General features: G+C 64.3%; 100 protein-coding genes and 2 pseudogenes (1 of these 102 cut by a window edge). 55 read left to right on the top strand and 47 right to left on the bottom strand.

Annotation, left to right across the window (positions count from 1 at the left end; genetic code table 11):
- The first annotated feature begins 566 nt into the window (after positions 1 to 566).
- Positions 567 to 830 carry a hypothetical protein gene (locus tag G6P99_RS36760; RefSeq protein WP_165125630.1) on the top strand — a complete coding sequence of 88 codons (264 nt, stop codon included), beginning with the start codon at positions 567 to 569 and terminating at the stop codon, positions 828 to 830.
- Positions 831 to 886: 56 nt separating this feature from the next.
- Here the strand turns inward: G6P99_RS36760 and G6P99_RS36765 are convergent, their stop codons facing one another.
- The gene (locus G6P99_RS36765; RefSeq protein ID WP_165125633.1) at positions 887 to 1312 is read right to left on the bottom strand and encodes a DoxX family protein; all 426 of its coding nucleotides are present in this window, start codon (positions 1310 to 1312) and stop codon (positions 887 to 889) included.
- An 825-nt stretch (positions 1313 to 2137) separates the two neighbouring features.
- Here G6P99_RS36765 and G6P99_RS36770 point away from each other — a divergent pair.
- Positions 2138 to 2770: a hypothetical protein gene (locus G6P99_RS36770; RefSeq protein ID WP_165125636.1), complete on the top strand. Its 633-nt coding sequence runs from the start codon at positions 2138 to 2140 to the stop codon at positions 2768 to 2770.
- Positions 2771 to 3351: 581 nt separating this feature from the next.
- On the opposite strand, the gene G6P99_RS36775 is transcribed toward G6P99_RS36770, so the two are convergent.
- The 3 genes from G6P99_RS36775 to G6P99_RS36785 form a co-directional block, all read right to left on the bottom strand.
- Positions 3352 to 4434 carry an AI-2E family transporter gene (locus G6P99_RS36775; RefSeq protein WP_165125639.1) on the bottom strand — a complete coding sequence of 361 codons (1083 nt, stop codon included), beginning with the start codon at positions 4432 to 4434 and terminating at the stop codon, positions 3352 to 3354.
- A 123-nt stretch (positions 4435 to 4557) separates the two neighbouring features.
- The gene (locus tag G6P99_RS36780; protein ID WP_165125642.1) at positions 4558 to 5388 is read right to left on the bottom strand and encodes an LssY C-terminal domain-containing protein; all 831 of its coding nucleotides are present in this window, start codon (positions 5386 to 5388) and stop codon (positions 4558 to 4560) included.
- Between the two features lie 1836 nt (positions 5389 to 7224).
- Positions 7225 to 7521 (bottom strand): hypothetical protein, encoded by a 297-nt coding sequence (locus G6P99_RS36785; protein ID WP_165125645.1) that lies wholly within the window; start codon positions 7519 to 7521, stop codon positions 7225 to 7227.
- Between G6P99_RS36785 and G6P99_RS36790 the strand changes: the two genes are divergently transcribed.
- Together G6P99_RS36790 and G6P99_RS36795 are read left to right on the top strand one after the other, a co-directional pair.
- Positions 7507 to 7791, top strand: coding sequence for a hypothetical protein (locus tag G6P99_RS36790; protein ID WP_165125648.1), 285 nt, complete (start codon positions 7507 to 7509; stop codon positions 7789 to 7791). The genes G6P99_RS36785 and G6P99_RS36790 overlap by 15 nt on opposite strands.
- 53 nt (positions 7792 to 7844) lie before the next feature.
- The gene (locus G6P99_RS36795; protein WP_205751542.1) at positions 7845 to 8636 is read left to right on the top strand and encodes a hypothetical protein; all 792 of its coding nucleotides are present in this window, start codon (positions 7845 to 7847) and stop codon (positions 8634 to 8636) included.
- Between the two features lie 421 nt (positions 8637 to 9057).
- On the opposite strand, the gene G6P99_RS36800 is transcribed toward G6P99_RS36795, so the two are convergent.
- The 5 genes from G6P99_RS36800 to G6P99_RS36820 form a co-directional block, all read right to left on the bottom strand.
- On the bottom strand, positions 9058 to 9267 hold the full coding sequence (locus G6P99_RS36800) for a PRC-barrel domain-containing protein (protein ID WP_165125651.1): 210 nt from the start codon (positions 9265 to 9267) through the stop codon (positions 9058 to 9060).
- A 1200-nt stretch (positions 9268 to 10467) separates the two neighbouring features.
- Positions 10468 to 11004: a cupin domain-containing protein gene (locus G6P99_RS36805; RefSeq protein ID WP_165125653.1), complete on the bottom strand. Its 537-nt coding sequence runs from the start codon at positions 11002 to 11004 to the stop codon at positions 10468 to 10470.
- 114 nt (positions 11005 to 11118) lie between these two features.
- Complete coding sequence (locus G6P99_RS36810) at positions 11119 to 12027, bottom strand: vanadium-dependent haloperoxidase (RefSeq protein ID WP_246709726.1); 909 nt, start codon at positions 12025 to 12027, stop codon at positions 11119 to 11121.
- Positions 12027 to 12269, bottom strand: coding sequence for an Arm DNA-binding domain-containing protein (locus G6P99_RS36815; protein ID WP_246709728.1), 243 nt, complete (start codon positions 12267 to 12269; stop codon positions 12027 to 12029). The genes G6P99_RS36810 and G6P99_RS36815 overlap by 1 nt, the downstream gene beginning before the upstream one ends.
- Before the next feature lie 432 nt (positions 12270 to 12701).
- Complete coding sequence (locus G6P99_RS36820; protein ID WP_165125656.1) at positions 12702 to 12998, bottom strand: hypothetical protein; 297 nt, start codon at positions 12996 to 12998, stop codon at positions 12702 to 12704.
- A 118-nt stretch (positions 12999 to 13116) separates the two neighbouring features.
- Between G6P99_RS36820 and G6P99_RS36825 the strand changes: the two genes are divergently transcribed.
- Entirely contained in the window at positions 13117 to 13548 is a 432-nt protein-coding gene (locus tag G6P99_RS36825) for a DUF4118 domain-containing protein (protein WP_246709729.1), read from the top strand.
- A 66-nt stretch (positions 13549 to 13614) separates the two neighbouring features.
- Here G6P99_RS36825 and G6P99_RS36830 read toward each other — a convergent pair whose 3' ends face one another.
- A complete protein-coding gene (locus tag G6P99_RS36830; RefSeq protein ID WP_165125659.1) occupies positions 13615 to 13755 on the bottom strand; it encodes a hypothetical protein in 141 nt (46 codons plus the stop codon).
- A gap of 180 nt (positions 13756 to 13935) precedes the next feature.
- On the opposite strand from G6P99_RS36830, the gene G6P99_RS36835 reads away from it, so the two are divergent.
- Positions 13936 to 14157 carry a hypothetical protein gene (locus tag G6P99_RS36835; RefSeq protein WP_029080282.1) on the top strand — a complete coding sequence of 74 codons (222 nt, stop codon included), beginning with the start codon at positions 13936 to 13938 and terminating at the stop codon, positions 14155 to 14157.
- 371 nt (positions 14158 to 14528) lie between these two features.
- Here the strand turns inward: G6P99_RS36835 and G6P99_RS36840 are convergent, their stop codons facing one another.
- Positions 14529 to 15065, bottom strand: a complete 537-nt coding sequence (locus tag G6P99_RS36840) for a hypothetical protein (RefSeq protein ID WP_029080283.1) — start codon at positions 15063 to 15065, stop codon at positions 14529 to 14531.
- Between the two features lie 73 nt (positions 15066 to 15138).
- Complete coding sequence (locus tag G6P99_RS36845) at positions 15139 to 16686, bottom strand: acetolactate synthase large subunit (protein ID WP_165125662.1); 1548 nt, start codon at positions 16684 to 16686, stop codon at positions 15139 to 15141.
- 225 nt (positions 16687 to 16911) lie between these two features.
- Here G6P99_RS36845 and G6P99_RS36850 point away from each other — a divergent pair, with 225 nt between their 5' ends.
- From G6P99_RS36850 to G6P99_RS36865, 4 genes are all read left to right on the top strand, one after another.
- Positions 16912 to 17481: a L,D-transpeptidase gene (locus tag G6P99_RS36850; protein WP_029080284.1), complete on the top strand. Its 570-nt coding sequence runs from the start codon at positions 16912 to 16914 to the stop codon at positions 17479 to 17481.
- Between the two features lie 107 nt (positions 17482 to 17588).
- Positions 17589 to 18389 carry a DUF2927 domain-containing protein gene (locus G6P99_RS36855; protein ID WP_029080285.1) on the top strand — a complete coding sequence of 267 codons (801 nt, stop codon included), beginning with the start codon at positions 17589 to 17591 and terminating at the stop codon, positions 18387 to 18389.
- Between the two features lie 954 nt (positions 18390 to 19343).
- Positions 19344 to 20372, top strand: coding sequence for a MerR family transcriptional regulator (locus tag G6P99_RS36860; RefSeq protein ID WP_029080286.1), 1029 nt, complete (start codon positions 19344 to 19346; stop codon positions 20370 to 20372).
- Between the two features lie 86 nt (positions 20373 to 20458).
- The gene (locus G6P99_RS36865) at positions 20459 to 21454 is read left to right on the top strand and encodes a LysR family transcriptional regulator (protein WP_035976675.1); all 996 of its coding nucleotides are present in this window, start codon (positions 20459 to 20461) and stop codon (positions 21452 to 21454) included.
- A gap of 31 nt (positions 21455 to 21485) precedes the next feature.
- Here the strand turns inward: G6P99_RS36865 and G6P99_RS36870 are convergent, their stop codons facing one another.
- Positions 21486 to 21773 carry a hypothetical protein gene (locus tag G6P99_RS36870; protein ID WP_334261839.1) on the bottom strand — a complete coding sequence of 96 codons (288 nt, stop codon included), beginning with the start codon at positions 21771 to 21773 and terminating at the stop codon, positions 21486 to 21488.
- A 1111-nt stretch (positions 21774 to 22884) separates the two neighbouring features.
- Here G6P99_RS36870 and G6P99_RS36875 point away from each other — a divergent pair.
- A complete protein-coding gene (locus G6P99_RS36875) occupies positions 22885 to 24009 on the top strand; it encodes a calcium-binding protein (protein WP_029080288.1) in 1125 nt (374 codons plus the stop codon).
- A gap of 86 nt (positions 24010 to 24095) precedes the next feature.
- On the opposite strand, the gene G6P99_RS36880 is transcribed toward G6P99_RS36875, so the two are convergent.
- Entirely contained in the window at positions 24096 to 24308 is a 213-nt protein-coding gene (locus G6P99_RS36880; protein WP_029080289.1) for a hypothetical protein, read from the bottom strand.
- Positions 24309 to 24717: 409 nt separating this feature from the next.
- On the opposite strand from G6P99_RS36880, the gene G6P99_RS36885 reads away from it, so the two are divergent.
- A complete protein-coding gene (locus tag G6P99_RS36885; RefSeq protein ID WP_029080290.1) occupies positions 24718 to 25866 on the top strand; it encodes an ABC transporter substrate-binding protein in 1149 nt (382 codons plus the stop codon).
- Between the two features lie 14 nt (positions 25867 to 25880).
- On the opposite strand, the gene G6P99_RS36890 is transcribed toward G6P99_RS36885, so the two are convergent.
- From G6P99_RS36890 to G6P99_RS36900, 3 genes are read right to left on the bottom strand one after another with little or no spacing between them, the layout of a single operon-like run.
- Positions 25881 to 26126, bottom strand: a complete 246-nt coding sequence (locus tag G6P99_RS36890; protein WP_029080291.1) for a hypothetical protein — start codon at positions 26124 to 26126, stop codon at positions 25881 to 25883.
- A gap of 31 nt (positions 26127 to 26157) precedes the next feature.
- Positions 26158 to 27276: a M48 family metallopeptidase gene (locus G6P99_RS36895; RefSeq protein WP_029080292.1), complete on the bottom strand. Its 1119-nt coding sequence runs from the start codon at positions 27274 to 27276 to the stop codon at positions 26158 to 26160.
- A gap of 4 nt (positions 27277 to 27280) precedes the next feature.
- Entirely contained in the window at positions 27281 to 28426 is a 1146-nt protein-coding gene (locus tag G6P99_RS36900; protein ID WP_156928527.1) for a DUF898 family protein, read from the bottom strand.
- Between the two features lie 326 nt (positions 28427 to 28752).
- On the opposite strand from G6P99_RS36900, the gene G6P99_RS36905 reads away from it, so the two are divergent.
- From G6P99_RS36905 to G6P99_RS36920, 4 genes are all read left to right on the top strand, one after another.
- Positions 28753 to 29112: a hypothetical protein gene (locus G6P99_RS36905; RefSeq protein WP_029080294.1), complete on the top strand. Its 360-nt coding sequence runs from the start codon at positions 28753 to 28755 to the stop codon at positions 29110 to 29112.
- A gap of 243 nt (positions 29113 to 29355) precedes the next feature.
- Positions 29356 to 30627 carry a cytochrome P450 gene (locus G6P99_RS36910; protein WP_029080295.1) on the top strand — a complete coding sequence of 424 codons (1272 nt, stop codon included), beginning with the start codon at positions 29356 to 29358 and terminating at the stop codon, positions 30625 to 30627.
- A gap of 30 nt (positions 30628 to 30657) precedes the next feature.
- Entirely contained in the window at positions 30658 to 31932 is a 1275-nt protein-coding gene (locus tag G6P99_RS36915; RefSeq protein ID WP_029080296.1) for a cytochrome P450, read from the top strand.
- Positions 31933 to 32156: 224 nt separating this feature from the next.
- Entirely contained in the window at positions 32157 to 33986 is a 1830-nt protein-coding gene (locus G6P99_RS36920) for a class I SAM-dependent methyltransferase (protein WP_245284629.1), read from the top strand.
- A 73-nt stretch (positions 33987 to 34059) separates the two neighbouring features.
- Here the strand turns inward: G6P99_RS36920 and G6P99_RS36925 are convergent, their stop codons facing one another.
- Entirely contained in the window at positions 34060 to 35013 is a 954-nt protein-coding gene (locus G6P99_RS36925; protein WP_165129134.1) for an ABC transporter substrate-binding protein, read from the bottom strand.
- 166 nt (positions 35014 to 35179) lie between these two features.
- The gene (locus G6P99_RS36930; RefSeq protein ID WP_165125665.1) at positions 35180 to 36898 is read right to left on the bottom strand and encodes an adenylate/guanylate cyclase domain-containing protein; all 1719 of its coding nucleotides are present in this window, start codon (positions 36896 to 36898) and stop codon (positions 35180 to 35182) included.
- Positions 36899 to 37250: 352 nt separating this feature from the next.
- Here G6P99_RS36930 and G6P99_RS36935 point away from each other — a divergent pair, with 352 nt between their 5' ends.
- The gene (locus G6P99_RS36935) at positions 37251 to 37811 is read left to right on the top strand and encodes a thiamine pyrophosphate-binding protein (RefSeq protein WP_156928524.1); all 561 of its coding nucleotides are present in this window, start codon (positions 37251 to 37253) and stop codon (positions 37809 to 37811) included.
- Complete coding sequence (locus G6P99_RS36940) at positions 37811 to 38404, top strand: thiamine pyrophosphate-dependent enzyme (RefSeq protein WP_029080301.1); 594 nt, start codon at positions 37811 to 37813, stop codon at positions 38402 to 38404. Before G6P99_RS36935 ends, G6P99_RS36940 begins: the two co-directional genes overlap by 1 nt.
- 14 nt (positions 38405 to 38418) lie before the next feature.
- On the opposite strand, the gene G6P99_RS36945 is transcribed toward G6P99_RS36940, so the two are convergent.
- Positions 38419 to 39342: a LysR family transcriptional regulator gene (locus G6P99_RS36945; protein WP_029080302.1), complete on the bottom strand. Its 924-nt coding sequence runs from the start codon at positions 39340 to 39342 to the stop codon at positions 38419 to 38421.
- 122 nt (positions 39343 to 39464) lie between these two features.
- Between G6P99_RS36945 and G6P99_RS36950 the strand changes: the two genes are divergently transcribed.
- The 5 genes from G6P99_RS36950 (at position 39465) to G6P99_RS36970 (ending at position 44873) form a co-directional block, all read left to right on the top strand.
- On the top strand, positions 39465 to 40634 hold the full coding sequence (locus G6P99_RS36950; RefSeq protein WP_029080303.1) for an acyl-CoA dehydrogenase family protein: 1170 nt from the start codon (positions 39465 to 39467) through the stop codon (positions 40632 to 40634).
- 10 nt (positions 40635 to 40644) lie between these two features.
- Positions 40645 to 41745, top strand: a complete 1101-nt coding sequence (locus G6P99_RS36955) for a CaiB/BaiF CoA transferase family protein (RefSeq protein ID WP_029080304.1) — start codon at positions 40645 to 40647, stop codon at positions 41743 to 41745.
- A gap of 26 nt (positions 41746 to 41771) precedes the next feature.
- A complete protein-coding gene (locus tag G6P99_RS36960) occupies positions 41772 to 42620 on the top strand; it encodes an FAS1-like dehydratase domain-containing protein (RefSeq protein ID WP_029080305.1) in 849 nt (282 codons plus the stop codon).
- A 105-nt stretch (positions 42621 to 42725) separates the two neighbouring features.
- Entirely contained in the window at positions 42726 to 43778 is a 1053-nt protein-coding gene (gene hisC / locus G6P99_RS36965) for a histidinol-phosphate transaminase (protein WP_029080306.1), read from the top strand.
- A gap of 138 nt (positions 43779 to 43916) precedes the next feature.
- Positions 43917 to 44873, top strand: a complete 957-nt coding sequence (locus tag G6P99_RS36970) for an MBL fold metallo-hydrolase (RefSeq protein WP_245284630.1) — start codon at positions 43917 to 43919, stop codon at positions 44871 to 44873.
- A 5-nt stretch (positions 44874 to 44878) separates the two neighbouring features.
- Here G6P99_RS36970 and G6P99_RS36975 read toward each other — a convergent pair whose 3' ends face one another.
- Both G6P99_RS36975 and G6P99_RS36980 read right to left on the bottom strand, forming a co-directional pair.
- Positions 44879 to 45172: a putative quinol monooxygenase gene (locus tag G6P99_RS36975; protein WP_029080429.1), complete on the bottom strand. Its 294-nt coding sequence runs from the start codon at positions 45170 to 45172 to the stop codon at positions 44879 to 44881.
- Between the two features lie 22 nt (positions 45173 to 45194).
- Entirely contained in the window at positions 45195 to 45800 is a 606-nt protein-coding gene (locus G6P99_RS36980; protein WP_035976677.1) for a VOC family protein, read from the bottom strand.
- Positions 45801 to 45914: 114 nt separating this feature from the next.
- On the opposite strand from G6P99_RS36980, the gene G6P99_RS36985 reads away from it, so the two are divergent.
- The 4 genes from G6P99_RS36985 to mdlC all read left to right on the top strand — a co-directional run bounded on the left by G6P99_RS36985 (position 45915) and on the right by mdlC (position 49719).
- On the top strand, positions 45915 to 46421 hold the full coding sequence (locus G6P99_RS36985; protein WP_029080308.1) for a winged helix-turn-helix transcriptional regulator: 507 nt from the start codon (positions 45915 to 45917) through the stop codon (positions 46419 to 46421).
- Positions 46422 to 46534: 113 nt separating this feature from the next.
- A complete protein-coding gene (locus G6P99_RS36990) occupies positions 46535 to 46918 on the top strand; it encodes a tautomerase family protein (RefSeq protein ID WP_029080309.1) in 384 nt (127 codons plus the stop codon).
- A gap of 140 nt (positions 46919 to 47058) precedes the next feature.
- Positions 47059 to 47946, top strand: coding sequence for a BJP family subclass B3 metallo-beta-lactamase (gene blaBJP, locus G6P99_RS36995; RefSeq protein ID WP_029080310.1), 888 nt, complete (start codon positions 47059 to 47061; stop codon positions 47944 to 47946).
- 144 nt (positions 47947 to 48090) lie between these two features.
- On the top strand, positions 48091 to 49719 hold the full coding sequence (mdlC, locus tag G6P99_RS37000; RefSeq protein ID WP_029080311.1) for a benzoylformate decarboxylase: 1629 nt from the start codon (positions 48091 to 48093) through the stop codon (positions 49717 to 49719).
- 88 nt (positions 49720 to 49807) lie between these two features.
- Here the strand turns inward: mdlC and G6P99_RS37005 are convergent, their stop codons facing one another.
- A complete protein-coding gene (locus G6P99_RS37005; protein WP_029080312.1) occupies positions 49808 to 51349 on the bottom strand; it encodes a 4-hydroxyphenylacetate 3-hydroxylase family protein in 1542 nt (513 codons plus the stop codon).
- A gap of 89 nt (positions 51350 to 51438) precedes the next feature.
- Between G6P99_RS37005 and G6P99_RS37010 the strand changes: the two genes are divergently transcribed.
- On the top strand, positions 51439 to 52053 hold the full coding sequence (locus G6P99_RS37010; protein ID WP_246709730.1) for a TetR/AcrR family transcriptional regulator: 615 nt from the start codon (positions 51439 to 51441) through the stop codon (positions 52051 to 52053).
- A 333-nt stretch (positions 52054 to 52386) separates the two neighbouring features.
- On the opposite strand, the gene G6P99_RS37015 is transcribed toward G6P99_RS37010, so the two are convergent.
- Both G6P99_RS37015 and trhA read right to left on the bottom strand, forming a co-directional pair.
- Entirely contained in the window at positions 52387 to 53181 is a 795-nt protein-coding gene (locus tag G6P99_RS37015; RefSeq protein WP_029080314.1) for an SDR family oxidoreductase, read from the bottom strand.
- A gap of 139 nt (positions 53182 to 53320) precedes the next feature.
- A complete protein-coding gene (gene trhA, locus G6P99_RS37020; RefSeq protein ID WP_029080315.1) occupies positions 53321 to 54016 on the bottom strand; it encodes a PAQR family membrane homeostasis protein TrhA in 696 nt (231 codons plus the stop codon).
- A 177-nt stretch (positions 54017 to 54193) separates the two neighbouring features.
- Between trhA and G6P99_RS37025 the strand changes: the two genes are divergently transcribed.
- Positions 54194 to 55657: a YcjX family protein gene (locus G6P99_RS37025; RefSeq protein ID WP_165125671.1), complete on the top strand. Its 1464-nt coding sequence runs from the start codon at positions 54194 to 54196 to the stop codon at positions 55655 to 55657.
- A complete protein-coding gene (locus G6P99_RS37030; RefSeq protein ID WP_165125674.1) occupies positions 55654 to 56685 on the top strand; it encodes a YcjF family protein in 1032 nt (343 codons plus the stop codon). Before G6P99_RS37025 ends, G6P99_RS37030 begins: the two co-directional genes overlap by 4 nt.
- A 140-nt stretch (positions 56686 to 56825) precedes the next feature.
- Here G6P99_RS37030 and G6P99_RS37035 read toward each other — a convergent pair whose 3' ends face one another.
- The gene (locus G6P99_RS37035) at positions 56826 to 58361 is read right to left on the bottom strand and encodes a glycosyltransferase family 39 protein (RefSeq protein WP_051346163.1); all 1536 of its coding nucleotides are present in this window, start codon (positions 58359 to 58361) and stop codon (positions 56826 to 56828) included.
- A gap of 229 nt (positions 58362 to 58590) precedes the next feature.
- Here G6P99_RS37035 and G6P99_RS37040 point away from each other — a divergent pair, with 229 nt between their 5' ends.
- The 5 genes from G6P99_RS37040 to G6P99_RS37060 all read left to right on the top strand — a co-directional run bounded on the left by G6P99_RS37040 (position 58591) and on the right by G6P99_RS37060 (position 62946).
- Positions 58591 to 60327: an adenylate/guanylate cyclase domain-containing protein gene (locus tag G6P99_RS37040; RefSeq protein WP_029080318.1), complete on the top strand. Its 1737-nt coding sequence runs from the start codon at positions 58591 to 58593 to the stop codon at positions 60325 to 60327.
- A gap of 164 nt (positions 60328 to 60491) precedes the next feature.
- A complete protein-coding gene (locus G6P99_RS37045; protein WP_165125677.1) occupies positions 60492 to 60719 on the top strand; it encodes a hypothetical protein in 228 nt (75 codons plus the stop codon).
- A gap of 221 nt (positions 60720 to 60940) precedes the next feature.
- The gene (locus G6P99_RS37050; protein ID WP_029080320.1) at positions 60941 to 62140 is read left to right on the top strand and encodes a molybdopterin-dependent oxidoreductase; all 1200 of its coding nucleotides are present in this window, start codon (positions 60941 to 60943) and stop codon (positions 62138 to 62140) included.
- An 11-nt stretch (positions 62141 to 62151) separates the two neighbouring features.
- Positions 62152 to 62463: a c-type cytochrome gene (locus tag G6P99_RS37055; RefSeq protein WP_029080321.1), complete on the top strand. Its 312-nt coding sequence runs from the start codon at positions 62152 to 62154 to the stop codon at positions 62461 to 62463.
- A gap of 282 nt (positions 62464 to 62745) precedes the next feature.
- Entirely contained in the window at positions 62746 to 62946 is a 201-nt protein-coding gene (locus G6P99_RS37060; protein WP_029080322.1) for a cold-shock protein, read from the top strand.
- 202 nt (positions 62947 to 63148) lie between these two features.
- Here the strand turns inward: G6P99_RS37060 and G6P99_RS37065 are convergent, their stop codons facing one another.
- The 3 genes from G6P99_RS37065 to G6P99_RS37075 form a co-directional block, all read right to left on the bottom strand.
- A complete protein-coding gene (locus G6P99_RS37065) occupies positions 63149 to 65218 on the bottom strand; it encodes a tetratricopeptide repeat protein (protein ID WP_165125680.1) in 2070 nt (689 codons plus the stop codon).
- Between the two features lie 195 nt (positions 65219 to 65413).
- Positions 65414 to 66034, bottom strand: coding sequence for a hypothetical protein (locus G6P99_RS37070; protein ID WP_029080324.1), 621 nt, complete (start codon positions 66032 to 66034; stop codon positions 65414 to 65416).
- A gap of 123 nt (positions 66035 to 66157) precedes the next feature.
- The gene (locus G6P99_RS37075) at positions 66158 to 66622 is read right to left on the bottom strand and encodes an Lrp/AsnC ligand binding domain-containing protein (protein WP_029080325.1); all 465 of its coding nucleotides are present in this window, start codon (positions 66620 to 66622) and stop codon (positions 66158 to 66160) included.
- Positions 66623 to 66747: 125 nt separating this feature from the next.
- On the opposite strand from G6P99_RS37075, the gene putA reads away from it, so the two are divergent.
- Positions 66748 to 69753: a bifunctional proline dehydrogenase/L-glutamate gamma-semialdehyde dehydrogenase PutA gene (putA, locus tag G6P99_RS37080; RefSeq protein ID WP_165125683.1), complete on the top strand. Its 3006-nt coding sequence runs from the start codon at positions 66748 to 66750 to the stop codon at positions 69751 to 69753.
- Positions 69754 to 70029: 276 nt separating this feature from the next.
- The gene (locus tag G6P99_RS37085) at positions 70030 to 71235 is read left to right on the top strand and encodes a CaiB/BaiF CoA transferase family protein (RefSeq protein ID WP_029080327.1); all 1206 of its coding nucleotides are present in this window, start codon (positions 70030 to 70032) and stop codon (positions 71233 to 71235) included.
- Positions 71236 to 71257: 22 nt separating this feature from the next.
- Here G6P99_RS37085 and G6P99_RS37090 read toward each other — a convergent pair whose 3' ends face one another.
- Complete coding sequence (locus G6P99_RS37090) at positions 71258 to 71812, bottom strand: TetR/AcrR family transcriptional regulator (RefSeq protein ID WP_245284631.1); 555 nt, start codon at positions 71810 to 71812, stop codon at positions 71258 to 71260.
- A gap of 147 nt (positions 71813 to 71959) precedes the next feature.
- On the opposite strand from G6P99_RS37090, the gene G6P99_RS37095 reads away from it, so the two are divergent.
- Positions 71960 to 72604 (top strand): glutathione S-transferase family protein, encoded by a 645-nt coding sequence (locus tag G6P99_RS37095; RefSeq protein ID WP_029080329.1) that lies wholly within the window; start codon positions 71960 to 71962, stop codon positions 72602 to 72604.
- Between the two features lie 58 nt (positions 72605 to 72662).
- On the opposite strand, the gene G6P99_RS37100 is transcribed toward G6P99_RS37095, so the two are convergent.
- The 3 genes from G6P99_RS37100 to G6P99_RS37110 form a co-directional block, all read right to left on the bottom strand.
- Positions 72663 to 72827 (bottom strand): hypothetical protein, encoded by a 165-nt coding sequence (locus G6P99_RS37100; protein ID WP_165125686.1) that lies wholly within the window; start codon positions 72825 to 72827, stop codon positions 72663 to 72665.
- A gap of 97 nt (positions 72828 to 72924) precedes the next feature.
- Positions 72925 to 74472, bottom strand: a complete 1548-nt coding sequence (locus G6P99_RS37105) for a hypothetical protein (protein ID WP_029080330.1) — start codon at positions 74470 to 74472, stop codon at positions 72925 to 72927.
- A gap of 91 nt (positions 74473 to 74563) precedes the next feature.
- The gene (locus G6P99_RS37110) at positions 74564 to 75652 is read right to left on the bottom strand and encodes a hypothetical protein (RefSeq protein WP_165125689.1); all 1089 of its coding nucleotides are present in this window, start codon (positions 75650 to 75652) and stop codon (positions 74564 to 74566) included.
- Between the two features lie 204 nt (positions 75653 to 75856).
- Between G6P99_RS37110 and G6P99_RS37115 the strand changes: the two genes are divergently transcribed.
- The 4 genes from G6P99_RS37115 (at position 75857) to G6P99_RS37130 (ending at position 79255) form a co-directional block, all read left to right on the top strand.
- Positions 75857 to 76231 (top strand): Crp/Fnr family transcriptional regulator, encoded by a 375-nt coding sequence (locus G6P99_RS37115; RefSeq protein WP_029080332.1) that lies wholly within the window; start codon positions 75857 to 75859, stop codon positions 76229 to 76231.
- Entirely contained in the window at positions 76228 to 77037 is an 810-nt protein-coding gene (locus G6P99_RS37120; protein WP_029080333.1) for an MBL fold metallo-hydrolase, read from the top strand. Before G6P99_RS37115 ends, G6P99_RS37120 begins: the two co-directional genes overlap by 4 nt.
- A 124-nt stretch (positions 77038 to 77161) precedes the next feature.
- Complete coding sequence (locus G6P99_RS37125) at positions 77162 to 78475, top strand: MFS transporter (protein ID WP_035976679.1); 1314 nt, start codon at positions 77162 to 77164, stop codon at positions 78473 to 78475.
- A 165-nt stretch (positions 78476 to 78640) separates the two neighbouring features.
- Positions 78641 to 79255, top strand: coding sequence for a glutathione S-transferase family protein (locus G6P99_RS37130; protein WP_165125692.1), 615 nt, complete (start codon positions 78641 to 78643; stop codon positions 79253 to 79255).
- A gap of 83 nt (positions 79256 to 79338) precedes the next feature.
- On the opposite strand, the gene G6P99_RS37135 is transcribed toward G6P99_RS37130, so the two are convergent.
- Genes G6P99_RS37135 through G6P99_RS37145 form a run of 3 tightly spaced genes read right to left on the bottom strand, consistent with a single transcriptional unit; the run spans position 79339 to position 81370 of the window.
- Entirely contained in the window at positions 79339 to 79836 is a 498-nt protein-coding gene (locus tag G6P99_RS37135; protein ID WP_029080335.1) for a TPM domain-containing protein, read from the bottom strand.
- A gap of 4 nt (positions 79837 to 79840) precedes the next feature.
- Positions 79841 to 80740 carry a TPM domain-containing protein gene (locus G6P99_RS37140; protein ID WP_029080336.1) on the bottom strand — a complete coding sequence of 300 codons (900 nt, stop codon included), beginning with the start codon at positions 80738 to 80740 and terminating at the stop codon, positions 79841 to 79843.
- A 21-nt stretch (positions 80741 to 80761) separates the two neighbouring features.
- Positions 80762 to 81370, bottom strand: coding sequence for a LemA family protein (locus G6P99_RS37145; RefSeq protein ID WP_165125695.1), 609 nt, complete (start codon positions 81368 to 81370; stop codon positions 80762 to 80764).
- Between the two features lie 156 nt (positions 81371 to 81526).
- On the opposite strand from G6P99_RS37145, the gene G6P99_RS37150 reads away from it, so the two are divergent.
- The 3 genes from G6P99_RS37150 to G6P99_RS37160 are packed head-to-tail and all read left to right on the top strand — an operon-like array spanning position 81527 to position 84746.
- The gene (locus G6P99_RS37150; protein WP_029080338.1) at positions 81527 to 82384 is read left to right on the top strand and encodes an enoyl-CoA hydratase; all 858 of its coding nucleotides are present in this window, start codon (positions 81527 to 81529) and stop codon (positions 82382 to 82384) included.
- A 5-nt stretch (positions 82385 to 82389) separates the two neighbouring features.
- The gene (locus G6P99_RS37155) at positions 82390 to 83535 is read left to right on the top strand and encodes an acyl-CoA dehydrogenase family protein (RefSeq protein ID WP_029080339.1); all 1146 of its coding nucleotides are present in this window, start codon (positions 82390 to 82392) and stop codon (positions 83533 to 83535) included.
- A gap of 14 nt (positions 83536 to 83549) precedes the next feature.
- Positions 83550 to 84746 carry an acyl-CoA dehydrogenase family protein gene (locus G6P99_RS37160; protein WP_029080340.1) on the top strand — a complete coding sequence of 399 codons (1197 nt, stop codon included), beginning with the start codon at positions 83550 to 83552 and terminating at the stop codon, positions 84744 to 84746.
- Between the two features lie 115 nt (positions 84747 to 84861).
- Here G6P99_RS37160 and G6P99_RS37165 read toward each other — a convergent pair whose 3' ends face one another.
- The 6 genes from G6P99_RS37165 to G6P99_RS37190 form a co-directional block, all read right to left on the bottom strand.
- Entirely contained in the window at positions 84862 to 87186 is a 2325-nt protein-coding gene (locus tag G6P99_RS37165; protein ID WP_165125698.1) for a xanthine dehydrogenase family protein molybdopterin-binding subunit, read from the bottom strand.
- Positions 87187 to 87394: 208 nt separating this feature from the next.
- A complete protein-coding gene (locus G6P99_RS37170) occupies positions 87395 to 88270 on the bottom strand; it encodes a dihydrodipicolinate synthase family protein (protein ID WP_165125701.1) in 876 nt (291 codons plus the stop codon).
- Positions 88263 to 89219, bottom strand: coding sequence for an NAD-dependent epimerase/dehydratase family protein (locus G6P99_RS37175; protein WP_029080343.1), 957 nt, complete (start codon positions 89217 to 89219; stop codon positions 88263 to 88265). The genes G6P99_RS37170 and G6P99_RS37175 overlap by 8 nt, the downstream gene beginning before the upstream one ends.
- Before the next feature lie 23 nt (positions 89220 to 89242).
- Positions 89243 to 90883, bottom strand: coding sequence for a phosphoglucomutase (alpha-D-glucose-1,6-bisphosphate-dependent) (gene pgm / locus G6P99_RS37180; protein WP_029080344.1), 1641 nt, complete (start codon positions 90881 to 90883; stop codon positions 89243 to 89245).
- 124 nt (positions 90884 to 91007) lie between these two features.
- Complete coding sequence (locus tag G6P99_RS37185) at positions 91008 to 92660, bottom strand: acetolactate synthase large subunit (RefSeq protein WP_029080345.1); 1653 nt, start codon at positions 92658 to 92660, stop codon at positions 91008 to 91010.
- 78 nt (positions 92661 to 92738) lie between these two features.
- Positions 92739 to 95405 (bottom strand): M1 family metallopeptidase, encoded by a 2667-nt coding sequence (locus G6P99_RS37190; RefSeq protein WP_165125704.1) that lies wholly within the window; start codon positions 95403 to 95405, stop codon positions 92739 to 92741.
- 235 nt (positions 95406 to 95640) lie between these two features.
- Here G6P99_RS37190 and G6P99_RS37195 point away from each other — a divergent pair, with 235 nt between their 5' ends.
- The gene (locus tag G6P99_RS37195) at positions 95641 to 97095 is read left to right on the top strand and encodes a GH1 family beta-glucosidase (RefSeq protein ID WP_165125706.1); all 1455 of its coding nucleotides are present in this window, start codon (positions 95641 to 95643) and stop codon (positions 97093 to 97095) included.
- Between the two features lie 6 nt (positions 97096 to 97101).
- Here the strand turns inward: G6P99_RS37195 and G6P99_RS37200 are convergent.
- Both G6P99_RS37200 and G6P99_RS37205 read right to left on the bottom strand, forming a co-directional pair.
- Positions 97102 to 98167 (bottom strand): annotated as a pseudogene (locus tag G6P99_RS37200) (maleylacetate reductase).
- 20 nt (positions 98168 to 98187) lie between these two features.
- A pseudogene (locus G6P99_RS37205) lies at positions 98188 to 99168 on the bottom strand (helix-turn-helix domain-containing protein).
- Positions 99169 to 99322: 154 nt separating this feature from the next.
- On the opposite strand from G6P99_RS37205, the gene G6P99_RS37210 reads away from it, so the two are divergent.
- Complete coding sequence (locus G6P99_RS37210) at positions 99323 to 100048, top strand: alpha/beta hydrolase (protein WP_029080348.1); 726 nt, start codon at positions 99323 to 99325, stop codon at positions 100046 to 100048.
- 12 nt (positions 100049 to 100060) lie between these two features.
- Here G6P99_RS37210 and G6P99_RS37215 read toward each other — a convergent pair whose 3' ends face one another.
- A complete protein-coding gene (locus tag G6P99_RS37215; RefSeq protein WP_029080349.1) occupies positions 100061 to 101554 on the bottom strand; it encodes a flavin-containing monooxygenase in 1494 nt (497 codons plus the stop codon).
- A 120-nt stretch (positions 101555 to 101674) separates the two neighbouring features.
- Positions 101675 to 102124, bottom strand: coding sequence for a cupin domain-containing protein (locus G6P99_RS37220; RefSeq protein WP_029080350.1), 450 nt, complete (start codon positions 102122 to 102124; stop codon positions 101675 to 101677).
- 260 nt (positions 102125 to 102384) lie between these two features.
- On the opposite strand from G6P99_RS37220, the gene G6P99_RS37225 reads away from it, so the two are divergent.
- From G6P99_RS37225 to G6P99_RS37240, 4 genes are all read left to right on the top strand, one after another.
- Positions 102385 to 103413 carry an AraC family transcriptional regulator gene (locus tag G6P99_RS37225; protein ID WP_165125708.1) on the top strand — a complete coding sequence of 343 codons (1029 nt, stop codon included), beginning with the start codon at positions 102385 to 102387 and terminating at the stop codon, positions 103411 to 103413.
- A 97-nt stretch (positions 103414 to 103510) separates the two neighbouring features.
- Positions 103511 to 104377: a S1C family serine protease gene (locus tag G6P99_RS37230; protein ID WP_029080352.1), complete on the top strand. Its 867-nt coding sequence runs from the start codon at positions 103511 to 103513 to the stop codon at positions 104375 to 104377.
- Positions 104374 to 104748, top strand: coding sequence for a response regulator transcription factor (locus G6P99_RS37235; RefSeq protein WP_029080353.1), 375 nt, complete (start codon positions 104374 to 104376; stop codon positions 104746 to 104748). Before G6P99_RS37230 ends, G6P99_RS37235 begins: the two co-directional genes overlap by 4 nt.
- An 826-nt stretch (positions 104749 to 105574) precedes the next feature.
- Positions 105575 to 105787: a hypothetical protein gene (locus G6P99_RS37240; protein ID WP_029080354.1), complete on the top strand. Its 213-nt coding sequence runs from the start codon at positions 105575 to 105577 to the stop codon at positions 105785 to 105787.
- Positions 105788 to 105836: 49 nt separating this feature from the next.
- Here G6P99_RS37240 and G6P99_RS37245 read toward each other — a convergent pair whose 3' ends face one another.
- Positions 105837 to 107198 (bottom strand): metallophosphoesterase family protein, encoded by a 1362-nt coding sequence (locus G6P99_RS37245; RefSeq protein ID WP_029080355.1) that lies wholly within the window; start codon positions 107196 to 107198, stop codon positions 105837 to 105839.
- Positions 107199 to 107451: 253 nt separating this feature from the next.
- Here G6P99_RS37245 and G6P99_RS37250 point away from each other — a divergent pair, with 253 nt between their 5' ends.
- The 4 genes from G6P99_RS37250 to G6P99_RS37265 all read left to right on the top strand — a co-directional run.
- Positions 107452 to 108870: a M20 family metallopeptidase gene (locus G6P99_RS37250; RefSeq protein WP_165125710.1), complete on the top strand. Its 1419-nt coding sequence runs from the start codon at positions 107452 to 107454 to the stop codon at positions 108868 to 108870.
- Between the two features lie 461 nt (positions 108871 to 109331).
- Positions 109332 to 111125, top strand: a complete 1794-nt coding sequence (locus tag G6P99_RS37255; protein WP_029080357.1) for a peptide ABC transporter substrate-binding protein — start codon at positions 109332 to 109334, stop codon at positions 111123 to 111125.
- A gap of 28 nt (positions 111126 to 111153) precedes the next feature.
- Complete coding sequence (locus G6P99_RS37260) at positions 111154 to 112110, top strand: ABC transporter permease (protein ID WP_029080430.1); 957 nt, start codon at positions 111154 to 111156, stop codon at positions 112108 to 112110.
- On the top strand, positions 112076 to 112636 hold the 5' portion of the coding sequence (locus tag G6P99_RS37265) for an ABC transporter permease (RefSeq protein ID WP_029080358.1). 357 nt of this gene lie beyond the right edge of the window; only the first 561 of its 918 coding nucleotides appear in the window; its start codon is at positions 112076 to 112078; its stop codon lies beyond the right edge, outside the window. The genes G6P99_RS37260 and G6P99_RS37265 overlap by 35 nt, the downstream gene beginning before the upstream one ends.

Consider the following 112636-nt stretch of genomic DNA (forward strand, 5'->3'; position numbering starts at 1 on the left):
TGTTCAGCCTTTCGAAACCTACGACAGATCTCGACGCCCCGCGCCCGGTGTCCACCCTCGCCACTGTTACCCTGTTCAGCGTTATCGGCTTGGTTTTGTCTCTCGCTCTCGCGCGATATGGGATTGATATCACCGCCAGCATGTAGCGGCGAGCTACCAGCATTTGCCGCGCGGACAGAAGAACGATTGACCAACCAATAGCGCAACGGGCCGTTTAATCGCCAAATCCTAGCGCCTTCTCGCCGCGCGCGATCGGCGCGATCATCTGCCCATGCGCCAGCGTCGATATACGAAATGGTCCGGCCGTTATCCACCGGGCAGCCCCGCTCAATGGCTCGCGGACGGTCACGCTACTTGCAACATCCAGTGCCATGGCGGGTGCGGTCGCTTGGTCGACTTCAGGCTTGACGCCCTACCCCAAGATCAGCCCTGGTCGCATATTGGCTGGCGCATGGTGTGCTCGGTTTGCAGCGCCGCAGGCGCTGTGAACATCGTTCCGAATTGGCATGACATGATCGGTCACCCGATGCCATTCAGTGCCGGATGGAAATCGTGATTCCCCGCTGATGAAACTCACCGCAGATCGTCCCTACACTAATCCCGAGAAAGCCGCTCGCAGACTCATGGAGCACGCTCGAGCGTTCGAACCCGTTCAGGACGGCCGCGTCTACATCGAGAAGATCAACGGACCCTTTTTATATCAGGACAACGGCACGCCGGCCGAATATGGCGCCGGTCTCAAATACGCCTTGGCGCAGGACTGGCTGGAGATCCACGAAAGCGGGACTTACGTGAAAATCCTGCAGGCGGGGAACGACCTGTTCGCGTAGCCGTAGGCTTGGCCGGTGTTCTCGGCAGGACTACTGAGAAGATGGTGGAGCGCGATTTAAGCTAGCTTCATTTCGCTTTGAGAGCCAAAAGAAGGAACTGCGGCGTAAGGCCCATCCCCCAGCAGGGCCTGAATGACGAGCATCACCGACCAAACCACCGGCAGCTCTGATCCGGCTCCTGTGAAGAAGAAGCCTTTACGGAGCGCCCAGAAGTGAGCTGCTCCTGCGATCAACGGAAGTGTGTAGAGCGCAGCCCAGCGCGTCCAAATGCCCGGTATAAGCAGGACCGCTCCGACAAACTCTGCGGAGAGCCCATACCAAGGCGTAATCGACGGATAGCCGCTTTTTGCGAAGTTGTCCCACCATGTAGTCAGACCGCCAGGGAGAATGGCGAATTTCCAATACAGATGTGCAATGAAAAGCGAGCCTAAACTAATCCGAAGTAACAGTGCTGCCCAAGGCGCCGTGCGCTGATCGATCATCTTGTCCCCCAAAATGGTTCTGTCTGAACACTCCTCTACAAGCTCTGCGCCAGATAGGGCGGGCTTTGATGATACTGTGGCGGCCACCCTGAGTGCTTGTGGCGGTCCATCTAACGATGGGCCATCACTGTGGGGCGCTGGGACCGGATTAGCCGTATCAATCGGGGCAATCAGGTCCGAGAATTCAAGACTGAGCCGCAGGCGGGCCTCAAGCAACGATGGCATAGATCAAGGCGGCTACCACAAGCGCCATCCAGACCAGTGATATGCGGAAATACAGCAGGTCGTGGTCCATGCTGGCGAAACTACATCGCTCGGCTGACACGGGCCTTACAGCGGACAAATTACAAACTGAGCCACTATCGCCAGAATAAAGACAGGTCACTGATCGGAATCGAACGGGGCCGCTCACGCGCGGCCCCTGGCACATGCTCCTCGAGCACATGCCGGCTGGCACCAAGCTGCGGCTGAGCGAGGTCAAAGAACTGTTCGAGTTGATGCGATGACTGAGCCGGATTGCATTCCGCTCGCGCCCCTGAAAAAGCTACGCCGCCGGGCTCGAAATGAGCTGTCCCGACGGCGCCTGTGACTGGGCCCCTGAAATCCCCCAGCGCGCTACGATGTAGCAGTCAGCACGTCAGGTTGTTTGTGAACCAATTCACAATCGCGCTCCGTAGAAACACGGATCGGCTTCCGTTGCGTGAACATGATAAGCTTCCGCGATCAGGCAGCATTTGTTTGTAGTGCTCTAAATCTCAGCTCTCAGAAGGCTGGCATGAACCGAAGCAAAAAGCGACGGCGGATGGAAGCTGATCGGATCATCCAATGAATGATCTAGATCGCAGCTTCGCCGTAAATCGCTTCTGGCCGATTATCTACCTGCTAGGCCTTTTGATCGTCATCCTGATATTTGCGGTCATGTTCTTGGGATTTGGCGGGGTTTCGCTAATGAGCTTAGCCATGGAGTTCCCGCGCCGCATAGGTGAATCCGTCATGTCATTTTTTGCGGCCGTCATGTGTGGCGGGGTCCTCCTTTACTTGTGCGCGTTCTTCGGAAGCCTCTTCAGAACGCTTAGACTTAGTGATCCTGCGCTGAAAATATCGTCTGAAGGGTTCAGATATCTCTTCGCTTCAGACGACTTGATACCTTGGACGGCGATCAAGGACATTCATATTGACTGGCACTGGGGAATAGACGTGCAAATCCGTTTCCAAATTGACTCTGGCTTCGCTGACACTCTGCGTTGGCGGAGTAGGATCGCAAATTCGTTTAAGCCAGAGTATATCACAGTGATATTCCGATTCATCAAAGCTTCAACGGCAGAGGTTGAGGAAGCGCTACTCAGGCAGCTGCAATCGAAGTCCGTGCAAGCATCGACCGACGTGCTCTCTAGGGCCGACGAACTGCTCGCGCGGAACTATGGTGCTCTAGCTGCATATTCCCGACGGAACGCGTAAGGTCTGCTGGTCTGTTCTGGGCCGCAAGGCCACATGCGACCACATGCTGGTTGCGAGCGGCTTTCACCGCACATCGTTTGAAGCCCGGGTTGAAAGGGAAAGAACTAGCAGGTCATGGGAAAGCCGGTCAGGCGAACACCAGAACAGTGGACCCAAATCAAACGAGAGAAAGCCCGTTGGGATTTCCTGAAGGCCTGGCGACATCGTGGGGGCAATCCCTAGCGGCTTCTCGGCGCGCTCGATCGGCGCGATCATTCGCGTATGCCCTGGCGCCGCGAGCCCGCTCGTCACCTCCGTTATTGGTCCGGTCCCATCGACCGAAACGCCGGCTTCAAGACCGTGTTGGTATTTTGCGTCGCCTGCGATCGTCAAAAATAATCTTTACGTTGCCGGGCGGGACATATTCAAGCTTTACCTCGCGATCAGATCCATCACCCATCTTGATGGTCGCCGCCCCTTTCCCGTCGAGAGCTAATCTTAGAAGTAGCAGCCGCGTCGTTAGCCACGGCGCCGGCGTCGGCAGAGTTCGACTCGCGTGGTGCGCGATACGGGCCCTGAGCCCGGTGAGCAGCGGGCGTCGGTTAGGCGCTTTCGCGCTCCTTGGTCCATGTCACAAGCAATTCCCAGATCACTGCCAGGACGATAGGTCCCAGAAACAGGCCGGTGATCCCGTAGGCAAGCGTACCTCCGAGGACGCCGATTAAAATGATCAGCATGGGAGTATCCAAGCCCCGCGCCATGACCAGCGGACGAAGAACGTTGTCCAGCAGGCTAACCGGGATCAAATAGAGCGAGAGCAGAATAGCCTTCGTCGGATCCATTGTGATCCAGCTCCAAATGACGATTGGAAAGAGAACAACGGAAGGACCGACCTGAATAATTCCGAGAATGAGGACAGCAGAGGTGAGCAGGCTGGCACCCGAAATTCCCGCAACTGCTAGTCCCATACCCGCAAGAAAAGCCTGCAGAGCCGAAACGCCAATCACGCCACGCGATACGGCCCGAATGGTGGCTCCGGCGAGCTGGACGAATCTCTCGCCGCGCCCCGAAGCAAGCCTGCGTGAAAACAACGTAACTGCATTGACCAGCGAAGGCGCCGGCGAAAACAAAAAGCCGGCAATCACGATGGCGACAAAGAACTTGATGACGCCAATTCCAGCACTCTCCGCAAGCTCAAGGAGTGTACCCCCGACCGGTTTCAGCAGTGGGGCGGTTTTGGCCAATGCAGCCTGGAAATTGGTCGAGGCCAGATCCCAAAACTGATAAATCGGCGCGCCGATGATCGGCCAGGACTTCACGGCATGAGGCGGCGGCGGCAGGGTCAAGGCCGACAGATCGAGATACTCGGAAAGCTCTCGAAGACTGTCGATCAGCCCCAGAGTAAGCCACGTTGCGGGTCCGATCACGATCAGCAGGTTAAGGATGGTAAGCAGGAGCGCCGCCAGTCGACGTCGTCCGCCCAGCCGACCGGCCATCCAATCATACACCGGGTAGACCGCGACCGTCAGCACGATGCTCCAGATTGCGACGGTGATGAATGGACGAATCAGGACGACCGATAAAGCCAGGAGAAGCCCGAGGACACCGATCCGAATAACAAGTTCGACCCAGGTTGTTATGAGCCGGTCGTGGGCGGCTCGATCGTCATCAGCGCCGGGGATCATTTCCACTCCTTGCATGACCCGCGCCCGTGCAGATATTCGCTCCGACGAACATCTGCGGACGGAACGGCATGTCCGTTTGCGGTCAAATCGAGGACGATGTACGCGACAAATCCCGCGACGCGGCTATCGCGCGTCGCTGACCAGATTTGCCAACGCGATCTCGCCATCGGGAACATAATGATTGACGTGCTCGGTCAAGAGATTCTGACCCGATTGAAATATTTCCACGGCCTCGATTGTCCGATTTTTCGTCAACTCGGCGATGATATGGTCGCGCTCGGCATTGGTGTCGGAATCGGTGGCGTGGGTGATCTGGAACGAGAGACGAGTGAAGGACAGGCCGGTATCTCTCGTGCCAGCTCCGACCCAAAGAACGCGTTCATTGTCCGGCGGCCGGTCGGTGTTTTGCCAGAAGCCCGCGTCACCCCAGGTGGCTTGAGCACGCGAAGGGCTCAAAGCCCAAAATCGAATGTGATGGCGTTTTCGCGGGCTATCATCGATCGCCTTTTGAAAGCCGATGTCCTGACCGCGTCCAAAAAGATAGAGGGTGCTAAATGGTGCAGTGGGGTAAGGCCGGTTGAGTACGAAGGCTCGGATCATGCCCCACGAACTCGCCAGCCCCAATCGATCCGCTTCCGACCAGCCGCTGATGGCGAAGGCCGATCGGAGCTGCTGCAACGTGCCGACGAGCGCGACGTTGACAGGGTCTCCCGGTAGCCCATCACCTGTGATGGTGTAACTGGGCACCCGCTTGTGCTGCAGAATCCGGAGACCCAGGCGAATGACGCGCGGCAGAACAATGTAGGCGCCAAATCCGTAAGCGATGCTTACAGCCAAAATCCAGGGCAGCCTGCGATCCGCTGTTTCAAAGACCACAAAGACGATCAGCCAGACGCTGAAAATGCCCAACCCGAATATCGCCAGGCGTTGCAGCAGGCGTATCAGCAATCTCATCGCGTGTCCGGATGTAACGGCGCGTGCGTCAGAACGACGACCATGAGATCAAATCCCGTAACGCCGGCAAATAACGCGAAGTCGGGAAACACCTCCGGCATAGCGACCTGCCCCGGCCGGTGCAACCTCAACTTCGAATCCAACCGCATACTCGCCCGGACTGCAATAGCTTCCCGAGTTGCCAGGCTTGGGGTTGGTCCAGGGCCCCTGCGTGGTGCCAGGGGGGAGCGCGGTCGAAGGAGCGGCCGTTTGTGCGTGGGCGCCTGCGTGCGGCGCCGTGGTGATGATGGCGAATGCGACGAATTTCACGAGCGGTTTCACGGTACCTCCTGGGCCGGGAGCCAAAAATCACGAAAACAACCCCATGCAAAGTAGAATGGGCTATGCGACAATCACCACTCCGGAGGCCGGATCGTCGGTCCGATATCCTCGGGACCCGGCAGGCCCGGAGCCGGCGGTTGCGGCCCGTTCGCAGGCGGAAGCAAATTACCCCAGTCCGTTCGCGCACGCATCTGATCAACCGTTGCCGGGCTAACGAAGTTGCCACCCTCACGTATCTGCCATCCACCCCCGAGTGCCCGAAACACCGCAGTGAGGCCGAGCGGAACATTGGCCGAGGCGCCGGCGAGGCTGTTCTGCGCCTGAAGATCGCAAATATCGAGGCAAAAACCGCGTGCGGACTGTCGTCGAGTGGGGCGGCCAAGCCGCCGCGGGAGCCATATGCATGACTCCCAGCATTGCCACTTGTTCCCGCTCCCGCAAGGTAACGAGGCGTAATGACAAGTGCCCGTCCCGCTTTCAATCTAACGGCACGGCTCTGCAGTTAGTTTGATGCTGGGGATTTCAGCAATCCCAGTTCAGGAAACAAACGCCGCCGGGCGTGCATTTGGAGACCGGCGGCGTCTTTATTGGAATTAGCGCGACGTAAGCCCCCAGAAGGCAATGAGCAGCAAGGCGCAAGCGCCTAGTCCCATCAGCGGCACGAGGGCTTCCAGCATCATGGCCGAATCAACTCCGCCGCGAGCAAGCATGCGCGCGAGCGGAGTTTTTGTCGTCGTCAAAGGTGGCCTGCCAACCAATGAAAATGGTGCCGTTTGGGATCCTTTAGAGCGCTTGCGCGTTGAGCCCCCATCGAGGGGCTGAACCCGGAGGTGGGTGATGTGCGACGTTCCTCGGGATATTCAAAGAAAGTTCGAACGGCGGTGGGCCGCCAGATTTGCGCGGCCAGTAGAAGCGCGCCAGCCCGAAAAGCATCAAGCTGAAAAGCCGGATCAACCCCTCGCCGCTTCCCTCAAAGCCCAGAGAAAAACAAGCCGAATTGAACCAGCGGGCTTGAGGCGTGCGAGCGGGGGACCCCAGCTCGCGCTGCTCATGAATTCTGCAAAACGAGCGTTCGACGACCATTCCAGGTAGCGTCAAAGCCAACGACCCGGCCTAACGTCGTTCGCTCTTCCCTCGTTCACATTGAGCTTCCTACTGTACGCAACGTTCCAGAGTGCCACAGGAGGAAACCATGAGGCTCAAATTTGCACTTGTTGGACTTGCTGTTCTCGGTAGCCTTGCTGCCGGAGGAACAGCGTCCGCACTGCCTGCCACAATGCCGAATGCTCTCGGCGGCAACAATGCTATCATCCATGTCAGGGGCGGTCATGGCCACGGCCATGGGTGGGGTCATCGCGGCGGTCGTGGGCATCACTACGGCTGGAGCCGCGGCCACCACTATGGTTGGGGGCACCATCGCCACTGAGCGGCACCACCTTGCGCTCGCTCAAAAATAGAAAGCCCGCTGGGCGTGAACCGGCGGGTTGGGCTGTGCGACTGACGGCAGTTTCTGATCTAGGCGATCATGCTGCCCAGCGCCGTCGTGAACTGCTGGCGCAGCTGCTCACTCGGCTCGCCCCCGACGAGTTCAAATAAAAGCTCACGGGCCTCTTTGATCTCCCATTCGGCCTTGTCGTCCGCCTTGAGCCATTCGCGTGGCATTACGCAATTCAATAGAACCGAAACCTTCGCGCGCCGGCCATCAGCCGTTTCGGCCTTGATCGATCTCATCTCGTTTATGATGGCGTCCACCCGATCCCAGTGCGGTTGGGCGCGGTTAACGAGACGATTGTAGTCTTGGAACTCGGGCATCTGCGCTACGCGCTTCCGGTGGTCGTCATCCGCAAGGATACCCTCTTCGGCGCGGAGCCGCTTCAGCTCGTCGCGACAAATGTTGTCGAGCCGAGCTATTTCGACGTCGTTGGCATGCGCCAGTTCGAACTGTGGAAGATCTACTCCTCCAAGGCCAGCACTTCAGCATCTGTCGCCTCGTTTGCCCTCGCCGAATGGTACGCCAGGCTGCAAATCATCACCCCGGGATCCCCATGTGGATCCAATCAAGACTCTGACCGTGCGAACTGAAGAATTCTAGCGCTTGATAGTGTGTGCAGCCGTGTCCTCGTCTTGGCGGGTCCATGGACGTGTCTTCGGAAGTAGTCCAGAGCCCGCGCCGCACCGTCCTCATCCATTTTCCATCCGTCGCAGATGTATCGCGTGCGCAACAGGTCGACGATTTGCTCGACACGGGCAAGTTGCGTAACATGCAGGAGCTGTTCCTGGTCGAGGCGTCGAAATACAACGTATTTCCGCTGGATAACAGTGTTCTCGAACGCAGCCTTACCCCGCGACCGAGCCCCACCGCTGGCAAATCTGTCTTCACCTACTCCGGCGAAGTCGCGGGCATACCAACGGACAGCTCCCCCAACACGCTCGGTAAGTCATTCTCCATCTCGGCCGAGGTGGATATTCCGCAGGGCGGTGCCGAGGGCATGCTCAATACGATCGGTGGCCGATTCGGCGGTTATGGCCTCTACTTGGTCAAGGGCAAGCCAGTCTTTACCTATGTACAGCTCACTACCGAACGCTTCCGCTGGGAAAGTCCAGCTGCACTCACGCCCGGCAAGCATACCGTCGCGTTTGACTTCAAATACGATGGTCCTGGTTTCGGCAAAGGCGGCACCGGCGTCCTGTCGGTGGATGGTAACGCAGTCGCCAGCAAGATGATGCCACACACCATTCCGTTCCTCATCAGCTTTGACGAGTCGTTCGATGTGGGAGTGGATACCCGCACGGGAGTCGACGACGGCGACTACCAAGTGCCGTTCCGGTTCACCGGCAAGCTCGACAAGCTGACGATCAAGTTGAACGACGCGGACGAGCAGCTGCTCCAGCAAAAGGCCCAGGAAACGAAAAACAAAGCACAGTAAACCGCTCCGACTTTGTTGTTTGGCGCTTGGCTATCGCTGAACTCGAAATTGCGACAGTCAAGTAAAAGGGATCACTTCCGCTTCTGGCCCTTTTCGGAAGTGCCGCGCTGGCTATCGAAAGTCCGGTGTTGAGGTGAAGCGGTCGCTACGATTGCGTGTTCCGACTTCTGAGTTTGACCCGAAGCGGGCCCTGCCTTTAGGCCGCGCTCGGATGTCCGCGGCCCGCATCTCGCGCCGTCTGCGTTGGAACCGAAAGATTTTCTGGCCTGAATGATTTACTCTTGGGGCTTCGCAAGATGCGAGGCATTCATGAATCCTCTCTCGGCATCCGCCGCACGTCGCCGAAATCGCTCTTTTCATCTTGATTGGACTGATCTGAAAGGATCGCGCCGTGCTGTACAGCGCGCAGCCGTGCGAGGGTCTAGTTCTCCGTGATCTTGACGGTTGAGACCGGCCATCTTCCGTCATGACCTTTGATCGAAATCCGAAGCCCGTGCAATTCATCCAGCCAAACCTGCTCGACCGTGCCTGCTTTTCCATCGGTAAGGACGACGGCTTTGCCGATCAATTCGGCCTGCGCCTCGCCGTACTCATTCAGGATTTTTGACGCACGGCGCTTCACCGATTGCATTGCTCATCCGATTCGGCCGAGCCATGTTTGGCTCAAGCGGCGAATCTTGTCCCAGCGCCCAGTCGCTGGAATGATCGATGGTGATTGCTCCTCCAATTCGCGGAGCCGGTCGATTTGCGTTCTAAGTCCCTCTGGTAGTCCCGGCTCGGGCTTCAGCGACGCGCCCAATCTCTCGCCGATCTCTCGAACGATGGCGCGGCTGTGCGTGTGATCAAGGTCAACGCGATGGTACATGCAATTGCTCTCGTTCCGGTAAAGGCACGCCAGCCATGCTCAACATCGTAGCCACCCCTCCGCAACCTCAATGGAAGCACGGCCAGCACCTTTTTAATGGAACCGGAGACCGCCGCTTTTGGCTATCTGCGCGAGCGCTCGTTTTGACAACAGCGGGTCTTTGGTAGCGACCTTTGGCTATCCGCGACATGCGCCGGCTTTTTACCAGCGAGCGGCGGTCTCGTATTCCTCTAAAGCGCGGCATGCGCTTTCGTTCCTTTGTTGATCTCTGATCGCGACGCGGTGTTCCATTCGGAGGAACCCGGAGTGGGAGGTCGACGCATCCCACAAGGCTTACCGAGTTTACGCTCGATGCCATCGTTGCGCGCGGGAACCATTTCTGAGGGTGCCCTGTTAGTTCATGGGGCGATGAAGGGACCATCGTCATGAGAACCAAATATCTCGCTGCGATTGCGATAGCTGTTCTTGCCGCTTGTAGCGGGCTGGTCTTGAATTCCGTCGGCTCGCTTCATCCCGAAAAGCAGTCCACGCTGTCCGCCAGACAAGTGGCGGACCGATTAGCTGGATCCTTGGATCCGTATTTGACACGGTCTGGTGGCTAAACAGCCGGTGTAACTCAGAATGCATTGGCGGCGCTCCTAAGTCATGAGGCATCGTGCCCGTTCGGCAAGCTAGGCTGTAACACGTCCCATGGCGCTCGCACCCATACGTCACGTTCCTCGTCTGTCAGATTGAACGCTGCTTCTGCCTACACCGCAACGTCGTGTCCGTTACTTCCGATATTGACCCTTTTCGGAAGTGCCCCACTGGCTATCGAAAGTGTTGTGTCGGGGTGAAGCGGACCTCACGGTTGCGCGCGCTCCGACTTCCGAGTTTGACCCTTAGCGGAAGTCGATCAGTTACCATCTGCTGAGGCGCCCGGACATATTGCAATGTGGCCCCACTGAAGCCGCCAGGGGGAGCAGCCTACCGAAGAGGCGGCCCCACGACTTTCATGTGGTGCATTGCCATCAGCTTTTGGTTCGTTTCGGCATCGACACCTTGCCGCTCCGCGAACATCTTTTCGAACCCACCGGGCGTCACGCCGAACAGCAATACACCGGGTTCCGTCCCGATGTTCTGGAACGTGTGCGGAGTGTGATGAGGAATGAAGACAAAGGCCCCGGCGGGCGCGCTCACAATGCGTTCGCCCAGTTTAAAGTTGAACTGGCCGCTCACAACGTAACAAAACTCAGCTTCCATTTCGTGCAGGTGCGTCGGGGGGCCGCTCTTGGGTGCGATGGTTTGACGAAAAAAGCCGAGCTGCCCCCCAGTTCTATCAGCCGTCGCCAATAGTTCGGTGAAATCTCCCTCTCGGCCTTGCTGTCCGCTATAGCGGGGTGTTTCGCCGGGCAGGACGATGAATGCCTCTTCGCCCGCGGAGACCGGAGCTGAGGGCAGAGCAACAGTGGCAATAAGGAAATAAAGAAGGCCGAAACACGTCTTCATGAGTTTCGCGTGCATGGCAACCTCGCCTAGATATGTGACCGGGCCGATTGCGGCCCTAAGCGGACATCGACGCGCCCGCAACCGAAGTCGGATTTTGACCCATAGCCGACGTAAATGCACGAGGCACGCTCACCGCTTCGGATCGGCCCGCGCTTCCAGGCCACGGAGCTGTGTCGCGACGGTCAAATCGCCGATCTTCCTGCCCATTTCCTTCCCGACTTCTGTCGAGAAGCGGTAGTGGAAGCCGGCATAGATTCGTGCATTAGCGACCTCGTCGCTATAGTCTTGGAGCCGGGTCCATTTGCGGGTCACGCCTGGCGCAGTGGGGCTGGTCATCGAGAACTCCCCGAACTCGTCACCGACGATGTGACGGAGAACCGTAGAAACCGAAACAGAAACGATGCAGTGGGCACACGGGTATTCCGGGTGCATGGGCGTCTCACCGAGCGGCAACCAAGACGATTCGCGTGGCGTCGCCGGGTTATGCGTGATGTCCGCATTACGTATGGCTGTCATTGGTCGCCAGAAGTTGTATTGATACTTCGCATCAAAGACCGCGACGATTGCATCGTTCGCGGCGATCTCGGCAAGGGCGAAGAGACGAGCGCAGTCAACCACGTCCATGTTTTTTGCCAATGCAGCTTGCCGGATGATTGCATTGAAGCTGGGAGGCCCCACCACGAACCAGAATCGTCCTATCACCGTCTGCTCCGGCGTTCGGATGGTGCTGCTGCGAGCGCCGATCGCGCGAATTTCGTTGAGGTCTCTGCTCCAGGTCTCTGAATCGAGCGCCGGTGGCGGCGCTGGACGGAATTGCGAGCCCGACGTCATGACCCAAGGGGTCGTCGCTCCGGCCGTCGTGGCGATCGGCACCACGGTTGGCACGTAGACGCCTGCCGTCGTATAGGGCCGATACGTTTCTGGAGCGTCGCTGCCGTCGCCCGCCCGCAAGGCGATCACACCGGCAGCGGCCGTCTTGCCAAGTTCAATTCCGTTCGCCCTTCCTTCCGTATCCGGGATACCGGAAAGCGAAGTCATCAGTGCTGCATCAAGCGCATCTTTTTGGTCCGGATAGATTGTGAGAAGAATGTTGTAAGCCGCAGCCGCCCCCCCGGCTTGGTGAAGAGGTAAACCCAAGTCCGACCGCCTGTGGCACGCATGCGCAGGGCGAGGCCGGGCAGCTTGTCGTCGTGGAGATAGTGCTGCGCCTTGCCGAGCGGCAGCGCGGCGTTGCGGATAACCGCATCGGTGAGTGTCAGCTGGTTGGTCGGCTCTGTCATGATTCCTTCCCCGAGTTTGTGCCCCGGTGTGCCCCGCGAGGAAGCAATCGTCGCCGATCGGAACCGGCTCTCAGAGCTTACCCTCGCCCTGTGCCCCAGAAGGATGGACCGAGAGACCCAAACAGGACCGGATCTCAGGCCTCCCCTCATTTTTGTGCCCCAAGGGAAAATCTTCGGCGGGCACAGCAGGGGCACACAAAATGCAGTATGGCCGCTTATGGCCTACTGAGGCCTAAACGACCATAAGCTACTGTAATAGAATGAATTATTTCGACGAAACTGTGGCTGCTTGGGGCCAGCTTGGATCTACGAATTGTGGTTCACACGGGAGAGGTCCAAGGTTCGATCCCTTGTGCGTCCACCATTCCCCTTCTTGCCAGTAGATCGATCAGCGCAGCGGTGGTCTGACCGCCGTTCGCCCGGCATCCCCCCTCATTGCCGGCGGCGGTGCGGGGCCGATGACGGCTTGACGGTGCGCCGGCTGAGTTCGCCGAGCAGGTCGCGAACGGCGCCGTCGAGTTCGTCGGGCGGAGTGGCGTAATCGGCCTGTTGCGTGCCGGTCGGCCGATACCGGCCGCGGGCGGAAATGTCGTCATTGGCGGCCCGCGCCTTTGGCGCGTGAACGCGCGGCGGTGACCGGCGCCGGCGGCGCGAGATCAACTCGCGGACGCCATATCCCGATGCGAACCCGATCCCGGCGACGAGAACGACAATCAGAAGCTCCAGCATCGTGCTGTCCCCAATCACCTTGCCGCAATGCAATAAGCGCGACAATGCGGCAGGGGCTTGACCGGGCCGGTTCCTTTTCACGGTATCGAGCAGAACGCCGCCCCCACGGAGTCCTACGGTGTTTTATTCGCGAGCCTCCTCGGCTACCTTCCCGGAACTCGCGGAGGCCGGCGTCTCGATGCGCAAGGGCAATGACTACCTTCTGAAGCTGCGGCCGTGGTCGTTGTCGACGTTCGTGGTCGCCCTGCTGGCCGTAGTGCTGGCCACTGCGACCCAGGAGATGTTCGCGAGCTTCGGCATGCAGTTCTATTTCGCAGGCTTCGTGCCGGCGATCCTGATCGCGGGCCTGATGGGCGGCGCACCGGCCGGCGCCTTTGCGACGATCATCACGGTTCCGATCGTCTGGTGGGCGTTCATGCCGCCCTATTTCGACTTCGGCTGGCCCACCCCTGAAGACTATGACAGTCTCGCGATGTTCCTGCTGTCGAGCGCGCTGCTGGTTTGCTTCTCGCAGCTCTACCGGGAAGCGCTGGTGATCCTGCGGAAGTAAGTCGCCGACGCATGCCAATGCCGCTTGCCGGTGCCGGCAAGCGCTGGTCGGCAAGGACCGTCGCCTTTAGATCCCGAACATCCAGACCGCAACGATGGTCGCCAGGGTCGCCACGCCGCTGACCGTCCAGCCCACCGCGTAGAAGGTGTCTTCGGGGGCAGTATCGAGCATGGTGCCGGTGGTTTCCGTCATCGATCGCCAACGCATGGCGCGTCTCCTCGGAACTCCTGCCTAACGACATAACGCAGCTCGAGGTTCCCGGTTCCGTGGCCTGCACGAGGGTTGCGCCGTTCACGCGCTGCTCACGGACTGCTGATCCGCGTCGCGGAACCCGCGACATTCTGTCCCGTTGAGGGGCGCTGGAAACCAACTTGGGAGAACCATCCGATGCGAACACTGATCCTCGCCGCCACGGCGCTTGCCTTCGTCTCGTCCGCCGCACTCGCGCAGGACAAGGCGGGCACGAGCCCGGCCCCCGCCGCAAGCGGCGACACCGCGGCCAAGGGCGAGGCGTCCAAGATGGCGCCGAAGAAGAAGGCGAAGAAAGCCGCAAAGAAGTCGAGCGCCAAGACTGGGGAAAAGACCGGCGACGACGCGGCCAAGCAATAGACAGAAGCAATCGCCCACAGAAACAATCGCGCTTTGCGATCTCTTGGCGATCTCAGCGATCACGGAAAAGGCCGCCCGAGGGGGCGGCCTTTTCTGTCTCGGTTCGCGGGCTGTCTCGACCCGTCACGTCGCAATCGGCTGCGCCGCCGGTTTGGGGAGCGAGAGCTGAGCCCGTGAAGTCAAGTGCGGGAGGGGGAGCGAAAGAGTTGCGAAGCCGGTAATCCGCACCGCCATCGGATCGTTCTGAAATTGACCACCAGCCCCAGTAATTGCTCCACCTCCCGCGCCTTCTGTTCTGCCCCGCATGCACCGGCCACGCATGATCCAAACGGGCTATCACGGCAATGCGGAGAGAAGATTCATCCATCAACTTAGTGCTGAACGCCATTGTCATGCTTGCCCGCAAGCCCGCCCGCATCCAGCCGCTCGGCAAACCAGCGCGATACGGTGCTGTCGATGACGCCGCCGGCATAGACCTCGGACAGGCTCACCCCGTCCTTTCCCACGATCAGCAGTACGCCGATCGCGTAGGCGAACCAGACATTCGGATCGGTCAGCGCCTGCAGCTTGCGCTGATCGTGCTCGACGGGCTGGTGATTGCCGTCCTTGCGCAGCTCGATGGCCAGCAGATTGTTCGGGATATCGCGCTGATGCACGACGATATCGGGGTAGATCGACTTGCCGAGATGGTCATCGGTCGAGATCGTCGAGCCGCGCGGCAGCCGCAGCGTGCGCTCGCCGAGCCGGTCGTAGTTGCAATCGACCTGCCAGCCGGAAAACTGCCGCTCGACATAGACGGCCAGCCGGTGAGTAAGCGTTCGCTCGCCGAGATCGCGCTCCAGCAGGAACGTCTCCTGCGCATAAAACTCCTCAACGGCGGCGATCACCTTGTTCAGCTCGGTCTGCATTGGCGCCTCCGACTGGACTAATGCGCGATGAGCTTCATCGCGGGCCGCCGCCGCGGCCTTCTAAAGCGTGTGTCTACATCTGCACTTCGATCAGCCGCGGCCCCGGCTCGGCGACGGCTTCCGCCAGCGCCTTGTTGAACTCGTCGGCAGTCGTCACCGCCCTGCCCGGCACGCCCATGCCCCTGGCGAGCGCGACGAAGTCGAGCGTCGGGCGATCGATCTTGAGCATATCCTGCGCCCGCTTGCCCGGCTCGCCGGCGCCGACGCCGTCGAACTCGCCACGGAGGATCTGGTAGATGCGGTTGGCGAACACGATGGTCACGACGTTGAGCCCTTCGCGCGCCTGCGTCCACAGCGACTGGATCGTGTACATCGCCGAACCGTCGCCGACCATGCAGATCACCTTGCGGTCCGGACAGGCGACCGCGGCGCCGGTTGCGACCGGCGTCGAGAAGCCGATCGAGCCGCCCATGTTCTGCAGCCAGTCATGCGGCGCTGAGGCCGCCGTCGGCGGGAAGAAGCCGCGGCCGGTGGTGACCGATTCATCGACCATGATGGCGTTCTCGGGGATCGCACACGCAATCGCCTGCGCGATCGAGGCGTGGTTGAGCGCGCCGGTCGGCTTGGCCAGTTCCTCCAATTGCTGCGGCCTGACGTCGTGCACCGTGGCATGCAGCGCGCCCGCGAGCGCCTCGAGGGCTGCGACCGAATTCTCGCCCCAGGCGGTCATGCGATGCACCTCGCAGCCTTCCGCCTTCAGCATGCTCGGCTTGTTCGGATAGGCGAAGAACGCGACGGGATCGTTGGCCTCGACCAGCACGATGTGACGGAAATTCTTCAGGATCGGCAGCGCCAGCTCGATCACATAGGGGATGCGGTTGATCGAGAAGCGGCCGCGGCCGCGCGCCATGCGCGGATGATAGGTCTGGCCCATCACGGTGCAGCCGGTCTTGCCGGCGATGCGCTCGGCGAGCGCCAGCCCCTGTTCGGTCAGCGCGCTGCCGGTGACCAGCAGCAGCGTGTGCGCGGCATCGCCGTGCAGGATCTTCGCGGCACGCTCGACCGCCTGCGGCGAGTAGCTCGGACGCTGGGTGTCGACAGGCACTTCGGCGATGCCGTCGGCCTCGTTCCAGGCGGTGTCGGCCGGCAGGATCAGGGTTGCGATCTGCGGCGGCGCGCTCCTGGCCGCGGCGATCGCAGCCGCACCATCGCCTGCAACCGACTTGGCATCCGGCGACGTGCGCACCCAGGACGACGTCGGCCGCGCCAGGCCCTCGATGTCAGAGGTCAGCGGCGCGTTGTAGCCGATGTGGTAGGTTGCGTGCTGGCCGACGATATTGACGATGCCGGAATGGGCCTTCTTGGCGTTGTGCAGATTGGCAAGGCCGTTGGCGAGGCCGGGCCCGAGATGCAGCAGCGTCGAGGCCGGCGTTCCCTTCATGCGGAAATAACCGTCGGCCGCACCGGTCACCACGCCTTCAAACAGACCGAGCACGCAGCGCATGCCCGGGACCTTGTCCAGCGCCGCGACGAAATGCATCTCCGAGGTGCCCGGATTGGTGAAGCAGACGTCCACGCCGCCCGCAACCAATGTCCGCACCAGACTTTCCGCACCGTTCATGATCCCGCTCCCGCCAGAGATGTTTCTTGAGGTTGATCCAGATCAACCATTCTTCATCCGCTTCGTCAAAGGCTTGGCCGGACAATGCAGGTATCGCTTCCGATCTGTTGCCTTTTTAAACCGTGTCGTCGGAAAATGGCTGGTGTCACGGCTTCGTCGCTTGCGAAACGCCGGCGGTTGTGGCCTTTCTGGCTGCATATTTGATTGTTCGCGAGGACGATGACGATGCGCCCGATTGCCTTGATGTTTGCCGCGCTCACGATCCTGGCAGGTGCCGGCCAGGCCCAGGCCCAGTTGTTCGATTCCCGCGGCTACCAGTCCGAGCCCCCGAGCTTCTTCGGCAACGGCGCGAGCCCGATCCCGCGCACCACCGTCAACTACCCGACCAACTATGCCCCCGGCACCATCGTGGTGAACACCGCCGAGCGCCGGCTCTATCTGGTGCAGGGCAACGGCCAGGCGCTGCGCTACGGCATCGGCGTCGGCCGCGACGGCTTCCGCTGGGGCGGCGTCCACCGCATCTCCGCGAAGAAGGAATGGCCGTCCTGGACGCCGCCCAGGGATATGCTGCGCCGCCGCCCCGATCTGCCGCGTCACATGAACGGCGGGATCGAGAATCCGCTCGGCGCGCGCGCGATGTATCTCGGCTCGACGCTGTACCGGATCCACGGCTCGAACGAGCCGGAGACGATCGGCCAGGCGGTCTCGTCGGGCTGCTTCCGCATGACAAATGACGACGTCAAGGACCTCTATGATCGGGTCTCGGTCGGCACCACCGTCGTGGTGAAGAACTGATCGCGTCGATTTCACCGGAACTAGGCGCCACCGTCCGGCAGGATCGCTGATCCCGCCGCCTTGATCCCGCCTTGCGCTGCCGCAAGCATTGCGGCAGCGTCGTCAGAATGCCCCAGCACCGCCCTTCGATCCTGCTCGTTCTCGCCGCAGCGCTCGCCGCTTGCCTCACTGACGCCACCGTGCCCGCGGCCGGCGCCGAGGTGCCGGCCGTTGTCGTGCGCCAGCGTAGCGAGAAGAAGCTCTTCACCGACGCCGAGATCGTCGAGGGTTTTCTGAAGACCGCATTCGGTGCCGAATATCATCTCGCCGGACGGGTCGATCGCATCCGCAAATACGACAGCCCGGTGCGCGTGTTCGCCGACGGCAGCCGCGCCGATCGCAAGGCCCAGCTCGCCAAGGTCGTCGCCGACATCCGAGCCAAGGTGCAACATCTCGACATCGCGATGACCGAGAGCAGCGACGCCGCCAATGTCGTGGTCAAGCTGGTGCGCGACCGCGAGCTCTACCGCACCATCGCGACCTTCTACGGCCAGGACCGCGCCAAGGAAATCCGCTCCTCGCTCGATCCGCAGTGCCTGTCCGGCTTCCGCAAGAACGAGAACTACGAGATCGAGCATTCCGACGTGATCCTGACCGTCGACAACGGCGATTTCGTCTTCCTCGACTGCGCCTATGAGGAGCTGCTGCAGTCGCTCGGCCCGATCAACGATACCGCGACCGTGCCGTGGACCATGTTCAACGACAGCGTCTCGATGGGCTATTTCGACGTCTACGACCAATATCTGCTCAATTTGCTCTACGACCCCCGCATCAAGCCCGGCATGACCGTGCAGGAGGTCAAGGCCGTGCTGCCCGACGTGCTCACCGACATCCGCGCCTGGGTGGCGAAGGTGAACCATCTGGAGTGAGGGGTGGCGGCGAGATCAGGCAAGCGATGCCGTCACGCACGCCGCTGTCGTCCCGGCGCAGGCCGGGACCCATACGCCGCAGCAGATGTGGCTGACGGGACTCGTCGTTCCAGCAGTGCATGACAATCGGCATTTGTGGTTATGGGTCCCGGCCTGCGCCGGGACGACACTGAGTGTGTGGTGCCGCTTGCGAGTCAAACTTCTGCGTTCTCGCGACATGATTTGTCCGAGGTTTGCTCTTCGTTCCGCCCTCTCTCGCAGAGGGCGCAGGGAAAGCCAGGTGCCGATCGCACCCATGGGCCCCGAGCAAGGGTAGAAAGCTCGGGGGTAGGACCACAGGTGTAACCGGAGCAATCCGGCTTTCCCTGCGCGATGGGCGAGACTGGGCTTGTTTGTCACCGCCTTCGCAAGACGCAATTGCGTCTTACAAGGGGACACCGGCCGCTAGGGCGTCAGGACCACACGACTTCGCTGTCCGCCTCAATCACGCTTCGTCCGTCGTGACGTCAGCGTCCACCGCATCCCACACCTCGTTCGTGACGATCGCGAAGCGCCCCTCGATCGGGTGAGACGGGCGAACCATACACTGAGTTGGGCATTCTGATAAATAGAAATATTTTTGCCATGGGGGCTTGCGCCGTCGGGCAACTCAGTGATTGGCGTGTGAGGGACACACCGGCGGAAGGGTTCCCTCTCCCCTTAGGGAGAGGGGTGCCACACGACGTACTCTTTCGTTTCTGCGACGGCGACAAGCGAACAAGTTGCGAGAGCGATGCGCTCATCGATCATCTCGCCCGGGGCCCCCCTCCCCACCCTCTCCCGCAAGGGAGAGGGAGCCTGAGCTATGTGCTCTCCTCACTGGTCACCCGCATGAGGATCACCACCCTCCCCGCTTGACCTTGCCCCTGCAGCCGCCTCCATAAGAGACGCGGTCAGACGATGCGAGGTGATTCGATGAATGCTGCCGCCCGTTTTCTCAGTCCGTCCGAAGCTGCGAGGCAGCTCGGCATCTCGGCCAAGGCACTGCGGCTGTACGAGGAGCGCGGCCTGATCGCGCCTTCCCGCACGCCAGCGGGATGGCGCGCCTATGGTCCGGCCGAGATGGCGCGCGGTGCCGAGATCGTCGCGCTGCGTGCGCTCGGCCTCGGCATCGGCGAACTGGCGCGGGTCCTGAGCGGCGATGCCGCCGTGCTCGACCGCGTGCTGGCTGCGCACGAAGCCACGCTCGAAGCGCGGGTCCGACAATGCGGCGACAGCATCGCCAGGGTGCGGGCGCTGCGCGCCGACCTCGGCGGCGGCAAGATGCCTGCGGCGCGCGAAATCATCGGCGCAGTCAGGGCGCGACCGGCGATCGCCGTCGCGTTCGATCTGCCGTGGCCCTGGGGCGGTGAACGCTTCGAGCTGCGCGACGTCAAGCCGCTGAACTACATCGTCGGCCCGCTCGGCAGCGGCAAGACGCGCCTCGCTCAGCGGCTTGCGGAAGCACTGCCCAACGCCAGCTTCGTCGGCCTGGACCGCGCAGCCGATGGCGGCGCGGCCGTTCGCGCGCGTCTCGATGCCGATCCCGCCCACAAGGCCAGGGTCGATGCAAGCCTTGCCGCTCATCTCGCTGACGGCGCCGTGGAGACACCGGCATTGACCACGCTGCTCGCAGAGCTCGAGGCCGACGGCGACGCGATCCCCGTGATCGACATGCTCGAGCACGGGCTCGATGCGGCAAGCCAGGAAGCGGTGATCGCGCAGCTGCGCCGTCGCGGACCGCAGGCGCAGCCGCTGTTCTTCCTGACGCGCTCCAGCGCGATCCTGGATCTCGACGCGGTCGGCGACGACGAAGCGATCATCCTGTGCCCCGCCAATCACAGCGTGCCGGTCTGCGTCACGCCGGTGCCCGGCGCGGTGGGCTATGAAGCGGTCGCGACCTGCCTCGCCTCGCCGCAGGTGCGCGCGCGGACTGAAGGCATGATCGCGTGGCGGCCGGCCTGATTTCTCGTCTTGGTTGTATTCTGATAATATAATAGTGCACGATGCCGGTCGATGCGCGGCGAAAAAGTGTGCTATAAGCCCACTCAATGACCGACCTCCCCCGTACCCAGGCCTTGCGTTGCTTCATCACGGTTGCCCGTGAGGGCACCGTGTCGCGCGCGGCATCGATGCTGAAACTGACCCAGCCCGCGGTCAGCCTGCAACTGAAGGCGCTGGAGGAAAGCACCGGGCTGCAGCTGTTCAACCGCACGCCGGGCGGTTTTACGCTGACCGAGGCCGGCGCCGCGCTGCTGCCGCTGGCGCACCGGGCGGTGGCGGCGGCATCCGACTTCAAGGCGACGGCGGACTCGCTGAACGAGGCGCAGCGCGGCACCTTGCGCGTCGGCACCATCCTCGATCCCGAATTCACCCGGCTTGGACCGTTCGTGCGCAGCCTTGCGATGTCCTCGCAACGCACCGAAGTATTCCTGCGCCATGGCGTCAGCGACGACGTGCTGGCACAAGTCGGCCGGGGCGAGCTCGACGTCGGCTACTATGTCGACGCCACGCCGCCGGAGCAGCTCGCCCATCACAGCTTCACTGAACGGACCATCACCGACGGCCGCTACCAGCTGGCGCCGCTGCTCAGCTACGACTACCGGGTGATCGCGCCGATCGCCTGGCGGGAGCGGGTGATGGGCAAGGGCTGGGCCGAACTCGCCGAGCTGCCCTGGCTCGCGACACCGCCGCATTCCGGCCACCGCCGTCTGCTCGACGACATCTTCCGCCCGCTCGGCCCGTTGCCGAAGCGCATCGGCTACACCGATCAGGAAGAGGCGATGATCGACTTCGTCGAATCCGGCCTCTGCCTCAGCCTCGCGCGCGACAGCGTGCTGGCGCCGCGGATGGCGCGCCCGCATCAGTTCGTGGTCGTCGACAAAGTGAAGCTCACCTGCGATCTCTCTTTCGCCTGCCTCGCCGCGCGCCGCCAGGAGCCGGTGATCGCCCACGCCTTCGCCAGCGTGCGCGCGGTGTGGAATATCAAACCGGCGATCGCCGGCGCCGGACCGACGCGAACGCGGAAGGTCGCGAAGAACGTGTAGCGGCGCGCGGGCCACGATCGAGGCCGGACGACTAGAGACAAACCGGATAGAGCTGTCCTGCCACGTCTGCGACCTTTCCATCTGCCGACTGCTCGATCGTAATGGCGTATCGCTCGCTGCACGGGCCCGCATGGCGATTCCATAGAAGTGCGACCGAGTTCGGTCTATCCGACTTTTCAACCCGAAAGCCACCTCCGGTGATCTGGGCAATTGCGGCTCTCGCGTCGGAGCCAACCGGAAATGCATTCTTCACGAATTGAGAGAAGGCGCGCTTCGTCTCGTCGTAAGAGCTACGGCCCATTGCAAGATCCTTCTTCATGAAGGCTGGATAGGCGTCCACCCGCGTCAGTTGGTAGCGAAGAGAACTTTCCCGGCACCGATCACAACGATCGAACCGCCGAACAATATGCCGAGGATGATCAAAGCGCGTCTCAACGAAGCATCTCCTTTGCAGTTGCAGCCCGTCTGCCAGGGGACCGGAAAGCGTCGCAAGTCTGCGGCGCCGCGATTTCCGCATAGGCCCTGCCCGGCCTCGGACATTCGGACACGTCTGATGTGTCGTCGTGCTCGCTATTTCAAAGCCAGGCTGGTGCAATACGCAGAGACTTCACCGCTTCTCCAACCGTTATTCAATCCGGTTTCCGTGCACTGAGTATAGCTCTTGAAGGGGATGCCGCCGGGCCCGATGTTCCGGCACCCGGTGTAGGCAGACGCGCCGGCAGACCAGGAGCATCCGACCCAGGGGCGGTCACCTGACTTCATGCTCGTCATGCAACCGCCGATGCAAAACACCGAGGTCGAAGCTGTATGCGGAGATGAGGTGCTGCGGGCCGCCGCGCGTTGCGTCGGCCTGTGTTGCGTGCCGACATGCCTCGGCGCCTCGACCGAAATGTTGGGAAGCGGGTCGATGGCGCTGTCCGGGGCCGGCGTGGGTTGCGACCACGCCGGGCCGCTTGATACGCACATTAGCGGCGCGATCGACAACAGAGCGACAGCGAAATTGGTGACGAAGAGCGACGAGCGTTTCATAGCCGTGTTCTCCAAAAAACGGGACGGCAATTCCATCCCGGGATGCAGGGTAGCACACATTCAACTACCATCGTGTTTGATTTGCCGTGCACGTTCTCTACGTGAAGGTCCGATCGATCAACGATACCCTGCTGCACTCGCGTGATTGACCGAACGCACTCCTGGCCACAGAATTGAAACATCCATCCTGTTTCCAAATGTTTATATGGGCCGATTTGGCTTCGGAATGTGGGCGCAGCACCACTGACATTTTGCCGTGGGACCGTCACCAACCTTGACGAGATCCCGAAAGTCGTAGCCCATTCGGGCTTTGGCGGGTGGAATACTTGGAGTGATGCTCGAAGCGGTCAACCTGCGATAGCTCGCCGCAAGCGTATTTTGAATTGCTTTGGAGGATACTTATGACCACTTACGTTGGGACCAACAGTGACGATACATATTCGTCATCTTCCGACGACGTCTATTATGGGCTTGATGGCAACGACAGCCTGACGGCGGTCTACGGACCGATTTCCCATCCGGTTATCTATGGCGGCGAGGGAAATGACACGCTTTCCGGGTTAACAGCCACCGCCTATGGCGGGAACGGCAATGACCAAATCTCGTCGACCGCCAGGGCCTACGGGGGTGACGGCAATGATACCTTGCTAAACATCGGGGCGTCGCCCTCGGAGCACGGGTCTGCCTATGCAGATGGTGGCGCAGGCAACGATTACGTCCAGGCCATTGACGGACTAAACACGACTGCGGGCTCGTACCTTTATGGGGGCGACGGCAACGACACACTCGAGCTGGTCACAACCGTGAATTATGCCGGCGGCCAGGACGTCTTCTACGGGGGAGAGGGCGCGGATCTTCTGTTCGTCAGCGGGCCATATGGGCTGTATGGCGACTACATGTACGGAGGGGCCGGTAACGACACCATTCTCGGCGGCGCAGCCGCGGACACCCTTGTCGGTGACGCAGGAGTGGATCTGCTGGAGGGCGGTGGCGGCAACGATTACCTGTACATGTCGTCCGGTGGCGGAACGGCATATGGCGGTGACGGCAACGATGTGTTCGTCGGATCATTCGTCAAGGACATCATGATCGGCGACGCCGGAGATGATGTCGAGTACGGCTATGGCGGCAACGACTATCTGTACGGCGGCGCCGGCAACGACGTGATGTTTGGCAGCGATGGTGTCGATGTCCTAATCGGCGGCGCCGGCAACGACTATTTCGATGGCGGCACCGGCGTGAACTACTATTTTGGAGGCGATGGCGGCGGGCCGGGCACCGGATTGGGCAACGACACCTTCGTTGTCAACGACGTGCCCGGAGTGCAGGTCGTGCAGGACTGGACGCCGAGTCTGGACGTCGTGCAATTGAACGGGTCCGGTTTCACATCCTTCGCCGACGTTCTGTCGCATTCATATCAGAACGGGGCTTATTTCGTGGTTCAGGTCGATGCCGACACCGCGGTGTGGCTGAATGGCGCTTCGGCAGGCACGGTCACGGCGGCAAATTTCTCCATCGTGAGCTGATGCGGATTCGCCGCGAGGCGCGCCAAGCGGTACCTTATCCGCGCGCCTTGTGCCGACGTCGCAAGCACCGTCCGCAGGTCATAAGCTTAGGCGGCAACGACCAGCGGTCTCGTCATGTCGTCCATCGCAGGCACCAGCGACGGTGCGTCGCACTCCTGCTGGGCGAGCTGGTCCACGAGCTTGCGCAGCCTTGGCGGCAAATCGGCGTAATCGCCGCGCAGCGCATGGCGCAGTCTCCAGCCGATCTCTTCGCAGATGGCGCGCGCGTGCTCGGATGCGAGCGGATGGTGCGCGATCATGGACGTAAGCTGCCAGGACTTGAACTGCCAAGACTTGGACCGTTTGCGGCGACCGCGCCGTCAAACTGAATTTCCGTCAACACGGATCCCGCATACGCAGATGCGATCAAGACGAGGATCCGAACAATGCTGGACATCGCTCGTACTCCCTTTTCCCCTCTTTCAATAGCAGCAGGTCGTTGCCGCCCGATTAGGGAAACTGGTTCGCGCGGCCTTTAAGGAAATGGTAAACGTGAAGTTCACGAGCGATCGGTGACCCCGACGCTTGCCACCGGCCCCGCTGATGCCGTGCCCGGATGTCCCCAATCAGGGGGACAGACGTATCGGGCGGAATCAATATGATGCGGAACCGGATGCCGGTCGGCTATCATCGGCCGCGCATAAGAAGAACTTGCTGGGAGGATTTGCAATGAAGCTGGCCATGGCCGGACTCTGGGTACTCGCGGGCGCGATCCTGATGGCGCCGGACGCACATGCGGACATCAAGGTCGGCGTCGTGGTGTCCGCATCAGGACCGGGCTCGGCGCTCGGCCAGCCGCAGATGCGCACCATCGCCGCGCTGCCGAAGGAGATCGGCGGCGAGAAGGTAACCTATATCGCGCTCGACGACGAGTCCGATCCGACCAAGGGCACGCAGAATGCGCGGCGTCTCGTCATCCAGGACGGCGTCGACATCCTGATCGGCTCCTCGCTGACGCCGGTGACCATGCCGATGCTCGACGTCGCCGTGGAATCCAAGACGCCGATCATCTCGCTCGCGGCGGCGACCGCGATCGTGCAGCCGATGGACGACCGCCGCCGCTGGGCGTTCAAGGTGGTGCCCAATGACGATCTGATGGCGGCGGCGATCCTGAAATACATCGCGAAGTCCGGCATCAAGACGCTCGGCTATATCGGCGTGTCGGACGGCTATGGCGAAGGTTACTACAAGGAGGTGTCGAAGCTTGCGCCGACGCTCGGCCTCACCGTCACGACCCATGAGGTCTACGCGCGCGCCGACACCAGCGCGATGGGCCAGGCGCTGAAGGTGATCGCGACCAATCCGGAGGCGGTGTTCATCGCTTCCGCCGGCACGCCCGCCGTGCTGCCGCAGGAGGCGCTGCGCAGCCGCGGCTATGCCGGCAAGATCTTCCAGACCCACGGCGTCGCGTCGGAGGAATTCATCAAGCTCGGCGGCGCCAATGTCGACGGCGCGGTCTTCACCGGCGAGGCCTTCACGATCGCCGACGACCTGCCGGCGAACGATCCGTTCCGCCAGGTGCGCGACGAGTTCGTGTCGTCCTACGAGAAGGTCAACGGGCAGAAGCCGAACATCTTTGGCGCGCATCTGTGGGACGCCGTCACACTGTTCAAGCGGGCGGCGGCCAACGCGCTGAAATCGGCGAAACCGGGCACGCCGGAATTCCGCGCCGCGCTGCGCGACGAGCTGGAGCGCGGCAAGGACGTCTATCTGAACAACGGCCTCTCGACCATGAGCCCGACCAACCACAATGGCTATGACGAGCGGTCGGCGTTCCTGATCAAGGTCGAGGGCGGCAAGTTCCGGCTGGTGAAGTAGGCGCGCGAAATTGGCTAGTCGCCGCCCCATCGCCATCGCGGCGGCTCGCCCTTCCACCAGCACACGCCGGTGAGCAGGACGCTCAGCACCGCAACATAGCCGACGAAGCCGGGGCGGGTGTGCGGAAGGATCATCGCCGCCCCGACAGCGATCAGAATCACGAAGCCTGCGACGACCGCCCAGCCTTGCCAGGAGACCGGCGGTCCCCAGCCCCAGCCATACCGCTTGGCGGGAAACCAGTAGTCGCTGTCATGCTGCATGAGAGTGCTCCAGCAAACGACAAGAAACCCTTCACACCTTGCCCGGTCCGCAGATGCCCTTGAGCGCCTGCCATTCGGCGCCCGACAGCAGCGGCCGGCCGGTCGCCGGACTGGCGGCGTCCGCCTTGCTCATGCGCGCGAGGCGGTCCTCGGTCAGCGGATGGCTGGAGACGATCGAAATTCCCTTGCCGCCTTCCTTGCCGGTGACGCGGAACATCAATTCGCCCATCGGCTTCGCGGCACGGCCGAGCCGGTGCATGGTCTCGATCGCAAAGGTGTCGGCATTGGTTTCGGCGTCGCGCGAATAGGATGACGTCACCAGCGAGCGCGAGGCGAAGATCAGCGCGCCGGAGCCGGTGACGTCGCCGAACAGCAGCCCGATCAGGAACGAGGTGCCGCCATTGTGGATCAGCTCGCGCATGCTGTCGCGATGGCGGAGATGGCCGAGCTCATGCGCCAAAACGCCGGCGATCTCGTCCGGGTTCTCGGCCTTCTCCAGCAGCCCCTTGAACAGAAAAACCTTGCCGCCCGGCAGCGCGAAGGCGTTCGGCACCGAGGTCGCCAGCACGCCCGACTGCACCGAATTGTCGAGGCCTGCGGTCTCCCGCAATTTGCCGACGAGCTTCTCGAATGCCGCTTGTCCGGCCGCGTCGCTGCACGGCTTGCCGTCGAACAGTACCTTGACCTGCGCCTCCGCGACATCGCCGAGGCGGCGTTCGAAAGAGTCAGGCACCAGGGGCGTCAGCCGGTCGGCGGCGAGCGGCACGCCGAACAGCACCACCAGCACGATCGACACCGCGGCCGCGAGCGACCAGCCGACGATCGCGGCGACGCCCTTGCGGTTCGGCAGCCCCTCCTCGAGCGTGTCGCAGCGCGCGACGACCGCCGCGATCAGCTGCGCGTCGCGGATTTCGAGCCGCGCCAGCTGTGGTGCGGTGAGGCAGCTCAGCCGCAACAGGCCGGACGGGCTGTCGGCGCGGCGGATGTCGGCATAGCCCCAGCGCGCGAGCAGCTCGCCGTCCTCCCTGATCTCCAGCGCATCGGACAGTTTGAGCGCGACCAGACGCCTCCGGCTCGATGCGCCGTCGAAGAAGACGCCGCCTTGTGCAGGCGTCGCCGCGGGGTTGGTTTGGCCGGAACCGGTCTCCATGTCGCTAGAAGCCCGCGACGTCGAGGCCGTCGGCAAAGCCTTCGCCGAGCGCATTGGCGAGCTCGCCGCGCGCGGTGACGTTGGCCGCAGCCTCGATGTTGTGCACGATGGTCGACGACAGCACCCGGACCCAGAGATCGCGCATCAGATAGACGCGCATCACCACATTCATCGCCAGCACGAAGGCAAGATAGCCGACGCCGGCGAGAGTGATCAGCGGAATGCTCTTGGCGAACGCCTCGGTCTTGAAGAAGGTCTCGATCGAGGAGCCGTCCATGCTGGCGACCAGCAAGGTACACAGCACGAGATAGGCAAAGAACAGCGTGCCGAGCAGCATTGCCCAGCCGATCACCTTCCAGTACAGGCCGATCAGCGCGCTGCGGCGCATGGTGGATTCCAGCCTGACCCCGCCGAAGCGGATGCCCGACAGCCACCAGCGCCACTCGATCGCCTTGAACGCGGCATAGATGAACGGCGCGAAGATCGTCATGTACAACGCGAACGGCGTCAGCAGCCAGAGCCACCAGCCCTGCTTGAAGAAATCCCAACCGCGACCTTCGAAGGAGCCCTGCAGATCGCCGTAAAAAGAATGCCGCATCTTGTAGCGTTCGAGCGCCGCCTCGCGCCATGGCAGCGCGAGGCCGAGCGTGATCACGACCAGCAGGCCCCATAGCGAGGCTTTCAGCGCATAGATCCAGCCCGAGCCGCTCATCCAGAAGCGGACGCCGCGCCACACCGTGCGGGTCAACCGGTAACGCCGCGCGCGATAAATCGCGAACTGGCCGAACAGGTAGAAGAACGCGACCAGCGGCAGCGAGGCGAAGGCCTTCAGATGCTCCGCCTCGATGCCGATCAGGAAGTAGCCGAGATAGATCGGCACCAGGATCGCGAGCGCGATCAGGAAACCGATCAGCAGCTCCTTGCCGCGGCCGGTATATTCCGGCGCGTCGCCGTCGATCTGAGTGTTCGACCAGAGGTGGCGGCGGATGTCGGTGGTGAGCCAGAACCGGTAGAAGCCGACCGTGACGAACTCGAGCCCGGCGCCGCGCGCGACCAGGCGGAAGAACTCCCGCCGCTTCCCTGAAAACCCCACCGGCATCGGCGGCGGGACCGGCGGCGGCTTCGGCGGCCCCAGCGGGGTCCAGCTCATGTCGTTCACGGGATAGCTCCAGGACGGGACAATCTATGCGTATCAAAACCACAGGTTTGTCGCTGCGAGTGTGATCCAGGTTTCACACAAGGTCGAGAGTGCGGGGGTGTTTTTGACGGCGGGCGGTTGGCTTTACCTTAACGGGATCGCCGGAAACAGTGCAGCCTCTGCTGCGGACATCGGCCGCAGGCGGAGCCAACCGGCCCCTCCTTCCAACCCTTGTTCCAACCCTTGCGAGCGAGCTTCGCTCGCCTCGAACCTCCGCCAGAGATAAACCGACAGAACGGCTAGTAGAAACACCGCCGCAGAAGCGAGGAAACCTGGCGATGAACAAGTGGATATTGTCGGCATGCCTTCTGGTGCTGACGGCAGCTCCCGCCGCTGCCGCCGACGTGCGCCTGGAGTCCTATCGCAATCCAGCGAATGAGAATTTTCGCATCTTCAATCATATGTACCTGGACGGCGCGCGCGGCGGCATGATGGCTTCCAATGCCTGGCTGAAACGGCATGGCGGCCAAATGTTGTTCTGCATGCCCGACCACCTCGCGCTGAGCACTGAGCAGACGGAAGAGATCATGCTCAAGTCAGCCGACAAGCGGGCCGCGAAAGGCGACATGGCGGTCGCTTCCCTGCTGCTGTGGGGCCTGCAGGATACCTTCCCCTGTGAAAAACCCGCCAGCCAATAAGCGGCCTCTCCACCCGCATTGTTCGCATGCGCCCAGCCGAATCAAACGCCGTTTCAAACAGACCCGCTCGCCGCCCCTGCCCCCGGCCTGCGAGAAAGGCCCGGATTCGGCCGCTTTGGCCTGACAACAATGCGGCCAAATGCGCGTTGAGAGCCCTTGCGCAAATGCAGGAATGAGAATGTAATTCGGTAAAACATGATGCGCCGGCGACGCCCCGGCTGCGAAATGGTTGAGGAGCCGCTCATGCACGGGACCGCCGATCTCGTCAAAGACGTGAATTTGGACGCCGCACGCGAACGCGCCAACGCGCTTCTCCTTGCCGACTATGATCCCGGCGATCCCGAGCTGTTCAAGACCGATACGTTCTGGCCGTATTTCGACCGGCTGCGCCGCGAGGACCCGGTGCATTACTGCAAGGACTCGATGTTCGGTCCGTACTGGTCGATCACCCGCTACAACGACATCATGGACATCGAGACCAACCACGCGATGTTCTCTTCGGCCGCCTCGCTCGGCGGCATCACCATCCGCGACGTGCCGCCGGACCTGCGCCGCGAAAGCTTCATCGCGATGGACCAGCCGCGCCATTCCGCGCAGCGCAAGACCGTGGCGCCGATGTTCACGCCGACGCATCTTGACGAGCTTGCGCTCAACATCCGCAAGCGCTCGACCGAATGCCTCGACAATCTGCCGCGCGGCGACGTGTTCGACTGGGTTGACAAGGTCTCGATCGAATTGACCACGCAGATGCTCGCGGTGCTGTTCGACTTCCCCTGGGAGGACCGCCGCAAGCTGACGCGCTGGTCCGACGTCGCGACCACCCTGCCCGGCGCCGGCGGCCTCGTCGCCACCGAAGACGAGCGGCAGGCCGAACTGATGGAATGCGCGAGCTATTTCGCAAGGCTCTGGAAGGAGCGCTCCGGCCAGCCGCCGAAGAGCGACCTGCTTTCGATGATGGCGCACAGCGACGCCACGCGGAACATGGACCCGAAGAATTTCCTCGGCAACCTGATCCTCTTGATCGTCGGCGGCAACGACACCACGCGCAACACGCTGTCCGGCAGCATCTATGCGCTGAGCAAGCATCCGGAGCAGTACCGCAAGCTGCGCGAGAACCCGGCACTGATCGACAGTTTCGTTCCGGAGGTGATCCGCTGGCAGACGCCGCTTGCCCATATGCGGCGCACCGCGCTCGCCGATTACGAATTCCGCGGACGCCAGATCAAGAAGGGCGACAAGGTCGTGATGTGGTACGTCTCGGGCAACCGCGACGAGGAGGCGATCGAGAAGCCCTACGAGTTCCTGATCGACCGCGCCCGCCCGCGCACCCACATCTCCTTCGGCTTCGGCATCCATCGCTGCGTCGGCCTGCGGCTCGCCGAGCTGCAGCTCAAGATCATCTGGGAGGAAATCCTGAAGCGCTTCGACACGATCGAGGTGGTGGAGGAGCCGCTGCGGGTGTATTCCAGTTTCATCAAGGGCTACGAGACGCTGCCGGTGCGGATTGCCGCCTGACGCCTCGCGAGCCAACCGGGATCAAGAACCATGAACGTCCAGACCGCCATCCGTGCCGATCGGGTCGAGCTAGAGCGCCAGGCGCGCGAGGAGGCCTATGCGACGCCGCTCAGGGATTTTCACCCCGGCGCGCCAAAACTGTTCCAGAACGACACGCTGTGGCCGTGGTTCGAGCGGCTGCGCAAGGAAGAGCCGGTGCACTACTGCACCAATTCGCCGATCGAGCCGTACTGGTCGGTGGTGAAGTACAACGACATCATGCATGTCGACACCAGCCACGGCATCTTCTCCTCGGATTCCACGCTCGGCGGCATCTCGATCCGCGACGTGCCGCCCGGCTATGACTATCCGAGCTTCATCGCGATGGACCAGCCCAAGCACGCCCATCAGCGCAAGACCGTGTCGCCGATGTTTACGCCTGATCATCTCGACGAGCTGGCAAAGCTGATCCGCCAGCGCTCGGCCAGCGTGCTCGACAATCTGCCGCGCAACGAGACCTTCAATTTCGTCGAGCGCGTCTCGATCGAATTGACCACCCAGATGCTGGCGACGCTGTTCGACTTCCCCTGGGAGGAACGGCGCAAGCTGACGCGCTGGTCCGACGTCTCCACCGCGCTGCCGAAGAGCGGCGTCGTCAATTCGCCGGAACAACGCCGGCAGGAGATGGACGAGTGCTACGCCTATTTCTCAAAGCTCTGGAACGAGCGCGTCAACGCGCCGCCGAAGAACGACCTGCTGTCGATGATGGCGCATAGCGACGCCACCCGGCACATGGACCCCGACAATCTGATGGGCAACATCATCCTGCTGATCGTCGGCGGCAACGATACCACGCGCAACACCATGAGCGGCTCGGTGCTGGCGCTGCACGAGCATCCCGACCAGTTCCAAAAGCTCAAGGAGAACCCCGGTCTGATCGACACCATGGTGCCGGAAGTGATCCGCTGGCAGACGCCGCTCGCGCATATGCGGCGCACCGCGCTGGTCGACACCGAGATCGGCGGCAAGACGATCAAGAAGGGCGACCGCGTCGTGATGTGGTACGTCTCCGGCAACCGCGACGACGAGGTGATCGACCGTCCCGACGAGTTCATCATCGATCGGGCGCGGCCGCGCATCCACCTGTCATTCGGCTTCGGCATCCACCGCTGCGTCGGTATGCGGCTCGCCGAGCTGCAGCTCAAGATCGTCTGGCAGGAGATGCTGAAGCGCTTCGACCGCATCGAGGTGGTCGGCGAGCCGAAGCGGGTCTATTCCAGCTTCGTGCGCGGCATCGAGAACCTGCCGGTGCGCATTCCGGGCTGAGCCCTGGAGCTCAGATCCGATCGAACCGGAACGGAGCTTAAGACTTTCGTCTTGACATGATCTCTTCAACGCGATGCGGTCCCCGCTTCGCTCAAAAACACTCCAAATCATCCTTGGCTGCAAGCCTGATCGGCCCTATGTCTGCCGCGCATGGATGCGCCGCCCCAGGCGGCCCTTTCGGGTGCCGATCGGCGGCGTTTGCAGTCTGGGCCAGTTGACGGAAGATGAACCGAAAAGAACGGCGTGCGGCCAACAAGCGACGCGACGAGTCCGCAAAGCGGCCTAACGCCCCTGGCTTCGGCTCCGCGGCTGACCTCGCTGCCGAAGCAAGCCGCTTCTACGGGATGGGCCGCCTCAACGAGGCGCAGGAGATTTGCCGGCAAATCCTTGCCCGCGAGCCTGCCCATGTGCAGAGCCTGAATCTTCTCGGCCTGATGGCGCAGGCCTCCGGCGACCACCGCGCCGCGGTGAAGATGTTCGTGAAAGCGATCGCTGCGGACGAGGTGAACGCCGCCTGCCATTACAACGCCGGCTATTCGTACCAGTCACTGGGCAATCGCGCCAAAGCGGCGACGCATTTCAGCAAAGCGCTTGCACTCGGCATGGACGCGAAGGCCGCCGGCCTCATCCTCCAGAGCCCTGTCATTACCAGCCATCTCGGGCGGATTGACGTCAACTGGCCGCTGCCGGTAACGAACCTCGAATTGTTCGGCACCGAAGGCGTCGCGCCACTTGCGAGCGACCTCTTCCTGCGCTGTGCGATGGAGACGACGACGCTGGCAAGCATGCCGATCGAGGTGCTGCTGGGATATGCGCGCGCCGAGTTGCTGCGGCTCGCCGGCAATCAAGGCTCGGAGGACGAGGATATCGTTGCCTTTGCGTGCGCGCTCGCCGGGCAATGCTTTATCAACGGATATGTCTATGGACGGACTGAGGCGGACGCCGAAGGTGCGAGCGCCCTGCGCGACCGGCTGCTGCAGGACCTGGCGTCCGGGGCCGCCATCACGCCGCTCACGCTGGCGGTGGTTGCGGCCTATTTCCCCCTGCATGCGCTGCCAACGGCGGACGCGCTGCTGCACCGGGATTGGCCTGCGGCTGTCACCGGATTGCTGAAGGTACAGTTGCGCGAACCGCTTGAGGAAATGGCCGAGCGTAACGCCATCACGGCGCTCACTCCCATCGAGAACAGCGTCTCCGTCGAGGTGATGCGCCAGTACGAGGAAAATCCCTATCCGCGCTGGACCGTCAACCCGCTGACGGCCCTCGTCGCCGATCAGGCGCGGGGAAAGATCGCCCTGGCGGCGGAACGGCAAGCCAAGCTCGATATCCTGATCGCAGGCTGCGGTACCGGCTCGCACGCGATCCAGACCGCGCAGGTCTATCCGAACGCCCGTCTGCTCGCGGTCGACATCAGCATGACCAGCCTCGCCTATGCGCGCCGCAAGACGCGGGAGCTTGGCCTGCGCAACATCGAATATGCGCAGGCGGATATTCTGGAATTGGGCTCGATCGGTCGCACGTTCGACAGCATCGAGTCGGTCGGGGTGCTGCACCATCTTGCCGAGCCGATGGCCGGCTGGCGCGTGCTGGTCCCGCTGCTGCGGCCGGGCGGCACGATGCGCATCGGGCTCTACAGCGATCTGGCGCGCCGCGTGATCGTGGAGGCCCGCGCCCGCATCGCCGCGCGCGGCTATCGCGCCACCGCCGAGGACATCAGAAGGTGCCGCCAGGACATCTTCCGCGAAGCCGAACTGTGGAAGCCACTGATCGGCGCGAAGGATTTCTACAGCATGAGCGGCTGCCGCGATTTGCTGTTCAACGTCATGGAGCATCGCCTGACGATCCCCGGGATCGCGGCATTCCTGAACGATCATGGCCTGTCGTTCACGGGCTTCGAACCGTTTGACGATCCGACGGTGATGGAAAAGTTTCGCAAGCAGTTTCCGGGCACGGCCGATGAGGCGAGCCTCGATCAGTGGCACCGCTTCGAGATCGAGCATCCGGAGACGTTCTGGGACATGTATGTGTTCACGGCGGGCAAGAACGCGCACTGAGGCTTCAGGGCGCCAGCATGAAGCGTAGGCAAAACCTCCGATCGGCCGCACGCTCAGTTCGTGCGCCAGCGGCTTACTCGATCACCTCATCCGCGCCGCTGACAACTGAAGCAGAGAACTCGCGGCCAAGCAGCTTGGCGGTCTTCAGGTTGATCACGAACTCGACCTTGGTCACCAGTTGCACCGGAAGATCGGCAGGCTTTTCGCCCTTCAGAACCCGGCCGGCATAGATGCCCGCGCGCCGATGCGACTGCACAAAATCACCTCCATAGCTCATCAACCCTCCAGCCATGGGGAAGTCGCGGGTCTGCGTGATGGCGGGCACGCCATACTTCGTCGCGAGATCGGCCAGTCGCTGGCTTCGAAATGCGAAATAGGGATCGGAGGTGAATACGAGTCCGTTTGCCCGCTCCTTCGCCACGGCAGAGAACAGGGATTCAAATTCATCTTCCTTGCTTGCACTCAAGATCTGCAGCTGAACCCCCAGGGTTTCGGCGGCGGAGCGCAGCCTCTGCACTTGTGAACCGGCAGTTGGACTTGTCGGGTTGGTGACGACCCCCAATGTGGTGGCCGCCGGCAGCAGCTCGCGCATCAACTCAAGCCGCTTCGGCGACACGTCGACGCTCAGGCTCGAGACTCCCGTGATATTGCCTCCCGGCCGCGACAGGCTGTCCACCACGCCCAGCTGAACCGGATCGCCGCCCATCTCGAAGACGATGGTCGTGGTGGTGCCGGTTGCTTTGGCGGCAAGCGCGACCGGAGCGCCGCCGGGTGCGACCAGCACATCCACATTGTGCGCGACCAGTTCGGCGGCCAGAGCGGGCAAGCGAGCATATTGCCCGTTGGCCCATCGATATTCGATCGCAACGTTGCGGCCCTCCACGAAGCCGACTTCGGCAAGTCCCTGGTGAAATGCTTTCAGCCGACTGCCAAACAGATCAGGCGATTCCGGGCAAAGATAGCCGATGACCGGCATGGACGATTTCTGCGCATGCGCGGATGTCGCCCAGGTCGCGGCGGCGGCCATCAACGAGAGGACATCGCGCCGGCTGGCACGTCCGCGCAACGTTGCTGCTCCAGCGTCAACGCATCTCATGCTCACGAACTCGCTGCTCGCCGTCGACCGAAGCATATCTCAGGGGGCTCAGCCAGTCGCCAACGGATTGCGCCGAGCACCCGCGAGCCGGCACCAGCTAGGGCACATCAAAGGAAATTTCAGAGACCGGAACGGCCTCATCGAAGCCCTTGATTTGTCGATTCCCGATCTCCTGCACAGCCCGCTTGCCCCGCACGCTTGCGGCGATCTCGGCGTCGACCAGGATTTCCCGGTCTGCGGCAGAAGCGCACAGGCGGGCCGCCAGATTGACCACGCTGCCGATCGCCGTGTAGTCGAGCCGGTCCTCGTACCCGATGCTGCCGACGGTGGCCGGTCCGCCGGCGAGCCCAACGCCGAAACCAACATGGTAGCCTCGCGATCGCCAGCCGGCGATCAGCCCTTGCACGCGCTTCTGCATTTCGATCGCAAGGTCGACGGCTCTTAACGCCGGCTGCTCGACCGCAACGGGTGCGTTCACCAGCACCATCAATCCGTCTCCGGAGAAGCTGATGAGCGTTGCTTCGAACTGCGCGATGACCCGGCCCAGCACCTCATAATATTCGGACAGCACGCTCATGACTGCCTCGGGGGTGACGCCGGCGGAAAACGCGGTGAACCCCCGCAAATCGCAAAACACAACGACGACGTCGGTACGGCGGCCATCCAGCACGCTGTCGTCGCCGGCCCGATCGACGAGATCCGCGACCTGAGGCGCGAGAAACCGCTTGAGCTTCGCGATACGCTCCTGATGCTGCTGCGCGAGTGCCAGTTCGGCGGCCATCCTGTTGAAGCTGTTTGCAAGACGCTGAAACTCGTCCCCGGTCTGGATGGAAATGCGGTGATCGAACGATCCGGCGCCGATCCGTTCCGTCCCCTCCTCGAGCAACTTGATCGGCTCCGTCATCCGGTGCGCAAATGCATAGGCCAGCAGCCCTGCAAACAGGGTGCTGCCTGCGAGAAGCACTGCGGTCCGCCGCAGGGCGGCATAGATCGGCGCGTAGGCTTCAGAGAGCGGCTGTGCCACCACAACGGTCCAGTCGGGCCCCGCCACAGGAGCCGCGCTGGCAGCAACCTGACGTCCCTGTGCGTCCCGGCTCGTTGCAAAGCCTGCTCCCGGGCCGATCGCGTCGCGTATGGTGCGAAATGGCTGTGAGGTTCTCTCTTCCATCCCACGGAGGACGAGGCTGATGTCGGGATGGGCAATCAGGCGACCCTGACGGTCCAGGACAAAGGCGAGGCCGGTCTCTCCCACCTTGATCGCCGAAACGACGTCCCAGATCAGCTTGAGATTGACTTCGGCGATGGCTGCACCGACCGCGGTTCGGTTACCCACCAAAGCAACCGTCAAATAGGGTTCCGAGCCCCTGTGATAGCTGACATCGCTGAACCAAACCTGCCTCGCGTGGGCGCCGATCACCGCAGGATCCGTCGACCGGTCTAGACGACTTTCAATCCGATTGAGGCCGACCCGCGAGACATAGAGACGCTCCAACCCCTTGTTGTCGATGAGAGTCACGCTGACAATGGCAGGCGCTTGACGAAACAGACGCAAGGCATCGGTCCGCCGCTCTTCATCCGCCTCGTCGGTCCATGGCAGCTGGACCAGCCAGCCAAGCTGGACTGAAATATCGGAAATGAAGTTATGAATTTCGGCGGCAGCGGACGTCGCCTGAACCCCAAGCAGTTGGTCCAGCCTTGCGCGCTGATCGCGGTAACCGAACCAGGCTTCAATGCTGCCGTTGATCGCAATCGGAAACGCGACGGCCAAGAAGAGCACGAGAAAGTACTTTGGGAAGAGGCCGCGAAAGACAATCATGCCCCGATACCTGAAAATGCGACGGGTCTATCAATATGCCGAAAATGAAGCCTTGAAATAAAGTATGCCCGGCGGCGGCCGCCATTTTGCATTCTGAAGATAGGGAGCCGCTTTTTTGGCTGCAATGAGGCTGTCTGCCGATCCGGCCAAAAGACGCTCCGTCCGCCCTCCCCGCTCGCTTGGCGGCTATACAATTCTGGCATAGCTGCGCAAAGCAGATGCGAAGAGAATATAGCCCCTATCTGGCCTAAAGCCTGTGACGGGAGGCCGCGCCCATGCGCGCCCCTTGTACTGACGCGTTTTTCTTCGCGAACCGGTACCCGGTTCGCTCGAAAACGCTACCGCCGAGGCCATGATGGACCAGATTGCCGTTCACCAGGACAACGCGACCAGCACCGACTGGCCGGTTGCGATCTACCGCACGCTGAAGGATTTTGGCGTGGCACAGGTGTTCTATGTCCCCGATGCGGGGCATTCCAAGCTGATCAAGCTGTCGCATGCGGATGCCGACATCAAGACCACCGTGCTGACAACCGAGGAAGAGGGCGTGGCGCTGTCCGCCGGCGCCTGGCTCGGCGGCGATCGCGCGGTACTTCTGATGCAATCGAGCGGCGTCGGCAATTGCGTCAACATGCTGTCACTGATGACAAGCTGCCGCTTCCCGCTGCTGACCCTGGTGACGATGCGCGGCGAATGGGCCGAGTTCAATCCCTGGCAGATCCCGATGGGCCGGGCGACGCCGAAGGCGTTCGAGATCATGGGCACCACCGTGCTGCGGCTGGACAACCCTGACGATGCCGGGGAAGTGGTCTCGGCCGCCGCCTCGCTCGCCTATGACGGCGACCAGCAGGTCGCGGTGCTGATCTCGCAGCGGATGATCGGCCGCAAGAAGTGGACCAAGGAGACGCACTGATGTCAGCCGCAACAGGCACTCTCGATCGCCGCGCCGCCGTGAAGGCGCTGCTCACTGAGCGCGACGACCTGCTCGTGATCTCCGGGCTCGGCTCCTCGTCCTACGATGTGTTCGATGCCGGCGAGCATCCCGGCAATTTCTATCTCTGGGGCGCGATGGGCGGCGCCGCGATGGTCGGGCTCGGCCTCGCGCTGGCGCAGCCGAAGCGCCCGGTGCTTGTCGTCACCGGCGATGGTGAGCAGCTGATGGGGATCGGCAGCCTCTTGACCATCGCCACCAAGCAGCCCGGCAATCTCTCGATCGCGGTGCTCGACAACGGCCATTTCGGCGAGACCGGGATGCAGCTTAGCCACTCCGGCCTCGGCGCCAGGCTCGAGGTGATCGCGAGCGGCGCGGGCATTGCCAGCATTTCCGATATCGCCGACATGGCCGGCGTCGAAAGCTTCGGCAAGAGCCTGCGCGATCTCGGCGGCGGCCCACGGCTGGCGCGCATCCGCATCGCCGCCGGCGAGGTCGAGCGCGCGCTGCCGCCGCGCGACGGCGCGTATCTCAAGAACCGCTTCCGCAGCCATCTCGGCTTCGCGGTGAAGTGATGCGCAAGCCGCGCTCAGGCGAGCTGGATATCCCAGAGCCCCTCGGCGCGCAGCGCGGCGACCTCGTCGCGCAACAGCTTTGCGATCAGCGTCATCGCATTGGAGCCGGGATGCTCGACCGGCGAGGCCAGCGTCAGCTCGCGCCGCGGCGCCGGCCGCGCGATGGAGGCGGTCTCGAGCCGGCCCTCCGCCACCTCGGCGCGCACCGAGGACGGCGGCAGCAAGGTATATCCGAGGCCCTCCTCGACCAGGCTGGTCAGCACGCGGAACGAATCCGCCTCGAGCTTGACGTCGAGATCGATCTTCTTTTTGGCCGCGGCATGTTCGAGCAGCGCGCGGAGCCCGTGCGAGTGACTGGGCAGCACCAGGCGCTGGCGCATCAGCCAGCCGAACTCGACCTGCTTCTTCTGCTTCAGCCCGCTGCCGCGCGGGCCGACCGCGACGATGCTATCGCGGCCGAGGCTTTGCACCGCCAGATGCAGATCGACCGACGGCCCGTAGATCACCGCGAGGTCCATCTCGCCGCGATGCAGCCACTCGATCAGATGGCCGCTGTAGCTTTCGACGATGCAGAGCGAGATGCCGGGATAGCGTTCCACCGTGCGCCGCGCCAGCCGCGCCGACAACACGCAGCTCACCGTCGGCACCAGCCCGAGCACGACGCGGCCGGACGGCGCGCCGCCGGCGGACTGGATGTCGTCCCGGATCTGGTCGATCTGCCGCACGATACCGCCGGTGCGCGCCAGCAGCAGCCGGCCGGCATCGGTCAGCACCATGCCGCGACCGTTGCGCGTGAACAATTCGGTGCGCAGCTCGTGCTCCAGGAGCTTGATCTGCCGGCTCAGCGCCGGCTGCGCGACCCGCAGCGTATCGGACGCCTTGCTCAGACTCCCGAGTTCCGCGACACACGCAAAGGTCCTAAGCTGGCGGAAATCCATACTTGCCAATCCTGGAAGGCAGGTTCATACGCTATAACAAAACAGCATAGGGAGTTTACCGGGGCCCCACAACAGCGGGCAATTGGCCTGCTTCAGGCACAACCTCTCGGCAAGATGAAACAATGACCACACACGATCAGCACAGCGACGACCACACAGACATCCGCGACGCGGTGGCAAAACTCTGCGCGCAGTTTCCCGGCGAATACTGGCGCAAGCTCGATCGCCAGATGGCCTATCCGAAGGAATTCGTCGATGCGCTGACGGAGGCCGGCTATCTCTCGGTCTTGATCCCCGAGGAATATGGCGGCGCGGGCCTGAAATTGTCGGCGGCAGCCGCGATCCTGGAAGAGATCCAGCGCGCCGGCTGCAATGGCGGCGGCTGCCACGCCCAGATGTACACGATGGGCACCGTGCTGCGGCACGGCAACGACGCGCAGAAGGCCAAGTATCTGCCGAAGGTCGCGACCGGCGCGTTGCGGCTGCAGGCGTTCGGCGTCACCGAGCCGACCAGCGGCACCGATACCTCGTCGCTGAAAACCTTCGCGCGCCGCGAGGGCGACCATTACGTCGTCAACGGCCAGAAGATCTGGACCAGCCGCGCCGAATATTCCGACCTGATGGTGCTACTGGCGCGCACCACGCCGAAGGAGCAGTCGAGGAAGCGCACCGACGGGCTTTCGGTGTTCATCGTCGACATGCGCGAGGTCAAGGGCAAGGGCCTCGAAATCCGCCCCATCCGCACCATGATGAACCACGCCACCACCGAAGTGTTCTTCACCGACATGAAGGTGCCGGCGGAGAATCTGATCGGCGAGGAAGGCAAGGGCTTTCGGTACATCCTCTCCGGCATGAATGCCGAGCGCATCCTGATCGCGGCCGAATGCGTCGGCGACGCCAAATGGTTCATCCAGAAGGCGACCAACTACGCCAAGGAGCGCAGCGTATTCGGCCGGCCGATCGGCCAGAATCAAGGGATCCAGTTTCCAATTGCAAAAGCCTACGCCTCGATGCGCGCGGCCGAGCTGATGGTGAAGGAAGCCACCCGCAAATATGAGGCCGGGCTCGATTGCGGCGCCGAGGCCAACATGGCCAAGATGCTGGCCGCGGATGCCTCCTGGGAAGCGGCCAATGCCTGCGTGCAGACCCATGGCGGCTTCGGCTTCGCCGAGGAATACGACGTCGAGCGTAAATTCCGCGAGACCCGGCTCTACCAGGTGGCGCCGATCTCGACCAACCTGATCCTGTCCTTCGTCGCCGAGCATGTGCTCGGCATGCCCCGCTCCTACTGAGTTCTCGATCATGCTGCCGCTTGAGGGATTGACCGTCATCGCCGTCGAACAGGCGGTTGCCGCGCCGTTCTGCTCGTCACGCCTGGCGGACGCCGGCGCCCATGTAATCAAGATCGAGCGGCCCGAGGGCGATTTCGCCCGCGGCTATGATGCCGCGGCGAAGGGCCAGAGCAGCTATTTCGTGTGGCTCAACCGCGGCAAGGATTCCGCCGTCGTTGATCTCGCCACCAAGGAGGGCCGCGCCACGCTGGAGGAGCTGATCGCAGGCGCCGACGTGCTGCTGCAAAACCTGAAGCCGGGCTCAATGGACAAGCTCGGCTTTTCGCGCGAGCGGCTGCGCAAGGACTATCCGAAGCTGATCATGTGCACGATCACGGGCTATGGCGACACCGGCCCCTACGCCGACCGCAAGGCCTATGACCTGTTGATCCAGGCCGAGAGCGGCCTCGCCTCGATCACCGGCGGCCCCGAGGGCGCCTCGCGCGTCGGCATGTCGATCGTCGATGTCGCGACCGGCGCTACCGCGCATGCCTCGATCCTCGAGGCGCTGATCGGGCGCGGCCGCACCGGAGAGGGAGCCGACATACGGATCTCGATGTTCGACGTGATGGCCGACTGGCTCACCGTGCCGCTACTCAATGCCGAAGACGGCAAGTCGCCGAAGCGGATCGGCCTCGCCCATCCCTCGATCGCGCCCTATGGCGTGTTCCGCTCGAAGGACGGCAAGGAAATCCTGATCTCGATCCAGAGCGAGCGCGAGTGGAAGACGCTGTGCGCCAAGGTGCTGGGACAGCCTGCCCTGCCTGACGATCCGCGCTTTGCCAACATGGTCGAGCGGGTGCGCAACCGCGCGCTGACCGACCAGATCGTCAGCGACAGCTTTGGCAAGCTCACGCGCGAGGAATTGCTGGCCAAGCTCGCCGAGGCCGACATCGCCTTTGCCGAGGTCAACAGTATGGACGATCTCGCAAAACATCCGCATCTGCGCCGCATCGAGGTCGACACGCCGAACGGCAAGGTCAGCTATCCGGCGCCGGCCGCGATCGTCGTTGGCGAGGACAGGCACTACGGCAAGGTGCCCGCGATCGGCGAGCGCACCAAGCGATCCTGAAATCCCTCCTGCCCGGGCAAAATCTCATGACCGACAAACTCGACCTCGATCATCTCCGCCAGTGGATCGGCCGCTCCCAGGAGGCCTCCGACGTCGTCACCAAATATCTCGTGATGGGCCTGCGCGCGACGCTGTTCCAGGAGATCGGCGAGCCGAAGGCGGGCGATGCCGCGCCGTGGACCACGCATTGGTGCCTGGCGCAGCCGGTGTTTGCGATGTCGCAATTGAGCCAGGACGGCCATCCGACCCGCGGCGGTTTCCTGCCGCCGGTGCCGCTGCCGCGCCGGATGTGGGCCGGCGGCGAGCTCGAATTCTTCGATAGCTTGCGCATCGGCGACGACGCCAAGCGGACCTCGCGCATTGCAGACGTCACGGTGAAATCGGGCTCGACCGGCACGCTGTGCTTCGTCTCGGTCAATCACGAGGTGACGACGTCGCGCGGGCTTGCGGTCCGCGAGCGGCAGGACATCGTCTATCGCGAGATGACGACGCAGGCCGCAGCGCCCGCCAAGGCGCCGCCGCCTCCGGTCGCGCAGCATCGCGAGAGCCACGTCTCCGACCCGGTGCTGCTGTTTCGTTATTCGGCGCTGACCTTCAACGGCCACCGTATCCATTACGACCGCGACTACGTCACCAAGGTCGAGGGCTATCCTGGCCTGATCTTCCACGGGCCGCTGCAGGCCTCATTCATCGTCGAGCTCGCGGCCAAGCTGCGCGGCGGCAAGCCGCCAAAGAAGCTGTCCTATCGCGGCGTGCAGCCGCTGTTCGAGGGCAGCGAGTTCTCGATCAATGCCAACGACAAGGACGGCGGCATGGAGCTGTGGACCGCGAATGCCGAGGGCCAGCCGACCATGAAGGGCACGGGGACCTGGTAGAGCCTGAGCCGGACGCATATCAAGACCACGAGAAGTGAAGGGCCGTCTTTCGCTGGCCTCTCGCATCCTTTACTGTGATCGCATTCAGCCATGGATCACGGGATCATGAGTCGCTTCTGGAGTTCGGTCGTCCACAATCTGTCGCCATACGTGCCCGGCGAGCAGCCGAAGATCGATGGCCTCGTCAAGCTCAATACCAACGAGAATCCCTACCCGCCGTCGCCGCGCGCGCTGGCGGCGATCACAGCGACGACCGATCGCCTGCGGCTCTACCCGGATCCCCGTGCAACCGCCCTGCGGGAGGCGATCGCGGCGCGCTATGGCGTCACGCCAGATGAAGTGTTCGTCGGCAACGGCTCGGACGAGGTGCTGGCCCACGCCTTTCCGGCGCTGCTGAAGCACGACGCGCCGCTGCTGTTCCCCGACATCACCTACAGCTTCTACCCGGTCTATTGCCGCCTCTATGGCGTCAGCTACGAGGTGGTGCCGCTCGATGCCGCGATGCGGGTGAATTTGTCCGACTATCGGCGGCCAGGCAGCGCCATCCTGCTGTGCAATCCGAACGCGCCGACCGGCATCGCGCTGCCACGTGCGGCAATCGAGGCGCTTGTCACCGAGCATCCCGACCGGCTGGTGGTGGTCGACGAGGCCTATGTCGACTTCGGCGCCGAGAGCGCCGTGCCGCTGGTCGCGCGGCACGACAATCTGCTGGTGGTGCAGACGCTGTCGAAGTCGCGCGCGCTGGCGGGCCTTCGGGTCGGCTTCGCGATCGGCCAACGCCCGCTGATCGAGGCGCTGGAGCGGGTAAAGGACAGCTTCAACTCCTATCCGCTGGATTGCTTTGCGATCGCGGGTGCCGTCGCCTCGATCGAGGACGAGGCCTGGTTCGAGGAGACGCGGCAACGCATCATCCGGAGCCGCGAGGCGCTGGTCCGCGGCCTCACTGAGCTTGGCTTCGAGGTGCTGCCCTCGCTGGCGAATTTCGTGTTCGCCCGCCACCCCGGCCACCGTGGCGCGGATCTCGCCGCCCGGCTGCGCGAGCGCGGCGTCCTGGTCCGGCATTTCCAGAAGCCGCGGATCGAGGACTTTTTGCGCATCACGGTCGGAACGGACGATGAGTGCGGCCGCCTGATCGACCTGCTGCGCGGCATGGTCTGATCACCTTCCGCGAGCCACGCAACTTGCGATCGATAGCGGCAACCCGCATAGTGAGCTTCGAGCCGGCGGCGCGGCAAAGCAACTGAACGACGATGCGCCCCGTGGCGAGATGGCACGGTTCTCCGGGAAGGAGCTGTCATGCGTTTTGCGATCGGCGACGCGACCGTCGACGTCATCGTCGATGACGATGATTTTGCGCTTCCGCTGTCCGAGTTTCTGCCCGGGTATGATCGAAGCCTGATCGAAGCGCATCGCGATATCCTGGAGCCGGTGTTTATCGATCTCGCCCGGGACCAGGCGAAACACGCGATCCAGAGCTTCGTGGTGCGAACGGGCGGACGCACCCTGCTGATCGACTCCTGCATCGGCGAACACAAGGACATCCCCGAGATCCCAGCCTGGCACCGGCGGAGCGGCAGCGGCTTCCTTGATCGGTTGCGCGGGAGCGGTATCGATCCGGCCGACATCGATCTGGTGTTCTGCACCCATCTGCATGTCGATCACGTCGGCTGGAATACGCGCCAGGACAATGGCCGCTGGCAGCCGACCTTTCCCAACGCGCGCTATCTGTTCGGCCGCCGCGAGCTTGCCGACTGGATGACGCAACACGATACCGGCCGGGCCGCGCCGATCCACGCCCGCGCCCTGGAACAGAGCGTCATTCCGATCGTCGAGGCAGGCCGTGTCGATCTGGTCGACGACGGCCATGAGCTCGGTCCCGGTCTGCGGCTCGTGCCCCTGCCGGGCCACACCAGCGGGCAGATGGGTCTGCTCGTCGACTACCCACAACATCGTGCGATCTTCTGCGGGGATGCCGTGCACAATCCGGTGCAGGTCTTCCAGCCCGATCTCTCGACGTCATCCTGTGCCGACCCGCAGCTGGCGGGCGAGACGCGCACGAAAATCCTGGCAGAGGCCGCAGACAGCGACCGGCTCGTCATACCCGCCCACTTCCGTGGCTCGCGCTGCGCCCATATCCGTCGAGACGGCAACCGCTACGCGCCGGTGTTCGACATCGGGCATGGGGGAGACCGCGATGCGCGGAGCCGCGGCTTACCGCCATGGAAACGCGAGACCAGACTCAGTGAGCCGTGAGGCGACTACCCGGCGGGCGTGCACCGCGTCGCGGTAATCTTGATGCCGAACCCTGCGGTCTCTTCGCGAAACTGCTTGATCGATTGCGCGCTGCGATGCGCCTCGAAAGCGGCGTCATCCTGATAGACCTCATAGATCAGCAGTTTCGAGGCATCCTCGCGCGGCACCAGGATCTCGAAATGCAGCGTACCCGGCTCGTCCTTCAGCGACCGGGCGCCGTGCGCCGATAGCAGCGACAGCACCTGATCCCGCTTCTCTGGCGCGACCTCGACGGTGGCAATGAGTGCAAGCTTGGTCATGACGATTCTCCTGTTTGGTTGATCATTCCGGCAGCGGCTTGCCGGCCTGCTCGCGGACGATGTAGTCGGCGTACCAGTCCGGCCAGTTCGCATCGTGTCCACCGGTCCGCTTTTCGTGCTCGCCATGGGCGGTGGCTGCGCGGCGCAGTGCGGCGGCGAGATCGGTCGTCGAAGTGAAGGTCGTGCTGTTTCCATCGACACGTCCGGGCAGGCGCTGCGTGACCTGCTGCAGCAGCCAGACATTGCCGTCGGGATCGCTGAACGTGGCAAGCGAGCCGTAGCTCGGCCGCTCCGGATCCGGTCCCTTGATGCGGCCTTGCGGCCCGCGGTGGAACACCTCGCTGACATCGACGCCGCGCGCGATCAACTCGGCGCGCGCCGCCGCGATGTCGTTCACGATCAGGAAGCGCGGCAGCGCGGATCCCTTGTCGAGATGAACAGAGGTCGGCGAGCCCGGCGGCGTCAATTGAAGCGCGCGGGAGCCGTCCGCCCTGACGAAATCGGCGTCGAGCCGCCAGCCCAGGTTCTCATAGAAGCGCTTGGCGCGATCGACATCAGACACCGGGATCACGACGACTTCGAGCTTCATGTCGACGCCCGGCTTCGAACCCATGCTTTCGGTACCCATGGCCCGCTCCTTGAAATGTGAGGGACCGGGCGGAAGATGCCCGTTGCACCCGGATCCACGATAGCGCATATCACTATGAAAATCATAGTAACAATGCTGAATGAAGAAAACGTGATGGCAAAGCCAAAGGGCAACCCTGCTGACCGAACGCTCTGTCCGGTGGCACGCGCGGAGACCGTCGTGGGCGATCGCTGGACCGTGCTGGTGCTGCGCGAGCTGTTCGCGCGCAACCACCGCTTCGAGGAGGTTCAGGCCTACACCGGCGCGACACCCCAGATGATCGCGGCACGGCTGAAGAAGCTGGAGGCCAACGGACTGGTGACGCGCCGCATCTACAACAAGCATCCGCTGCGCCACGAGTATCATTTGACGGAGAAGGGCGCGGCGTTCTTCCCCGTGATGTTCGCGCTGCGTGCCTGGGGCGAGACCTGGTGCAAGTCGCCCAGGGACGGTCTTTCCATGAACTACACCCACCTCACCTGCGGCAAGCCGGCCGGACTCGGTCCGGTCTGCCAGGCCTGTGGCGAGCCGCTGCATTGGGCCGACATGGCCGCCGAGCGAATGCCAAAATACCAGAGAGAGCGTGACGCGCGCTGGGAGGCCTTCAAGGCGACCCGCTGAATTCCCCGACGCCGCCGGCGCAAGCGGACGACGCGAAAGTCTTCGCACCGTCGCAGCGTCTCGATCACACGGGGCCGACCCGGCCGAGCCCTGCACAACAAACGGAGACCACCATGCCATTCGTTCGCATCGACCTGAAGCGCGGCAAGTCCGCCGAATACCGCAAGACCCTGGGCGAGATCGTCTACAAGGCGATGCTCGATGTGATCAACGTGCCGCAGAATGACAAGTTTCAGATCATCACCGAGCATGATCGCGGCGACCTGAACTACACCGAAAGCTATCTCGGCAACACCTACAGCGACGATCTTATCTTCATCCAGATCACGTTGAATGCCGGGCGTACGGTCGAAATGAAGAAGGCGTTCTACAAGCGGATCGTGGACGATTTCCAGAGCCAGTTGCAGGGCCGCCCGGACGATATCTTCATCAGCCTGGTCGAGGTCGCCAAGGAAAACTGGTCGTTCGGCAACGGCATCGCCCAATACGCAAGCTGACCCCCGGGGAACAGGGACGCGGCGGACGGTTCGCTGTCTGCATGGCGGCTCGGCAAAATGCCGGCCGTCCGCCGCTTGCGATCGGCATTGCCAGCCCGCATAGTGCGCCTGCACGAACAACAACAAACAGGGAGGCAACCATGAGGACGATCGCAGCCGCGCTGTGTGCGCTTACGCTGATCGCAACCGGTGCGCAGGCACAGACGCTCAAGGATTTCATGGCGACAGTCATGAAGAAATGGACCGCGCCGTTCGAACCGTTTCAGCTGATCGGCAACATCTATTATGTCGGCACTGACGGCATCGCGGTCTACATCATCAAGACGCCGCAAGGGCTGATCCTGATGGATACGGCGATGCAGCAGTCGACCGGCATGATCAAGGACAACATCGCCAAGCTCGGCTTCAAGGTCGCCGACATCAAGGAAATCCTCAACACCCACGCCCATCTCGATCACACCGGCGGCTTTGCCGAGATCAAGCAGGAGACCGGCGCGCAGCTGATCGCCGGCGAACGCGACAAGCCGCTGCTTGAAGGCGGCTACTATCCGGGCGACGAGAAGAACACCGATCTCGGCTTTCCGCCGGTCAAGGTCGATCGCACCGTCAAGGAAGGCGACAAGGTGACGCTCGGCGACGTGACGCTGACCGCGCACACCACGCCCGGCCATTCGCCCGGCTGCACCAGCTGGGAGATGACGGTGAAGGACGGCAACCAGGAACGCACCGTGCTGTTCTTCTGCAGCGGGACGGTGGCGCTGAACCGGCTGGTCGGCCGCCCGACCTATACCGGCATCGTCGACGACTACCGCTCGACCTTCGCCAAGGTCAAGGGAATGAAGGTCGACGTGCTGCTCGGGCCGCATCCGGAGGTTTATGACATGCAGGCCAAGCGCGCGCAGATGAAGGACGGCGCACCCAACCCGTTCGTCAAGCCCGGCGAAAACGCCAGCTATGTGGCGGGCCTCGAGCAGGATTTCGACAAGCAGATCGCCAAGCAGACCGCCGCGTTGCAGAAGGCCAATTGATCACGCTGTTTTTCGGCCGTTGCCGCGGCAACTAAGGTTGCAGCGGCTTGACATCGCCAGGCAATCCATCGACAGGTGGATTGCCTTTCCGCTTTTGCAGCACGCAATGACGGAACACAACAAGACAGCAATGGGAGCCGCCCGATGTCGTCCCGCAAGCCCGCCGCCGGCAAGGGCAAGACCGTCACCGTCAAGGACGCCACCTTCGGCCTGCTGCGCGCGTGGGGCATCAAAAAGGTGTTCGGCAATCCCGGCTCGACCGAATTGCCGTTCCTGAGCGACTGGCCCGATGACATCGATTACGTGCTCGGTTTGCAGGAGGCTTCGGTCGTCGGTATGGCCGACGGCTATGCGCTGGCGACGCGCAATGCCGGTTTCGTCAATCTGCACTCGGCGGCCGGCGTCGGCAACGCGCTCGGCAACATCTACAACGCCTATCGCAACCAGACCCCGCTCGTCATCACCGCGGGCCAGCAGGCGCGCTCGATCATGCCGCTGCAGGCCTTCCTCTATGCCGAGCGCGCGTCCGAATTTCCGCGTCCCTATGTGAAATTCGCCGTCGAGCCGGCGCGCGCCGAGGACGTGCCCGCCGCGATCGCGCGCGCCTATTATGTCGCGATGCAGCCACCCTGCGGGCCGACCTTCGTCTCGGTGCCGATCGACGATTGGGCGCATGCGACGCAGCCTATCGATGCGCGCCAGGTCAGCCGCGAGGTCGGCCCTGAACTGTCAGCGATGCAAGCGCTGGTGACCGCGCTCGGCGAGGCCAAGCGCCCTGCCCTCGTTGTCGGCCCCGCCGTCGATCGCGCGCAAGCCGTCGACCTCATGGTGAAGGTCGCCGAGAAGACCAAGGCCGCGGTCTGGGCCAGCCCGTTCTCGGCGCGCTGCTCGTTCCCCGAGCGGCATCCGCAATTTGCCGGCTTCCTGCATGCCGCACCCGACCAGCTGTCCGACGCGCTGCGCGATCACGATCTCGTCGTCGTGGTCGGCGCGCCGGTGTTCACCTTCCATGTCGAAGGCCATGCCGCGATCTTCGACGGCGCGACCACGATCTTCCAGATCACCGACGATCCGGACGCTGCGGCGATGACACCCACCGGCCGTAGCATCGTCGCGACCATGAAGCCGGCGCTGTCGGCGCTGCTCGAGCTATTGCCCGAGACCAGGCGCACCGCAGCCGCGGGACGCGTCCTGCCGCCGGCGCCCGCGGCCGGCGATCCGATTCCCGCCGAATACGCGCTGCACGTGCTCGCGGCCGCGATGGGGCCGCACGATGCGCTGGTCGAGGAAGTGCCGTCGCACCGCCCGCTGATGCAGAAGGCGATGCCGATGCGCGGCCAGGACAGCTTTTACACCATGGCGAGCGGCGGCCTCGGCTACAGCCTGCCCGCCGCGGTCGGCATGGCGCTCGGGCGCCACGAGGGCCGCACGGTCTGCCTGATCGGCGACGGCTCGGCGATGTATTCGATCCAGGCGCTGTGGACCGCCGCGCAGCGCACGCTGCCGCTGACGGTCGTGGTGCTGAACAATTCCGGCTACGGCGCGATGCGCTCATTCAGCCAGGTGATGCAGGTGCGCAACGTGCCAGGCCTCGATTTGCCCGGCATCGATTTCGTCAAGCTCGCCGAAGGCATGGGCTGCGATGCAATGCGGGTGACGAAATCGGCCGAGCTCGCGAGCGCCTACAAGCGTGGCCTGTCGCATCAGGGCACCAGCCTGATCGAGGTGATGGTGGATTCCGCGGTGCCGCTGCTCTACACGCAGAAGAGCTGAGCGGCGATCCGTAGGATGCGTAGAGCGAAGCGAAACCCATCGTTCTGGCCGCGGATACGAATTGATGGGTATCGCTGCTCCACCCATCTTACGAGAGTGCGTGTTGCTGCTCCAGCGCGGCTGATGGCGCCGGCACCTCGCAACCGGTGGCGCAGCAGCGTCCGGGCTGCTTCGACACCCGCTGCCCCTCGTCGACGAGGCCGCGGCCGAGCAGGTTCTCGACCAGCTCGGCCTTTTCCATCACCGGATAGTTGCGCCAGATCTCGCGCTTCATCGCCTCCGGCGAACCGCCGCCATGCAGCGAGATCACCGAGTACCAGCCAGCTTGGTGCGAGACCGTGAGGTCCTCGATCAGCCGCGCCACCTCGGCGCGCTGCTCGGCCGGGATGTCGGGACGTCCGCCCATGACAGCGGCGAGCGAGGCGCGCGTCTCCGGATTGTGGTCCTCGTCGGGACCCGGCAGCGCGACGATCAGCCCGCCCGACACATAATGCGCCACGCGGTGCATGTCGTAGATCTTGGTCGCCAGCAAGAGCTTGCCGATGTTCGAGAACACCGCATCCGGCATTACCGAGCCGGCGGGGTCCTTGGTGCAGTAGACCGAGGACGCGACGCCGCAGGCGTAGAAGCTCTCGGTGATGGTGATCAGCTCGACCATCGCCTCACGGATATGCGCGTGCTTCTCGGCATCGAGCCCGTTGGCCTCGATCATCAGCGCGCCGGCGCCGATCAACAGATCGCCGAAGCCGGCGCGCGCGCCAATGCAGGAGTGGCGGTGATGGGTGGCGTAGGACGTGGTGAGGAAGCCGCCCTCCTCGGTCTCGCCGGCGAGGAAGACACGATCATGCGGCACGAACACGTCGTCGAAGATCACGACACCGACCGACTGGCCGTACTTCGCCGAGAATTTCGCAGCTGCATCGCCGGGCCGGCCGGCCGGGCGCGCGACGATGGTGACGCCGGGCGCATCGACCGGCACCGCGCAGCACACCGCAAAATCCTTGTCGTCGGGCACGTGGGTGCGGCACGGCATGACCAGGAATTCGTGCATGTAGGGCGCGCCGGTAACGATCGCCTTGGTGCCGCGGATCACGATGCCGTCGGCGCGGCGCTCCTTGATGTGGACATAGACGTCCGGGTTGGCCTGTAGCCCCGGCCGTTTGGAGCGATCCCCCTTGGCATCGGTCATGGCGATGCCGAGCGTCAGGTCATGGTCCTGCACCTCGTGCAGATAGTTGAGGAAGCGCTGGCTGTAGTCGGTGCCGTGGCGATCGTCGGTCAGCTTCGTCACCTGATACAGGCTGTTGAGCGCATCATGGGTCAGATAGCGTTGCGCGCAGCCCGATGTCCGGCACACCAGCCGCACCGCCTCGAGCTTGGTGAGCAGGTCCTGCGAGCTCTCATTGATGTGGAGCATGCGGTTGACAGTCTTGCCCGAGGTGCCCTGCCGCGCCGTCATGATCGGCGCGTGCTCGGCGCGATGCGCGAAATCGTAGGTCACGCCGACACCCGCCACGCCCGGCGCCAGCAACGGCTCGTCCGCGACGCTCGCGACCGCCTCGCCGTTGACGAACACCCGCGGCTTGTAGCGGCGCAGGGATTCCCGGTAGTCCGCAGCCGTCATCAGCATGGCGTTCTCCCTTGCTCATTTTTTCTAACACTGTTAAATTATCTAACGGTGTTTGAATTGAGTCAAGACGGATTCGCCTGAACATGCAGATGCGCGAGAGCAGGAAGGAAGCGGTCAGCCGCCACAAGCGGGAGCTGATCCTCGATGCGGCGCGTAGCGTGTTCGCCGAGGAAGGCCTCGAGGGCGCCAGCCTGCGGGCGATCGCGACCCGGGCCGGCTACACGCCGGCGGCGCTGTATTTCCACTTCGATTCCAAGGAAGCGATCTATGCCGAGGTGCTGCGGCAATCGCTGGCTTCGCTCGGCCAGGCCGTCAGCGCCGCGGTCACGACGACGCGCGGCGCCAAACAGAAGCTGCATTCCGCAGGCATGGCTTTCTTCCGCTATTATGCGGACCATCCACGCGACCTCGATCTCGGCTTCTATCTGTTTCGCGGCGGCATGAAGCCGGCCGGGCTCGGCCACGACCGCGACCGCGAGCTGAACGCCGCGCTGGAGGCTGCGCTGCATCCGATCGCGGAAGCGGCCGAGGCGCTCGGCGCGTCGCGTCAGAAAGCCAACACCGTGATGGTGGATTGCTTCGCGCACGCGACCGGCCTGCTGCTGTTGCTGCACACCGGCCGCATCAGGATGTTCGGCGCCTCGGCGCCCGATCTGATGGACACCTATCTGCGCGACCGGATCGCGCAACTCGGCAAGGCGTGAGGCCCGTGAGGATGGCACCGGCGGACGGGTTCCCTCCCCCCTTGCGGGGGAGGTTAGGGAGAGGGTGTCACACGGCACACTCTCTCAATATGAGTCTCAACGATACGCGATCGAAGTTGCCAAAGCGCGACGGACTTCAATCATCTCGCCCGGGGCTTACCCCTCTCCCCGGCCCTCCCCCGCAAGGGGGGAGGGAGCCTGACTAGCGTGCTCACCTCACGTGAGTGGCTACACGTAATGAGTTTCGTAGCCCGGATGGTGCGCAGCGAAATCCGGGATTCACGTAACGACGTTTGACCCGGATTACGCTTCGCTCCATCCGGGCTACAGACTTCACTTCCCGTGCGTCTCGCGCATCTTGGCCTGGATCTTGGCCATGCCGCCGATCCAGCGGTCGTAGTTCTCGGTCTTCTTGCGCATGTAGCCGAGCACCTGCGGGTGCGGCAGGATCAGGAAGGTCTCCTGCTCGATGCCCTTGATCGCGTCCTGCGCGACCTGCTCCGCGGAGAGATCGCCGTCGCCGGATTGCGGGCCCCTCGGGATTGAGCGCAGCATGTTGGTCTCGACGCCCTGCGGGCAGAGGATCGAGACCTTGATGTTGTCGGCGCGGTGCGAGATCGCGAGGTTTTCGGCAAAGCCGACCGCGGCGTGCTTGGTGGTCGAGTACGCCGGGCTGCCGACCTGCGACAGCAGGCCCGCCGCGGAGATCGTGTTGAGGAAGTAGCCGCCACCGCGCGCCTTCATGCGCGGCACCAGATGCCGCGCAGCATAGACATGCGCCATCACATGGATCGCCCAGCTGCGCGACCACGGCTCGTCGGAGGTGCCGCCGGCATTTTTCGACAGCGGATCGAAGCCGCCGCCGATGCCGGCATTTGAACAGAACAGCGCGATCGGGCCGAACATGCGCTCGGTCTCGTCGATCACGTGCAGGATATTCTTCTCCTGCCCGACATCGCATTTGAAGGCCGCGCCGCCGACCGAGGCCGCGACCTTCTCGGCCGCCGCGTGATCGAGGTCGACGACCACGACCTTGGATGCGCCCGCGGCGTGGAACGCCTCGCACAGCGCCTTGCCGATGCCATTGCCACCGCCGGTGACCACCACAACCTTACCCGCCACCTGCATGGCCATCCTCCCGATATCTTGATCCGAGAGCATCATACGGAAAAGTGGAAGCCGGTTTTCCGAAAGATGATGCTCAACTAGCGGCGACCATGATATCGCATCTTTGGCCGGTGCATGATCTTTTCGATGAGGGGAACGCTCAGCTCGCCAGCACGACGTCGAACACCGCCGTATAGTGGCAGGCGGCCCCGAGCAGCACGAAGCCGTGCCAGATCGCGTTCTGGAAGCGCAGCCGCCGCCAGGAGTGGAAGATCACCCCCAGGCTGTAGAGAATGCCGCCGGCCAGCACAAAGCCGAGCGCCATCGCCGGCAGCGCCTTGACGACGCGGTCGTAGAGCATGATGCCGCTCCAGCCGATCGCAAGGTAGAGCCCGACTGCGAGCCGGTCGAAGCGGCCGGGATAGCGCAGCTTCAGCCAGATCCCGACGATCGCCACGCACCACACGCCGACGAGTAGCGCGATCGCGAAAGTGCTGTCCTTCAGTTCCACGATGAACGGCGTATAGGTCGCGGCGATCAACAGATAGATCGCAGAGTGATCGAAGCGCCGCAGCACCCATTTGGCGCGCGACACTGGCCAGAGATTATAGGTCGCCGACAGCACCAGCATCGCGAGCAGCCCCGCGACATAGACCGACACCACGGCGACGTCGAACGGGCCGGCATAGACTGCGGTCAAGACGATCAGCGCGGTGGCGGCGACCAGCCCGAAACAGACGCCGATGATGTGGACCACGCCGTCGGCGATCAGCTCGGCGCGGTCGTAGTTCCACAGCGCGGCGCCGGCCGCGTGGATCGAGGTCGAGGCGAATTGCTTCAGGCGGAAGACCGTCATGCAGGCTTTCCTGTGTACCGACAGATTATGGGTATCGCTGATATTGCGGCACGTTCAACCCCTCGCCTGCAAAGGCGCCGGAAATGTGAAGCTTGATTTTGCCCCGATAATCGCCACCTTGCGGGTGATCGCCCGCCCCTTTTGGCTCCTCCTGCCGGGTCCTTTCGTTAACCCTCCATGCCCCCCAGGTTTCGAGATATCGTCGAGGAAGCGCGTCTCTCGGCGCGGGCGCTGCTCGACTATGGCGAGGGCTTCTTCAACCCGACGGTGCGGCTCGGCGTCACCGGCCTGTCGCGCGCCGGCAAGACCGTGTTCATCACGGCGCTGGTGCACGGCCTGACCCGCGGCGGCCGCTTCCCGGTGTTCGAGCCCTATGCCTCGGGGCGGATCGCGCGCGCCTATCTCGCGCCGCAACCCGACGATGCGGTGCCGCGCTTCGCCTATGAGAGCCATGTCCGCACTTTGGTCGAGGAGCTGCAATGGCCGAGCTCGACCACGGACATCTCCGAGCTTCGCCTCGTGATCGAGTATCAGCGGCAAAATGGCGCGGACCGCACGCTGACCCTCGACATCGTCGACTATCCCGGCGAGTGGCTGCTCGACCTGCCGCTGCTGGCCAAGAGCTACGAGCAATGGTCGGCGGAAAGCCTTGCGCTGTCGCGCGAGCCGCTGCGCGCCAAACTTGCGGCGCCCTGGCACGCGCATCTGGCAACGCTGAAGCCGGAGGGCAAAGCGGACGAGCAGGCGGCGCTCGCCGAGGCAAGATTGTTCACCGACTATCTGCGCGCCTGCCGCGACGAACGCTTTGCGATGAGCCTGTTGCCTCCCGGCCGCTTCCTGATGCCGGGCAACCTCGCCAATACGCCGGCGCTGACCTTTGCGCCGCTCGACGTGCCCGTCGACGGCAGTGCGCCGGACGGTTCGCTGTGGGCGATGATGCGGCGGCGCTTCGAGGCCTACAAGGAGGTCGTGGTGCGGCCGTTCTTCCGCGATCATTTTGCGCGGCTCGATCGCCAGATCGTGCTCGCCGATGCGCTGGCCGCATTCAATGCCGGGCCCGAGGCACTGCACGACCTCGAGGCCGCGCTCGCTGGCATCCTCGACTGCTTCCGGATCGGCCGCAGCACGATCCTGAGCGCGCTGTTCCGGCCGCGCATCGACCGCATCCTGTTCGCGGCGACCAAGGCCGATCATCTGCATCACCAGAGCCACGACCGGCTGGAGGCCGTGCTGCGGCGGATCGTGGCCAGGGCCGCTGAGCGCGCCGAATATGCCGGTGCTGCGATCGACGTGGTGGCGCTTGCCGCGGTGCGCGCCACCCGCGAGGCGCAGGTCACCCGCGGCCGCGACCGGCTACCGTCGATCCTAGGCACGCCGGCGCCGGGCGAGGTCGCCAACGGCGAGCGGCTTGACGGCGAGACCGAGGTCGCGACCTTTCCGGGCGACCTGCCCGACAATCCGGAGGAGCTGTTCAACGGCGGATTCCGCGGCCTCTCCAGCGCCGGCGCCGAGGCGGCCGACTACCGCTTCCTGCGCTTCCGCCCGCCGAAGCTGGAACGAAACGGCGATGCGGAGCCGGCGCTGCCTCACATCCGCCTTGACCGCGCTCTCCAGTTCCTGATCGGAGACAAACTGCAATGAACGAGAAGACGCCCCCGCGGCGGCCGGCGACGTTCAAGCTCGACGATCCCGGCGTGGTCGTGATGGATCCGAACGACGGTGGCCGCCTCAGCCGCGGCACGATCCAGATCGTGCCCGAGGCCGAGCCCGTGCAGCTCCCGGTGCCAACAGATGCGCCGCTGTTGCCGGCGCGCCGCGGCTTCCGCTGGGGCACGCTGTTCTGGAGCGCGGTCGCGGGCCTCGTGGTGCTCGGCACCGGGCTTGGCGTCATCAATCTGGTCGAGGATCTGTTCGCACGCAATGAGGGCCTCGGCTTCCTCGGGCTGGGGCTTGCCGTCATCGCCGCGGTGGCGCTGGCGGTCGTCACCATGCGCGAGCTCATAGGCCTGGCGCGGCTTGCCACCATCGAGAAGCTGCATCTGCGCGCCGCCGAGGTGCTGGTCAGCGACGACCGCGCTGCGAGCCGGGCTGTTGTCGCCGATCTGCTCAAGCTCGCGCACCAGACCCCGCAGCTCGCCCGCGCCCGCAGCGCGCTGCAGAGCCACACCGACGACATCATCGACGGCGCCGACATGATCCGCCTCGCCGAACGCGAGCTGATGGCGCCGCTCGACGAGGAGGCGCGGCGGCTGGTCTCGACCGCCGCGCAGCGCGTCTCGGTGGTCACCGCGGTCAGTCCGCGCGCGATGATCGACGTGCTGTTCGTGTTCGTGGCGTCATTGCGGATGATCCGCCAGCTGGCGCGGCTCTATGGCGGCCGGCCCGGCGCGCTCGGCATGATCCGCCTGCTGCGCCACGTCATCGCGCATCTGGCGATCACCGGCGGCATGGCGGCAAGCGACAGCCTGATCCAGCAGATGCTCGGCCACGGCATCGCGGCAAAGCTCTCGCAGCGGCTCGGCGAAGGCATGCTCAACGGCCTGTTGACCGCACGGCTCGGCCTCGCCGCGATCGACGTCACCCGCCCGCTCCCCTTCAACGCCTTGCCGCGCCCGGCGCTGACCGATCTGGCAAAGGACCTGATCCGCAAGCGTGACGAAGAGGAATAGCCACCAGCTCTTTCCGAGCAGGACAACGCCAGTTGCTGCGCCCTCTCCCCTTGTGGGAGAGGGCAGCTCAGATGCTCGTCACGAACTCGCTTGGGTGAGGGGTATCCATCCGCGCGCACCGCTCCCGCGGCGAGAACCCCTCATCCGGCGCGCAAAGGCGCGCCACCTTCTCCCACAAGGGGAGAAGGAAGACGCATCGCCAGCACGCGCCAGCGGAAGAACGTGGTGTCCGGCGGCGGCGACAGATCGGGCGTCCAGCCGCTGATCTTCTCCAGCGCATAGGTGTCCATCACCATGCCGCGCCAGCTCCGCGTCACACGCTCCAGCGGCTGACGCACTGCTGATGTCTCGCTCCACAGCGGCAGATTGTTCTCGGGCTCGCGCCCGACATAGATGCCGACATGATCCCTGATCGTGCTCATGCCGGGATCGGCAAAGCCCTGGAAGCGGCCGCGCTCGTTGACCTCGATGACCGGCACCTGCCCGCGCAGCAACCAGCGCAGCATCGCGTAGGTGCGGTAATCCGTGGTCGCGACCCAGGTCGCGCCGGTCGCCTGCACCTGCGCCAAGGTGCGCGCTGCCACCAGATCGTAGCCGGCCTCGGTGCCGATCGGATCGGTGCGGCCGATCAGATTCCACGGCGCGAACATGTAATAGAGGAAGACGCAGACGACGAACACGATGCCGGTGGAAATGGCGGTCCGGGCCCAATAGACCGTCGATTTGACTAAGCCAACCGACCAGCCCTCGAACGGCATCCGCGTGACATTGATGGCAACCGCCGCGAAGCCGGCCGGCCACAGGAACATCGGCCAGGTGTCGCCGACCCGCAAGGTCAAGGACTTCCAGAGAAAGTAGCCAAACGGCACCAGCACCGCGGTCGCCAGCAGGATCGCGACCGGCTCGCGCCTGATATAGCCGCGCCACGCTGTCAGTACTGTTCCGAACAGCGTCACCGGCAGCAGCACAAAGCCGACCAGCCCGAACTGCATGCCGATGAACTCGCCGAAAGTCCGGAGCGTCAGATCGCGCTCGGCGGTGGCGCGCACCGCCTGGAAGCGGAACGAGGCCCAATCGTGCTCGGCATTCCAGATCAAGACTGGTGAGAACACGACGATCGCGATCAGCGCGGCGAGATAAGGATACGGGCTGCGCAGCCAGCGCCAACGCCAATCCGGCACCAGCGCGAAGGCGAGCACCGCCGGCGCGAACATGATCGCGGTGAATTTCGACAACAGCGCCAGCCCGGCAAACAGCCCCGCGGCGAGCCACCAGCGCCCGTCATTGCCCTGCGCGAGCCGCACCAGCGACCACAGCATCGCCACCGAAAACGGGATCAGCGCGGTATCGGGCGCCACCTTGGCCATCAAGAGCCCGTAATAGAGCGCCGCCTCCGGCAGCAGCAGCGCCAGCATCACGGCGCGGACATTGTTGGATGTCACGCGGCGGACGATGTCGGCGAGCAACAGCTGGGTCGCCAGCATCGCCACGATGCCACCGAGGCGGACGCCGAGATTGGTGTCGCCGAGGATCGCGGTGCCGAAGCGGATGAACCAGGCCACCATCGGCGGATGGTCGAGGAAGGACAGCACGTTTTCCTTCGACCAGGTCCAGTAATAGGCCTCGTCGGTGCGCAGATCGAGCGCATGGGCATAGACCAGCCGCATCACGGTCATGGCAACGATCACGGCAATGACGCCGCGCCAATCCGGCGCGCGCGACCGGGCCGGCTTAACGCTGTTGTTATCGGCTCCAGGTTGGGCTTGGGCTATCGTCACGGCGGGCTTTTTGTTCGACTCTTAACGGAGTGTCAACGTGCTGCAGTGCCCGTTGTCACGGCCCGTCCGGACCCGTGGTGGTGTTCAGCGCGGGAATTAAGCACTAGACTTGCCGATCATGAATCACATGGCCTCCCCCTCGCGCGAGCACCTGCAGGATATGGCCCGCGGCGTCGGCCTGCGGCAGATCCGCCTGGTCACGGGGGCGATCATGTTCGCCTACCTGATCAGCCATTTCCTCAACCACGCGCTCGGCAATATCTCGACGGAGGCGCTGGCGATCGGGGTGTACTACCACACCGAATTCTGGCAGTTCCTGCCGGTCGCGATCACCTTCTACAGCTCCTGCCTGGTGCACACCGCGCTCGGCATCTGGGCGCTGTATCAGCGCCGCGAGTTCCATTGGAAGACGATCGAGCCGCTGCAGCTCACGCTCGGCCTCAGCGTCCCGATGCTGATCGTTGCGCACGTTGTGGGCGTGCGGCTCGGCCAGACCCTGTACGGACAGGAGAAGCTCTACCCGCAGGAGCTGTACACGTTCTTCATCTCGGCACCGAACCGGCTGTGGCTGATGCTGGCGGTGCTGGTGATCGCCTGGGTGCATGGCTGCATCGGCCTGTATTTCTGGCTCCGGCTGCGTCCGTTCTTTACGCGCGCCGCACCATACCTGCTAGCTGCCGCGGTGCTGATCCCGACCCTGGCGATGCTCGGCATCTATCAGGGCGGCCGCGCCACGATGGAAGACTATCAGGATCCCGACTGGCGACGCGAGGAGCTGTCGGTGCAGAAGCTCGGCACGGCGGCGCAGGCGACCACGCTCGAGAAGATCACGGACCGCCTGACGATCGGCTATCTCGGACTGCTCGGCCTCGTGCTGCTGGCGCGCGGCGCGCGTGCCCTGCTGGAGCGCCGCGGCGGCATGATCGCGCTGTCCTACGGCAACGGCCGTACGCTGCGGGTGCCGAAGGGATTGAGCGTGCTGGAAGCGAGCCTGCGCTACAACGTGCCGCATGCCAGCGTCTGCGGCGGCCGTGCGCGCTGCTCGACCTGCCGCATCCGCATCATCGGCGATCATGCCGCCCTGCCCGAGCCCTCGCCGCGCGAAGCCTTCGTGCTGCACCGGGTCGGCACTGACGATCCGTCGATCCGGCTGGCCTGCCAGTTGCGGCCGACCGCCGACCTGACCTTCTTCCAGCTGTTCCTGCCGCACACGATGTCGGCGAATGCGCACGCCACCCATCCGACGCGGGTCGGCCAGGAGCGTTATCTCGTCAGCATGTTCGTCGACATGCGCGGCTCGACGCAGCTTGCCGAGAAACGGCTGCCGTTCGACACCGTGTTCATCGTCAACCGCTTCCTCGGCGCGGTGTCGCAGGCGGTGCTGGAAGCCGGCGGGCGACCGAACCAGTTCATCGGCGACGGCATGCTGGCGCTGTTCGGGCTCACCACCGACCGGCAGCTGGCCTGCCGCCAGGCCTTGCGTGCGGCAGCGCTGATCGCGGCCAATATCGACGAGCTGAACCAGTTCCTCAGCCACGATCTGCGCGAGCCGATCCGCTTCGGCATCGGCATCCATGGCGGCGAGGTGATCGTCGGCGATATCGGCTATCGCGACCACATGGTGTTCACCGCGCTCGGCGATGCCGTCAACGTCGCGGCAAGGCTGCAGGACATGACCAAGGCGCTGGCCTGCGAGGCGGTGATCTCGGACGAGGTGCGCGTCACCGCAGGCCTCGCCGACGATGCGCTGCCGGCCCAGGAGGTCGCGATCCGCGGCCGCAACGAGCCAATGACCGTGCGCACCGTCGAAGCGACCCGCATCCTGTCCGCGCTCGTCGACGACCGTCGCGCCGTCGCGGCCTGACCGGGTTCATCTCCACCCCACTCCGAGTGTGACCTGCCGCACATCCAAGCGCGCGTTCAGCAGAGATGCTCGAACGTGCCCCGTGCCGGATGCAACTGACTGGCGATGGGTAACGCTGCAACCGCGCCGCGACAGAGTTCAACGCGCATCTGAAGGAGACGACCATGCTTCGCAAAGTCACGCTTGCTCTCGCTACTGCCGCAACCCTCGGTGCCGCCGCGCTGGCGCCGACCTCGGCCTCCGCCAAGCCGTTCTTCTGGCATCCGCATCACCATCACTTCTGGGGTGGCCCGGGCATCGCCGTCGGCTTCGTCGATTCCGGCTGCTACGCCACCCGCCTGGTGCTGACGCCTTACGGCTGTCGCTATCGCACCGTGAACGTCTGCTACTGATCGAACCCTCCGGTTGGATCGAAATGCCCCGGTCGCCAATGCGACCGGGGCTTTTCGTTGTTGCGTCGCAACGCTGGTGGACGCTGCGAAAGCTCAATTGACTTGCCCTTGTCAGGTGCGACATTTGCGGCTGCGCGCATTCCATGATGCGAAGGCGCGCAAAGGCAAGGGTGAGCCTGGTGATGACCAGCTCACGACAGAACAGCTTCGGAGGAAGCGGAATGCTCGATCGACGAGACTTGATGAAGCGCGCCGGGTTGGCCGCGTTGGTGACGGGGCTGGGATCAAGGGGCGCATTCGCCCTCGACACGGTGACGCTGCCGTTCGGCAATGGCGAGCGGCCGCTGGTGCGCTACCCGCAGAAGCGCCCGATGATCGGCCTGACCAGCCGGCCGCCGCAGCTGGAAACGCCATTTGCGATCTTCAACGACGGCCCGCTCACGCCGAACAACGCATTCTTCGTCCGCTATCACCTCGCCGACCTCCCCTACAATCTCGATCCGGACAAGTTCACGCTGGAGATCAAGGGCAAGGTCGACAAACCGCTCAAGCTGTCGCTGAAGGATATCAGGAAGCTGAAGGCGACCGAGCTCGTCGCCGTCAACCAGTGCTCCGGCAACAGCCGCGGCTTCTTCAATCCGCGGGTCGCCGGCGGCCAGCTCGGCAATGGCGCGATGGGCTGCGCGCGCTGGCACGGCGTGCCGCTGAAGACCGTGCTCGACATGGCCGGCGTGCAGGCCGGCGCCAAACAGGTCACCTTCAACGGCATGGACGGTCCGGTTAGCGACAAGACCCCGGATTTCGTCAAGGCGCTCGATATCGACCACGCGCGCGACGGCGAGGTGATGCTGGCCTGGGGCATGAACGGCGAGGACCTGCCGTTCCTCAATGGCTTCCCGCTCCGCCTCGTGGTGCCTGGCTATTACGGCACCTATTGGGTAAAGCACCTCAACGAGATCAACGTCATCGACAGCGTGTTCGAGGGCTTCTGGATGAAGTCCGCCTACCGGATTCCGGATACGCCGAACAACGCGGTCGAGCCCGGCACCGCACCGAAGGCGACGATCCCGATCAACCGCTTCACGGTGCGCTCGTTCATCACCAGCGTCGCCGACGGCGCCAAGCTCAAGGCAGGCCGCACCATGCTGCGCGGCATCGCCTTCGACGGTGGCAAGGGCATCAAGGAGGTCGCGGTCTCGACCGACGGCGGCAAGAGCTGGATGCCGGCCAAGCTCGGCAAAGATCTCGGCAAATACGCATTCCGTGAATGGAAGCTGCCGGTAAAACTCGCGGCCGGCCCCTCAGACCTGAAGGTGCGTGCCACCAACAATGCGGGCGACACCCAACCGATGGATCCGTTGTGGAATCCGGCCGGCTATCTGCGCAACGTCGTCGAAACCGTGCGTGTCACGGCGGCGTGAGGAGAAGCATCATGACCAGCAAGCTGCTTGCCTCACTCGCCGCGATCGCCGCGCTGTCGATCGGCGCCGCGATCGCCGCGCCCGTGAACTACAAGGTTCCCGAGGAGACCGCGGCGTTCAAGCCGGGTCCCAACCTCGACGTGGCGCAGAACAACTGCACCGCCTGCCACTCGGCCGACTACATCAAGACCCAGCCGCAGGGCGAGAAGTTCAAGAAGGACTTCTGGCAGGCCGAGGTGACCAAGATGATCAAGGTCTACGGCGCGCCGATCGACGATGCCGACGTCGGCAAGATCGTCGAATACCTCACCGCGACCTATTGAGATGCGGTCGATTTGAACCCCGCGCGCCGGCGGAAGACCTACGCGCGGGGCCATTGATCCAATATGGGTCGTGGAACCGACACTTTTTTGCAGCGCAAAAATTGACCATGAAACAGGCAAACCGGCACCAAATCCCTGCAAAGCGGGTTGTTTCCGGTCAGAATCACACCGTCGTTTGATCTACCCAGCTTTTTCCAAACTGCTATCCTGTAGTTACGGACAAGCCGGTTTGTGCGGGGACCGGCTGGTCTGTTTTCGATTGATTCCGCGGAGACGACTGGAATGCCCAAAGGTACAGTGAAGTGGTTTAACCCGACCAAGGGTTACGGATTCATCCAGCCCGCAACGGGCGGCAAAGACATTTTCGTGCATATTTCTGCGGTTCAGAAGGCTGGTCTTCAAAGCCTGAACGAAGGCCAGACGGTCGAATACGAAGAGATCGCCAATCGCGGCAAGACGTCAGCCGAGAACCTTAAGGTCTAGCGCAACAGCGCCAGACCCGGCGGCGCACTCTCGGACGTCATCCGGGAGTGGGGGCCGATCCACACACCAGACCACGTGACGTTCGGCGGAGCGGGCACGATGCCCGCGCGCCACGGCGTAGTCCTTTTTTCGGCCGCTATCGATCGCGTGCCGACACTTAACTCTTTATTCCAGGGAAGCGCGCCGCGGCGGAGTTGCCGCGTTACAGACAGGTGCCGCCCTGACCTGTGCCGCACGGCACCTTCTTCGGCAATTCCTGGATCTTGCGTTTGGACTCGGCCTGCGCGAGCACGTCGAACACGCTCGACGGCGCGAGCTGGGTGGCTTTGCGGAAATCCTCGGTCGCCTTGTCGGTGTGGTTGAGCGCCTCATGCGCCTTGGCGCGCGCGAACACACCCTCCACGGTCTCCTTCTGCGCAATCGCCCGATCGAGATCCTCGACCGCCTTGTCGTAGTTGCGCAGCGTCGACCAGGTGATGCCACGCAACGTCAGCGCCGCCTGATCATTGGGCCGTGAGCTGAGGACCAGATTGAGATCCTTCATCGCGTCATCCGGCTTCTTCGCCCCGAGATAGGCCCGCGCGCGCAGCACATGCGCGAAGGGATCGTTGGGCGCCCGTGCGACGATCTGGTCGAACGCGGCGATGGCGCGGTCGTATTGGGCCGAGGTCAGCATCGCGAGCCCGCGGCCGAGCTGCGCCGTGGGATTGTTGGGGACTCGCTCCAGCACACCGTTGATGTCGACCAGCCCCTCGTCGGTGCGGCCCTTGAGCATCAGCGCAAGGCCGCGCCACGATTTGGCGATCAGATTGGTCGGCACCAGCGCGAGCGCCTGATCGAAATCCAATAGCGCCTTGTCGAGCCGATTGAGATTGAAATAGGCGAGCCCGCGTTCGGTGAAGGCCAGCGTCTCCTTGGCGTTGAGCGAGATCGAATGATCGTAATCGGCGAGCGCGTCCTTCACCTTGCCGGTGTTGGCCTTGACGAGGCCGCGGGCGAGATAGGCCAGCGAGTTATTCTGATCGAGCGTGATCGCGCGGGTGGCGTCGGCCGTGGCATCGTCGAACTGCCGCAAGCTCGCGGCATTGAGCGCGCGGAAGGCGAGCAGCTGGGGATCGTCCGGCTTGAGCTTGAGCAGGTCGTTGAGATCGTTGCGCGCCTCCGCCAGCCGGTTGAGCCGTGAATAGGCCTGCGTGCGCAGCCGCAGCGCCGCCTCGTTGCGCGGGTCGCCGCTCAGCACCTGGCTGAGATTATTGATCGCGCCCGCGAAATTGCCCTGTGCGATAAACTGCTTGGCCTGCTCGATCTGCTGGTTGCTCGAGGCCGGCACCGCGGCGGGCGGTTGCGCCGCCGGCGCGGCGGCAGCCGGCGTGGTCGGTGATGGCGCGGCTGCGCCCGATTTGGCGAGCTCGGCCTGCATCGCGGCCGCCTGCTGGCGCTGCTCCTGGATCTCCTTGTTGCCGGGAAGCACCGCCAGCAGCCTGTCGAAGTCGGCAATGGCGCGGGCATAGTCCCCCTTGGCGCTGTAGAGCTGGGCGCGGGCGAAATAGGCGTTGCGCTCGGTCTGCGGCGCCTGCGCGATCGCACGCGAAAAATCCTCGATCGCGCGATCGATGTCGCCCTTGCGGCGATAGGCCTGGCCGCGCCAGTAGAACGCGTTCGGCGTGCTTGCGTTGATGGCAATCGCGGTGTTGGCGTCGGCCAGCGCCGCGTCGGGCTGTCCGGATTCGACATAGGCCCGCGCGCGCCCGACATGGGCTGCGGGGAGATCCTGCCGCAGCGTGATGGCCTGGTCATAGTCCGAGATCGCGTCAGTCCAGGCGCGCTGGTCGGCGCGCAGATTGCCGCGCGCAAGGTAGCCGAACGGGCTCTTCGGCTCGAGCTCGATCGCGCGATCGAAATCGGCGCGGGCCTGATCCAGGCTGCCCTTGCGCTGCTGCACATAGCCGCGCGCGATCAGCGCCGACACGAATTGCGGATTGAGCTGCAGCGCAGCATCGGCATCGCCCAAGGCCTGATCGATCTTGCCGCGAGCAATATAGTATCGCGAGCGGCCGGCAAAAGCCTTGGACCGATCGTCGGTGGACCGTGCGGCATCGCTGATGATGGCCGAGCACGCCGCCTCGGCCTTGTCCGTCGGCGGCCCGTTGCAATCCTCGACGTCGCCCGCGCGCGCCGGGCCGGCGAGCGCGGGCAGCAGCGCAAGCGCCACCAACAGTTGGAAACGAACACCGCTGACAGCGGCATCGGTGCAAGTCGGACGTAAACGCATATCGTGCCTCGGGTTGACCGAATGCCGTTCGTCTTATCGCGTCACTTGGTTCTTACGGTGGTGAGCGTGGAAGGTAGTTGTCGAAGCTTGTTCCGAACTTGGAGCTCGGTTCCAGCGCCGATGACGCAGCTAACTATCCCTATAATCAATGGGAATGGAACTCTACGGAACGCGCGCGCGGCAACACCAAGCCGTTCAATCTTCCGTCACCCATTGGGCGACGGTCATGACGTCAGGCGGTTGCAGATAGCCGCGGGGCCAGAGATCGACAACCCATTCCACCTTGGTGGCACGCTCGACCAGGACGGCGGTGTTGTGCGGCGTTTGCCCCAGCGAAAATCCGCGATAGTGGGGATCGCCGACGTCATGGAACTTGAACAGGTTCCAGGCCTGCATCACCAGCATCAGGCTGGTTGTGTTGCGGGTGGTGTCCCAGCAATCGTAATTGTGCTTGTCGTCGTTGGCGCGGAAGTCCGCCTTGGCCACGCGCTTGTCGGTGCCGAGGATCGGCCCCATCCGGCGATCGAGCCAGATCACGGCCTTTTGCACCGCCGCCCGTTCAGCGGCGGCATTGGCGCGGCCACCGGCCATGATCTTGCCCAGGGCCGCCCTGTCGGCCGCGCTGAAATCCAGCATCTCGCGGCGCCGGCAGACGAAGCCGTAGCAGACCGTCATCGTCGAGGCCGACGGCGGATAGATCGAAACCGACGTGAAGAGCTGCATGATTCCCGAGCTGAGCTCGGCCGCACGGGCCGGCGCCGCTGTTGGCAGGGACAGCATGAACACCGCCAGCGCGCCGGCGAACCCGGCCCGCATCGTTCGTATCGGCTGATCGACGTCTTTCATCACCACGGCCCCCAACTGAACCAGAGGATTATCGCGGGTGCGGCGCGATGCCAATACATCCCGCGCATGGCTGTGGATCACATCGGGCGCATATCAGCCGACCGGCAACGGCGCGTCGCGCTTGACTTCCTCCATGACCGCGTAGGTTCGCGTTTCGCGCACGCCCGGCAACGCCAGCAGGATCTCGCCGAGAAATCTGCGATAGGCGGTCATGTTGGCGACGCGCGCCTTGACCAGATAGTCGAAGCCGCCGGCCACCATGTGACACTCCAGCACTTCCGGCGCGGCCTGGACCGCCTTGGCGAAGCGCTCGAACACGTCGGGCGTGGTCTTGTCGAGCAGCACCTCGACGAACACCAGCAGGCCGAGCCCAAGCCGGTGCGGATTGAGCCGTGCGCCATAGCCCTCGACGAAGCCGTCGCGCTGCAGCCGCTTCAGCCGTTCGCCGACCGAGGTCGGCGACAGGCCGATCCTTTCCGCCAGCTCCACATTGGCAATCCGGCCATCCCCTTGCAGAATCGAGAGGATTTTGCGGTCTATCTTATCGATCTCTGTCATATCTACGGCAATTTTCCGACTAGCCCTGATTTTCTAAGGCAAATCTGCTAATTTGTCTATCGAACTGCGGTTCGTGTGCGCGTAGGTGTTGCGGTGCAACCCGAAGGAACCGCCAAGGAACCACCATGCCAGACCCGCTCCCGCCCCCGTTCAGCGCGCCCTACGCCCCCGACGACGCCGCCATTGCCGGCCGCCTGCGTCAGGACGCGACGTCCGGCGCGGAGGCGGAGGCGCGGATCGATCTCACCGCGACGCGGCTGATCGAGGCGATCAGGGCGAACGACGATCCGCTTGGCGGGGTTGAGGACATGCTGCGGGAGTTCGCGCTGTCGACCAAGGAGGGGCTGGCGCTGATGGTGCTGGCGGAAGCGCTGCTGCGGGTGCCGGACGCGCGCACCGCCGACCAATTCATCGAGGACAAGCTCGGCCAGGGCGACTTCGTCAATCACGAGACCAGATCGAGCGCGTTCCTGGTCAACGCCTCGGCCTGGGCGCTCGGCATGTCGGCGCGCGTGATCCAGCCCGGCGAGACCCCGCAGGGCACGATCGGGCGGCTGACCAAGCGGCTCGGCGCGCCGGCGGTGCGCGCCGCGACGCGGCAGGCGATGCGGCTGATGGGCAGCCATTTCGTGCTCGGCGAAACCATCGAGGCGGCGCTGGCGCGCGCCCAATCGCACACCGCGCGCGGCTCGCGCTATTCCTTCGACATGCTCGGCGAAGGCGCCCGCACCGCCGACGACGCTCATCGCTATTTCGAATCCTACGCCCGCGCCATCGAGGCGATCGGCAAGGCGGCTGGTGATCAGGCCCTGCCCGACCGGCCAGGCATCTCGGTCAAGCTCTCGGCGCTGCATCCGCGCTTCGAGGCGGTCAGCCGGGCGCGGGTGATGAGCGAGTTGGTGCCGCAACTGGTCGATCTGGCGCGCCGCGCCAAGGCGTTCGATCTCAACTTCACCGTCGATGCCGAGGAAGCCGATCGGCTGGAGCTGTCGCTCGATGTGATGTCAGCTGCGCTCGCCGACCCGTCGCTCGCCGGCTGGAGCGGCTTTGGGCTCGCGATCCAGGCCTATCAGAAGCGCGCCACCGAGGTGATCGACTATATCGATGCGCTCGCGCGTGAGCTGGATCGCAGGATGATGGTGCGGCTGGTCAAGGGCGCCTATTGGGACACCGAGATCAAGCGCGCGCAGGAGCGCGGGCTCGACGGCTATCCGGTGTTCACCCGCAAGGCGATGACCGACCTGAACTACGTCGCCTGCGCGCGCAAGCTGCTGGCATTGCGGCCGCGGCTGTTTCCACAATTCGCCACCCACAACGCGCTGACGGTCGCGACCATCCTCGAACTGGCCGACGATCCCGCGAGCTTCGAATTCCAGCGGCTGCACGGCATGGGCGAAGCGCTCTACGCGCAGCTCGGCGAGGACAGGCCGGAGATCGCCCATCGCACCTACGCGCCGGTCGGCAGCCACCGCGACCTGCTCGCCTATCTGGTGCGACGGCTGCTCGAGAACGGCGCCAACTCGTCGTTCGTGGCGCTGGCGGCGGACAATCGCGTGTCCATCGTCGACCTGTTGCGCCGCCCCGCGGAGATCGTCGGTAGCAACACCAATGCCGCACATTCCGGGATTCCATTGCCGGCCGATCTCTATCGCCCGCAGCGCGAGAATTCGCACGGCATCGAGTTCGGCGAACGCAAAGCGCTCGAAGCGTTGACCTTGGCGATTGCGGCCGAGCGCAAGGCGACACAAGGTGCGGGCGCGACGCCGACAACCGAGCAGGCGAACGCCGCCGTCGCCGCGGCACGGAACGGCTTCAAGGCCTGGAACGCCACGCCGGCCACAAAACGTGCGGCGGTCCTCGACAAGGCGGCCGATTTGCTCGAGCAGCGCCGCGCCCGCTTCCTCGCTTTGCTGCAGAGCGAAGGCGGCAAGACGCTCGACGACGCACTCTCCGAGGTGCGCGAGGCGATCGACTTCTGCCGCTATTATGCGGCGCTCGGGCAAAAGCTGTTCGGCGAAGGCGAGACGATGCCGGGCCCGACCGGCGAAAGCAACGTGCTGGCGTTGCGCGGCCGCGGCGCATTCGTGGCGATCTCGCCGTGGAATTTCCCGCTCGCGATCTTCCTCGGCCAGGTGACGGCAGCCCTGATGGCGGGCAATGCGGTGATCGCAAAGCCGGCCGAGCAGACGCCGCGCATCGCGGCCGAGGCCGTCGCGCTGCTGCATCAAGCGGGCGTGCCTGAAACCGCCCTGCATCTGGTCCAGGGCGACGGAGCGGCCGGCGCCGCGCTGGTGGGGCATCCTGCGATCGCCGGCGTCGTCTTCACCGGCTCGACGGAGGTGGCGCGCTCGATCAACCGGACGCTCGCGGCCAAGGACGGCCCGATCGTGCCGCTGATCGCCGAGACCGGCGGCATCAACGCCATGATCGTCGATGCCACCGCGCTGCCCGAACAGGTCGCCGACGACGTCGTGACCTCCGCGTTCCGCTCCGCCGGCCAGCGCTGCTCGGCGCTGCGGCTGTTGTTCGTGCAGGACGACGTCTCCGACCGCATGATCGAGATGATCGCGGGCGCCGCGCGCGAATTGAAGATCGGCGACCCCGCCGATCCTTCGACGCATATCGGGCCGGTGATCGATGCCGAGGCCAAGCAGCGGCTCGACGCGCATATCGCGCGGATGAAGCAGGAAGCGCGGGTGCATCTCGCCGGCGCGGCGCCATCAGGCAATTTCGTCGCGCCGCACATCTTCGAACTATCGGCGGCAAGCCAACTGACGGAAGAGGTGTTCGGCCCGATCCTGCATGTCGTGCGCTATCGCGCCGAACGGCTCGGCGACGTGCTGGCCGCGATCGAAGCAACTGGTTTTGGGCTGACGCTCGGCATCCATTCGCGCATCGACGACACCATCGAGCGCGTGATCGACCGCCTCCAGGTCGGCAACATCTATGTCAACCGCAACATGATCGGCGCGGTCGTCGGCGTGCAGCCGTTCGGCGGCAGCGGCCTCTCCGGCACCGGCCCCAAGGCCGGCGGCCCGCACTACCTCACGCGCTTCGCGACCGAGCAGACAGTGACGATCAACACCGCCGCCGCGGGCGGTAACGCGGCGCTGATGGCCGGAGTGGAGTAACCGCCTCCGTCATTGCGAGAAGCGAAGCGACCAAGCAATCCACACTGTCATTCCGGGATGGTCCGAAGGACCAGACCTCAGATGCACAATTGTGCATCGGGGAATCTCTAGATTCCGGATTCGATGCTGCGCATCGCTCCGGAATGACTTGGGTTAAATGACTTGGTTGCATCGTGCCCCCGAGATGGGTCAAATGGCGGTCCGATCGGGATCATCGCCTGCGATAATTCCAGCTACCGGAAAAACACCAACAAGCGCCACGGGAGCGACGGCACGATGGAAAAAGGCATTTTTGATGGACTCAAGGTCCTGGATTGCGCGAGCTTCATCGCGGCGCCCGCGGCCGCCACCGTGCTTTCCGACTTCGGCGCCGACGTCATCAAGATCGAGCCGCCGGGTGCCGGCGACCCCTACCGCAATCTGCCTAACCTGCCCGGCTATCCCTCGAGCGAGCACAATTTCGCGTGGATGCTGGAGGCGCGCAACAAGAAGAGCCTGGCGCTCGACCTCACCAAGCCCGAGGCGCGCGAGGTGCTCTACAAGCTCGTCGCCGAGGCCGACGTGTTCATCACCAACATGCCGCCGCAGGTGCGCCAAAAGCTCGGCATCACCCATGATCATCTCGCCCATCTCAACGACCGGCTGATCTACGCCTCCTTCACCGGCTATGGCGAGAAGGGCGAGGAGGCCAACAAGCCCGGCTTCGATTCGAACGCCTATTGGGCCCGCTCCGGCCTGATGGACCTGGTGCGCGCCGACGAGGACACCACGCCGGCGCGCTCGGTCGCCGGCATGGGCGACCACCCCTGCGCGATGGCGTTCTACGGCGCGATCGTCACTGCGCTGTTCCAGCGCGAGAAGACCGGCAAGGGCTCGCATGTCGCGACCAACCTGATGGCCAACGGCGTCTGGGCCAACGGCGTGCTGGCGCAGGCCAAGCTCGCCGGCGCCAAGTTCAAGAAGCGCAAGCCGCGCGAAGAGGCGCTGAACGCGGTCACCAATCACTACAAATGCAAGGACGGCCGCTGGCTGATCCTGTCGCTGCTCAACGAAGACCGGCAATGGCCCACGCTGGCGCGCTGCATGGGCCGCGAGGACCTCGTCGCCGATCCGCGCTTCGCCACGAAGCCTGATCGCCATGCGCGCTCGGTCGAACTGATCAGGATCTTTGACGAAGTGTTCGCCGGCAGGGATCTCGCCGAATGGCGCACGATCCTCGACGGCAACGGCCTGGTGTTCGGCGTCGTCGGCATCCTCGACGACATCCCGAACGACAGGCAGATGATCGAGAACGAAGTGCTGGTGCGCTTCGAGAACGACACCATGCTGACCGTCAACAGCCCGATCTTCATCGACGGCGCCAAAAAGGTGCAGCCGCGCAAGCCGCCCGAGGTCGGTGAGCACTCCGACGAGATCCTGCGCCAGGCCGGCTATGACGAGGCCACGATCCAGAAGCTGCGCGCTTCCGGCGCGGTGGCGTAAGACCGCATGACGCGATGGCTGATCAGGCCTTTGCACCGATCAGGCTCTTGATCAGCGCCAGCAGGCCCGCTGCCATCTCTCGCCGAAATCCGCGGCGGCGGGTTGCAAGCTGCTGCAGCAACATTCCGATCAACGCGGACACGAACAAGTCCGCATGGCGGCGCGGCTCCGCCGAGCCGCCTGCGCGCAAGGCGAGCTCCGCGCTTTGCCGCCAGGTCTCGAACCACTCTCCGACCACGGCCCGGTAGCGCTCGCTGCGCGCGGCCGCAAGGAACGCTTCGTAGCAGGCGATGTGGATCTCGCCCCGTGTCTTCAGCTCCTGGTCGTACCAGCCGACCAGGGATTCGAGCCATGCCTCGATATCGAACGCCTTACCTTGCAGGCTGAGCGCCAGCGCCTGCAGCCGGCCGGTCTCGCGGGCCAGGGCGAAGCGAAGGGCGCCGTCGATCATCGCGTCTCGCGTCTTGAAGTGATGGGTGATTGCGCCGAGCGACAGGCCCGCCTCCGCCGCCACCGCCCGGTGGGTCACGCCGTCGAGGCCCGTGCGGCCGATGATCCGAAGCGTCGCCTCTATCACGGGACGTTCGCGGTTGCCGCTCTCAGGTTCAGTTCGCTTCATCAATTGGCGCTCAGGCCAGCCATGCAGAATGGACAGAACAAATGTTCTGTTTTACGAAGTATACGTATCGACGGCTAAATCGACAAGCATCTCAGGAGCCCGACGATGCCGCGCTATCGCCTGCATTACTTCCCGGAATCGGGCAACAGCTACAAGCTCGCGCTGATGCTGACGCTGTGTGGCGAGACGTTGGAGCCGGTATGGACCGATTTCGGCGGCGGCATCGCGCGGACCGCAAAATGGCGCGCTGACGTCAACGCGATGGGCGAGATCCCGGTGCTCGAGGTCGACGGCGAGCGCCGCACCCAGACCGCACCGATCCTGCTGCAGCTTGCCGAGCAGTACGGAAAATTCGGCGGCGAGACGCCGGAGGAGAAGTTCGAGCTGTTGCGCTGGCTGTTCTGGGACAACCAGAAACTCTCGGGCTACATGGCGACCTATCGCTTCATGCGCACCTTCACGCCGTCAGCCGACCCGAAGGTGCTGAAATATTTTCGCGCGCGGCTCGACGACTTCCTCGGCATCCTCGACCAGCATGTCGGCAACAACGCCTTCATGATCGGAGCGCGGCCGACCGTGTCTGACATCTCGATGATGGCCTATCTGCACTATCCTGCTGACGAGACCGGCTACGATTTTGCGGCCAGCCATCCCAATATCAGCGCCTGGCTCAGCCGCATCGCCGCGCTGCCCGGCTGGAAATCGGCCTATGACCTGCTGCCCGGCCCGCGCCTGAAACACTACGCCTAAAGACTCTCTTTTGACGCGTTTTCTTCACGCGAACCGGTGCCCACTTCGCTTGAAAACGCTATCGCTTCATCCAGGCCCAGACGATGGCCACAGCGATGATGCCGATGATGACCGCGAGCCCGATCGCCCAGCTGCTGACGCGCACGGCGCTGACCGCCTGACGCTCGGCCTCGTTGGCCGCGATCTCGCGGTTGCGCTGCTTGTCCTGCTCGGGAGCATTCATCGGCCGGTCTCCGTCAAGGCTGGGCTGTTCGGGTCGTGGTCGCGAACCGCAATGTAGCATCAAATAATGACGCCCGGGCACATCGGTTCCCGAGAAGCTACCGCCCTTTCACGAAGCACATGCCCATCCGCGAGGTCTTGCCGGCCATCTGGCAGGCGAGGCCTTCGGCGCAGGTCCAGCCACGGAAACTGCGGTCGGTCTCGGCCGGCCTCGTGCCCGGCAGATAGCAATGCGCGCCCCAGCCGTCGCTGTATTCGGTACCGGCAAGCTCGGCGCTGGCGCGCAGTTGCGGCCGGTTGGAGAAGCCGCGCGAAAAGTCCGGCGCCTTGCCGTCGCGGAAGCTCGTGAGGATATCGCGGCGACGGACCTGGTCGCCGAAGAAATGCGGCGAGGCCGGCACCACGGTGGAGTTCGACGGCTTGGCCGCCATCCAGTCGACGCCGGGGACATGGAAGCCGCCAATGCCGCGGGTCTGGTGGCAGCCGGCGCAGGTGACGTCGTTGAGGCGCCGCTCGAAGCCGGCCAGCGACTGGATGTTCTGCAGCTTCGTTCCGTCAGCGGCGGCCTTCTGCAAGGCGCCGACGACATCGCCGTCCGAGAACACCGCGTTGCCGGCGGTCCCCTCGCCCTGCACCATGCCGAATGCGGGCTGCAGATCGCTGACATCGAAACCGATCGGGGTCGGCGCCACCGCCGAGCTTGCGAGGAAGCGATCGGGGATCAGCAGGGTGCCGCGATCGAGCTCGGCAAAATGCCTGGGATCGAGCAGCCACGTCTTGAAGTCGCGCCGCAGCGCCTCGTCGGCCAGAATGCGATCGCGATCGATCTGGTTCTCCAGCGGCGCTTCGGCGAAGCGCTTTGCCGCGCCGTCATAGTCAAACACTTTCAGGAGATAGTCGGTGCGGAAGTCGCGCACCGCGGATTTCGGCGCGTGTGCGATCTGCAGATTGGTCTCGATGCGATCGATATTCCCGGCGCCGATCAGGTCGAGCGGGCCATCCTTGCCGAACAGTTTCTCCATCGTCGGCGGCGCGCCGCCGGTCGCGAGCCAGCGCCGTGCGAGCTCACGGCAGGTGAGCGAGGCATCGTTGCCGTCGCCCTTCGCCTTCAGCACCAGGTTCAGCGTCATCGGCAGCCGCTGCGACACCGCGTTCTCGCCGATCAGCGGCACATCGGTCCGCGTCAACCGATAGATCAGCCGGATCTCGCCGCAGTCTTTCGGCGCGACATAGGCGCGGTCCATGCGGTTGACGATGCCGGCCAGCACGAAGCGAACGTCGGGAGACTCAAACAGCGCGCGGTCGAACAGCTGAAAGGCAAAGCCGTCGCCGACGCCGATGCTCTCGTTCGGCAGGCTTGCTTTATGCTTTGCGACATAGCGATCGAACTCACGATCGAGCGCCTCGCGCACCGGCACCATCGAGGGCAGCCCGAACAGATCGCGGTTGGACAGCGGCGTGTCGGCGGAACGCTCTGGCGCAAGCATCCGGCCGAGGCCGAAACGGTCGTGGTCGAGCTGGCGCAGGATCGCGGGATCGATGATCGCTGTGCCGCGCTCGAGCGCGCGATCCTCGGCGGCGCGTGCAGGCACCGCGCCGCAGAGCAGAACGGACATCAGCAGGAAGCATTTCAGCGCGCGGCTCATGCCCCCACTAACACCGCGCGGCAAACCCTATTCAAGAAAAAAGGCGCTTCACATCGCGGTGAAGCGCCTTGGTGTTGTCGTGTTTCGGCAATCAGCGCGAAACGATCAGGCCCTTGCTGGTGACGACCACCCAACGGCCGTCCTGCTTGCGGATGGCGTCGACGCGGCCGAGGCCGGGGACGGGATCGCCAGCGTACACCTCGTAGATGCCGCCGCGGCCCTCGATCAGCGCGCCGCCATTGCCGACGTCGCGCAGCGACCAGCCGTCGACTACCGGCATGCGGCCGACCTCGGGCTTGGGGGCAGCCGGCGCAGCCGCGGCAGTCGCAGGCGGGACCGAGCCCGTGACCTCGCGGACAGGCGTCGCAGCGGCAACGGTCGTCTGCGGCGTGGCGCGCAGCTTGTCGACGGTCTCGCTCAGCTTGGCGAGCTTGGCGTTCGGCTCGGCCTGGGCCTTCTCGACCTTCTCGATCCGGTCGCTGGCCTTGCTGAACTGGGCCTGGCCGGCCTTGGCGGTCTGCTCGACGCTGGCCTTCAGCGCGGCGATTTCGGATTCGAGCCGGGCGAGCGAGGCGTCGGCCGCTTCCTTCGCGGCGGCGTCACTGGCAGCCGTGTCCTGAGCGGAGGCAATGGCGGGGCTGGCGAGATGACCGAGGCCTGCGGTCGCGAGCGCACCTCCGATGGCCCCTGCCACGGTCGCCAGCGCAATCACCGCGGCCATCGCCCCAAACCGGCGCGTGCCGGCCGGCTTGGCTGCTGTCTTGGCCGCCTGCTCGGCGCCCGGCTTGGAGGCGGTCGCCTCATGGTCCCAGGTACGGTCACCCGGCGCCATGATCATCAGCTTGCCCGGGAAACGCGGCTCCTCACGCTTGCCGGTCTCGACTTTGGGCACGTCCATATTGGACGGCTCGATCTTTGGCTCGACCTTGGGGTCGATCATCGGGTCGATCTTGGGCTCAACCATGGCATCAACCCGGGGCTCGACCTTTGGCGGCTCAACCTTCGGGGACTCGATCTTCGGCGCGTCCATCCTGGTCGCGTCCGCCTTTGGCGCCGTCTCTTCCTGGTCGGGCGCCAGCCGGGGAGCCTCGGCCGCGGCCATCACGGGCTCGCTCTTCGCCGCCGCTTCGACGCCGGTTTGACCGCTGACCGGCTCGCTCTGCTGCTCACTCAAGTTCAAAGTCTCCAGACTAGGTTGACAATTCGGTAACTTTTATTGCTTGCGAAATGGTTACCCAGCCCCGGCATTACCTAAATTTTAGGGAGTTTTCCGGGCCGGATTGGGGCGGTGCCGCGCTGCGGCAATCTGCGCGGGCTCCGTTTGCGCGCGGCGCTTTCCCGACTAACATACCGCCATCTTCCAGCCAGAAGGCAGGAGAGCGCCATGACGATCGAGAAATGCATCAAGGAATTTGGTGTCGATGACGTCATTTTCGAGGAAGGCTCGACCGGCCGCGAGCTGTTTGTCGTGCTCGACGGCAAGGTCGACATCGCCAAGATCGATGGCGGAAACAAGACTGTTATCGTCAGCCTCGGCAAGGGCGAGTTCTTCGGCGAGATGGCGGTGATCGACGGCTCGGCGCGCTCGGCGACCGCGATCGCCTCCGCGCCTGCGACGCGGGTGATGCGGATCAACCACGCCCGCTTCGTCTATCTGGTCAGCCAGCAGCCGGCGTTTGCGTTGATGGTGATGGACGCGCTCTCGAAACGGCTGCGCGCCTCCAACGCCGTCACGTACCGGTCGGCAGCCACCCCATGAGCGAGCGCAAGCCAAGCCCCTTCAAGACGCTGTTCGAGACCGACGTCGCGTCGCTGATCCAGGCCGCCGACGACGTTTACCAGATCCGCTTCAAGAACCGTGCGGCGAACGCCTATCTCGTGCGCGGCAGCAAGCGGACCATTATGATCGATGTCGGACTGTCGACCAACTATCCCGCGCTCGTCGCCTGCCTCGATCACCTTGGGGTGACGCCCGAGATGATCGACATGGTGGTGCTGAGCCACGAGCATCTCGACCACATCGGCGCGGCCTATCATTTCCACGGCAGCGCCTATATCGCCGCGCACCGGCTCGCCGCCAACAAGATCATGCTGCGCGACGACTTCTCGATGCTGCGCAAGATGTTCAACGAGCCGAACGTGCCGATCGATGTCGACATCTGGCTCGAGGAAGGCAATCTGATCGACCTCGGCAATTTCCGCCTCAACGTGATGTACACGCCGGGCCATACCTCGGCCTGCATCACGCTGTTCGATCCGGACAAGGGCTTGCTGTTCGCCTCCGACACGCTGATGCCCGGCGGCGTGATGGGCGGCGTGTTCGGCTCCGGCTCGATTGCCGACTACATCCAGTCGCTGGAACGGCTGAAGGGCCTCAACTCGAAGATCCTGCTGTCGGGTCACGGCCGGCTGTCCGACACGCCGCAGGACGACGTGCGGATCGCGCTGCAGCGCTCGCATGCCCTGCTCGAGGACACCGCGCAATTGTTCGATGCGCTCGATGCGCGTTCGAATTTCGAGCCGATCATGCAATCGGTGCGCGACCTCAACAAGCTCGACGACTGACGCCCGGCCTCAGCCAAAGCCGCCCGTTGTGGCCTGCCGTGACTTTGCACTAGGATCGGCTCACAACGATAAAAATCATGGGCTCGGCGACGCAGCCGTTGCCGACAATGGGGAGACGAAACGGATGCAGGTTGACGCGATGGCGCAGATGCGCCGCCGGGTGGTGATCTCCTCCACGATCGGCAATGCGCTGGAATGGTTCGACTTCACCGTTTTTGGCCTGTTCGCCGGCATCTTGAGCAAGCTGTTCTTTCCAGCGGACAATCCGCATTCCTCGCTGCTGCTGACCTTCGCGACATTCGGGATCGCCTTTGCAGCCCGGCCGTTGGGCGGCCTGGTGTTCGGGCTCTATGCCGACAGGCACGGCCGCAAGAAGGCGCTGGTCGTGATGATATCGCTGATGGCTGTTGGCACCGGCCTGCTCGGCTTCCTGCCGACCTATGGCGCGATCGGAATCGCGGCACCGCTATTGCTGCTGCTGGCGCGGCTGATCCAGGGCTTTTCCGCCGGCGGCGAGTTCGGCAGCGCCAGCGCGATGTTGATCGAGTTCGCGCCGCCTGGCCGGCGTGGCTTCTACGGTTCGTTCCAGATGGTGTCGCAATCGCTGGCGTTTGGCCTCGGTGCCGCGATGGCGATCGGTCTCAATCTCAGCCTGTCGCCCGACGCCTTCGCGAGTTGGGGTTGGCGCGTGCCGTTCATCCTCGGCATTCTGATCGGTCCGACCGGATGGTATCTGCGCCGGAGATGCGACGAGTCGCCCGAATTCCAGGCGTATCTCGCCGAGAAGGCCGCGACGGCGCAACCGAGCAGGCAGACCACGCTCGGCCAATTGTTCTCCGAACATCCACGTGAGTTGATTGCCTCGTTTTGCCTGATCGCGGCCGGTACGGCGATCAACTATGTCAATGCGATCTTTCTGCCGACCTATGCGGTCGCCGAGTTGAAGCTGCCGCTCCTGAACGCACAGCTGGGCCTGCTCGTCGTCAGCGTCGTCAATGCTGGGGTGGCGGTGGCCTGCGGCGCCCTCTCCGACCGGATCGGTCGTCGCGCGGTCCTCGTTCCGGCGCTGATCGTCTACAGCTTGCTGTTCTATGTGATTTTGCAGCGGCTCGTTGCCGCCCCGACCACCGCGAACCTCTGGGAGTTGCAGATCGTCGCGGTGCTGCTCGGAGCCTTGGCCGGGCCGATGCCGGCCTTCATGACCGAGATATTTCCCGTCGGCGTGCGCTCGACCGGAGCATCGCTGATGTACAATCTCGCCGTGATGCTGTTCGGCGGGTTGGCGCCGTTCATCAACACCTGGCTGGTCCAGGTGACGGGCGACAAGGCTGCTCCGGTCTACTACATACTGTTCGCCGCGGCGGTCGGTCTCGTGGGTCTGTCGGTCTATCGCGGACGACCGTCCGTGCCGGGAGTAGCAACTCAACCGGCGCAATGACCCTCGCTTAGCCGGCGGCGAGCTGATCATGCAGTCGGCGCGCGACCGGTGCGACGACTGCCCCGGGGCGTGCGCGACCGCGCACGTGACGCTTCATTTGACAAATCCGCGCGCGGCCTGTTCAACAGCGGCAACAACAACGCTGAAAAAACAGGGAGCGAGGACATGAAGCTTTACGACTCGATCGGACCCAACCCGCGCATCGTTCGCATGTTCATGGCGGAGAAGGGCATCGAGATCCCCAAGCAGGCCGTCGACCTGCGCAAGGGCGAGAACCGCGAGGAAGCGCATCTGAAGCGCAATCCGCACGGCCAGATGCCGGCGCTCGAACTGGACTGCGGCAACTACCTCTCGGAGATCACCGCGATCTGCGAATATCTCGAGGAGAAGCACCCCTCGCCCGCGATGATCGGCACCACGCCGGAAGAGCGCGCCGAATGCCGGATGTGGACGCGCCGCGTCGATCTCAACATCGCCGAGCCGCTTGCCAACGGCTACCGCTTCGGCGAGGCGCTGAAATTCTTCGAGAAGCGCATTCCGGTCGCGCCCGAGGCCTCGCCGGGGTTGAAGATGATCGCGGCCAACCGCATCAAATGGCTTGATGACCAGATGGCGGACGGGCGCGATTACATCTGCGGCAAGCGCTTCACCCTCGCCGACATGCTGCTCTATTGCTGGCTCGATTTCGGCAACCAGGTCGGCCAGCCGCTGGACCAGTCGAACGGCAACATCGTCGCCTGGTTCAACCGCGTGGCTGAGCGGCCGTCGGTCAAGGCGTAGGTTCTCACCCGACCGTCATTCCGGGGCGCGCGAAGCGCGAGATTCCGGGTTCGATGCTGACGCATCGCCCCGGAATGACGGGCTCAAATCACCACCGGCTTGTCCGGCAGCTCGTTCGGGCCGCCCTCGGCATGCGGGAAATGCTTCGCCAGTTCCTGCGACACCGCAGCGATGCCGTTGATCACGCCCTGCTCGAACCGGCCTGATCGAAAATCCGCTTCCATGGCGCGGCAGATCGCTTCCCAGCCGGCATGACCAACCTTGGCGTCGATGCCGCGGTCAGCGACGATCTCGACGTCGCGGTCGGCGAGCAGCAGATAGATCAGGACGCCGTTGTTGTGATGGGTGTCCCAGATCCGCAAATGCGAGAATACGTCGAGCGCCCGTTCGCGCGCCGGCTGGTTGCGGAACAGCGGCACACCGTCGAGCGCGCCCTCGACGACGAAACGGATCTGGCCCGAATGGGTCGCCTCGCCCGCCTTGATCGCACGCTCGATGGCGTCGAGCACGCGCGGCGGAAAGTCGCGCCGCACCCGCCAGCGGTGTTCGAGCAAATGCCTGCCGATGCGCTTGATGCTCATATGCCTACCAGCTCCCCGAGGCGCCGCCGCCGCCGAAGCTGCCGCCTCCGCCGCTGAAGCCGCCGCTGTCGCTCGAGCTCGAGCCGCTGCTCCAGCCACCACCGCCGCCGGACCAGCCGCCGGAATAACCGCCGCCGCGCCGATAGGGTCCGGAGCCGGCCGCCGGACCGCCAAAATTCAATCCGCCGAAGATCAACGCCGCGACACCAGCGAACAGGCCGACCACCAAAGCGGTGGCGAGCGAGCCGGCCACCATCCAGGTGAAGACGCCGACGATGCCGCCGGTTGCGACCGAGCCCAACAGCCGCCCCAGCATCGCTCGCAGCGCGCTCGCCACGATGATGACCACGAAGATCACGACCGGATTGGCGAAGTCGACCAGGTTCGGCCCCTGCCAATGCTCGGGCTCCGGCGCCGGCAATTGCTCGCCATTGACCAGCCGGATCATCCGGTCGACGCCGGCCGAAATGCCGCCGGCGAAGTCGCCGGCCTTGAATTTCGGCGTGATGTCCTCATCGATGATGCGGTGGGTGACGACGTCGCTCAGCACGCCTTCGAGGCCATAGCCGACCTCGATGCGCAAATGCCGGTCGTTCTTGGCGACCACGAGCAGCGCGCCGTCGTCGACCTTCTTGCGCCCGATTTTCCAGGCCCCGGCGACGCGGATCGAGAACTGCTCGATCGTCTCCTCGCCCGTGGTCGGTACGATCAGGACAGCAATCTGGCTGCCTTTTCGTTTCTCGAGATCCTCCAGCTTTCCGTTGAGCGCAGCAATGTCGCCCGACGACAACGTCCCGGTCTGATCGACGACGCGGCCGGTGAGCTGAGGCACTGCGACCTCGGCCCGCGTCGGGCAGATGAGGCCCAGCAGGAAAGCGAACAGGATGACGCGAATGGCGGCCATTGCGGTCGGCGCGCGCCGACGCTACTTCGACGGCGCCGGCGTTGGGCTGAAATCGACCTTCGGCGCGGTCGAGATCTCCTTCTCGTTCTCGACCGTGAAGTTGGGCTTCTCCTTGTAGCCGAACACCATCGCAGTCAAATTGTTCGGGAAGGTGCGGATGCCGACATTATAATCCTGCACCGACTTGATATAGCGGTTGCGCGCCACCGTGATGCGGTTCTCGGTGCCCTCGAGCTGCGCCATCAGGTCGCGGAACAGCGCGTCCGATTTCAGCGGCGGATAGTTTTCGGTGACGACGAGCAGCCGCGACAGCGCGCTGGTGAGTTCGCCCTGCGCCTGCGTGAACTTCTGGAACGCGGCCGGATCGTTGAGCACCTCGGGCGTTGCCTGGATGCTGCCGACCTTGGCGCGCGCGTTGGTGACGCCGAGCAGCACGTCCTTCTCCTGCTGCGCAAAGCCCTTCACCGAGTTGACCAGGTTCGGCACCAGATCGGCGCGCCGCTGGTACTGGTTCACCACCTCCGACCAGCTCGACTTGACCTGCTCGTCATTGGTCTGAATCGCGTTGTAGCCGCAATTGGTCAGGCTCAACGTCGCCAGCGCTGCCAGCACGGTCCAAAGCTTGCGCATGAAATTGGTCCTCCCGGTGGATTCTTCGCCAGCGTAGCAGATTTTCGTCCGTTAATCCCGTGTGGCGGTTTTCGCACCGCCTTTTGCGGACGATGGCCCTTGCCTATCCCTCCTCGCGCCCTTCATCATGGCAAAAAATCGATCCGGGGAGGATCCATGACGTCAGAACAATTCGAGACGATTGTTGTCGAGCGGCCGGAGCCGGCGATCTCGCGGATCGTGATGAACCGCCCCGAGGCCCGCAACGCCCAGAACCTGCAGATGACCTACGACCTCAACGCCGCCTTCGACCGGGCGGTGCAGGACGACGCGGTCAAGGTCATCATTCTCGCCGGCAACGGCCCGCATTTCTCGGCCGGTCACGATCTACGGCCGGGGACTAAGAACCAGGCGGGCGTCGATTTCCCGCCAGTCGGAAATTGGGGCGGCTTCAACGAGCCGAACGCCCACGGCCGCTTCGCGCGCGAGCAGGAGATCTATCTGCAGATCACCCGGCGCTGGCGCAATCTGGCCAAGCCGACGATCGCGGAGGTGCACGGCAAGTGCATCGCCGGCGGGCTGATGCTGGCGTGGGCCTGCGACCTGATCGTCGCGAGCAGCGACGCCGAATTCTGCGATCCCGTGGTGACGATGGGCGTCTGCGGCGTCGAATGGTTCGTGCATCCTTGGGAGCTCGGCGCGCGCAAGGCCAAGGAGATGCTGTTCACCGCCGACGTCTGGAGTGCCGACGAGGCGCACCGCCTCGGCATGGTCAATCACGTGGTGCCGCGCGGCGATCTCTCAACGTTCACGCTGGCGCTGGCGCGCAGGATCGCGGCAAAACCCGCTTTCGCGCTGAAGCTGTCCAAGGAGGCGGTCAACCGCTCGATCGACATCATGGGGCAGCCCGCTGCGATCGATCAGGCCTTCGCGCTGCATCAGCTCTGCCACGCGCATAATCTTCAGCAATTCGGAATGGTGGTGGACCCCGCGGGTCTGCATCCCTCCGTCAAGAAAACCGCCAATGTGAAGTAGAGCAGATGGACCTCACTCTCAGCGACGAGCAGCGCCTGCTGCGCGAAAGTGCCGACCGCTTCGTGGCGGAAACCTTCACATCAGAGCATCGCAAGAGGACGGCGAACGAGCCGCTCGGCTATTCGCCGGCGATCTGGAAACAATTCGCCGAACTCGGCTGGCTGGCGCTGCCGATCAATGAGGCCCATGGCGGACTCGGCGGCGGCGCGATCGAGATCGGACTGTTGATGGAGGCATTCGGTCGCGGCCTGGTGTCGGAGCCGTTTCTCTCCACGGTCGTGATCGGCGCCGCGCTGGTCGCCGAATGCGGCACCGAGGCGCAGCAGCAGGCGATCCTGCCCAAGGTTGCCGAGGGCGCGCTCACGCTCGCCTTCGCGCATTCCGAGCGCGCCGCACGATTCGATCTCGCCCACGTCGACACGACGGCCACCAAGACCGCCGACGGCTGGCTGTTGAACGGCAGCAAGATCGCGGTGCTCGACGGTGCGTCGGCCAACCAGATCATCGTCTCGGCCCGCGTCGCCAACGCCAATGGCGCATCCGGCAAGCTCGGCCTGTTCCTGGTGCCGGCAGGCGCGCCCGGCCTCACCTTGCGCGATTACGCGCGGCTTGGCGGCGGACGCGCCTGCAATCTCGATCTGAAGAATGTACAGCTGCCCGCCGACGCGTTGCTCGGCGATGGCCAGGACGCGTTGCCCGCGATCGAAACCGTGGTCGACCGCGCGATGGCCGCGCTCGGCGCCGAGGCGGTCGGCATCATGCAGACGCTGCTCGACACCACGCTCGAATACACCAAGATTCGCAAACAGTTCGGCCGGCCGCTGTCGGCCAATCAGGTGATCCGCCATCGCCTCGCCGACGTCGCGATGCAGGTCGACGAGGCGCGCTCGATGGCGCTGCGCGCCGCGTTGATGGCCAATGCCGAGCCGGCGGCGCGCGGCCGTGCAGCGTCCGGCGCCAAGGCGAAGATCGGCAAATGCGCGCGCTTCGTCGCCGAGCAGTCGGTGCAGTTGCACGGCGCCATGGGCGTCACCGAGGAGCTCGATATCGGCGCCTATTTCAAGCGGCTGCTCGCCTTCGACACGCTGTTCGGCGGCAGCGCCCATCATTATCGCCGCCACGCCGCCTTGAGCGGCCGCGCCCACGCGTAAACGGAGAGCGCAACATGGATCTCACCTTCAGTGCCGAGGAACGCGCCTTCGAGCAGGAAGTCCGCGACTACATTGCCGCGAGTCTCACGCCGGAAATGAAGCGCGCCACCGCGCTGACGCCGTCGGTGTTCTCCGATCCCGACATCGGAATGGCCTGGCAGCGCACGCTGCACAAGAAGGGCTGGGGCGCGCCGGGCTGGCCGGTTGAGCATGGCGGGCCGGACTGGACGCCGGCGCAGCGCTGGATCTTCGAAGCCGAATGCGCCCGCGCCGGCGTGCCCAATGTCAACGTGATGGGCGTGAAGATGGTCGGGCCCGTCATCATCGGCTTCGGCTCGCCCGAGCAGAAGAACTTTTACCTGCCGCGAATCCTCTCGGGTGACGACTACTGGTGCCAGGGTTATTCCGAACCCGGCTCGGGCTCCGACCTCTCCTCGCTGAAGACCCGCGCGGTGCGCGACGGCGACGACTACATCATCAACGGCACCAAGATCTGGACCACGCACGCGCATCACGCCAACCGCATGTTCGCGCTGGTGCGCACCAATGACGGCGAGCGGCAGCAGGACGGCATCAGCTTCATCCTGATCGACATGAAGACGCCGGGGATCACCACGCGGCCGATCCTGACCATCGGCGGCGATCACGAAGTCAACCAGGTGTTCTTCGACGACGTCCGCGTGCCCGTCGCCAATCGCGTCGGCGAGGAAGGCAAGGGCTGGACCTACGGCAAATACCTGCTCGAATTCGAGCGCGGCTCCGGCATCGCGTCGGCCAAGCTGCGCGAGGCGCTGAAGACGATTGCCGATCTTGCCGAATCCGATGTCACCGGCCGCGCCATCGAGGACCCCGATATCGCGATGCGGATGTCGGAGGTCGAGGTCGACATCGACGCGCTCGAGATGACCGAGCTGCGGGTGCTGTCGGCGCTGCAGACCGGGCAGAATCCCGGCGCGGTGTCGTCGCTGATCAAGCTGCGGGTCAGCGAGATCCGTCAGGCGGTGACCCGGCTCGGCGTCGACGTGATCGGCAATGACGGACTTGCCGTCGAGCCGGCGCGGCCGTTCTACCGGCTCAACCACGAGCCGGCGATCCCGGAAGAGCTGCTGCCGGTGGTGCCGGAATATCTCAACGGGCGGGCGTACACGATCTTCGGTGGCTCGTCCGAGATCCAGCGCGACATCATCGCGAAGATGGTGTTGGGGCTGTAGGCCGCGCGGTCCCTTTCGTCATGCCCGGCCTTGTGCCGGGCATCCACGTCTTGCGCGTCGGAAAGAAAGACGTGGATGGCCGGGCCAAGCCCGGCCATGACGACGCGTACTGCGCTTAAGCCGTCACCTTCGCGTCCTGAATCGCCTGCCAGATCTTGGCCGGCGTCAGCGGCGTGTTGAGCTGGGTGATGCCGACCTCGCTCAGCGCATCCATCACGCCGTTGGTGATGCAGGGCGGCCCGCCGATCGCACCGGACTCGCCGCAGCCCTTGGCGCCCAGCGGATTGGTCTTGCACGGCGCGGAGGGATCGAGCGTCACCGTGATCGGCGGAATGTCCGAGGCACGCGGGATGCAATAATCCTGATAGCTCGCGGTCAGAAGCTGGCCTTCCTCGCTGTAGGCCACGCCTTCGTACAACGCCTGGCCGATGCCCTGGGCAACGCCGCCATGCACCTGCCCCGTCACCAGCATCGGATTGACCGCGACGCCGACGTCGTCGACCGTGGTGTAGCGCACCACCCGCGTGACGCCGGTCTCGGGATCGATCTCGACCTCACAGATATGGGTGCCGTTCGGCCAGCTCGGCCCGTCGACCTCACCCTCGCTCTCGACCGAGAGCTTGGCGCCGGTCTCCTTCTTGGCGATCTCGAACAGGCTGATGCGCCGGTCGGTACCGACCACGGTGAGGAAGCCGTCGCGATATTCGATGTCCTCGACGGAAGCTTCCAGCAGATGGGAGGCCTTGTCGCGCGCCTTGTTGATCATGTCGTTGCTGGAGACCGCAATCGCGGTGCCGCCGACGAACAGCGAGCGCGAGCCGACGCTGCCGAAACCGGTGGCCAAGTCCGTGTCGCCCTGCACGACGTCGATCTTGTCCATCGAGATGCCGAGTGTGTCGGCGACCATCTGGGTGTAGGTGGTGGCGAGGCCCTGCCCCATCGCCATCGTACCGGACCACAGGACCACGCGGCCTTCGCCGGTCGCGTGCAGCGAGACCTTCTCGGTGTGGGCGCGGCCGCCGGTCCACTCGATGTAGCTGGTCAGGCCGCGGCCGTAGAGCAGGCCCTTCTTCTTCGCCGCCTTCTTGCGTGCGGCAAAGCCGTTCCAGTCGGCGAGGTCGGAGGCGCGCTCCAGCATGTGCGCGAAGGCGCCGGAGTCGTACACCTGCCCGACCGCGTTGGTGTAGGGCAGCTGCGCCGGCTTGATGTAGTTGACCTTGCGGATCGCGCGCGGGTCCATGCCGATCTGTCGCGCGGCGGCATCGAACAGCCGCTCGACGATGAACACCGCCTCAGGCCTGCCGGCGCCGCGATAGGCGCCGACCGGGGCGGTGTTGGTCATCACCGACTTCACCTCGAAATGCACCAGCGGCAGGTCGTAGACGCCGGTCTGAACGAACGGGCCGAGCACCAGCGGGATGATGTTGGCGGTGCCCGACGAATAGGCGCCGGTGCCGCCGATCGAGCGCACCCGATAGGCCAGCACGCGGCCCTTGGCATCGAGCGCGAACTCGCCGGTCGAGGTCAGGTCGCGGCCGTGGGTGCCGCCGACGAACTCATCGGTGCGGTCGCCGCGCCAGCGGATCTTCTCATTCAATTTGGTCGCGGCGTAGGCGACGATGCCGTCTTCCGGATAGAGGCTGGTCTTCTGGCCGAAGCCGCCGCCGATGTCGCCGACCAGCACCCGCACGCTGTCCTTCGGCCGCTTCAGGATCGATTCCGCGAGCAGGTCGCGGGTCGAGCCCGGGGTCTGCGACTGCACGTGGAGAATCAGCCGCCCGGTCTTCTTCTCGATCTCGGCGATCGTCGAGCGCGGCTCCATCGCCGACGGCACCAGGCGCTGGCTGACCAGATCGAGCGACACCTTGTGCGCGGCGCTGGCGAAGGCTGCCTCGACCTTGGCGGCATCGCCATAGCTCATCGCGGCCACGATGTTGTCGGGCGCCTCCGGCCAGACCGCCGGCGCACCGGGCTTGATCGCCTCGACCGGATCGACCACCGAGGGCAACACCTCGTAATCGACCTCGATCGCTTCCGCCGCCGTCTGCGCCAGCACGCGCGAGGTCGCGGCCACGGCGGCGACACCCTCGCCGGCATAGCGCACCACCTCGTGCGCCAGCAGGCGGCGCGGCGGCACGGACATCGGCGAGCCGTCGGGCCGCTTGAAGATCGCGAGCGTCGGCAGCGTGCCGATGTCGTCCTTCACGAGGTCGGCGCCGGTATAGACCGCCTTGACGCCGGGCATCGCCAGCGCCGCCTTGATGTCGACCGACTTGATGTTGGCGTGGGCATGCGGCGAGCGCAGCACGTGCAGCCAGAGCGCGCCGTCGGCCGGCTTGTCGTCGATGAAATGCCCCTTCCCGGTGAGCAGCCGCTGGTCCTCAAGACGCTTGACTGGCTGGCCCGCACCAAAACGCATATTGCCGGGAAGAATGTTCATCAGAGGGTCCTTGGATTGCAGAAATTTCGGCGGGTTTTAACGGATTTTCGGCGCGAGACAACACGTGGCCGTTATTCCGGGGCGATGCGCGCGCATCGAACCCGGAATCTCGAGATTCCCCGGTGCGCAATTGCGCACCTGAGGTTCGCGCTGTTGCGCGCCCCGGAATGGCCAAGTGGTGAGAATCAATGCATCCCGCAAGCCAGCTTCAGCCGAGATCGTGCAACGCTGCCTCGACCACCTTGCGCTGCTCGGCCGTGAGCGGCGCCTGCGGCGGCACCGGGTCGCCGACGTCGTAGCCCTGGATCGCAAGCCCGACCTTGATGCAGGCCGCGAGGTTGAAGCGGGCGAAGGCCTCGTTGATGCGCCAGAGCTTGCGCTGTAGCGCCATCGCCTCGTCCCAGCGGGCGCGGCGGCAGAGATTGTAGAGCTCGACGCTCTGCCGCGGGATGATGCAGGCCGGGCCCGCCATCCAGCCCTGGCCGCCGATCAGCATCACCGCGGCCGGAATATGGGCGGAGGCCGAGAACACTTTCAGGCTGTCGCCGCAGCGGTTCATAATCGACAGCAGCCGGCCGGTGTTGGTCGAGGCGTCCTTGATGTAGCCGATCCGCGGATGCTCCGCGAGGCGCGCGATGACGTCGAGCGTGAGGTCGGAGCGCTGGAAATTCGGATTGGTGTAGATCACGACCGGAATGTCGACCGCATCGGCGATGGCGCGGAAATAGGCTTCCACCTGCGCGTCGCCGACCGGGAAATACGCCTCCATGATCGCGAGAATGCCGGCAGCACCCCGCTTCCGATAGGCCTTGGCCTGCGCCACCGCATCCGCCGTCGAGGTCGAGGCGACGCCGGCCACCACAGGCACGCGTCCCTGCGCGGCCTCGATCGTGGTCGCCACCACCTGCATGCGCTGCGCATTGTTGAGATAGGCGAACTCGCCGGTCGAGCCGAGCGGCGTCAGCCCATGGACGCCGGCCTTGATCAAATCGTCGCAGAGCCGGCCCAGCACCTCGGTGCGGACATGGCCTGCGGGGTCGACCGGGGACACCAGATAGGGAAAGACGCCGTAAAAATCAGCCATTTGCGAGCCTCGTTGACGGCGAGACATAGTCGGGATCGTGCGCAAAGGGAAGCGGCTCGCCGCTGCGCAGAGCGCCGAGCACCGCTGCAAAATCGGCCTTCGCGCGGAAGCCGAGCAGCCGCTCGGCCTTGGTGGAATCGTAGATCCGGCCGATCGATCGCGGCAGGTGCCAGCCGCGCTGCGCGAACAGCGCCGGCGCATCGGGGAAAGTGCGCGCGATCACGCAGGCCGCGCCCGTCTTCAGGTCAGCGACATCGTTGCGCGCAAACGGCGTCGGCGCGCTGATCACGAACACCTCGCAGCCGCGGATCCGCTCCAGCGCCACGACATGGGCGTCGGCGGCATCCTCGACGGTGAGGCGGCGGTAGAGCAGCTCGGTCGCCTTCAGGTTCTCACCATGGATATCGCGGATGGTGTCGTCGTCCTCGGGGAAGAAGCGGCTGGTGCGCAGCACCGCGCAGTTCAGCCCATGCTCGCGGCTGTACAGTCGGCATAGCCCCTCGGCGGCGAGTTTTGTAACTCCGTAGATGTTGCGTGGCTCGAGTGGCCCCGAGGTTTCGTCGAGCCAAACCGCCGCATGGCCCTCATCGTCGCGGATCGCCCGCGAGATCATCAGCGACGTCGTCGAGGTGAAGACGAAACGGTCATGGCCGGCGGCGGCTGCCGCCTGCAGCAGATTGAGCGTGCCTGATACGTTGACGTCGACAAAGGCCTGCGGCGGGAACCGCGCGATGTCGGGCTTGTGCAGCGCGCCGCCATGAATTACGGCCTCGATATTGTGATCAGCGAACACACGATCGACCACCGATCGGTCGGCCACCGAGCCGACCACATCGGTCGCCGCGCCCGGGACGACATCGAGGCCGACCACGTCATGGCCGGCCTCTCGCAGCCGCGGCGCAAGGAAACGGCCGAGCCAACCGGAGGAGCCGGTCAACAATACGCGCATGAATTCCGCCCGGCCCCGCGCCTTCAGAACACCTTGGCGATCGCAGCCTGCGCGTCGCCCTGGATCTGCTTCAGGTGATCCGGCCCGCGGAAGCTTTCGGCGTAGATCTTGTAGACATCCTCGGTGCCGGAGGGGCGCGCGGCAAACCAGCCGGCCTCGCTCTCGACCTTGATACCGCCGAACGGCTGATCGTTGCCCGGCGCCTTGGTCCTGACCGCGCGCACGGGATCGCCGGCGAGCTGCGTCATGTTGAGCTGCTCCGGCCCGAGAGCCTTCAGCGCGTTCTTTTGCTTCGGCGTCGCCGCGACGTCGATGCGCTCGTAATAGGGCACGCCGAGCTCGGCGGTCAGCTCCTTGAACAGTTCGCTGGGATCGCGGCCGGTTTTGGCGATGATCTCCGCCGCCAGCAGGCCGAGGATGATGCCGTCCTTGTCCGTGGTCCAGGCCGAACCGTCGCGCTTGAGGAACGAGGCGCCCGCGCTTTCCTCGCCGGCAAAGCCGAAGCCGCCGCTGCCGAGCCCGTCGACGAACCATTTGAAGCCGACCGGCGTCTCCACCAGCTTGCGGTTCAGCTTCTTCGCCACGCGATCGATGATCGAGCTCGACACGATGGTCTTGCCGATCGCGGCGTCCTTGCTCCACTGCGGCCGGTGCGCGAACAGATAGGCGATCGCGGTGGCAAGGAAGTGGTTCGGGTTCATCAGCCCGTTCGAGCGCGTCACGATGCCGTGGCGGTCGGCGTCGGTGTCGTTGGCAAAGGCGACGTCGAACCGGTCGCGCATCCCGATCAGGCTCGCCATCGCGTAAGGCGACGAGCAGTCCATCCGGATCTTGCCGTCCCAATCCGCGGTCATGAATCGGAAGGTCGCATCGACGGCCTCGTTGACGACGGTGGCGTTGATGCCGTAGCGCGCGATGATCGGCTGCCAGTAATGCACCGCCGCGCCGCCGAGCGGATCGATGCCGATCTTGACGCCGGCAGATTTGATCAGCGCGAGATCGACGGTGTTGCCGAGATCGGCGACATAGGGCGTGATATAGTCGTGCAGATGCGTGGTCGCTGCCTTACGCGCGCGATCGAACGGCATCCGCGCGACGCCCTTGAGACCGGCCTCGATGTAACGGTTGGCGTTTTTCTCGACCACGGCGGTGACGTCGGTATCGGCCGGGCCGCCATGCGGCGGATTGTATTTGTAGCCGCCGTCCTCCGGCGGGTTGTGTGACGGGGTGATGACGACGCCGTCGGCAAGGCCCGTGCTGCGTCCCTTGTTGTAACTCAGGATCGCATGCGAGATCACCGGCGTCGGAGTGTAGCCGCCCTGCGCGTCGATCATGATCTCGACGCCGTTGGCGGCGAACACTTCCACCGCGCTCGCCAGCGCCGGCTCGGCCAGCGCGTGGGTATCGATACCGATGAACAGCGGTCCGGTGAGCCCCTTCTCGCGCCGGTAATCGCAGATCGCCTGCGTGGTGGCGAGGATGTGGTCCTCGTTGAAGGAATTCTTCAGCGACGAGCCGCGATGACCCGAGGTGCCGAACGCAACCCGCTGCGCGGGATCACTGGCGTCGGGCTTGCCTGCAAAATAGGCCGTGACCAGCCGCGGCACATTGGCGAGTGAGGCGGGATCGATGGGTTTGCCGGCGGCGGGATTTGGTTCAGTCACGTGACCTCTCAGATCTGGTATCGCCGATCAATCAGCACAGGAGTGATGCACTGGCGTGCTACCATGATGGCTTACGTTCAATCAAGCCGAGCGCTTTTCGTTCCTTGCGAAACGCAGCAATGCGCTACGACACGTCGATCTGCTGCACCTTCTCGCGCAATTCGTCGACCAGCACGCGCTTGTTCTCGGTGTAGTCGATCGGCACCACGACGAGATGCACGCTGCCGCCGGAGAAGGCCCGCTCCAGGGTCGGGACGATCGCTTCCGTGCTCTCGATCCGCGAACCCTTGGCGCCGTAGCTCTCGGCATATTTGACGAAATCCGGATTGCCGAAGGTCAGGCCGAAATCCGGGAAGTTGTCGACCGCCTGCTTCCAGCGGATCATGCCGTAGGCGGAGTCCTCCAGGATCAGGATCACGAGATTGAGCTTGAGGCGGACCGCGGTCTCCATCTCCTGCGAATTCATCATGAAGCCGCCGTCGCCACAGACCGCGAGCACCCGGGTCTTCGGATAGAGCATCGCCGCCATCATCGCCGACGGCAGGCCGGCGCCCATGGTGGCCAGCGCGTTGTCGAGCAACAGCGAGTTCGCAAGCAGCGTGCGGTAGTTGCGCGCGAACCAGATCTTGTACATGCCGTTGTCGAGCGCGACGATGCCGTCCTCGGGGATGACCTGCCGCACATCGTGCACGATGCGCTGCGGCGTCGGCGGCCAGCGGCCCTCGGTGGCGCGATCGGTGATCTTCGCCAAAATGCTCTCGCGCAGGCTGAGCAGCGCACTGGCCTGCGGCAGCTTTCCTTCGACCCGGTCGGCCAAGAGCTCGAGGCTCGGACCGACATCGCCGATCACCTCGCATTGCGGGAAGTAGACCTGCTCGACATTCGCCGCGGTATAGCTGACATGGATCACCTGCGGTCCCTTCGGGCCCATGATGAAGGGCGGCTTCTCGATCGTGTCGTGACCGATCGCGATGATGAGGTCGGCGCGATCGATCGCCTCATGCACATAGTCGCGCTCGCTCAGCGCGGCCGTCCCCATGTATTGATTGGTGCCGCCCGACACCGTGCCCTTGCCCATCTGCGTGGTGAAGAACGGGATTTTCGTCCGCCGCACGAAGTCGCCGATCCCTGCGGTAGAGCGCGGACGCGATGCCGCCGCGCCGAGCATGATCAGCGGACGCTGCGCCTTCAGGATCATCTCGGCGGCGCGGTCAAGCGCGGCGGCGTGCGCGATCGGAATCTCGATCGGATGCTGCGAGATCATGTCGACCGGCGCGGTCTCCTCGCGAGCGATGTCCTCCGGCAGTTCGAGCAGCACAGGTCCTGGCCGTTCCTGCGTCGCGATCCGGAAGGCGTCGCGGACCAGGGTCGGAATGGTGGCGCCGCTGACGATCTGCAGCGACAGCTTGGTCAGCGGGCGGAACGTGTTGACAATATCGACGATCTGGAACTTGGCCTGCCGGCTGCTCAAGATGCCCTTCTGTCCGGTGAGCATCACCATCGGCATCGCGCCGAGCAGCGCGTAGGCCGCGCCGGTGGTCAAATTGAGCGCGCCGGGGCCGAGCGTCGTCATGCACACGCCGGGCTTGCCGGTCAGCCGGCCATAGGTCGCCGCCATGAAGGCCGCCGCCTGCTCATGGCGCGTCACGATCAGCTTGATCGAGGATTTGCGCAGGCTCTCGACGACGTCGAGATTCTCCTCGCCGGGGACGCCGAACACCCGTTCCACGCCCTCATTCTCGAGGGCCGCGACCAGCAAATCGGAACCTTTGACCATGTCAGCCTCGCATCGTTGATTGCATGCCGCCGATAGAGCATAGCCGCATCGCGCGCCGCCGGAAACTCCCTCACCAGCTCACGGCTTGTGCGCCCTGATCCAGGCGGCGGCGGCGGGTAGCACGCGCGTGGTCAGATCGGCCGAGATCGCGATTGCCTGCAGGGATCTCGCCACCATCACCCGTCCGCCGCTGGTCGACTGCGACGGGGCGAACGCGGCGAGCTCCGCCGCGTGGGCCTGATCGGTAAAATTGGTCATGAAGTTCGGCACGAACTGGTCGCGGAAGTTCGGCCCCTGCCTTGCCAGCAGCGTGTCGAAATTGGTCTGGACGAAGTCCCAGGCCAGCTGCGGCTGCTCGCCTGCCGATGCGACCGTGCTGATCATCCCGGTCACGATCGTGTCGGGCAACTCGCTGGTCAGCGTCAACGCCAGTGTCGCGCGCGCCAGTTCGGCATCGCGGGCACTGGCCGCAGCGAAATAATAGCGCAGCCGCTCATTGGTTGCCGTGCTGTTGCGCGCGAGCGCCAGCAGCTTGTCATAGGTCGCCCGATCGGCGGTGATGCCGACGACATGGGTGACGGCATCGCGCAGCGTGGTCGGAAGCGAGCTGGGATCATCAAGGAACGCCGCAAAGCGCCGCTGCGCCTCAGTCACAACAGCGGCGTCGCCGAGGTCGCCAAGCGTCGAGATCAGGCTCGCGCGCAACAACGCAGTGTCGTCGTCAGCTGAGCCGCCGCCATCCCATCCGGTCCGCTCGAACACCGGGCGCAGTTTGGCGCGGGCATAGGCCTGGATCACCGGGCGCTCGGCGCGATCGCGCGACAGACGATTGAGCGCGGCAAATGTCGAGATCACCTGATCCCACACGGCGCGATGATCGCCGGCATCGCGTGCATCGAGCAGCGCGAGATAGGATGCCGGCTCGGCGCGGCCGGCCTGCACCAGCGCCCAGCTGTCGGTGACGACATTGAGCCGGTCATCAACTTGCATTTGCGGGAATGCGTTCAGCAACGCCGCACGGTTCTTCGGGCCATACTCGACCCTGTAGTATCCGATGTCGCCGAGATTGACCTTGATCGCATCGCCACACGCGCCTGCCGGGATTTCGGCGCTGCCCTGCAGCAGGATCTCGTCAAACGGCTTGCCGCGCGCCGGTCCGACCCCAACCGGAATCTGCCAGCTGCGGGCCGGCAGCGCCGCCGCGTCGGCTGGCGCGATCGCGAAGCGGTCCTGTCGCAAGGTCAGGTGCTGCGCGGCGCCATCACAGGAGGTCTCGGCCACCACCAGCGGCACCCCGTCCTGCTCGGTGAAGGAGGCGGCGATGCCGGTGATGGTCTTGCCGCCGGACTGCTCGAGCGCCTGCCAGAGATCAGCGGTGGTGGAATTGCTGTAGGCATGCGCGGCCATGTATTTTCGGATGCCGTCGCGGAACGCCGCTTCGCCGAGATAGGTCTCGAGCATGCGGATCAGCGCCTGCCCCTTGTTGTAGGTGATGGCGTCGAACGCCGTGACCGCTTCGCTGTGATCGGCGATCGGCTGCTGCACCGGATGCGAGATGCGGCGCGCATCGAGCGCCATCGCGAACTGCTTCGCGCCGTAGCCGTTCAGCCAGCTCTGCCATTGCGGATAGAACTGCTGCGAGGCCTTGGTCGCCATCCAGCTGGCAAAGCCTTCGTTGAGCCAGAGATTGTCCCACCACGCCATGGTGACGAGATCGCCGAACCACATATGCGCCATCTCGTGCGCGATGATGGCGAAGATGCCGCGCCGTGCGGTCTGCGCAGAGGTCGCGGGGTCGAACAGCAGCCGGCTCTCGAAGAAGGTGATGCCGCCCCAGTTCTCCATCGCGCCGCCGAACCCGCCGGGAACGGCGATCAGGTCGAGCTTCGGCAGCGGATATTTGACGCCGAAATAGTCGTTGTAATAGGCGAGCAGCTTCACCGCGCTGTCGAGCGCGAACCGGCCCTGCCCGCTCTTGCCCTCCGTCGTCACCACACCGATGGTGACGCCGCCGGCATCCGCCGTAACGCGCTCGAGCTCACCGATCGTGAGCACGAACAGGTAGCTCGACATCCTCGGCGTGGGCGCGAACGCGACCTTCTTGAGATCGCCGGCGGCCGCCGCCTCGCTTGCGACGGGCATGTTGCCGACCGCGAGCAGATTGCGCGGGATCACGACGGTCAGTGCAAAGCTCGCCTTGAACGACGGCTCGTCCCAGCACGGAAAGATCCGCCGGGCATCGGCCGGCTCGAGCTTGCTCGAGATCAGCCGCTTGATCCCGGCCTTGGTTGGATAATCGACCGAGAACAGACCGGTGCCGAATTTGTTGATCTGCGCCGTGAAGGCGATGCGCAGCTTGTGGCGGCCCGCTGCGAGCGGCTGGGCGAAGGTCAGCGTCGCCGTCTGCGCCGTGGCGTCAGTCGCGACCTCCGCGCGCTGCGCACCGTCATCGATCGTAACCTCGGCGAATGTCGTGTTGATCGCATTCAGCGTCACCTGCGCAACCGGCGCGCGCACCTCGATGTCGACGGTCTCGACGCCGGGTAAGGCGAGGCTGGTGAAATCCGGCGTCAGCTCGATCGCGTAGTTCAACGGGACGACCGTCTTCGGCAACTTCCCGGGTGTGCTGTCGAACGAGAATGTCTGCTCGGCCTGTGCGCCGGCGGCCATTGCCAGCAGCAAGCCGATCGCCGTGGCAAGACGACGCAGCAGCGCCGTTTGGACGTGGGTTGCAGGCTTGTTCATCGCGCGCGGCTCACGATATCTCGGAAATTTCGGGGTGGCATTGCGGAAGGACCTGACGGGCAATCTAGAGCAGAAAGTGTCGCCACAGAACTGACAACTCCGCGACATTGACATCACAACGGTTCGCATCGATTGGTGCGCGATCGCTTCGGCCAACCTTGTTGCTCATCGGCGGGGTGGAAGGTTAACTTGAGGCTGGCATTCCAGCCGCAGCGACCGGCGACGGGAGATAATCATGTTCGGTCAATTCTCGCGCCGGCAGTTTGCGGGCCTTGCAGGCCTCTCGGCGCTCGGCCTGTCGGCGCCTGCCGAGGCCGCAAACCGCGCTCCGCGGCCGAATGGCACCAGCTTTCCGGCGGGCTTCGTCTGGGGCACCGCGACCTCGTCCTATCAGGTCGAAGGCGCGGTCAACGAGGACGGCCGCGGCCCGTCGATCTGGGACACATTCACCCACACGTCGGGCAAGATCGAGGACGGCTCGACCGGCGACCGCGCCAATGATCATTATCACCGCTACAAGGAGGACGTCCGCCTCATCAAGGAGCTCGGCGCCCGGGCCTATCGCTTCTCGATCGCCTGGCCACGGGTGTTTCCCGACGGCACCGGCGCGCCGAACCCGAAGGGCCTCGACTTCTACAACCGCCTGGTCGACGAGTTGCTCGCCAACGGCATCGAGCCCTACGCCACCCTTTATCACTGGGACCTGCCGCAGGCGCTGCAGGACCGGGTCGGCGGCTGGCGCTCGCGCGACACGTCGATGGCCTTTGGCGACTACGCCGGCTATGTGGCGCAGCGTTTGACCGACCGGGTGAAGAACATCTTCACCCTCAACGAGGTCGGGCGTTTCCTGCCATTCGGCTATGCTCTCGGCGTCGACGCGCCGGGGCTGAAGCTGCCGCCGGCCGAGGTGAACCAGGCGCGCCACAACGTTGCGCTCGCGCACGGCCTCGCGGTGCAGGCGATCCGCGCCAAGGGGCGCGCCGGCACGCGGGTCGGTCCCGCCGAGAACATTACCGCCTGCGTGCCCGCGATCAACACGCCGGAGAACATCCGCGCCACCGAGATCGCGACGCGCGAGCTGAACGCGGGCTTCCTCGGCGCCATCCTCGAAGGCAAGTACACCGAGGCCTTTCTGCAATATGCCGGCGCGGATGCCCCCAAATTCACTGCGGAGGAATTGAAGATCATTTCGCAGCCCAATGATTTCGTCGGGCTGAACATCTACGCGCCGCACTGCTATGTCCTCGCCACCGACAGCGCCCCCGGCTGGAAGCCGCTGCCGATGCCAGCCTCGTTCCCGCATATGAGCTCGGATTGGCTGCGGATCGCGCCGGAGACGATCTACTGGGCGCCGCGGATTGCGGCCAAGCTGTGGAACATCAAGAGCATCTATATCAGCGAGAACGGCACCTCCGGCGAGGACAAGGTACAACCGGATGGGCAGATCTACGATCTCGACCGCATCATGTTCCTGCGCAACTACCTTGCCCAATTGCAGCGCGCGACCGCCGACGGCGTCCCGGTCCACGGCTATTTCCTTTGGAGCCTGATGGACAATTTCGAATGGATCTTTGGCTACGAGAAGCGCTTCGGCCTCTATCGGGTGGATTTCGAGACCCAGGCGCGCGTGCCGAAACTGAGCGCCGCATTCTACCGCGACGTGATCGCGCGCAACGCGATCGGGGTGTGACACGCCCTAGCCGGATTGCGGCCGCGCGCCGGACCACGCGCGTCTGAGAAGGTCGCTGATACCGCGCTCCTCGATCGGCCGCGGATTCCAGTAGGGATTTTTGGTCGCGAGCGCGGCCGCCTTCGCGATGCCGTCCTCGGGCATGCCGATCTCGGCGAGCGAGCGCGGTGCGCCGAGCCTGGCCGACAGATCGAACAGGCCATCGGCGGCGTCAGCGCTGCCAAGCGCCCGCGCGGCACGGCCGATCGCCTCACGCGCGGCCGGCGTGTTGTAGGCGATTGTGTGCGGCAGCAGCACCGCCTGGGTTTCGGCATGCGGCAGGTCGAACAGCGCACCGACGGTGTGGCAGAGCTTGTGGTGCAGCGCCATGCCGACGGTGCCGAGACACACCGCGCACAGCCACGCGCCATAGAGCGCATCGGAGCGCGCGTCGAGATCGCGCGGCTGCGCGATAACCTCTGGCAGCGATGACGCGAGCTTCGCGATCGCTTCCTCCGCCATCAGCGAGGTGATCGGGTTGCCGTCACGCGCATACAGCGCCTCGGCCGCATGCGCGACCGCGTTGAGGCCTGATATCGCGGAGAATTTGGCCGGCATCGAGACCGTCAGGTTGACGTCGTAGACCACGGCCTCGGGCAAGATCTTTGGCGACGATTGTGTGGTCTTGACGCTCGACGGTCTCGCCGAGCACCGGCGTCATCTCGGAGCCGGCATAGCTGGTCGGCAGGATCAGTTGCGGCAGATCGGTGCGCAGCGCAATCGCCTTGCTCAAGCCGGTCGCAGCACCCGCGCCGATCGCGACGACGCCGTCGGGCTTCAAATCGCGCACCACCTGCATCGCCTGGTCGGTCACCGCGACCGGAGTGTGCACGACAGCGCCATCGAACACGCCAGCCACGCGGCCGCCGGTCAATGCGGCGAGATCGCCGAGCTCGGCCTGCTGCCGCCGGCTCGCCAGCACCAGCGCGCTGCTGATGCCGAGCCGTCCGAGTTCGTCTGCCAGCGCGGCGACCGTGCCGATCCCGAACACGACCCGCATCGGGCTGACCTGATAGGTGAAAGATTGTGGCATCGTGACTTCCGAACCCTGCGTCAGTTCCGGCGCCAGTCGCGCGGCGTGCAGCCGAAGCGATGCCTGAAGCGACGGGTGAAATGCGACAGATCGGAGAAACCCCAGTCGAACGCGATGTCGCCGATCGCGCGTCCGGCGATCGCGGGCTCCTTCAGGTCGCGCGCGGCGCCGTCGAGGCGGCGGTCCATCAGATAGCTGGCGAACGTGGTGCCGGCGCGCTCGAACAGCTTGTGGACATAACGTTCGCTGATGCCGATCCCGGCCGCAATGGCGGCAACGCCGAGCCCGGGCTCGCGCAGCCTGCGGTCCACGGCGCGGCGCAGCGCAAGCCAGGTCGCATCGGCAAGACCGGCGGTCTCGGCAACCCCGGCGCGGCCGCTGCGCGACAGGCTGAGCGCGACCAGATCGAGCAGCACGCCGAACAGCCGCGCGTTGTCCGCATCCGATGCGCGGAGCGCCGAGGTGTTGAGGACCTGCGCGGTCTCGGCGATCAGGTGGCCGACGAACGGATCGTCGGAGACCCGCGCCGGTGCAACCTCCGGCGCCGACGGCAGCCGTTCGTCCAGCGCCTCGGCCGGCACTCAGAACGAGGCGACCTGCAGCGCGGGGCCGCGGTCGTGCAGCAGCGAGAACCGCTGGCCGCTGTCGAAGATTCCGACCTGGCCCGGCGACAGGCTGATCTCGCGCCCGGCCTGCTGGATCCGGCAGCGGCCGGCGAGCTTGAGATTGAGGTAGTAGCAGCGCCGGCTCGACGCCGCGATGTCGGCCGCCGAGCGCCGCACGACATGCTCGGGGAAGCTGACCCGGTTGACCGCGCCGTCGCCGAGCGCAACGGTCTCGACGCGGGCAAGGAAGCCCGGCGTCGCCGGAGGTTCCGGCGTCAGGTTCATGAAGGCCTGGCAGATTGCCTCGCGATAATAGGCGAACTGCTCGCCCGGCCTGGTGTCCGCGGTATTCCAGCTCAGCCTGCGCGAGCGATCCGCGGCGGCGATTTGCTGCATCAGTTCACTCCGAGCCCAATCCGGTTCGGTTACAGCCAAGCGCGATCCGTAGGCCCGGGTCAATATCCATCAGGAACTGCTTGAACTCGGCGCGTATCCCGGGCCGTCCCGGACGCCGCAATCGATCTAACCAAACCACGCAGGGAGGTACAACATGTCGACCTATGTTCTCGTCCATGGCGCCTGGCATACCGGCGCCGAGTTTGAGCCGGTTGCGGCTGCGATCCGCAGGGACGGCCATGTCGTCCACACCCCGACCATCAGGGGTAACCGCTCCGGCGACAGGAAGGATAGCGGCCTCCCCGAGGCGATCCAGTCGATCGTGGACTACCTCGCCGAGCATGACCTGAAGGACATCGTGCTGGTCGGCCACAGCTATGGCGGCATGGTCATCACCGGCGTTGCCGACGCCGCGGGGGATCGCATCCGCCGGCTGGTCTACTGGAACGCCTTCGTGCCCAACAATGGCGAATGCCTCAACGACATGGTGCCGTCGCACTATCGCGGCCTGTTCGATGCCATTTACGCCGAGCGCGGCGACGGATCGGTGGTGCTGCCGTTCCCGATCTGGCGCGAAGCCTTCATCAACGACGCCGACCTCGAAACGGCGCAACGCGCCTATGACAAGCTCAACCCGCATCCCCTGAAGACCTTCCAGGACAAGATCGCGCTGAAGACCAATCCGGCCGAGATGCCAATCGCGAAATCCTACGTCAACTGCACCGAGGATACGGCGATGCCTCATAGCCTGCCGTGGCACCCGCGGCTGTCGGAGAAGCTCGGGCTGTTCCGCCTGGTCCAGGTGCCCGGCAGCCACGAGCTGTGCTTCTCCAACCCCGAGCGCCTCGCGCAAGCCTTCCTCGACGCGGGCCGCGACTGAACCACATCGGCACTACGCGACCGCCTTGTACTCCGGCGCGGTCGCCAGGAACCGCGCATAGGCGTCCGCGTCCGGCGGCGTGAATTTTTCGACGAGCGGGTTGCGGCGCGACGCCTTGGTGCCGATGTCAGCCAACAGCTCGTCGAAATGCTTGAAGTGGTAGGGCGCGACGCAGAGCCCGCCATAGACGCCCGCCGCCGGCCGCTCGACGCGCTTGAAGTTCAGCATCATCGCGATGTTGTCGTGCATCTCGGCCGCGCTCGGCTGCTGCGCGAGCTGGCCGTCGGCATAGCGTACCAGCCAGTTCGCGGCGAGATCGGCGCACAGCACGGTGCAGAAGCTCGAATTGAAGCCGACAAATCCCATGTCGGGTAGATCGGGATTGGCAATCAGCCGATAGAGCCGGTACTGCCCATCAGGCTCGACCAGCTTCCTCTGATACTCCTCGGGAAGGAACGGCACACCGAGCTTGTAGCCGATCGCGAGCACCGCGATATCGGCAGCGACACGCTGGCCGCCGCTCATCACGATGGTCTTGCCGTCATAATGATCGAAAGTGCCGCGCACCGCCTTGATCCGGCCGTCGGCGACCATCGGATAGAAATCGGGGGTGGCGATTGGCACCGAGCAGTTGACGCCGTCCTCGATCCGCTCCTTCGGCACCATGTCGCATTGCTTGAGTTTGAGCTGCATCTTCAGCATGCTCTCGAGCCCGCGCCAGTTCGCCCAGACCAACGGCTTTGCAACGGCATGCGCGAGGCGCGCCATCGGGCCGATGCCCCAGCTCGCGAACATCTGCTCCTGCGCGCGGATGTAGAGGATGCGCTTGAAGTTGACGAGGCCGCCGACGAAATAGGGGATCCGCCAGACCGGCTCGCGAAACACGATCGTGACCTCGCTGGCGCCGGAATTGACCGCATTCACGGCGATGTCGGTCGCCGATTTCGAGCCGCCGAGCACGACGACCTTGCGTCCCTTGGCCAGCGCCGGATCGCTGTATTGCGACGAATGCAGGATCTGGCCGCCCTGCGCCTTGAAGCCGTCCTCGCCGGGAAGCGGCAGCGTCTGCGGCTCGTTGAACTGCCCGGTGCAGACCGCAACGAAGTCGAAATCCTCTTGGCCGGTGGCGCCGTCGGTCGAGCGCAGTTCGAGCGTCCAGCCCGGTCTGCCGTCGGCGCGGCGCTTCATGGTCTCGACGCTGGTGTCGAACCGCATCGCGCCGTCGAGCCCATGGCTGCGCGCATAGTCACGCAAGTATGCATGGACCTGCGGGCCCTTCGGCCATTCCGGATAGGCCTCCGGCATCGCCTTGTCGGTGTAACGATAGAGATCCTTCGGGCTTTGGGTCTGCACGTCGGGATAGGACCGCGCCGGCTCCCAGACCCCGCCGAGATCGCCGCTGCGCTCGATGATGGTCACCTTGTGGCCGCGGCCTGCAAAGGCCTTTCCCGCAGCGAGCCCGGAAATGCCGGCGCCGATCACGCACACATGCTTCTGCTTGACCATGAAACCGCTCCGAATTGAATAAACAGGTCCAATTTCCTCAAGGCGCACGTCTCTCCGTCATCGCCGCAGCCAGCTCCGGCGATTGCCGCCTTGCGCGCGTATGTCTGTTCGGTCGTCGTCCTAGTCGTTGGCTTCCGGCGGCAGAAAGTCCACCTCGTGCTGGGCGGAGATGCGCACCGCTTCGGCGGGATCCTGCAGATTGTGCAGCTTGTCGAACAGCGCCTCGAGCTTTTGCATCGGCGACACCCAGAACAGCGCCCGCGCCGGCTTGTCGGACTTGTTGAAATAGCCGTGCGGAATGCCGCGCGGCATGCGCACGAGGTCGCCGGCCTTGGCCTGCACCCAGACGCCGTCGAGCTTGAGGTCGAGCACGCCCTCCTGCACCAGGATGAACTCGTCCTGGGTCGGGTGGACGTGCACCGGCACGAACTGGCCGGGATCGCTGTTGGTCTCGAACGCGAAGGTCGAGTCGGTGACCGCCTTCGGATAGTAGACCTGGCCCAAAATATTCCAGGTCTTGCCGCCGTAGCCGGTGCCGGTTCGGGTAATGCCTTTCTCGAGCGTGCCCATGTCAGCCTCTCCAGTTTTGATGCGTCTTGCGGACACGGAGCCTGTCGCCAGCCGGAAGGGCTGTCTAGCCGATAAACGAATCTCGACCCGACACGATCATGCTGCAATGCGGGAACCCTGAGCAGGACGCCTGCCCAATGCCGCCGCATCGGCCTGCGCGCCGATCGGGCAGATTGCGCGACGAAACGTCGTTCCCCTTTGCCGGCGGATGCACTAGGCTGCATGATGTTTTAGACCTCAAACAACTCCGGACGGCCGGCGTGACAGCGACGGGCAACGAGGTTTCGGCACGGGCAAGTTCGACAAGGACGAGGCTCACTGACTTCGCGCGCGTCGCAACGGCGCGCGTCGACGATGCGGCCGAAGCGATCGGCCGCATCTTCTGCCCGCACGAGCTGACGCCGGTCGATCACTCCGAGCGCGGTTTCTCCGCACACCATAATTGCGCAGGCTTCGACGGGTTTTCGGTCAACTATGTCGCCTATGGCGGATCGGTCGCGATCAATCCCGGCTGCCTCGACCGCTTCTTCCTGTTGCAGATGCCGCTGTCGGGCTCGGCCTCGATCCGCACCGCCGCGCGCGAGCTCACCACGGGGCCGCAACGCTGCGCCTCTCTGTTGTCGCCGACCATTCCGACCGAGATGACCTGGCGCGGCGACTGCGCCCAGCTCATCGTGCTGCTCGACCGCAAGCTGGTCGAGCATCGCGCCGCGGCGCTTGGCGGCGTCGCGGTCCGGCCGGTCGAGTTCGATCCCGCCGTCGAATTGACCGGGCCGCTTGGGCAGATGCTCTCGGCCAGGATCGAGCAACTCGTCACGCTCGCCGAGCAGCTCGGGCCGCGCAAAACCTTGTCCGCGATCGCGGCCGCCGATTGGCGCGAGTCGTTTCTCAATGTCCTGCTCAACGAGCAGCGGCACAGCCTGAGTTCTGCGATCGATGTCTTCAACGGCCGCACCGAGGCCCAGCCGGCGGCGTTGAAGCGCGTGCGGGCCTATCTGGAGACGTGCGCGACCGAACCGCTTGACCTCGCCGAGCTCGCGGAGATCGCCGGCACCGGCATCCGCGCGCTGCAACTCGGCTTCCGCCGCCACTTCGGCACCACCGTGTCCGAGATGCTGCTCGACATCCGCCTCGCCCATCTCAACGCCCGGCTCAAGACGGCGCGGCCGGGCGAACGCATCGTCGATATTGCATTCGACCTCGGCTTTACCCATCTGAGCCGGATGGCGAGCGCCTACCGCGCCAAGTTCGGCGAGACCCCGAAGGCGACCCTGCAGCGGCTGAGCTGAGCGGCGGTTCCGAACGATGTGGCCGGGCCCTGCCCATCCGGCCAGTATCGCGGCCGGCCGCGAAATCCCAGATTGAGGGAAGCCAACGGAGTTTCCCATGACCGAACCGACCACCCTCGCCTCGCTGTCGTCAGCCCTTTCGGAGACCATTGCGCGCGCTGCGCCCGCGGTCGTCTCCGTGCATTCGCATCGCGCGCGCGCATCCGGCTTTGTCTGGAAGGCAGGCCTTGTCGTCACCGCCGACGAAGCCCTTGCTGACGAGGGTGAGGTCGAAATCCAGTTCGCCGACGGCAGCCGCAGGCCGGCAACCGTCACTGGGCGCGACCACACCACCGACGTCGCGCTGCTGCGCGTCGGCGGCGATGTCGCGCCGATCAAGCTCTCCACAGAGATCCCCGCGCTGGGATCGCTCGCGGTGATCGTCGCCGCCGACCGCGGCGCGCCGTCCGCGCGGCTCGGCATGGTCTCATTATCAGGCGCGCCCTGGCGCAGCCTGCGCGGCGGCGAGATCGACGCGCGGATCGAGCTCGACGTCCGGCTGCGGTACAGCCAGCAGGGCGGACTTGCACTGAATGCCGCGGGCGAGCCGTTCGGCATGGCCGTGCTCGGCCCGCGCCGCGTGCTGACGATACCGGCCGCGACCATCGAGCGGGTCGCGACGCAGCTGGAGAAAAGCGGCCGCATCGCGCGCGGATATCTCGGCGTCGGGCTGCAGCCGGTCCGTCTCGACGAGGGCCTCGGCGCGATGGTGATGAATGTCGACAAGGTCGGGCCCTCGGCCGCCGCCGGCATCCGCCAGGGCGATGTGATCGTTGCAGTAAACGGTGAGAAACTGTCGGGCGTGCGGGCGCTGTCGCGCGGTCTCGGACCGCAAAGCGTGGGCACCGTGGTTGAGCTCACCGTGCACCGCGGCGGCGAGCCGCTGAACGTCAAGGTCACGGTCGGCGAGAGGCCCGAGACGTGAGCAGTGAGCCGGCCTCCGACATCGTCATCGCGCTCGAGATCGACGATCCCGTGCTGGCCGACCGGCTGGCGACGCTGCTCGGCAGCGTTGCCGGCCTGCGGTTGGCCGCGCCCGGCGAGCAGGCAACGGCTGCGATCGTCGCCCGCAATCGCGAGGCCGCAGGCGCCGGCGACTTCGAGCTGACGCCGCGCGAACTCGACGTGCTGGCGCTGCTGGCCGAAGGCGCATCCAACAAGATGATCGCGCAGCGGCTCGGAATTTCGGTCCACACCGCCAAGTTTCATGTCGGCTCCCTGCTCGACAAGCTCGACGCGACCGGCCGCACCGACGCCGTCGCCCATGCCGCGCGGCGCGGGGTGATCAATTTGTGAAGGGTGGGATTACGTTTGTGATCACGTTGAGCAGAGATCTCTCCACCCGTCGTCCCGGCGAAGGCCGGGACCCATAACCACAGGATTGGGTTGGTGAGGAAAGCTGTGGCCCCAGCGTCGCGCAACAGTCATCTTCGGTGGTTATGGGTCCCGGCCCCCGTGCGCAATTGCGCACTAGGCCGGGACGACACTGAATTTGTTGCGCCACTTTTGAGTCACACATCCGCATTCTCGCGACATGATTTGTCCGAGCTTTGCATCTCGTTCCGCCCTCTCCTCAAGCAGAGGGCGCAGGGAAAGCCGAGTGCCGATCGCACCCATGGGCCCCGAGCAATGGTAGAAAGCTCGGGGGTAGGACCACAGGTGTAACCGGAAACAACCCGGCTTTCCCTGCGCGATGGCTTACGGCTTATACGTGCTCTCCCCGGCGAGACTGGGCTTGTTTGTCACCGCCTTCGCAAAAGCGCTCGCGCGCTTTGCGAGAGGACACCTGCCACTAGGGCGTCAGGCCTGCACGACTTCACCGTCCGCTTGACGTGCTTTCGTCTCTCGCACGCTCCGCGTCCACCGCATCTCACCGCATCTCACCGCAACACCCGTGACGATGCGCAGCGCCCCTCGATCGGGTGAGACGGGCAGACCATACACCAAGTTTCCATTCCGATAAACCGAAATATTTTTCACGCAGCCACTGGACAACGACCCCAACTCAGTGATTGCGAAAATTCCGTGATGCGGACGCTTAGACCAATTACGTAAGTAGTCGTCCGGATACAGACGCCTTCGCGATCTGGCTATGCAGGCTCAGCTCACAAAAAGAAACGGCATGAAGAAGCTGATCTATCGTCATCGGGACATTGAATACACGCTCATCAACATCGAACCTGACACCTGGAGTTGGTCGTTCGACATCAACGGCAAGACCAAGCGAGGCACCACGCGCGCGCGGCTCGACCTGCTGGCGCAGCGCCGGGTCTGCACGCTGATTGATCGTGAATTGAGAAGCGCAGAGCGGACGAAGCCGAGAGAGCCTGGCTAAGCCGCTACCATTGTCAGTCAGCGCACGCTGAAGCCTTCGCGGCGTCCACTCACGACAATGCGATGACGGAAGCAGCAATCTCGAGCCGCGGCCCGGCATATCGCCGGTCGTCCGGCCCGCCCTCGCCGCAGCCGACGCTCCAGACCGCGGGCCAGGAAAAGCGCTCGAGCCCCGTCGCCGATATCGCCGTGCACGACGTCCAGCGCGTGTCGCCGCTGCGTCGCCACAGCACGCCGCCCGGTCCCATATCGGGGTAGAAGGCAACATCGAGCGCGAAATCGGCGTCCGCGCCGAGTTCGGGACCGATCCAGTAATGAGGACTGCGCACCTGCTCTCGTCCCAGGATCAAGGTCAGCGTCTGTTTCGGCCCGCGCAATCCGAGCCAGAGCGGCGCGATCATCCCGGGTGCGGGCGTGCAGAGCAGCGTTTGTGGCGCGGCGGCGGCCGCGGCGGTGCGGCCCGACAATTTCAGGGCGATGGCCGTCGCGGGCGGCGCGGCTCCGGATAACGGCGCAGGGCTCGCCCCGCGCGGCAGTGGCGACCACGACGCCTGATCGAATGACGGCAGCGGCCATGCGAGCCGCTCACGCACGACGCCTTCGGTGTCCAGCACCTGATAGCGAAGGCCGCTCTGATCGAGCGCAGCCTGCACGCAATGCAGATACTCGACGCCTTCGGGCATCCGGTGCGCGGTGCCCGCCCCCGCCGTGCAGAGCTGCAGCACGCCGCGATGCACCTGAACGTCGAAGGCGAGGATGTGGCTGCACAGATAGGCGGTCACATCGGCGCGCACCAGGATATCCCAGAAGCGCGCGCTGTATTCATGGCCGATCTCGCGCTGATAGGCGCCGCTGTAACCATTGATGGGGAATACCGGATGATGGCCCAGCACCAGCTTGTGCCTGGCATCCCCGTGCTGGGCGAGGACCGCCTCGAGCCAGTCGGTCTCGACATGCCCCTCGCCACCGAGCCCGCTCCACAGCGTGTGGACGAACACCATCAGAAGATCGTCGCGGCGAACCCAGTAGGACAGGCCCTCCTGACCGGACGGGCCGTTGTGCGGCAGCTTCAGCACCTCGCGAAACACCGCCTCGCTCATCGCGTCATAGGTGGTGTGGTTGCCGGTGGTGTGCCACATCGGCACCTCACGCCGGTCGAGCCAGCTCATCTCGGTGTCGAGCCAATGCCGCCATTGTGCGCGCAGCGCGCCGGCGTCCGCCGTGAGGCCGATGATCTCGTCGCCGGGAAAGAGGATGAATTCGGGCCGCGGATGCAGCCGGCGAACCACATCATTCACCGAGGCAAAGGTGCGTTCATGCAGCGCGCCTGCGACCCCCGAGCAGGAATCGGCATAGAGCACGAACTGGTGGCCCGAATGTCTCGGCAACAGAGCCGGAATGGAATCGTTCATCGTCGGACCACGTCCTTGCGAGGCATATCATAGATGAAGGCAGGCTGATCGCTCAAGGCAGACATTCGCTTGCGAAAGGTTGCAGCGGATTGCTGGAATCGTGTGCCGCTCCCACGACATCAAAATGCGTCTGCGCACACCAAGTCGTGACGCTGCGGAACACCTGCCCTGCCGGCGCGCGCTAGGCGGCGTCGCGGCAAGCTGCTAGCCTTTTGCGCTTCAGATTGCCTTGCGAGTTAAGGGACCGAAGCAAATGGACAACCGTAGTGATGTTTGGCGCGGCGTCGACACGATCACGCCGCGATTCATCGAATTGAGCGACCGGGTCTGGGCGATGCCCGAGGTCTGCTACACCGAGGCACGCTCCTCCGCCGAACATCTGGCCGAACTGCGTCATCAGGGCTTTCGCATCACCGAGAATCTTGCCGACATCCCGACCGCGGTGATGGGCGAATGGGGTGAAGGCGGGCCTGTGATCGCCTTCCTCGGCGAATATGACGCCCTGCCCGGCCTCAGCCAGGAGGCGGGCGTCGCTGAACCTCGTCCAGTTGAGAGCGGCGGCCACGGCCATGGCTGCGGTCACAATCTGCTCGGCTCTTCCGCTTTGCTGGCCGCGACCGCGGTGAAGGACTGGCTCGCCGCCAACAAGGTGCCGGGCCGGGTGCGCTATTACGGCTGTCCGGCCGAGGAAGGCGGCGCGGCAAAGGCCTTCATGGTGCGCTGTGGCGCCTTTGAGGATGCCGACATCGCCATCACCTGGCATCCGCACAGTTTCTGGGAGGTGGCGGTGACGCCGTCGCTCGCCAACACAAGAGCCGATTTCAGCTTCACCGGCCGGACCTCGCATGCGGCGGCCTCGCCGCATCTCGGCCGCAGCGCGCTCGACGCAGTTGAATTGATGAATGTCGGCGTCAACTACATGCGCGAGCACATGCCGAGTGACGCGCGCGTGCATTACGCGCTGCTCGACACCGGCGGCATCGCGCCGAATGTGGTGCAGGCCCATGCCCGCGTGCGCTACTCGATCCGCGCCCGTGACCTGCCCGGCATGAACGAGCTGGTCGAACGCGTGCACAAGATCGCGCAGGGCGCGGCGCTGATGACCGAGACCAAGGTCGAGATGAAGATCATCTCCGCGGTCTCCAACATCCTGCCCAACACGCCGCTGGAGCAGACGCTGCACCGGATCATGGAGGATCTCGGCCCGCCGCATTTCGACGATGCCGACAAGGATTTCGCCGGCAAGATCCGCGCGACCCTGACCGACAAGGACATCGCCTCGGTATATTACGCGATCGGCATGGAGCCGACCGACCGGCCGCTCGCCGATTTCCTGGTGCCGATCGACGCCAAGCGCAATCCGCTGATCGGCTCGACCGATGTCGGCGACGTCAGCTGGGTGGTGCCGACCGTGCAGGTCCATGCACCGACGGTTGCAATCGGCACGCCGTTCCACACCTGGCAGGTTGTGGCGCAGGGCAAGACGCCGGCCGCACACAAGGCGATGGTGCAGGCGGCCAAGGCGATGGCCGGCCTCGGCGTCAAGGCGCTGCTGGAGCCGGAGCTGATCGAAGCCGCCAAGGCTGATCTGAAGAAGCGGACCACCCGAACTCCTTATATCAGTCCGCTGCCGGCGAATGTTGCACCGCCGTTGGATATGTCGGTCGCCTGACGCCACATTTGCGGGCCGGGCTCCTCGGGGCCCGGCCAGAGCGCCGTTCCGATTGGATCGGGAACGAACTCCGGATTTTTGTTTTGACGCGTTTTCTTCACGCGAACCGGCATCCACTTCACTCGAAAACGCTCTGGATTTTTGTTTTGGCGCGTTTTCTTGACGCGAACCGGTATCCACTTCGCTCGAAAACGCGCCTGCGTGACAAAAAGGCATCTCGGAACAAAGGATAACGAACAAATTTTCCGCACGGCGAGGCGCGCAGAGACGGGCTTTGGCACCGAAATGCCGAACCGATGTGCGGCCGCGCGAGGTTCTGCACAAGCGATAGCCAAAAGACCTATGCGCCGGGACCCGGGAGCCGTTGACCTTGGCGGCCATTCGGTGTGCCATCCTGCCGCCAAGACGGCGGCCGGTTCCCCGGCCCGCCGCAATCACACGTGAGCCGGACCGAGGGGACTATGTTCGACAAGAATCTGCGTGGCATGATCGACGACGTAAGGGACGGGCGGATGGATCGCCGCGCCTTCGTCAAGCGAATGATTGCCGTCGGCCTCACCGCTCCGATGGCGAACCAGGTCCTCAGCCTCGGCGGCGTTGCGATGGCGCAGAGCCCCAGCCCGTACAAGCCGACCAAGCGCGGCGGCGGCGGTCCGCTGAAACTGCTGTGGTGGCAGGGCCCGACCCTGCTCAACCCGCATTTCGCGACCGGCACCAAGGACCAGGACGGCTCGCGCATCTTCTACGAGCCGCTCGCGAGCTGGGATACCGAAGGCAAGCTCAATCCGATCCTTGCCGCGGAGATCCCGTCGATCCAGAACGGCGGGCTTGCCGCCGACGCCAAGTCGGTGGTCTGGAAACTCAAGCCCGGCGTCAAATGGCACGACGGCAAGCCGTTCACGGCAGATGACGCCGTGTTCAACTTTGAATATTGCAGCGATCCGGCGACGGCGGCCGTGAGCGTCGGCTCCTATGGCGATGTCAGCTCGGTCGAGAAGATCGACGACCTTACCATTCGCGTCGTGTTCAAGAAGCCGACCCCGTTCTGGGCGAACGCTTTTGTCGGCGCCTATGGCTGCATCATCCCGAAGCATCTGTTCGCGGAGTACAAGGGCAGCAAATCCCGCGAGGCGCCGAACAATCTGAAACCGGTCGGCACCGGCCCCTATAAATTCGTCGAGTTCAAGCCGGGCGACCAGATCCGCGGCGAGATCAACCCCGACTACCATATGGCGAACCGGCCCTATTTCGACACGTTCGAACTGAAGGGCGGCGGCGATGCCGTCTCGGCGGCGCGCGCCATCATCCAGACCGGCGAATATGACTATGCCTGGAACATGCAGGTCGAGGACGAGGTGCTGCTGCGTCTCGAGAAGGGCGGCAAGGGCAAGACCGTCTACGCGCCCGGCGGCGACATCGAGTTCATCGCCATCAACTTCACCGATCCGAACACCGAGGTCGACGGTGAACGGTCGTCGATGAAGACCAAGCATCCGATCCTGTCCGATCCCCGCGCGCGCCAGGCGTTGGCGCTGCTGGTCGACCGCGACTCCGTCAAGAAGGCGATATACGGCCGCGCCGGCCGCACCACAGCCAGTTACCTCAATGGCCCCGAGGAGTTCGTCTCCAAGAATACCAAATGGGAATTCTCGATCGAGAAGGCAGCCGCGCTGCTCGACGAAGCCGGCTGGAAGGTCGGCAGTGACGGCATCCGCGAGAAGGACGGCAAGAAGCTGAAACTGCTGTACCAGACCTCGATCAACGGACCACGCCAGAAGACCCAGGCGATCGTCAAGCAGGCCTGCCAGAAGGCCGGCATCGACGTCGAGCTGAAATCGGTGGTGGCCTCGGTGTTCTTCTCCTCCGACGTCGCCAATCCCGACACTTACGCAAAATTCTTCGCCGACATCGAGATGTTCCAGATTCCGATGACCCAGCCCGATCCGGCGCTGCACATGCGCCGCTATCATTCGCGCAACATCGCGACCAAGGAGAACAAGTGGCAGGGCGGCAACTTCCCGCGCTGGGCCAACAAGGACTTCGATGCCGCGGTCGATGCCGCCGAGAACGAGATCGATCCGCTGAAGCGCGCCGACCTTTACATTAAGTGCAATGACCTGATGTGGCAGGACAATGTGGTGATTCCCGTCATGCACCGCATCAAGGTCGGCGCCGCGTCGAATACGCTGCGCCCCGTCATCAGCGGCTGGGCCAACGACCTGGATAATTTGCAGGATTGGTACAGGGACGCCTGACGACGTCAGTCGAACGGATTGCTCCCTCATGAGTCAGTATATCCTTCGTCGCCTGCTGATCGCGATTCCGAGCCTGCTCGGAATCTCGCTGGTGCTGTTCGTCGTGCTCGCACTCGCGCCCGGCGACCCGTTCTCCGAGCTCGCGACCAATCCAAATGTGCCGCCCGAAGTGCAGGCCGCGCTTCGGGCCAAGTTCGGCCTCGATGACCCGATCTATCTCCGCTACCTGCATTGGCTGGCGGCGATGGCGCAGGGCGACTGGGGCTTTTCCTTCGTCAGCCGGATGAATGTCGACACGCTGATCCTGCAGCGGCTGCCGGCGACACTCTATATCATCGGCTCCGCCCAGCTGCTCGCGCTCCTGATTGCGATCCCGGTCGGTGTCTATGCAGCCACCCGGCCCTATTCGCTGTTCGACCAGATCGCCAACACCTTCGCCTTCATCGGCTTCTCGCTGCCGACCTTCTTCACCGGCATCCTGTTCATCCTGGTGTTTTCGGTGAAACTGGACTGGCTGCCCTTCGTCTACACCGACGTGCCGGGCAGCGGGATCAAATGGGCGCTGGAGATGATCCGGCAGGCCATCATGCCGGTGATGGTGCTCGGCCTGTTCCAGGCGGCGTCGATGACCCGCTTCGTGCGCTCGGCGATGCTCGACGTCATCCGGCTCGACTATGTCACCACCGCCCGCGCCAAGGGCCTCGGGCAGGCCAAGGTGATCGTCAAGCATGTGATGCGCAACGCGATGATCCCGGTCGTCACGCTGATTGCGCTGCAAATGCCTGCCGTGTTCGGCGGTGCCATCGTCACCGAGCAGATCTTCCGGATTCCCGGCATCGGCTCGCTCCTGATTTCCTCCATCCTCGCCAACGACACGCCGGTCATCATGGCCGTCACCTTCGTGTTCGCGTGCCTCGTTGTGCTGTTCAACCTGATCGCAGATGTGCTCTATGGCTGGCTTGACCCTCGCATCTCCTTCCGCTGAGCGGCGCGGCTATTCGCCCTGGCGCGAGACCTGGCGCCGCTATCGCCGGCACAAGCCGGCCGTGGTCAGCGCCGTGCTGCTGTCGGTGCTGATCCTGGCCGTCGTGATCGGGCCATTCATCTGGCGCGTCGCCATCAACGACGTCGACGTCGTGGCAGGCCTGCAGGGCCCCTCGCTGGCGCATCCGTTCGGCACCGACGATCTCGGCCAGGACCTGCTCGCCCGCATGATCTATGGCGGACGCATCTCGCTCGCGGTCGGCCTTGCCGCAATGCTGGTCTCGGTGTTCGTCGGCACGCTGATCGGCGCGCTCGCCGGGATGTCGCGCGGTGCGCTCGGCTACGGGCTGATGTGGCTCACCGACCTGTTCCTGTCGCTGCCGCAACTGCCGCTGCTGCTGCTGCTGATCTATCTGTTCCGCGACGGCCTGAGGGCGGTGTTCGGCCCGGAGGGCGGCATCTTCATCCTGATCGTGCTGGTGATCGGCGGCCTGCGCTGGATGCCGGTCGCGCGCCTGGTGCGCGCC

Source organism: Bradyrhizobium sp. 6(2017) (genome assembly GCF_011058295.2).
Taxonomy (GTDB): domain Bacteria; phylum Pseudomonadota; class Alphaproteobacteria; order Rhizobiales; family Xanthobacteraceae; genus Bradyrhizobium; species Bradyrhizobium septentrionale.

What these genes read in the sequence shown, in the direction of transcription:
- G6P99_RS36880 (WP_029080289.1), bottom strand. Translation starts at nt 24,308, where the DNA reads ATGATCGCGCACCATCCGCTCGCATCCGAGCACGCGCGCGCCATCTGC.
- G6P99_RS37210 (WP_029080348.1), top strand. Translation starts at nt 99,323, where the DNA reads ATGTCGACCTATGTTCTCGTCCATGGCGCCTGGCATACCGGCGCCGAG.
- G6P99_RS37245 (WP_029080355.1), bottom strand. Translation starts at nt 107,198, where the DNA reads ATGAACGATTCCATTCCGGCTCTGTTGCCGAGACATTCGGGCCACCAG.
- hisC (WP_029080306.1), top strand. Translation starts at nt 42,726, where the DNA reads ATGAGTCGCTTCTGGAGTTCGGTCGTCCACAATCTGTCGCCATACGTG.
- G6P99_RS37005 (WP_029080312.1), bottom strand. Translation starts at nt 51,349, where the DNA reads ATGCTGATGACGGCTGCGGACTACCGGGAATCCCTGCGCCGCTACAAG.
- G6P99_RS36865 (WP_035976675.1), top strand. Translation starts at nt 20,459, where the DNA reads ATGACCGACCTCCCCCGTACCCAGGCCTTGCGTTGCTTCATCACGGTT.
- G6P99_RS36800 (WP_165125651.1), bottom strand. Translation starts at nt 9,267, where the DNA reads ATGCAATCGGTGAAGCGCCGTGCGTCAAAAATCCTGAATGAGTACGGC.
- G6P99_RS37175 (WP_029080343.1), bottom strand. Translation starts at nt 89,219, where the DNA reads ATGCGCGTATTGTTGACCGGCTCCTCCGGTTGGCTCGGCCGTTTCCTT.
- G6P99_RS37195 (WP_165125706.1), top strand. Translation starts at nt 95,641, where the DNA reads ATGTTCGGTCAATTCTCGCGCCGGCAGTTTGCGGGCCTTGCAGGCCTC.
- G6P99_RS36830 (WP_165125659.1), bottom strand. Translation starts at nt 13,755, where the DNA reads ATGCGTTGGCGATCGATGACGGAAACCACCGGCACCATGCTCGATACT.
- G6P99_RS36930 (WP_165125665.1), bottom strand. Translation starts at nt 36,898, where the DNA reads ATGATTGTCTTTCGCGGCCTCTTCCCAAAGTACTTTCTCGTGCTCTTC.
- G6P99_RS37170 (WP_165125701.1), bottom strand. Translation starts at nt 88,270, where the DNA reads ATGGCTGATTTTTACGGCGTCTTTCCCTATCTGGTGTCCCCGGTCGAC.
- G6P99_RS36920 (WP_245284629.1), top strand. Translation starts at nt 32,157, where the DNA reads ATGAACCGAAAAGAACGGCGTGCGGCCAACAAGCGACGCGACGAGTCC.
- G6P99_RS36975 (WP_029080429.1), bottom strand. Translation starts at nt 45,172, where the DNA reads ATGACCAAGCTTGCACTCATTGCCACCGTCGAGGTCGCGCCAGAGAAG.
- G6P99_RS37255 (WP_029080357.1), top strand. Translation starts at nt 109,332, where the DNA reads ATGTTCGACAAGAATCTGCGTGGCATGATCGACGACGTAAGGGACGGG.
- G6P99_RS36875 (WP_029080288.1), top strand. Translation starts at nt 22,885, where the DNA reads ATGACCACTTACGTTGGGACCAACAGTGACGATACATATTCGTCATCT.
- G6P99_RS36935 (WP_156928524.1), top strand. Translation starts at nt 37,251, where the DNA reads ATGATGGACCAGATTGCCGTTCACCAGGACAACGCGACCAGCACCGAC.
- G6P99_RS37115 (WP_029080332.1), top strand. Translation starts at nt 75,857, where the DNA reads ATGACGATCGAGAAATGCATCAAGGAATTTGGTGTCGATGACGTCATT.
- G6P99_RS36895 (WP_029080292.1), bottom strand. Translation starts at nt 27,276, where the DNA reads ATGGAGACCGGTTCCGGCCAAACCAACCCCGCGGCGACGCCTGCACAA.
- G6P99_RS37085 (WP_029080327.1), top strand. Translation starts at nt 70,030, where the DNA reads ATGGAAAAAGGCATTTTTGATGGACTCAAGGTCCTGGATTGCGCGAGC.
- G6P99_RS36785 (WP_165125645.1), bottom strand. Translation starts at nt 7,521, where the DNA reads ATGCCCGAGTTCCAAGACTACAATCGTCTCGTTAACCGCGCCCAACCG.
- G6P99_RS37055 (WP_029080321.1), top strand. Translation starts at nt 62,152, where the DNA reads ATGACCAGCAAGCTGCTTGCCTCACTCGCCGCGATCGCCGCGCTGTCG.
- G6P99_RS36925 (WP_165129134.1), bottom strand. Translation starts at nt 35,013, where the DNA reads ATGGCCGCCGCCGCGACCTGGGCGACATCCGCGCATGCGCAGAAATCG.
- G6P99_RS37015 (WP_029080314.1), bottom strand. Translation starts at nt 53,181, where the DNA reads ATGCAGGTGGCGGGTAAGGTTGTGGTGGTCACCGGCGGTGGCAATGGC.
- G6P99_RS36955 (WP_029080304.1), top strand. Translation starts at nt 40,645, where the DNA reads ATGCTGCCGCTTGAGGGATTGACCGTCATCGCCGTCGAACAGGCGGTT.
- G6P99_RS36835 (WP_029080282.1), top strand. Translation starts at nt 13,936, where the DNA reads ATGCGAACACTGATCCTCGCCGCCACGGCGCTTGCCTTCGTCTCGTCC.
- G6P99_RS37065 (WP_165125680.1), bottom strand. Translation starts at nt 65,218, where the DNA reads ATGCGTTTACGTCCGACTTGCACCGATGCCGCTGTCAGCGGTGTTCGT.
- G6P99_RS36855 (WP_029080285.1), top strand. Translation starts at nt 17,589, where the DNA reads ATGCCCCAGCACCGCCCTTCGATCCTGCTCGTTCTCGCCGCAGCGCTC.
- G6P99_RS37025 (WP_165125671.1), top strand. Translation starts at nt 54,194, where the DNA reads ATGCCCCCCAGGTTTCGAGATATCGTCGAGGAAGCGCGTCTCTCGGCG.
- G6P99_RS37165 (WP_165125698.1), bottom strand. Translation starts at nt 87,186, where the DNA reads ATGAACATTCTTCCCGGCAATATGCGTTTTGGTGCGGGCCAGCCAGTC.
- G6P99_RS36905 (WP_029080294.1), top strand. Translation starts at nt 28,753, where the DNA reads ATGAACAAGTGGATATTGTCGGCATGCCTTCTGGTGCTGACGGCAGCT.
- G6P99_RS37240 (WP_029080354.1), top strand. Translation starts at nt 105,575, where the DNA reads ATGAAGAAGCTGATCTATCGTCATCGGGACATTGAATACACGCTCATC.
- G6P99_RS36940 (WP_029080301.1), top strand. Translation starts at nt 37,811, where the DNA reads ATGTCAGCCGCAACAGGCACTCTCGATCGCCGCGCCGCCGTGAAGGCG.
- G6P99_RS37190 (WP_165125704.1), bottom strand. Translation starts at nt 95,405, where the DNA reads ATGAACAAGCCTGCAACCCACGTCCAAACGGCGCTGCTGCGTCGTCTT.
- G6P99_RS36915 (WP_029080296.1), top strand. Translation starts at nt 30,658, where the DNA reads ATGAACGTCCAGACCGCCATCCGTGCCGATCGGGTCGAGCTAGAGCGC.
- G6P99_RS36900 (WP_156928527.1), bottom strand. Translation starts at nt 28,426, where the DNA reads ATGAGCTGGACCCCGCTGGGGCCGCCGAAGCCGCCGCCGGTCCCGCCG.
- G6P99_RS37070 (WP_029080324.1), bottom strand. Translation starts at nt 66,034, where the DNA reads ATGCGGGCCGGGTTCGCCGGCGCGCTGGCGGTGTTCATGCTGTCCCTG.
- G6P99_RS36870 (WP_334261839.1), bottom strand. Translation starts at nt 21,773, where the DNA reads ATGAAGAAGGATCTTGCAATGGGCCGTAGCTCTTACGACGAGACGAAG.
- blaBJP (WP_029080310.1), top strand. Translation starts at nt 47,059, where the DNA reads ATGAGGACGATCGCAGCCGCGCTGTGTGCGCTTACGCTGATCGCAACC.
- G6P99_RS36815 (WP_246709728.1), bottom strand. Translation starts at nt 12,269, where the DNA reads ATGACAGAGCCGACCAACCAGCTGACACTCACCGATGCGGTTATCCGC.
- G6P99_RS37105 (WP_029080330.1), bottom strand. Translation starts at nt 74,472, where the DNA reads ATGAGCCGCGCGCTGAAATGCTTCCTGCTGATGTCCGTTCTGCTCTGC.
- G6P99_RS36960 (WP_029080305.1), top strand. Translation starts at nt 41,772, where the DNA reads ATGACCGACAAACTCGACCTCGATCATCTCCGCCAGTGGATCGGCCGC.
- G6P99_RS37100 (WP_165125686.1), bottom strand. Translation starts at nt 72,827, where the DNA reads ATGAATGCTCCCGAGCAGGACAAGCAGCGCAACCGCGAGATCGCGGCC.
- G6P99_RS37220 (WP_029080350.1), bottom strand. Translation starts at nt 102,124, where the DNA reads ATGGGCACGCTCGAGAAAGGCATTACCCGAACCGGCACCGGCTACGGC.
- G6P99_RS36795 (WP_205751542.1), top strand. Translation starts at nt 7,845, where the DNA reads ATGGACGTGTCTTCGGAAGTAGTCCAGAGCCCGCGCCGCACCGTCCTC.
- G6P99_RS36945 (WP_029080302.1), bottom strand. Translation starts at nt 39,342, where the DNA reads ATGGATTTCCGCCAGCTTAGGACCTTTGCGTGTGTCGCGGAACTCGGG.
- G6P99_RS37060 (WP_029080322.1), top strand. Translation starts at nt 62,746, where the DNA reads ATGCCCAAAGGTACAGTGAAGTGGTTTAACCCGACCAAGGGTTACGGA.
- G6P99_RS36910 (WP_029080295.1), top strand. Translation starts at nt 29,356, where the DNA reads ATGCACGGGACCGCCGATCTCGTCAAAGACGTGAATTTGGACGCCGCA.
- G6P99_RS36860 (WP_029080286.1), top strand. Translation starts at nt 19,344, where the DNA reads ATGAATGCTGCCGCCCGTTTTCTCAGTCCGTCCGAAGCTGCGAGGCAG.
- G6P99_RS36885 (WP_029080290.1), top strand. Translation starts at nt 24,718, where the DNA reads ATGAAGCTGGCCATGGCCGGACTCTGGGTACTCGCGGGCGCGATCCTG.
- G6P99_RS36765 (WP_165125633.1), bottom strand. Translation starts at nt 1,312, where the DNA reads ATGATCGATCAGCGCACGGCGCCTTGGGCAGCACTGTTACTTCGGATT.
- putA (WP_165125683.1), top strand. Translation starts at nt 66,748, where the DNA reads ATGCCAGACCCGCTCCCGCCCCCGTTCAGCGCGCCCTACGCCCCCGAC.
- G6P99_RS36840 (WP_029080283.1), bottom strand. Translation starts at nt 15,065, where the DNA reads ATGCAGACCGAGCTGAACAAGGTGATCGCCGCCGTTGAGGAGTTTTAT.
- G6P99_RS37075 (WP_029080325.1), bottom strand. Translation starts at nt 66,622, where the DNA reads ATGACAGAGATCGATAAGATAGACCGCAAAATCCTCTCGATTCTGCAA.
- G6P99_RS37250 (WP_165125710.1), top strand. Translation starts at nt 107,452, where the DNA reads ATGGACAACCGTAGTGATGTTTGGCGCGGCGTCGACACGATCACGCCG.
- G6P99_RS37260 (WP_029080430.1), top strand. Translation starts at nt 111,154, where the DNA reads ATGAGTCAGTATATCCTTCGTCGCCTGCTGATCGCGATTCCGAGCCTG.
- G6P99_RS36950 (WP_029080303.1), top strand. Translation starts at nt 39,465, where the DNA reads ATGACCACACACGATCAGCACAGCGACGACCACACAGACATCCGCGAC.
- G6P99_RS37155 (WP_029080339.1), top strand. Translation starts at nt 82,390, where the DNA reads ATGGACCTCACTCTCAGCGACGAGCAGCGCCTGCTGCGCGAAAGTGCC.
- G6P99_RS36820 (WP_165125656.1), bottom strand. Translation starts at nt 12,998, where the DNA reads ATGCTGGAGCTTCTGATTGTCGTTCTCGTCGCCGGGATCGGGTTCGCA.
- G6P99_RS37150 (WP_029080338.1), top strand. Translation starts at nt 81,527, where the DNA reads ATGACGTCAGAACAATTCGAGACGATTGTTGTCGAGCGGCCGGAGCCG.
- G6P99_RS36985 (WP_029080308.1), top strand. Translation starts at nt 45,915, where the DNA reads ATGGCAAAGCCAAAGGGCAACCCTGCTGACCGAACGCTCTGTCCGGTG.
- G6P99_RS36770 (WP_165125636.1), top strand. Translation starts at nt 2,138, where the DNA reads ATGAATGATCTAGATCGCAGCTTCGCCGTAAATCGCTTCTGGCCGATT.
- G6P99_RS37010 (WP_246709730.1), top strand. Translation starts at nt 51,439, where the DNA reads ATGCGCGAGAGCAGGAAGGAAGCGGTCAGCCGCCACAAGCGGGAGCTG.
- G6P99_RS37230 (WP_029080352.1), top strand. Translation starts at nt 103,511, where the DNA reads ATGACCGAACCGACCACCCTCGCCTCGCTGTCGTCAGCCCTTTCGGAG.
- G6P99_RS37095 (WP_029080329.1), top strand. Translation starts at nt 71,960, where the DNA reads ATGCCGCGCTATCGCCTGCATTACTTCCCGGAATCGGGCAACAGCTAC.
- G6P99_RS37030 (WP_165125674.1), top strand. Translation starts at nt 55,654, where the DNA reads ATGAACGAGAAGACGCCCCCGCGGCGGCCGGCGACGTTCAAGCTCGAC.
- G6P99_RS37215 (WP_029080349.1), bottom strand. Translation starts at nt 101,554, where the DNA reads ATGGTCAAGCAGAAGCATGTGTGCGTGATCGGCGCCGGCATTTCCGGG.
- G6P99_RS37040 (WP_029080318.1), top strand. Translation starts at nt 58,591, where the DNA reads ATGGCCTCCCCCTCGCGCGAGCACCTGCAGGATATGGCCCGCGGCGTC.
- G6P99_RS36890 (WP_029080291.1), bottom strand. Translation starts at nt 26,126, where the DNA reads ATGCAGCATGACAGCGACTACTGGTTTCCCGCCAAGCGGTATGGCTGG.
- G6P99_RS37045 (WP_165125677.1), top strand. Translation starts at nt 60,492, where the DNA reads ATGCTTCGCAAAGTCACGCTTGCTCTCGCTACTGCCGCAACCCTCGGT.
- G6P99_RS37140 (WP_029080336.1), bottom strand. Translation starts at nt 80,740, where the DNA reads ATGGCCGCCATTCGCGTCATCCTGTTCGCTTTCCTGCTGGGCCTCATC.
- G6P99_RS36970 (WP_245284630.1), top strand. Translation starts at nt 43,917, where the DNA reads ATGCGTTTTGCGATCGGCGACGCGACCGTCGACGTCATCGTCGATGAC.
- trhA (WP_029080315.1), bottom strand. Translation starts at nt 54,016, where the DNA reads ATGACGGTCTTCCGCCTGAAGCAATTCGCCTCGACCTCGATCCACGCG.
- G6P99_RS37135 (WP_029080335.1), bottom strand. Translation starts at nt 79,836, where the DNA reads ATGAGCATCAAGCGCATCGGCAGGCATTTGCTCGAACACCGCTGGCGG.
- G6P99_RS36810 (WP_246709726.1), bottom strand. Translation starts at nt 12,027, where the DNA reads ATGACTTCGCTTTCCGGTATCCCGGATACGGAAGGAAGGGCGAACGGA.
- mdlC (WP_029080311.1), top strand. Translation starts at nt 48,091, where the DNA reads ATGTCGTCCCGCAAGCCCGCCGCCGGCAAGGGCAAGACCGTCACCGTC.
- G6P99_RS37050 (WP_029080320.1), top strand. Translation starts at nt 60,941, where the DNA reads ATGCTCGATCGACGAGACTTGATGAAGCGCGCCGGGTTGGCCGCGTTG.
- G6P99_RS36850 (WP_029080284.1), top strand. Translation starts at nt 16,912, where the DNA reads ATGCGCCCGATTGCCTTGATGTTTGCCGCGCTCACGATCCTGGCAGGT.
- G6P99_RS37160 (WP_029080340.1), top strand. Translation starts at nt 83,550, where the DNA reads ATGGATCTCACCTTCAGTGCCGAGGAACGCGCCTTCGAGCAGGAAGTC.
- G6P99_RS37185 (WP_029080345.1), bottom strand. Translation starts at nt 92,660, where the DNA reads ATGGTCAAAGGTTCCGATTTGCTGGTCGCGGCCCTCGAGAATGAGGGC.
- G6P99_RS37130 (WP_165125692.1), top strand. Translation starts at nt 78,641, where the DNA reads ATGAAGCTTTACGACTCGATCGGACCCAACCCGCGCATCGTTCGCATG.
- G6P99_RS36845 (WP_165125662.1), bottom strand. Translation starts at nt 16,686, where the DNA reads ATGAACGGTGCGGAAAGTCTGGTGCGGACATTGGTTGCGGGCGGCGTG.
- G6P99_RS36780 (WP_165125642.1), bottom strand. Translation starts at nt 5,388, where the DNA reads ATGAGATTGCTGATACGCCTGCTGCAACGCCTGGCGATATTCGGGTTG.
- G6P99_RS37145 (WP_165125695.1), bottom strand. Translation starts at nt 81,370, where the DNA reads ATGCGCAAGCTTTGGACCGTGCTGGCAGCGCTGGCGACGTTGAGCCTG.
- G6P99_RS37125 (WP_035976679.1), top strand. Translation starts at nt 77,162, where the DNA reads ATGCAGGTTGACGCGATGGCGCAGATGCGCCGCCGGGTGGTGATCTCC.
- G6P99_RS36775 (WP_165125639.1), bottom strand. Translation starts at nt 4,434, where the DNA reads ATGATCCCCGGCGCTGATGACGATCGAGCCGCCCACGACCGGCTCATA.
- G6P99_RS37035 (WP_051346163.1), bottom strand. Translation starts at nt 58,361, where the DNA reads ATGACCGTGATGCGGCTGGTCTATGCCCATGCGCTCGATCTGCGCACC.
- G6P99_RS36760 (WP_165125630.1), top strand. Translation starts at nt 567, where the DNA reads ATGAAACTCACCGCAGATCGTCCCTACACTAATCCCGAGAAAGCCGCT.
- G6P99_RS36990 (WP_029080309.1), top strand. Translation starts at nt 46,535, where the DNA reads ATGCCATTCGTTCGCATCGACCTGAAGCGCGGCAAGTCCGCCGAATAC.
- G6P99_RS37120 (WP_029080333.1), top strand. Translation starts at nt 76,228, where the DNA reads ATGAGCGAGCGCAAGCCAAGCCCCTTCAAGACGCTGTTCGAGACCGAC.
- G6P99_RS36805 (WP_165125653.1), bottom strand. Translation starts at nt 11,004, where the DNA reads ATGCACGCGAAACTCATGAAGACGTGTTTCGGCCTTCTTTATTTCCTT.
- G6P99_RS36980 (WP_035976677.1), bottom strand. Translation starts at nt 45,800, where the DNA reads ATGGGTACCGAAAGCATGGGTTCGAAGCCGGGCGTCGACATGAAGCTC.